At 44.4% G+C, this 115,343-nt stretch carries 97 protein-coding genes and 1 pseudogene (1 of these 98 only partly in view); 45 read left to right on the top strand and 53 right to left on the bottom strand.

The genetic code is table 11. The features are described from left to right. From C0V77_RS10600 to C0V77_RS10655, 12 genes are all read right to left on the bottom strand, one after another. On the bottom strand, positions 1-1,213 hold the 5' portion of the coding sequence (locus tag C0V77_RS10600; RefSeq protein ID WP_229236259.1) for an arylsulfatase. 326 nt of this gene lie to the left of the window's left edge; 1,213 of the gene's 1,539 nt are visible here — the first part of the coding sequence; it begins with the start codon at positions 1,211-1,213; the stop codon falls past the left edge of the window. Next, the gene (locus C0V77_RS10605; protein WP_101726342.1) at positions 1,213-3,480 is read right to left on the bottom strand and encodes an alpha-L-rhamnosidase C-terminal domain-containing protein; all 2,268 of its coding nucleotides are present in this window, start codon (positions 3,478-3,480) and stop codon (positions 1,213-1,215) included. The genes C0V77_RS10600 and C0V77_RS10605 overlap by 1 nt, the downstream gene beginning before the upstream one ends. Before the next feature lie 54 nt (positions 3,481-3,534). Continuing rightward, on the bottom strand, positions 3,535-4,860 hold the full coding sequence (locus C0V77_RS10610; protein ID WP_101726343.1) for a Gfo/Idh/MocA family protein: 1,326 nt from the start codon (positions 4,858-4,860) through the stop codon (positions 3,535-3,537). A gap of 27 nt (positions 4,861-4,887) precedes the next feature. Beyond that, positions 4,888-6,429 (bottom strand): hypothetical protein, encoded by a 1,542-nt coding sequence (locus C0V77_RS10615; protein ID WP_101726344.1) that lies wholly within the window; start codon positions 6,427-6,429, stop codon positions 4,888-4,890. A gap of 29 nt (positions 6,430-6,458) precedes the next feature. Further along, positions 6,459-8,474 carry an NPCBM/NEW2 domain-containing protein gene (locus C0V77_RS10620; protein WP_101726345.1) on the bottom strand — a complete coding sequence of 672 codons (2,016 nt, stop codon included), beginning with the start codon at positions 8,472-8,474 and terminating at the stop codon, positions 6,459-6,461. A gap of 17 nt (positions 8,475-8,491) precedes the next feature. Further along, positions 8,492-10,492 (bottom strand): NPCBM/NEW2 domain-containing protein, encoded by a 2,001-nt coding sequence (locus C0V77_RS10625; protein ID WP_101726346.1) that lies wholly within the window; start codon positions 10,490-10,492, stop codon positions 8,492-8,494. 25 nt (positions 10,493-10,517) lie between these two features. Continuing rightward, complete coding sequence (locus C0V77_RS10630) at positions 10,518-12,224, bottom strand: hypothetical protein (protein ID WP_101726347.1); 1,707 nt, start codon at positions 12,222-12,224, stop codon at positions 10,518-10,520. Positions 12,225-12,265: 41 nt separating this feature from the next. Next, entirely contained in the window at positions 12,266-13,633 is a 1,368-nt protein-coding gene (locus C0V77_RS10635; RefSeq protein ID WP_101726348.1) for a DUF1080 domain-containing protein, read from the bottom strand. A 71-nt stretch (positions 13,634-13,704) separates the two neighbouring features. Next, positions 13,705-15,564, bottom strand: a complete 1,860-nt coding sequence (locus C0V77_RS10640; RefSeq protein WP_101726349.1) for a RagB/SusD family nutrient uptake outer membrane protein — start codon at positions 15,562-15,564, stop codon at positions 13,705-13,707. A gap of 20 nt (positions 15,565-15,584) precedes the next feature. Further along, positions 15,585-18,890, bottom strand: coding sequence for a TonB-dependent receptor (locus C0V77_RS10645; RefSeq protein WP_101726605.1), 3,306 nt, complete (start codon positions 18,888-18,890; stop codon positions 15,585-15,587). A gap of 324 nt (positions 18,891-19,214) precedes the next feature. Continuing rightward, positions 19,215-20,297, bottom strand: coding sequence for a FecR family protein (locus tag C0V77_RS10650; RefSeq protein ID WP_101726350.1), 1,083 nt, complete (start codon positions 20,295-20,297; stop codon positions 19,215-19,217). Between the two features lie 67 nt (positions 20,298-20,364). Beyond that, positions 20,365-20,964: an RNA polymerase sigma factor gene (locus tag C0V77_RS10655; protein WP_173830538.1), complete on the bottom strand. Its 600-nt coding sequence runs from the start codon at positions 20,962-20,964 to the stop codon at positions 20,365-20,367. A 645-nt stretch (positions 20,965-21,609) separates the two neighbouring features. On the opposite strand from C0V77_RS10655, the gene C0V77_RS10665 reads away from it, so the two are divergent. The 3 genes from C0V77_RS10665 to C0V77_RS10675 all read left to right on the top strand — a co-directional run bounded on the left by C0V77_RS10665 (position 21,610) and on the right by C0V77_RS10675 (position 25,047). Beyond that, positions 21,610-24,036, top strand: coding sequence for a TonB-dependent receptor (locus tag C0V77_RS10665; protein WP_101726606.1), 2,427 nt, complete (start codon positions 21,610-21,612; stop codon positions 24,034-24,036). 233 nt (positions 24,037-24,269) lie between these two features. Then, positions 24,270-24,593, top strand: coding sequence for a DUF1778 domain-containing protein (locus C0V77_RS10670; protein ID WP_101726353.1), 324 nt, complete (start codon positions 24,270-24,272; stop codon positions 24,591-24,593). Then, positions 24,547-25,047 carry a GNAT family N-acetyltransferase gene (locus tag C0V77_RS10675; RefSeq protein WP_101726354.1) on the top strand — a complete coding sequence of 167 codons (501 nt, stop codon included), beginning with the start codon at positions 24,547-24,549 and terminating at the stop codon, positions 25,045-25,047. The genes C0V77_RS10670 and C0V77_RS10675 overlap by 47 nt, the downstream gene beginning before the upstream one ends. Positions 25,048-25,256: 209 nt before the next feature. Here the strand turns inward: C0V77_RS10675 and C0V77_RS10685 are convergent, their stop codons facing one another. From C0V77_RS10685 to C0V77_RS10695, 3 genes are read right to left on the bottom strand one after another with little or no spacing between them, the layout of a single operon-like run. After that, positions 25,257-25,799 (bottom strand): YceI family protein, encoded by a 543-nt coding sequence (locus C0V77_RS10685; RefSeq protein ID WP_101726356.1) that lies wholly within the window; start codon positions 25,797-25,799, stop codon positions 25,257-25,259. Between the two features lie 2 nt (positions 25,800-25,801). Then, a complete protein-coding gene (locus tag C0V77_RS10690; protein ID WP_229236260.1) occupies positions 25,802-26,704 on the bottom strand; it encodes a DUF5777 family beta-barrel protein in 903 nt (300 codons plus the stop codon). Position 26,705: 1 nt separating this feature from the next. Further along, entirely contained in the window at positions 26,706-27,131 is a 426-nt protein-coding gene (locus tag C0V77_RS10695; protein ID WP_101726357.1) for a ubiquinol-cytochrome c reductase iron-sulfur subunit, read from the bottom strand. Positions 27,132-27,334: 203 nt separating this feature from the next. Between C0V77_RS10695 and C0V77_RS10700 the strand changes: the two genes are divergently transcribed. The 3 genes from C0V77_RS10700 (at position 27,335) to C0V77_RS23250 (ending at position 29,564) form a co-directional block, all read left to right on the top strand. Next, on the top strand, positions 27,335-27,871 hold the full coding sequence (locus C0V77_RS10700; RefSeq protein ID WP_229236261.1) for an RNA polymerase sigma factor: 537 nt from the start codon (positions 27,335-27,337) through the stop codon (positions 27,869-27,871). 5 nt (positions 27,872-27,876) lie between these two features. Then, positions 27,877-29,067 (top strand): hypothetical protein, encoded by a 1,191-nt coding sequence (locus C0V77_RS10705; RefSeq protein WP_101726358.1) that lies wholly within the window; start codon positions 27,877-27,879, stop codon positions 29,065-29,067. 227 nt (positions 29,068-29,294) lie between these two features. Continuing rightward, positions 29,295-29,564: a hypothetical protein gene (locus tag C0V77_RS23250; protein WP_173830537.1), complete on the top strand. Its 270-nt coding sequence runs from the start codon at positions 29,295-29,297 to the stop codon at positions 29,562-29,564. 149 nt (positions 29,565-29,713) lie between these two features. Here the strand turns inward: C0V77_RS23250 and C0V77_RS10710 are convergent, their stop codons facing one another. Then, positions 29,714-31,294 (bottom strand): DUF1593 domain-containing protein, encoded by a 1,581-nt coding sequence (locus tag C0V77_RS10710; RefSeq protein WP_229236262.1) that lies wholly within the window; start codon positions 31,292-31,294, stop codon positions 29,714-29,716. A 673-nt stretch (positions 31,295-31,967) separates the two neighbouring features. Between C0V77_RS10710 and C0V77_RS10715 the strand changes: the two genes are divergently transcribed. The 7 genes and pseudogenes from C0V77_RS10715 (at position 31,968) to C0V77_RS10745 (ending at position 39,442) form a co-directional block, all read left to right on the top strand. Further along, positions 31,968-32,249, top strand: a complete 282-nt coding sequence (locus C0V77_RS10715; RefSeq protein WP_101726359.1) for a hypothetical protein — start codon at positions 31,968-31,970, stop codon at positions 32,247-32,249. 198 nt (positions 32,250-32,447) lie between these two features. Beyond that, positions 32,448-35,663, top strand: a complete 3,216-nt coding sequence (locus C0V77_RS10720) for a S41 family peptidase (RefSeq protein WP_101726360.1) — start codon at positions 32,448-32,450, stop codon at positions 35,661-35,663. A 138-nt stretch (positions 35,664-35,801) separates the two neighbouring features. Continuing rightward, positions 35,802-36,830 (top strand): hypothetical protein, encoded by a 1,029-nt coding sequence (locus C0V77_RS10725; protein ID WP_143706065.1) that lies wholly within the window; start codon positions 35,802-35,804, stop codon positions 36,828-36,830. 174 nt (positions 36,831-37,004) lie between these two features. Next, on the top strand, positions 37,005-37,583 hold the full coding sequence (locus C0V77_RS10730) for a hypothetical protein (protein WP_101726362.1): 579 nt from the start codon (positions 37,005-37,007) through the stop codon (positions 37,581-37,583). Continuing rightward, complete coding sequence (locus tag C0V77_RS10735; RefSeq protein ID WP_101726363.1) at positions 37,580-38,629, top strand: hypothetical protein; 1,050 nt, start codon at positions 37,580-37,582, stop codon at positions 38,627-38,629. Before C0V77_RS10730 ends, C0V77_RS10735 begins: the two co-directional genes overlap by 4 nt. Before the next feature lie 23 nt (positions 38,630-38,652). After that, a pseudogene (locus C0V77_RS23585) lies at positions 38,653-38,958 on the top strand (C10 family peptidase); the annotation flags it as partial. A 10-nt stretch (positions 38,959-38,968) separates the two neighbouring features. Continuing rightward, positions 38,969-39,442: a hypothetical protein gene (locus C0V77_RS10745; protein WP_101726365.1), complete on the top strand. Its 474-nt coding sequence runs from the start codon at positions 38,969-38,971 to the stop codon at positions 39,440-39,442. 528 nt (positions 39,443-39,970) lie between these two features. Here the strand turns inward: C0V77_RS10745 and C0V77_RS10750 are convergent. Further along, positions 39,971-40,411, bottom strand: coding sequence for a DUF1579 family protein (locus C0V77_RS10750; RefSeq protein ID WP_158237929.1), 441 nt, complete (start codon positions 40,409-40,411; stop codon positions 39,971-39,973). Positions 40,412-40,625: 214 nt separating this feature from the next. Between C0V77_RS10750 and C0V77_RS10755 the strand changes: the two genes are divergently transcribed. Further along, positions 40,626-41,042 carry a hypothetical protein gene (locus tag C0V77_RS10755; RefSeq protein WP_143706066.1) on the top strand — a complete coding sequence of 139 codons (417 nt, stop codon included), beginning with the start codon at positions 40,626-40,628 and terminating at the stop codon, positions 41,040-41,042. Between the two features lie 680 nt (positions 41,043-41,722). Here C0V77_RS10755 and C0V77_RS10760 read toward each other — a convergent pair. Further along, the gene (locus C0V77_RS10760; RefSeq protein ID WP_101726368.1) at positions 41,723-43,246 is read right to left on the bottom strand and encodes a TIR domain-containing protein; all 1,524 of its coding nucleotides are present in this window, start codon (positions 43,244-43,246) and stop codon (positions 41,723-41,725) included. Between the two features lie 245 nt (positions 43,247-43,491). Here C0V77_RS10760 and aroC point away from each other — a divergent pair, with 245 nt between their 5' ends. From aroC to C0V77_RS10790, 6 genes are all read left to right on the top strand, one after another. Beyond that, entirely contained in the window at positions 43,492-44,571 is a 1,080-nt protein-coding gene (aroC, locus tag C0V77_RS10765; protein WP_101726369.1) for a chorismate synthase, read from the top strand. Positions 44,572-44,677: 106 nt separating this feature from the next. Then, positions 44,678-45,316, top strand: coding sequence for an O-methyltransferase (locus tag C0V77_RS10770; RefSeq protein ID WP_101726370.1), 639 nt, complete (start codon positions 44,678-44,680; stop codon positions 45,314-45,316). A 211-nt stretch (positions 45,317-45,527) separates the two neighbouring features. After that, positions 45,528-47,675, top strand: coding sequence for a LysM peptidoglycan-binding domain-containing protein (locus tag C0V77_RS10775; RefSeq protein ID WP_101726371.1), 2,148 nt, complete (start codon positions 45,528-45,530; stop codon positions 47,673-47,675). A 178-nt stretch (positions 47,676-47,853) separates the two neighbouring features. Beyond that, complete coding sequence (locus C0V77_RS10780) at positions 47,854-48,423, top strand: DUF3109 family protein (RefSeq protein WP_101726372.1); 570 nt, start codon at positions 47,854-47,856, stop codon at positions 48,421-48,423. Positions 48,424-48,695: 272 nt separating this feature from the next. Further along, complete coding sequence (locus tag C0V77_RS10785) at positions 48,696-49,523, top strand: hypothetical protein (RefSeq protein WP_101726610.1); 828 nt, start codon at positions 48,696-48,698, stop codon at positions 49,521-49,523. A gap of 8 nt (positions 49,524-49,531) precedes the next feature. Then, complete coding sequence (locus tag C0V77_RS10790) at positions 49,532-49,861, top strand: MGMT family protein (protein ID WP_101726373.1); 330 nt, start codon at positions 49,532-49,534, stop codon at positions 49,859-49,861. 97 nt (positions 49,862-49,958) lie between these two features. Here C0V77_RS10790 and atpH read toward each other — a convergent pair whose 3' ends face one another. From atpH to C0V77_RS10820, 6 genes are all read right to left on the bottom strand, one after another. After that, positions 49,959-50,492 carry an ATP synthase F1 subunit delta gene (gene atpH, locus C0V77_RS10795; protein ID WP_101726374.1) on the bottom strand — a complete coding sequence of 178 codons (534 nt, stop codon included), beginning with the start codon at positions 50,490-50,492 and terminating at the stop codon, positions 49,959-49,961. A gap of 167 nt (positions 50,493-50,659) precedes the next feature. Continuing rightward, on the bottom strand, positions 50,660-51,154 hold the full coding sequence (atpF, locus tag C0V77_RS10800; protein ID WP_101726375.1) for a F0F1 ATP synthase subunit B: 495 nt from the start codon (positions 51,152-51,154) through the stop codon (positions 50,660-50,662). A gap of 175 nt (positions 51,155-51,329) precedes the next feature. Next, positions 51,330-51,599, bottom strand: coding sequence for a F0F1 ATP synthase subunit C (gene atpE, locus C0V77_RS10805; RefSeq protein ID WP_101726376.1), 270 nt, complete (start codon positions 51,597-51,599; stop codon positions 51,330-51,332). A 48-nt stretch (positions 51,600-51,647) separates the two neighbouring features. Then, positions 51,648-52,712: a F0F1 ATP synthase subunit A gene (atpB, locus tag C0V77_RS10810; protein WP_101726377.1), complete on the bottom strand. Its 1,065-nt coding sequence runs from the start codon at positions 52,710-52,712 to the stop codon at positions 51,648-51,650. 38 nt (positions 52,713-52,750) lie between these two features. Further along, positions 52,751-53,119 carry a hypothetical protein gene (locus C0V77_RS10815; RefSeq protein WP_101726378.1) on the bottom strand — a complete coding sequence of 123 codons (369 nt, stop codon included), beginning with the start codon at positions 53,117-53,119 and terminating at the stop codon, positions 52,751-52,753. A 33-nt stretch (positions 53,120-53,152) separates the two neighbouring features. Then, positions 53,153-53,368 (bottom strand): AtpZ/AtpI family protein, encoded by a 216-nt coding sequence (locus C0V77_RS10820; protein WP_101726379.1) that lies wholly within the window; start codon positions 53,366-53,368, stop codon positions 53,153-53,155. 329 nt (positions 53,369-53,697) lie between these two features. On the opposite strand from C0V77_RS10820, the gene C0V77_RS10825 reads away from it, so the two are divergent. Continuing rightward, complete coding sequence (locus tag C0V77_RS10825; protein ID WP_101726380.1) at positions 53,698-55,218, top strand: VCBS repeat-containing protein; 1,521 nt, start codon at positions 53,698-53,700, stop codon at positions 55,216-55,218. 125 nt (positions 55,219-55,343) lie between these two features. Here C0V77_RS10825 and C0V77_RS10830 read toward each other — a convergent pair whose 3' ends face one another. From C0V77_RS10830 to C0V77_RS10840, 3 genes are all read right to left on the bottom strand, one after another. After that, positions 55,344-55,979 (bottom strand): CPBP family intramembrane glutamic endopeptidase, encoded by a 636-nt coding sequence (locus tag C0V77_RS10830; RefSeq protein WP_101726381.1) that lies wholly within the window; start codon positions 55,977-55,979, stop codon positions 55,344-55,346. 126 nt (positions 55,980-56,105) lie between these two features. Further along, positions 56,106-57,230, bottom strand: coding sequence for a glycerate kinase (locus C0V77_RS10835; RefSeq protein ID WP_101726382.1), 1,125 nt, complete (start codon positions 57,228-57,230; stop codon positions 56,106-56,108). Then, on the bottom strand, positions 57,227-58,594 hold the full coding sequence (locus C0V77_RS10840) for a methylmalonyl-CoA mutase family protein (protein ID WP_101726383.1): 1,368 nt from the start codon (positions 58,592-58,594) through the stop codon (positions 57,227-57,229). Before C0V77_RS10840 ends, C0V77_RS10835 begins: the two co-directional genes overlap by 4 nt. A 208-nt stretch (positions 58,595-58,802) precedes the next feature. Here C0V77_RS10840 and dnaA point away from each other — a divergent pair, with 208 nt between their 5' ends. After that, positions 58,803-60,260, top strand: a complete 1,458-nt coding sequence (gene dnaA, locus C0V77_RS10845) for a chromosomal replication initiator protein DnaA (RefSeq protein ID WP_173830540.1) — start codon at positions 58,803-58,805, stop codon at positions 60,258-60,260. Here dnaA and coaE read toward each other — a convergent pair. Together coaE and C0V77_RS10855 are read right to left on the bottom strand one after the other, a co-directional pair. Beyond that, entirely contained in the window at positions 60,246-60,851 is a 606-nt protein-coding gene (gene coaE, locus C0V77_RS10850; protein ID WP_101726384.1) for a dephospho-CoA kinase, read from the bottom strand. The two genes, dnaA and coaE, sit on opposite strands and share 15 nt — an antisense overlap. Positions 60,852-60,974: 123 nt before the next feature. Continuing rightward, positions 60,975-61,295, bottom strand: coding sequence for a c-type cytochrome (locus C0V77_RS10855; RefSeq protein ID WP_101726385.1), 321 nt, complete (start codon positions 61,293-61,295; stop codon positions 60,975-60,977). A gap of 257 nt (positions 61,296-61,552) precedes the next feature. Between C0V77_RS10855 and C0V77_RS10860 the strand changes: the two genes are divergently transcribed. The 3 genes from C0V77_RS10860 to C0V77_RS10870 are packed head-to-tail and all read left to right on the top strand — an operon-like array spanning position 61,553 to position 66,460. After that, positions 61,553-63,640 carry an OmpA family protein gene (locus C0V77_RS10860; RefSeq protein ID WP_229236263.1) on the top strand — a complete coding sequence of 696 codons (2,088 nt, stop codon included), beginning with the start codon at positions 61,553-61,555 and terminating at the stop codon, positions 63,638-63,640. 3 nt (positions 63,641-63,643) lie between these two features. Next, positions 63,644-65,341, top strand: coding sequence for a hypothetical protein (locus C0V77_RS10865; protein ID WP_101726386.1), 1,698 nt, complete (start codon positions 63,644-63,646; stop codon positions 65,339-65,341). Between the two features lie 24 nt (positions 65,342-65,365). Beyond that, entirely contained in the window at positions 65,366-66,460 is a 1,095-nt protein-coding gene (locus tag C0V77_RS10870; protein ID WP_101726387.1) for an acyltransferase, read from the top strand. A 164-nt stretch (positions 66,461-66,624) separates the two neighbouring features. Here the strand turns inward: C0V77_RS10870 and C0V77_RS10875 are convergent, their stop codons facing one another. Further along, positions 66,625-67,875, bottom strand: coding sequence for a T9SS type A sorting domain-containing protein (locus C0V77_RS10875; RefSeq protein ID WP_101726388.1), 1,251 nt, complete (start codon positions 67,873-67,875; stop codon positions 66,625-66,627). A 71-nt stretch (positions 67,876-67,946) separates the two neighbouring features. Next, positions 67,947-68,483, bottom strand: coding sequence for an RNA methyltransferase (locus C0V77_RS10880; protein ID WP_173830541.1), 537 nt, complete (start codon positions 68,481-68,483; stop codon positions 67,947-67,949). Between the two features lie 281 nt (positions 68,484-68,764). Between C0V77_RS10880 and C0V77_RS10885 the strand changes: the two genes are divergently transcribed. The 3 genes from C0V77_RS10885 (at position 68,765) to C0V77_RS10895 (ending at position 71,351) form a co-directional block, all read left to right on the top strand. Beyond that, complete coding sequence (locus C0V77_RS10885) at positions 68,765-69,448, top strand: DUF3291 domain-containing protein (protein WP_229236264.1); 684 nt, start codon at positions 68,765-68,767, stop codon at positions 69,446-69,448. A 134-nt stretch (positions 69,449-69,582) separates the two neighbouring features. Then, complete coding sequence (locus C0V77_RS10890; protein ID WP_101726614.1) at positions 69,583-69,927, top strand: YbaB/EbfC family nucleoid-associated protein; 345 nt, start codon at positions 69,583-69,585, stop codon at positions 69,925-69,927. 437 nt (positions 69,928-70,364) lie between these two features. Continuing rightward, positions 70,365-71,351, top strand: a complete 987-nt coding sequence (locus C0V77_RS10895) for a glycosyltransferase family 2 protein (RefSeq protein ID WP_101726390.1) — start codon at positions 70,365-70,367, stop codon at positions 71,349-71,351. A gap of 46 nt (positions 71,352-71,397) precedes the next feature. On the opposite strand, the gene C0V77_RS10900 is transcribed toward C0V77_RS10895, so the two are convergent. Then, on the bottom strand, positions 71,398-73,260 hold the full coding sequence (locus tag C0V77_RS10900; protein WP_101726391.1) for a CocE/NonD family hydrolase: 1,863 nt from the start codon (positions 73,258-73,260) through the stop codon (positions 71,398-71,400). A gap of 176 nt (positions 73,261-73,436) precedes the next feature. Here C0V77_RS10900 and C0V77_RS10905 point away from each other — a divergent pair, with 176 nt between their 5' ends. From C0V77_RS10905 to C0V77_RS10920, 5 genes are all read left to right on the top strand, one after another. Further along, positions 73,437-73,703 (top strand): type II toxin-antitoxin system HicB family antitoxin, encoded by a 267-nt coding sequence (locus C0V77_RS10905; RefSeq protein ID WP_158237930.1) that lies wholly within the window; start codon positions 73,437-73,439, stop codon positions 73,701-73,703. Next, positions 73,703-73,795 (top strand): type II toxin-antitoxin system HicA family toxin, encoded by a 93-nt coding sequence (locus tag C0V77_RS23475; protein WP_255408968.1) that lies wholly within the window; start codon positions 73,703-73,705, stop codon positions 73,793-73,795. The genes C0V77_RS10905 and C0V77_RS23475 overlap by 1 nt, the downstream gene beginning before the upstream one ends. Beyond that, positions 73,782-73,937, top strand: a complete 156-nt coding sequence (locus C0V77_RS23480) for a type II toxin-antitoxin system HicA family toxin (protein WP_409012789.1) — start codon at positions 73,782-73,784, stop codon at positions 73,935-73,937. The genes C0V77_RS23475 and C0V77_RS23480 overlap by 14 nt, the downstream gene beginning before the upstream one ends. Before the next feature lie 104 nt (positions 73,938-74,041). Beyond that, entirely contained in the window at positions 74,042-74,290 is a 249-nt protein-coding gene (locus C0V77_RS10915) for a NifU family protein (protein ID WP_101726393.1), read from the top strand. A 131-nt stretch (positions 74,291-74,421) separates the two neighbouring features. Continuing rightward, a complete protein-coding gene (locus C0V77_RS10920; protein WP_101726394.1) occupies positions 74,422-76,191 on the top strand; it encodes a D-alanine--D-alanine ligase in 1,770 nt (589 codons plus the stop codon). A gap of 84 nt (positions 76,192-76,275) precedes the next feature. Here C0V77_RS10920 and C0V77_RS10925 read toward each other — a convergent pair whose 3' ends face one another. Next, positions 76,276-77,622: a tetratricopeptide repeat protein gene (locus C0V77_RS10925; protein WP_101726395.1), complete on the bottom strand. Its 1,347-nt coding sequence runs from the start codon at positions 77,620-77,622 to the stop codon at positions 76,276-76,278. 260 nt (positions 77,623-77,882) lie between these two features. Here C0V77_RS10925 and C0V77_RS10930 point away from each other — a divergent pair, with 260 nt between their 5' ends. After that, a complete protein-coding gene (locus C0V77_RS10930) occupies positions 77,883-78,488 on the top strand; it encodes an OmpA family protein (RefSeq protein WP_101726396.1) in 606 nt (201 codons plus the stop codon). A 238-nt stretch (positions 78,489-78,726) separates the two neighbouring features. Here C0V77_RS10930 and C0V77_RS10935 read toward each other — a convergent pair whose 3' ends face one another. From C0V77_RS10935 to argS, 3 genes are all read right to left on the bottom strand, one after another. After that, positions 78,727-79,608, bottom strand: coding sequence for a 1,4-dihydroxy-2-naphthoate polyprenyltransferase (locus tag C0V77_RS10935; protein ID WP_101726397.1), 882 nt, complete (start codon positions 79,606-79,608; stop codon positions 78,727-78,729). A 304-nt stretch (positions 79,609-79,912) separates the two neighbouring features. Next, positions 79,913-80,515: a glutathione peroxidase gene (locus C0V77_RS10940; protein WP_101726398.1), complete on the bottom strand. Its 603-nt coding sequence runs from the start codon at positions 80,513-80,515 to the stop codon at positions 79,913-79,915. A gap of 34 nt (positions 80,516-80,549) precedes the next feature. Next, positions 80,550-82,325: an arginine--tRNA ligase gene (gene argS / locus C0V77_RS10945; RefSeq protein WP_101726399.1), complete on the bottom strand. Its 1,776-nt coding sequence runs from the start codon at positions 82,323-82,325 to the stop codon at positions 80,550-80,552. Between the two features lie 246 nt (positions 82,326-82,571). Between argS and C0V77_RS10950 the strand changes: the two genes are divergently transcribed. Next, positions 82,572-83,273: a hypothetical protein gene (locus C0V77_RS10950; RefSeq protein ID WP_101726400.1), complete on the top strand. Its 702-nt coding sequence runs from the start codon at positions 82,572-82,574 to the stop codon at positions 83,271-83,273. Positions 83,274-83,360: 87 nt separating this feature from the next. Beyond that, positions 83,361-86,075, top strand: coding sequence for a PAS domain S-box protein (locus tag C0V77_RS10955; RefSeq protein ID WP_101726401.1), 2,715 nt, complete (start codon positions 83,361-83,363; stop codon positions 86,073-86,075). Between the two features lie 66 nt (positions 86,076-86,141). Here the strand turns inward: C0V77_RS10955 and C0V77_RS10960 are convergent, their stop codons facing one another. Together C0V77_RS10960 and C0V77_RS10965 are read right to left on the bottom strand one after the other, a co-directional pair. Beyond that, complete coding sequence (locus tag C0V77_RS10960) at positions 86,142-86,507, bottom strand: hypothetical protein (RefSeq protein ID WP_101726402.1); 366 nt, start codon at positions 86,505-86,507, stop codon at positions 86,142-86,144. 278 nt (positions 86,508-86,785) lie between these two features. Beyond that, entirely contained in the window at positions 86,786-90,217 is a 3,432-nt protein-coding gene (locus tag C0V77_RS10965; RefSeq protein ID WP_101726403.1) for a ThuA domain-containing protein, read from the bottom strand. A 262-nt stretch (positions 90,218-90,479) separates the two neighbouring features. On the opposite strand from C0V77_RS10965, the gene C0V77_RS10970 reads away from it, so the two are divergent. Further along, complete coding sequence (locus tag C0V77_RS10970; RefSeq protein ID WP_101726404.1) at positions 90,480-91,223, top strand: NrtR DNA-binding winged helix domain-containing protein; 744 nt, start codon at positions 90,480-90,482, stop codon at positions 91,221-91,223. A 260-nt stretch (positions 91,224-91,483) separates the two neighbouring features. Here the strand turns inward: C0V77_RS10970 and C0V77_RS10975 are convergent, their stop codons facing one another. Continuing rightward, positions 91,484-94,012, bottom strand: coding sequence for a heavy metal translocating P-type ATPase (locus C0V77_RS10975; protein ID WP_101726405.1), 2,529 nt, complete (start codon positions 94,010-94,012; stop codon positions 91,484-91,486). Between the two features lie 340 nt (positions 94,013-94,352). Next, the gene (locus tag C0V77_RS10980) at positions 94,353-94,772 is read right to left on the bottom strand and encodes a response regulator (protein ID WP_101726406.1); all 420 of its coding nucleotides are present in this window, start codon (positions 94,770-94,772) and stop codon (positions 94,353-94,355) included. A gap of 537 nt (positions 94,773-95,309) precedes the next feature. On the opposite strand from C0V77_RS10980, the gene C0V77_RS10985 reads away from it, so the two are divergent. Both C0V77_RS10985 and nhaA read left to right on the top strand, forming a co-directional pair. Further along, a complete protein-coding gene (locus tag C0V77_RS10985) occupies positions 95,310-96,173 on the top strand; it encodes a cation diffusion facilitator family transporter (protein ID WP_101726407.1) in 864 nt (287 codons plus the stop codon). A 343-nt stretch (positions 96,174-96,516) separates the two neighbouring features. Next, positions 96,517-97,662, top strand: a complete 1,146-nt coding sequence (gene nhaA / locus C0V77_RS10990; RefSeq protein WP_101726408.1) for a Na+/H+ antiporter NhaA — start codon at positions 96,517-96,519, stop codon at positions 97,660-97,662. A gap of 5 nt (positions 97,663-97,667) precedes the next feature. Here the strand turns inward: nhaA and C0V77_RS10995 are convergent, their stop codons facing one another. After that, positions 97,668-98,513, bottom strand: coding sequence for a polysaccharide deacetylase family protein (locus C0V77_RS10995; protein WP_101726409.1), 846 nt, complete (start codon positions 98,511-98,513; stop codon positions 97,668-97,670). A gap of 165 nt (positions 98,514-98,678) precedes the next feature. Between C0V77_RS10995 and C0V77_RS11000 the strand changes: the two genes are divergently transcribed. Together C0V77_RS11000 and C0V77_RS11005 are read left to right on the top strand one after the other, a co-directional pair. Then, positions 98,679-99,494 (top strand): helix-turn-helix domain-containing protein, encoded by an 816-nt coding sequence (locus C0V77_RS11000; RefSeq protein ID WP_101726410.1) that lies wholly within the window; start codon positions 98,679-98,681, stop codon positions 99,492-99,494. Between the two features lie 94 nt (positions 99,495-99,588). Continuing rightward, positions 99,589-100,032: a DUF6265 family protein gene (locus C0V77_RS11005; protein WP_143706067.1), complete on the top strand. Its 444-nt coding sequence runs from the start codon at positions 99,589-99,591 to the stop codon at positions 100,030-100,032. A 59-nt stretch (positions 100,033-100,091) separates the two neighbouring features. On the opposite strand, the gene C0V77_RS11010 is transcribed toward C0V77_RS11005, so the two are convergent. From C0V77_RS11010 to C0V77_RS11035, 6 genes are all read right to left on the bottom strand, one after another. Next, positions 100,092-101,072 (bottom strand): membrane lipoprotein lipid attachment site-containing protein, encoded by a 981-nt coding sequence (locus tag C0V77_RS11010; protein WP_101726412.1) that lies wholly within the window; start codon positions 101,070-101,072, stop codon positions 100,092-100,094. A 112-nt stretch (positions 101,073-101,184) separates the two neighbouring features. Beyond that, a complete protein-coding gene (locus C0V77_RS11015) occupies positions 101,185-101,625 on the bottom strand; it encodes a hypothetical protein (RefSeq protein WP_101726413.1) in 441 nt (146 codons plus the stop codon). Between the two features lie 90 nt (positions 101,626-101,715). Next, positions 101,716-103,374 (bottom strand): hypothetical protein, encoded by a 1,659-nt coding sequence (locus tag C0V77_RS11020; protein ID WP_101726414.1) that lies wholly within the window; start codon positions 103,372-103,374, stop codon positions 101,716-101,718. Between the two features lie 717 nt (positions 103,375-104,091). After that, positions 104,092-105,468, bottom strand: coding sequence for a TolC family protein (locus tag C0V77_RS11025; protein ID WP_158237931.1), 1,377 nt, complete (start codon positions 105,466-105,468; stop codon positions 104,092-104,094). A 61-nt stretch (positions 105,469-105,529) separates the two neighbouring features. Then, on the bottom strand, positions 105,530-106,876 hold the full coding sequence (locus C0V77_RS11030) for an HlyD family secretion protein (protein ID WP_101726416.1): 1,347 nt from the start codon (positions 106,874-106,876) through the stop codon (positions 105,530-105,532). Between the two features lie 6 nt (positions 106,877-106,882). Beyond that, on the bottom strand, positions 106,883-108,520 hold the full coding sequence (locus tag C0V77_RS11035) for a peptidase domain-containing ABC transporter (protein WP_101726417.1): 1,638 nt from the start codon (positions 108,518-108,520) through the stop codon (positions 106,883-106,885). A gap of 129 nt (positions 108,521-108,649) precedes the next feature. Here C0V77_RS11035 and C0V77_RS11040 point away from each other — a divergent pair, with 129 nt between their 5' ends. Next, positions 108,650-109,324 (top strand): TetR/AcrR family transcriptional regulator, encoded by a 675-nt coding sequence (locus C0V77_RS11040; RefSeq protein WP_101726418.1) that lies wholly within the window; start codon positions 108,650-108,652, stop codon positions 109,322-109,324. A gap of 121 nt (positions 109,325-109,445) precedes the next feature. On the opposite strand, the gene C0V77_RS11045 is transcribed toward C0V77_RS11040, so the two are convergent. Beyond that, on the bottom strand, positions 109,446-110,777 hold the full coding sequence (locus tag C0V77_RS11045; protein WP_101726419.1) for a Fic family protein: 1,332 nt from the start codon (positions 110,775-110,777) through the stop codon (positions 109,446-109,448). A gap of 235 nt (positions 110,778-111,012) precedes the next feature. Here C0V77_RS11045 and C0V77_RS11050 point away from each other — a divergent pair, with 235 nt between their 5' ends. Beyond that, a complete protein-coding gene (locus C0V77_RS11050; protein WP_143706068.1) occupies positions 111,013-111,306 on the top strand; it encodes a hypothetical protein in 294 nt (97 codons plus the stop codon). Positions 111,307-111,459: 153 nt separating this feature from the next. Here C0V77_RS11050 and C0V77_RS11055 read toward each other — a convergent pair whose 3' ends face one another. The 5 genes from C0V77_RS11055 to C0V77_RS11075 form a co-directional block, all read right to left on the bottom strand. Next, on the bottom strand, positions 111,460-111,885 hold the full coding sequence (locus C0V77_RS11055; protein ID WP_101726421.1) for an SRPBCC family protein: 426 nt from the start codon (positions 111,883-111,885) through the stop codon (positions 111,460-111,462). A 52-nt stretch (positions 111,886-111,937) separates the two neighbouring features. Continuing rightward, positions 111,938-112,264 carry a hypothetical protein gene (locus C0V77_RS11060; RefSeq protein WP_101726422.1) on the bottom strand — a complete coding sequence of 109 codons (327 nt, stop codon included), beginning with the start codon at positions 112,262-112,264 and terminating at the stop codon, positions 111,938-111,940. 80 nt (positions 112,265-112,344) lie between these two features. After that, positions 112,345-112,650, bottom strand: a complete 306-nt coding sequence (locus C0V77_RS23305; protein ID WP_216824431.1) for an SHOCT domain-containing protein — start codon at positions 112,648-112,650, stop codon at positions 112,345-112,347. A 2-nt stretch (positions 112,651-112,652) separates the two neighbouring features. Beyond that, entirely contained in the window at positions 112,653-113,003 is a 351-nt protein-coding gene (locus C0V77_RS11070) for a hypothetical protein (RefSeq protein ID WP_101726423.1), read from the bottom strand. A 21-nt stretch (positions 113,004-113,024) separates the two neighbouring features. Next, complete coding sequence (locus C0V77_RS11075; protein WP_101726424.1) at positions 113,025-113,717, bottom strand: helix-turn-helix domain-containing protein; 693 nt, start codon at positions 113,715-113,717, stop codon at positions 113,025-113,027. Between the two features lie 270 nt (positions 113,718-113,987). Here C0V77_RS11075 and C0V77_RS11080 point away from each other — a divergent pair, with 270 nt between their 5' ends. Both C0V77_RS11080 and C0V77_RS11085 read left to right on the top strand, forming a co-directional pair. Continuing rightward, positions 113,988-114,386, top strand: a complete 399-nt coding sequence (locus tag C0V77_RS11080) for a hypothetical protein (protein WP_143706069.1) — start codon at positions 113,988-113,990, stop codon at positions 114,384-114,386. Positions 114,387-115,006: 620 nt separating this feature from the next. Beyond that, positions 115,007-115,273, top strand: coding sequence for a hypothetical protein (locus tag C0V77_RS11085; protein WP_101726426.1), 267 nt, complete (start codon positions 115,007-115,009; stop codon positions 115,271-115,273). Positions 115,274-115,343: the final 70 nt, after the last annotated feature.

Raw genomic sequence — 115,343 nt, forward strand, 5'->3', positions numbered from 1 at the left:
GCGGGGCATGGGTAGGTTTACGGCCTGTTAATTCGCTTAAAAAACTGTAGCTGTCTTCGGCCACGTTGTCTTTCAGGCTGGTTTTGTTCAGCTCGGCTACGGTTCTGAAAAAATCGGTGCTGCAAAGCAACTGGTCTGACACTTTTCCGGTTTTTATTACCTTGCCCCAATGAACAATAAAAGGCACACGATGGCCACCTTCGTAAATGTCGGTTTTCAGCCCGCGGTAATCTATAGACGGATTATGCCCTTTTGATAGTTGCGCCTGCAGGTTGGCCGAATTGGCAAAGCCGTTGTCTGACGTAAAAACAATAATGGTGTTGTCGTAAATACCGTTCTTTTTCAGGGTAGCTACTACCTGTTTTACTACGTCATCTACCATCAGTACAAAATCGCCATAGGGAGACACCTTGCTTTTGCCCACAAAATCGCCGATGGGTAGCACAGGCGTATGCGGCGCCGCCAGCGGAAAATACAAAAAGAAGGGTTTTTCTTTATTGGCGTTCTGGTTGATGAACGACAGCGCCTTTTCTGTAAACCTGCCAATGACATCTTCTGGTTTAAAATCGGGGGCGCTTATGCCAGCTCTGAACAGCTCAATGCCTTTGCGGCCTTCGCAGGTATCTTTGGGTATAGCTGTACAGAAGCCGTTTTCTACGTAGGCATAAGGGGGCATATCTAAAGACGCAGGAATAATGAACGAGTAGTCGAAACCATTGCTGTTCGGGCTGTTACGCACCTGCTTGCTGAAATCCACCTTTTTTTCGCCTGCTTCAATGTTGCCCCAGGTCATGCCCAGGTGCCATTTGCCCACCATACCCGTTTTATAGCCCTGCTTTTTTAGGTAAGATGCCACAGTTTCGCGTTTTGGGTCTATCAATGGGGTGTCATAACCGTGCAGCACGCCTTTTTTCATGGTGGTGCGCCAGTTGTAACGGCCTGTCATAATACTGTAACGGGTAGGGGTGCAAACGGCCGAGGTAGTGTGGGCATCAGTAAACCGAACCCCCGATTGCGCCAGTTTATCAATGTTTTCGGTATAAATTTTACCATTAGGGTTGTAAGATGATACGTCGCCGATACCCAGATCGTCAGCCAGTATGTAAACTATGTTGGGTTTCTGCGCAAAACCTGCCGACAGCACAAAAAAGCATAGCAGGGTGCAGAGGGTGTTTTTTTTATTCATGGTCAGAAAAAATGATTCTTGTTGCATTACTTCAGTTCAAATGTATAGTGGCCGGGGCCTGCATTGGGTATTAAATAATAACCGTTACCGGGTTTTATGCGGCTTGCTTGCCCGTTAATGGTCAGTTGCTTTTTGGTTGTATCGGCAGGTATGTAAATCATGGCCCGCGTGCCACCGGGTACCTCTGCTTTCATGGTAAATACTGTGGCGGTTCTATTGAAAGAAACCTGCACAGGACCCTTGATGGTAGGGGTTTTAAGCGATGCCCATGCCAGGCTGCCCGGCTGTGGTTTTATACTGAAAGTAGTAAAACCCGGTTCAAGGGGTTCTACACCCATCAGCTTCCGCACAATAATATTACCGGGCGCTGCGCCCCAGGCGTGGTTCCAGTCCAGATTAGGCTTATAGACTTTGTCCCAGGCTTCCAGTGTAATGGTAGAGCCCACTCTTATCATGTTATACCAGCTGCGCTGTGCGGTTGATGTCAGCAATTGCAGGGCATAGTCGGGTTCTCCGGCTTCATAGAGGGCGTCCATCAGAAACTGTGCGCCGTACACGCTGCAAGCCATTTTTCGGGTTTTAATAAACTGCACCACCTTTGCCTTGTCATTTGGCGGCACCAGCCCAAAGGCCAGTGCAAACATATTGGCATGTAAAGAGGTGTGGCTGGTGCTGTCGCCGTCTTTTATTAACCCCGTGCGGGTATCCTGAAACGTTTTCAGAAAAGCGCCCGAAACCGCTGCTGCTTTAGTGGCATACAATTGTGCGTCGGCTGTTTTGCCCAGTATGGCGGCTATCTGGCTCATCAATACCAGATTACGGTAATAATAGGCGTTAATAACCGCGTTATAGGTATTATACACAAAGCCATCGGTTTCTCCTTTATATTCTTTTTCATTACCAATGTAGTCGCCGGTTTGAGGCCAGTCTACGTTGTCATGCAGGCCGCGGCGGTTATCAAACGTAGCGGTTATATGAATGGTCTTCAGAAAATCATCGGTTTGTTTATTGGTTCGGGTGCTTATCAGGCCGTCCATACCGGCAAGGGGCATCAGTATTTTGTGCTGCAGTTCGGTGTAGTATTTTCTGAGCAGCAGGTCATCGCCTGTGTATTGATAATCGTTCCAGGCTATCAACACATTTTGCAGGCTCCATTCGGTGGGCCAGGTAGGGTGATAAATAAGGTAATTCATTGACCGCCTGCCAATGCTGTATTCGGCATCAACCGCATAGTGCGACAACTGATTAATCAGCGCATCGGCTTCGTAAGGAACCCGCTCGCGGTCGCCGTCTACATAATAGCCGGTAAAGCTGGTGGCTTTCATTGAATATTTGCAGAGGTCCCATATCTGGTTCAGTACCGTATCTGCCGAGCTGAATGAAGAGGCGGTTTCATCAAACGGATAAAAGACTATTTTTCTTTGTACAGATTGCGGGTTGATGCTGCCCTGAAAGTTATGCAGGCTCAAATACCTGAAAGGATACACCTCGCCTATATAAGCGGGCATCTGAACCGGATTCCGGCTATTCCGTTTTTCATTGGGTAGCCAGTTTATCACGTAGCTGTGCGTACCGGCCTTCACCCATATTCTTTGTTGATGATAGCGGATGTTTCTACCGGGGTTTTTGTGTATTACTCCGGGTTTTTCCAATGCTTCGCCTACCTCAATCCAGATTGAATCAGTTACAGGGCTTGTCAGGTGTAAAGATATCTGCGCCAGTGCATCTTTCCCGAAGTCAAAAAAATAGCTATTTGCCGTGGTTTTTATTATCTGCCGGGGTTGTTGCATTTCTGCCACCAGCGGCTGGTGGGCAAACGGCTCGGCGGGGTCAGGTTCGCTCAGATAAAAGGCTGCTGTTGCCGAGTAGGCCGAGGCTACGCCTTTTTGGTTCCAGGTGCGCACTTTCCAGTAAATAATGGTGCCGGGTTTAAGCGGTTTGCCCTGATAAACCGTCTGATTTTTACGGGAACTGATTTTTTGCGAATCCCACAAGTCGGCGCGGTTGCTTTGCAGCAGGCGGGCATCAGTTGCCGCCAGAATCTGGCAGGCAGTTACGCCGCCGCCCTGCCGGGGTGTCTCCCAGCTTAATACCGGGTTTGGGTTGCTTATATAGGCAAACTGATAGCGTTTTTGCTGTTTCAGAGCTGAATCAAGCGGTATGTCGACCACAAAGCCCCTTTCGTAAACCTGATGGGTATTCAGCAGCTTATCTGTCCGCAAACGAAAAGGTGCCTGACAGCGGGCTTCAAATAATAATAATAATAACAGAATGGCAGGCGCTAGGCTTCTCATGCAATGAAGGGTGGATTGATTGAAAAAAGTCGACAAATCTATATCACCCGAAATTTAAACTTTTGGAAATACAAAACCATTATGGTAAGTTGGTTTTATAAGTGCGTTAGCCTTTTTGTTATCAAATTTTCCTTTGGCGGCATCCCATTGGATTCTGTCGCCGCTTCTGAGCGATACGTTACCCATGTGTGCATTAATGGCAACGGTGGCTCCGGCGTGTATAGGGCAGGCCAGTTGTTCAGGTTTGCCGTTTTTCATTACCTCCACAAAGTTTCTGGCGTGTAGTTCCAGCCCGTTGTCAGACTTCTCAATCAACGGAACAGCCTCCATCCTGAATCCCTTACCGTCTTTTTCGGGTATTACTTCCCAGCCGTTGCGGGTTACTACCAGGGTACCTTTGGTGCCAATAAACGCAATGCCATGGCCTTTGCCATATTGCCCTGCGCCAATGCCCATGTAGTGTTCCCAGGTGTTAGAGAATGAGCCGAAGTCATACGTTACATGAATGTAATCCGGTGTTTCGCGCGGGTCGTCCGGGAAAAGCCTTTTACCACCTACCGACGATACCGACAGCGGCTCGCTGGCGCCCATACCCCACAAAACAATGTCTATCAGGTGCACACCCCAGTCGCACATCAGGCCTCCGGCGTAGTCCCAGAACCACCTGAACTCGTAATGAAACCGGTTGGCATTAAATGGTCTTTTAAGTGCCGGGCCCAGCCACATGTCATAGTCAACACCTGCAGGCACGAGGCCGTTGGCCACATTGGGCAGGGGAGTAGTGCCACGGTACATCCAGGTTTTGGTATTGATGATGGTACCCAACTGGCCCGATTTTACAAACGCAACGGCGTCTTTAAAGTGTTTCTGGCTGCGTTGCCACTGGTTTACCTGCACTACCTTGCCCGACGCCTCAACGGCGCGTACCATAGCTTTGGCTTCGGCAATAGAGTTGGCCACTGGTTTTTCTACATATACGTGCTTGCCGGCCGACAGGCTGTCAACCAGTTGCAGGCAATGCCAGTGGTCTGGGGTGGCTACCAGCACGGCATCCAGCTCTTTGTCTTCCAGCATTTTGCGGTAGTCTTTATATACTTTCAGATTCGGGAAACCCGCCTTGCTCAGGTCGGCTTTGCGTTTGTCCAGTTGTTCGTCGTCTACATCACAAATGGCTGTCAGGTTAATTTCATTTATTTTCAGAAATGCCCTTATGTTATTAAAGCCCTGGTTTTTTACCCCAATCAGGCCCACGTTGATTCTGTCGCTGGGGGCAACTTTTTTTCTGATAGATGCCAGCGCTTCAAGGGGCAACAATTCCATTAAACCTAATCCGCCTAGTGTTGCGGCAGTGTTTCTGATAAAATTTCTGCGAGAACTCATCTTTAATATAGTGTAGGGTTGAATAAATTATTTTCCTGGTGTTATTTCAATAATGGGTTGTGTCAGGTTCTGCATGGCAGGCACCTCATACGTTATTTTATAAAAAAAAGGTACGTCGTCTGCTATGGCATATTTTTTCTCGGCCGTTTTGGGGTCGGTTTTTTCTATGCTCAATACTTTCAGGCTGGTTTTTACCTGCATTGCAAAACCCGATAAGTTCCAGTTCTGTTTCATAAAATGGTCGGGCCGGGTAGCCGGGCTGTAAACCAGCACTTCAAGCTGATGCGCCTCAGGGCTGCTGCTGAAAATCTGCATGGTGGTGCGGGTGGTTTTTAAATTGGTGTGGCCGTCGCCCTGTATAGCCAGCCATCCGGTTGCGCCTTGGGTGTTTTTCCAGTGTATGGTTCCGGTTTTTATTTGTTCCCAAATACGCTTGTTGCCCCACATGGCGCCCATCATCCAGTTCTTATAGATGGCAGCACTTACGGCTTTGATACTGTCTCCGGTGTAATTATTTGGTACATCTCTGTTTATATATACCGGAAACGATTTGGCTTTCATGGATTGAAGCGCCGCAACGGGTATTGACAGCCCCAGATGAAAAATAGTGCTGAGGTTGCTCATTTCGCCATATTTGCGGCCTATTCCGGCAGGTATCGGCGCCAGCGCTTCGTTGTCAACTGCCAGCGCCATCCAGATTCCGGTGATGGATAAGTAGCGGGTCATTTCCATGCCATAGCCTCTGAAATACGGCCCGGCCATATTCTTTAGCACAGGGTTATAGAACAGAACAATTTCCTGCCAGAAATCTTTTTCAAGCGAATGCGCCATTTCGCGCAGTTCTTTCGAAAATGACATTTCGCGCCATAAGGCCAGGCCAATCAGGTTTACGCCATAATAAGTAGGCGAATTGTATTCGCTGAAAGTTTTGTGCGCCTGATACAGCCTGAATATGGCTTGAGCCTTGGCCACCCCTGCTTTTTGCAGGTAATCTATACCCAGTACAGTGCCTGTGTATTCCATCAGAAAGGCACTCATGATAGATATATTGGTGTAGTCGGCGCCTACGTTTCTTTTAAAAGCGCCCTTTGCCGCGTGCAGCAACCCCGTATCTATGTCTTTCAGCAGGTCGGCAGGCAGCAGGTGTCTGTATTTCTGACGGATAATGATGAGGTCGCAGCCGATAAATTCCCGCCAGTTTTTATCGAATCTGTCGTTCAGCACTGAGGTTTTCCAGATGCCGTACAGTTCAGAGGTTTCGTCCTGATACTGATTTTGCAAAATCCATTTCAGAATAACTTTTGCCTGTTCAATGTCGCCGGGTGCGTTTCTGAACAGCAGTGCCTGTGCCACTCTGGTTTTTGAGCGAAGGCTGGCATGGTCTGTCAGTGTGGTTTCTGCCTTTACACCGGGGGGTATTTCGCTGTTCAGAAAAGTATCAAACAGTTTTTTCTGATAGGCAGAAAGGGTTTTGTAAGTAAAGCTTTTGTTATATAAGGGGCTGCTTTGCTGTGCCTGTGTGCTGATGAAACCCAGCACGAAAGCCAGTATGACGATTGTTTTGCTCATTGTGCCTGCCGATTAATAGAGATATAAAATTATTTGACAGATGTTGCCCGTAGCAGCACCACCCCATGATGCCTGATGGGGGTTTTATAAGTACTATTGAAACGCCCCAGGTTTTTCTGCCGCCAGACATCGCGAAGCTGATAGTTGCCGCTCAGGCCTATTTCAGCCAGATTGAGGGTGAAAACAGTGGGTTTTTCGTTACCCCAGTGAAAGTACGACTGCGGACTTTTGCCGAAGTCGGCGGTGTAAAAAAGGCCAATGGCAAAAGAGCCGTCTTCCAGTGGTTTTTTCCATATTTCAACACCGTTTTTGTTGCCTGCCAGCCGGGCAGCTTTGCCCAGCGGGTCCTGATTGATTTCTATCACCTCATCGTTCGATAGCAGATTAAGCGTGAAATCGTCCAGCTGTTCAATGGGGCAGCCAATCAGCAATGGGGCAGCCAGCAGGCTGAACAAGCTCACGTGGCTGTATTGTTCGTCGGGTGTCAGGCGGGTATCGTGCATCTCAGAGCCAATGGCTACCTTGCCTACAATCATCATGTCGGGGTCTGCCCAATGGCCATGCCCGCTATACGGCGACCACTTGTCGAGCGAGAAAGAAGTCATGTAAAGGCTTGTCCAGCTGTCTTTAATATCTGGCCCGGTGCGGTACATATTTGAGGTACGCACCCAATCTTTTACTTTGTCGAAAGGGGCATTATTTGAAAGGCTGAAGACCACATCACGCCCCGACTTGTTGAGGGCATTGCGCATTCTTTCGGCAGAGTTTACGTCAATCCGCCAGTCATATTTCAGAAAATCTACCCCCCATGCTGCCATTTGCCGGGCATCTGCTTCTTCAAATCTGTATTTGGCAATGCGGTTAAATGACCGGCGGTTTACGATGATAGACTCATGGTTCTCGCCACCTTTCTCAAAGTCCGACGATGCCCCGGCGTATCCGCCATAGCTTGATATATAAGGGGTTGAGTAGAGCCCGGCTTTCAGCCCCAGTGAATGGATGTAGTCAAACAGGCCTTTCATGTCCGGAAACTTACTGTTCGGTTGCAAGGCCGATTCCGGGCCGCTGTGTTCGCCCTGCCAGGCGTCGTCAATGTTTATGTAGGTCCAGCCGTGGTCTTTCAGACCCGATTTCACCATCGCATCAGCAGAGGCAATCACTTTTTCGCGGTCAATGTTAGCCTCCCACGAGTTCCACCCATTCCAGCCAATGGGTGGGGTAAGTGCAATGGTATCGCCAATAACAATGGTTAAGTTACGGGTAGATACCCCCAGCGCATTACTTGCCGAAATGGTTGTCTGATAGGTTCCTTTCTGGGTTACTTTTCCGGTAATGATACCCGTGCGGGTGTCTAGCACAAGCCCGTTTGGTAAGGGGCCGGCAGCAAAGCTGAGTGGTTTTTGGCCGGTAGCGGCAATGGTGTATAAAAACGGATTGCCGGGTGTTGCGCCAAATAATCTGGCCGAATTGATACGCGGCTTAGCCGACGGCCTGGGGGTAAGTATATATTTTTCGCCTTGGGTTATTACGTGTTCCGGCGCATGTCCGGCTGCCATTTCCAGCCGGGCGTCTATCCAGTTGCAGTAAGTTCTTTTGTTGTTAATGCCACCAACGGGGTCGGTAACCAGCAAGCCCAGTTGTTTGACACCCTGCAGATTTACCGAAACAGGCTGTGGGGTGTCTCCAATGCGTATGGGTTTGCTTTCAAACAGTACTTTGCCGTCGGCCAGTACATAAAAAGTCAGGGGCAGGTCTTTATTGCCCATGTCGTCGGCTCCTATTAAGGCCGTAAAACTGCGTGCGTGCCCATTCAATGCAAAAGCTAACACACAGGGCGACTGCGCACCAATACCGCGGCTGTATCTGCGGCCGTTGATGCGCAGCGTATCTCCCTGATAGTTTTTTTTGCCAACAGCAGGTCTGAGTCCTTCAGAGAATGATTGAATCGGCAGGTCGTCGAGCCAGATGGTTTGTGTTTGCTGGGCAAAACCGGCGGCAGACCATAATAGTGTAAAGGTTAAGGCGAAAAAATTTATTCTGAACATAGTAGGGGGGCGTTAGATTATTTTACGGGCGAAATTCTGAGCATTACCACTCCATGATGGTTAATAGTGCCTGAATAAACCCCGCTGAAAACACCCAGGTTTTTCTGGCGCCATACGTCTCTCAACTGATAGCGGCCTTGTAACCCGAGTGCCTTCAGATCAAGGTTGTAATGAATAGCTTTTTCATCGTCCCATCTGAAATAAGACTGCGGTGTTTGCCCATAGTAGGCTATATTAAACAGCCCGATGGCATAAGAGCCGTCTGCCAGAGGTTTCACCCAGGTTTGCACGCCGTTTTCTTCTTTAACCAGCCGGGCGGGTTTTCCGGCAGGGTCCTGGTTTATTTCTATTACCTCATCATTAGTTAACAGATTCAGCGTGAAGGCATCGAGCTGTTCAATGGGGCACCCAATCAGTAAAGGCGCCGAAAGCAGACTGAAAAGGCTCACGTGGCTGTATTGCTCGTCGGGTGTCAGGCGGGTAGGGTGCAGGGCAGAGCCCGTGGTTACATTCCCCAGTATCATCATGTCGGGGTCAAGCCAGTGGCCACGGCCGCCGTAGGGTGCCCATTTGTCGAGCGTAAAGGCTGAATGATACAGGCTAAGCCAGCTATCGCGGATGTCAGGGCCTGTTCTGAAGCTGTTGGTGAGCCTTGCCCAGTCTTTGGCATAAGCAAAGGGGGCAGAGTTTGAAATACTGTACACAATATCCCGGCCGGAGTTTCTGAGTGCCACCGACATTTTTTCGGCAGCTTTTACGTCAATCCGCCAGTCATATTTCAGGTAATCAATGCCCCATTCGGCCATTTGCCGGGCGTCGTTCTCTTCAAAAGTATATTTGCCTATGTACCTGAACGCCCTTTTGTTGTTTTTGATGGAATCGGTTATGCGGCCGTTCGGGTAATCTGACGAGCCGCCAATGTACCCTGCATAACTGGTGATCATGGGTGTTGAATATACACCCACTTTCAGACCTAGAGAATGGATGTAATCAACCATTTTTCTGAACTCCGGAAACTTCTCATTAGGCTGAATGGCGTTTAATGCACCGCCACGCTGCCCCTGCCAGGCGTCGTCAATGTTAATGTAGGTCCAGCCGTGCTGGTTCAGGCCCATTTTTATCATTGCATCGGCAGAGGCCTTCACTTTTTGCTGGTCAATGTTTTTTGCCCACGAGTTCCAGCCGTTCCAGCCGATAGGCGGGGTAAGCGCAATGGTATCGCCAATGGTAATAGTTAATTTCTTTTGGGCTTCTCCGAAGGCATTGCGGACTTTCAGGTTAGCTGTATAAGTGCCTTTCTGCATTACTTTACCGCTGATAATGCCCGTTTGGGTATCTACCGACAAACCTTTGGGCAGGTTTTGAACCGAGTACGTTACCGGTCTTTGGCCGGTGGCGGCAATGGTATATAAAAACGGATTACCCGGCCTTGCACCAAACACACCTGCAGAATTGATGCGCGGTTTTTTGGCTGGTTGTGGCGTAAGAATGTACCGCTGCTGCTGGTTGGGTATGGTAGCGGGTATAAAATTGTCTTTCATGACAAAAGCCGCATCGGCCCAGTTGGTAAAGGTTCTGTTGATGTCAATATCAACAAGCACCAGCAAACCCAGGCGTTGTATGCCTGCAAGGTTTACATTTACAGGCTTGGGGGCGTCGCCCCAGCGCATTTCTCCACTGTCAAAAAGTATCTGTTTGTCGCCAATTACGTAAAAACGGTGCGGCAGGTTTTTTACGCCCAGGTCGTCAACCCCAACCATGGCCGAAAATGAAGCGGCATGCCCTGCCAGCTGAAACGACAGCACACTTGTAGAGCTGACCCCCACACCATGCGCGAAGGTTTTACCGGCTATTTTCATTGGGTCGCCGGCGGCATTGGTTTTAGGTAAAACTGCCGGTATGCCCTCAGAATACGACTTAATGGGCAGGTCGTCGAGCCATAATGGCTTTGTATTTTGCGCAATTGTGCAAGTGGCAAGCATAGCCAGCCACACTAGCAGAGCTAATTTTCTGTTCATAAGCAAATGAGTTGAATGTATGGACTCAGGATAAACGGATGGTATGCTTAAAAGGCGTAAAGCCTGTCAGATAAACCGTTGGCGCATCCATTGCGGGTAATGCACCGCGCAACTGCACACCTTTGTGTTCAATCCGGCCTGAAGAAAAATGAATAGTATCTTTACCTGATGTATAAGAGCCGTTTTGCCCACCGAAAAGGTAAGCATGCGGCTGTAACGCATGAGGGCTTACCCCTGTAAAAGTACCACCCGGCCTGAAAATGAGTTCGAGTGAAACCGGCACACCGTCTGTGCCGGTTATGTTTAAATCCACATCAACACCATTGTCAGTCGGGGTTATGGTTACAGTTGTGTTTAATTCCTGTATTTCGCTCTGTTTTCTGAGCGTGCGTGGCATTTTATCGAGGTTGCCATCAGGCGATATTTTATCTTTATCGAGGGGTTGGTAATAGGGGCCTTCCAGATGCCGCCTCAGCACCCATTTGTTGCCGTTCTGCTCTATTTTTTCAGACTGAAACTGCCCTTTTCCGAAAAACGAAGCAGCAACACGCATAGCCTGCAACACAGCATTGCCTTTATGAAAAGTAAGCCAGCCGGGGTTGTTACTCAGCAGGGTGGTATCCCAGTTTCCATGGCGTATTCTTACTAATCCAGAGTACGGAAAAGCCTTTACATAATTAACCGGCAATGGGGTGTCTGGCGGCAAGGGCTGCCAGAGGGTGGGGTCTTCCAGAAAATAATCCAGATACCCGGCCAGTTCCTGGGGGGTACTGGTTTGTTCAATCAGCCTGCACATGGCGGCCATCCGGCCGTTATTTTTCTTTAGCGCCATGTATCGGTAGCAGTAATAGTATTTAGACATATTACCGATGGTGCCTTTGTCCTGGCGGTTCGAGGCCTCAGTTACAACTTCTCCGTTAGGATGTACATAATAGAGGGTCATTTCCAGATTTTTCAGAACGGGTTCTAAAAGATCCGGCTTACTGAGGCCCCTGGCCAGGGTTATCAACGAGCGGTTTACGATTGGTGAATAGCTGTTGGTGCTTTTTTCAGTATATTGGCCGTCGGGGTCAATATCTATGTGTTCAGCTAACCATTGGTCTATGCGGTTCAGGTAGCGTTTGTCCGGAAAAAGCCCATGCAGCCTTACTAAGGCAGCCGAAACCACCCATCGGTGGTTGGGCGTATGTATGCCGCCTCTGATGAGGCCTTCTCCGGCATTTTTTAGAAATGTCTGTATATAAGCCAGCGACTGCCCGGCGCCTTTGGTTTGTGATTTTTTCAGAAACTGCCAGGCCGGAATCATGTTTTCCAGAATAAAGGCGGTGTCGGGCGTTGAATGGAAATTAGTAGCCAGCAGGTCGATGGTGCCGTCGGTATGCTGAAACTTCAGCATGGCCGCAGCGGCGCCCTCTACTTCTTTCAGGGTGTCTGCCGACTGATAATAAACTGACTCAGGGCAGGCCATCAGTATACAGGCTTTGGCAATAAAACTGCTGGTAGTGTGTGGGTTAGGTATCTCTACATGGTCGGTGTAGCCACCAAAGTATCTATGGTTGGGGTCGGTTACTTTCAGCGCCCTGAAACCGGGTAGCTGTGCCTCATTTATTTTTATCCAATCCACAATCCAGGCGGGTTTCTGGTCAGCCACAAAGGCGTCTGCGCTCAGGTTCAGGAATGGTACTGAACAAACCGACAGGATTCCGGTATTGACAAATGTTCTTCTGTTCATGATACTAAAAGAATAGGGTTAATGAAGTGCAACTGCCCGCATCAGAATTCTCTGATTTTGATACTTCTGAAATGCACCTCATCGCCGTGGTCCTGCAACAGGATATGCCCTGCATACGCCTGTGCAAAATTTTCGTAAGTGCTATATTTACTTTTGGCTACCAGATTACGGAATATCTGCGAATGGCGGTTGTATTCTACCATTTTCAGGTTATTGAGCCAGTGTTCAACATGGCCGTTTCTGGATACTATCCTTAGCTTGTTCCACTTACCCGGCGGATTGATACGTTTTTCTTTACTGCCTTCCGACAGGTTTTCGGCAGTAATGAGGTCATACAGGGAGGCCGTAGTTCTGTTTCCGTTTACACCTGCTTTGGCGTCAGGGTGTACGTCATCGTCCAGAAGCTGAAACTCCGGCCCTAATCCTGTACCTGCTTTTCTTTTTGGGTCATTTACTACAAAATATTTCAATCCACTATTGGCACCTTTGGTAAGCCGGAAGTCTAGCTCCAGCTCAAAATCTGAAAAAACCTGAACGGTTTCAATGTCTCCGCCTTTCCGCACGCTGTCTTTTTTAGAGCCCAGCACTTTCAGCACGCCATCTTCCATCACCCAGCCCGCCGCCGGGAAACCACTGCCATTGGCAACTTGCCAGCCGTTGGCAGTTTTGCCGTCCCAAAGTAAACGCCAGCCTTTTCTTATTTCATTTTCAGTAAGCCTGTTGGGCAGGTAACTTACTTCGGGGGCTTCTTCGCCTTTAAAAACTACTTCATTCAGGTTATCTGTTGCTATTCTGATGTTCTTCCATTGTACTGTCAGGCCTTCTTGTTCGGGTCTTTTTATCTGATGTACCTGCAGGGCTATTAAACCGCGGGCGGTTTGGGCGTCAAGCACGTTGGCACATGGTATGCCGTTTATCCAGGTCTTGATATTGGGCCCTATGGCCTCAATATGATAGCGGTTCCATTGTCCGTTTCTGAAAGCCACCCTTCCCTGCGGGTTGGCCGACATCGGGTATAGCCATCCGTTGCGGGCTTCGTCGTAAATACCGCCGCTCCAGGCACGTGGGGCGGGGTCTATCTCTACCTGATACCCATGCACGCGGCCATTCATAACGGCGGGGTCGCTGATGCTGCGTATCTGAATACCTGAGTTAAGGCCGATGTCAACTTTTACATCCATTTCAAGCACAAAATCGGCATACAGGGTTTCGGTGCATAAAAAGGTATTGGGTGTGTTGAGCCTCGAAACCCCTATAATGGTCTTGTTTTCAATTCTGTACTCGGCGTTTCCGTTGCGTTTTATCCAGCCTTTCAGGTCTGCGCCGTTAAAGAGGTCTTTCCATTGTGCATGAGCGGCAGAGCTAATCAGCAGCATTGCCACAAATGCTGTTTTTATCAAATTATTCATAGTGTAAGGGTTAAATAGATGGCTATTGTGAGCGAGGCAGCCAAGGCCGCCTCACTCAAAGAATTACTGAATCAATAGCCCGGATTTTGCGTCATTTTAGGGAATGACAAGTCTATTTCAGACTGTGGTATTGGTCTAAGGTAATGTATATCGCTGATAGCCTGTCCCTTTACCCAGGGATTGTATTTTTTCACACGTTCTACCAGTTTACCTGTTCTTTTCAGGTCAAACCAGCGGTTGTATTCGCCCATTAGTTCACGCGCTCTTTCGTCCAGTATCAGGTCAACGCTGATGTTGGCCGCTGTGGCACGGTACGAAACAGCCGCCAGCGATTTCTGGTCTTCAGGGGCGGCGGCACATTTAGGGTCGGCGCCTTTTTTGGTACCCAGGGCGCGGTCAAGTACTTTGTTGTAGTAAACCTCTGCGCCACCCAATTTGCCGCCTTTTGCGCCTTTCACAATGGCTTCGGCGGCAATCAGATAGGCTTCAGCTGCTCTGAAAACAGCTTCGTTAAATGTACCGTAGGCGTCGCCGTAAGGAATACCCGGCTGCCAGAATTTCCACATCAGAGGGGCCTGAATGTTATAGCCTGAATTATCAATCGGGTAACCTCCACCATATTCGTAAGTATTCACTACGGCGTAGTTTTTGGTGCCGCCCAGGTCAACGCCTCTTTCAGCTGTCGACTTCGTAGGGTTGTTCCAGGGGCGGCATACCAGTACAGTATCGCCAACGGCGAAACTCACTTTCAGGTTTGGGTTACTTAAGGGCAATGGTTTGTAGTCTTTAACCGCCGATAACGAATACCCCACACTTACAAAATTATGTGCGTAGCGGGTGTCGATATCCGGGTCAAACATGCGGTAAGCGGCAGTATTTACCTGGTGGATACCAACCGAACGGTTGTAGTCTGTGGTACGGCCTTTGCTGCCAATGAAACCCTCTCCACTTGGGCCAAAGCGCGAGTGCAGGTCGTTTCCACCGGCGGCATCCTGCGTAAAGGCCGGGTCGGTTTTGTTGGTAAGAATATCTGAGTTATACTGCACGGCAAAAATTATCTCGGCGTTTTTGTCGTTCTGTGCACCTGTGTACTGGGTAAGGGGGTTGTCGGATCTTTTTGGGAAAAGATCTTTATAACTGGACGCCAGCGGATAGGTGTCAATAATTTTATCGGCATATTGCAGCGCAAGGTCAAAGTCGGCATTGGTGCCACCCAGGGCATTGTTGAAGTTCCAGCCGCGGGTAAGGTAAACACGTGCCAGTAAAAACTGGGCGGCGCCTTTAGTTATACGGCCATAGTTAGAGGCCGTAGCCGGTAGTTTGGCTTCGCAGTCAAGCAGGTCGGCAATTATTTGTTTGTACACTTCTGCCGAAGCCACCCGAGGGAAATTTTTCTGAGGCGTTGTAATTTCAGCCAGTGGCATGGGAATGTCTCCCCAATGTTGTACGGCATAAAAGAAACACAAGGCGCGGAGGAATTTTACCTCGGCCACGCGGGTATCTTTCAAAGCCTGTGCCATAGTGGTGATGCCGTCAGCACGCGAGATGGCCGTATTGGTACGTGCAATTTCTGCATAAAGCAATTGCCATAGCGTTTGTACTTCCGGAATAGCGGCATTGAAACGGTTGTCGTAGACATCAAGCAATACAGGCGGGGTTTCTTTACCATTTACTGCTGAGGGATTCCAGCCCGGCTGCGACGAGAAAATATCTGTGCCGTTGAGTACCAGTATCCGGTTCTGATGGATGTTTCTCAGCAGTGGGTAACAAGCCCTTACGAGGTCTTCAAACCCTGCTTCGGTTTTATAGTAGACATCGGTGGTAAGGGTAGTTTTAGGGTTTTCGTCAAGAAAAGAATCCTTACAACCGGCCGATACAAGTAATAAGCCTGCGGCGATTAAGAATTTTGATTTTGAATATATAGATTTCATTGTCTTTCGATTAATATAATTTAGAAACTAAGATTAACACCCAGGCTGAAAGTAACCGATGGTACGTCGTCCTGATAAATGGCTGAGTTAAATTCAGGGTCAAAACCGATGAACTTGCTAACGATAATCGGGTTGATTACCTGCGTGTACACCCGGGCATTGTAGAGTTTCCATTTTTCCATCAGCTTACGAGGTACATTGTAGCCTAGTGTGATGTCAGAGATTCTTAAGAAGCTGGCATCCTGATAGTTGATTGCACTGCGGTAAGGGTTTGCTGCTGCAACCCCGAAATACGTGTTCGAAGGGTTTTCGCTGGTCCAGTAATCAAGCCCGGCCAGCTTGTTATATCGTTGTGCGTTAATTTCACCAAAAGTACCTGAAAGGGTTTTGTTGTTATATAGTGTACCGTTTCTGTAATAAGCAAAGAATGAGAAGTCGAAGTTTTTGTACTTAAAGCGGTTGGTCATACCCATCAGAAAGTTAGGCAGCTCTGAGCCCAGATACACGCGGTCGTCTTTTCCTTCTGTCGACGATATAATGCCGTCGTTGTTCTGGTCAACTACACGTACCGAACCCGGCACCTGATTGTATTTGAGAGCAAGATCTTTATCGGCCAGTTGCCAGATACCGTTAAACTTGTAATCAAAGTTGGCTCTGATAGGGTAACCCACAAAAAGGTTATTGCCTTTGTCGGCCATTTGCCCGTTGCCGTAAAGTTCAAGCAGTTTGTTGTTGTTTTTTGTAAAGGTAAGGGTGGTGTTCCAGCTGAAATCGGTGGTAGCAATGTTTACAGTGTTCAGGAGTATCTCAATACCTTTGTTTTGGATTTTACCTACGTTAGATACCACCTGCGAGAAACCCGACGTGGTTGGTATTTTCTGGCTCAGTATCAGATCCTGCGTTTTTCTGTCGTATAATTCTACCGTACCCGATATCCGGTTACCGAACAAACCGAAGTCAAGGCCCAGGTTCAGCTCTTTGCTGCGTTCCCAGCGCAGGTCTTTGTTGCCCAGGTTAGAAGGGGCAAAGCCATAGGCTGCAGTGCCGTCAAAATCGTAGCCGGTGTTAATCAGCCCCGCTTGTGTGCTGTAGGGCGCTACGGTTGAGTTACCTACCTCGCCATAGCTCAGGCGTAATTTCAGGTTTGACAAGGCCTTGATGTTTTGCATGAACGACTCGTCAATTACTCGCCATGCCAATGCAACAGATGGGAAAAACGCCCACTTGTTACCTGCTGCCAGCTGCGAGGCGCCGTCTGAACGGCCGGTGGCTGTAAACAGGTATTTGTCGCGGAAGGTGTAGTTGATACGCCCCATGTACGATGACAACGAACGCTCTACCAGAGAACTGCTGAATGCCGTAACGGTACCGGTGTTAAGGGCATACCAGTCTGAGTCATAAGGCAGGTCTTTGGCGGCAATGCTAGATGCCTCATTGCGCTGGTAGAAAGCACTTTGCAAACCGGTAAGGTTTATTTTGTGCTGGCCCAGGGTAAGGTTATAGTTAATGATGTTGTCTAAGGTATAGCTGCCGATAACGCGGTTGTCGAGCTGGGCTCTTGGTTTATTACCCGTTTGCGATTTTGACCACATACCGCGGAAGTCGCCAATCTGGGTAGTGCCGTAAGTAGATGATAACGACGACCGAATGCTAAGGCCTTTAACAGGTGTGTACTCAACATAGGCATTAGCCATGATGTTTGATACCCTGGTGCGTAGTTTAGACTGGTTAGGGTCTACGTCGCTCAAAGGGTTAGGTACCTGTTTATCGTTGATACCCATCCAGATAGCCAGTCCGTTTACGTTGATGTCCTGGTTTTCTGAGGGGTTAGTTAGGTCGCTGTAATAAGGTACGCCGGTAGGTCTGACGCGGTAAGCGCCTCGGAGTGACTCCTGCGAGCCCAGGTTCTGTACCGAAAAGGTGGCGTAAGAAGTAAATCCAACCTTGAAGCGCTCGCCAAGTTTGCTGTCAAGCCCGGCATTGAGGTTATATCTTTTAAAATTGGTGCTAAGCACGTTGCCGTCTTCGTTCAGGAAACCGCCCGAAAACCGGTAGGTAGTTTTTTCAGTACCGCCCGACACGCTCAGTGAGTGGTTGGTTTGTACGCCGGGGTCTGTAACCAGGTCTACCCAGTCAGTACTGCGGCCGTTTTTGATGTTGTCAAGCTCGAGAGAAGTAAATTTGGCTTCAGCTACTCCTTCCAGAATGCGGTCGGTGTAGGTAGCTTTATAAAACTGCTCGCTGTTCATCAGTTTGGGTAGGTGCGCCGGTACTTTTACACCCACGTAGCTGTCATAATTGACACGCGGCTTGCCCGATAACCCTTTTTTGGTAGTGATAATAACCACCCCGTTGGCTCCTCTGGCACCATAAATGGCAGTAGATGAAGCATCTTTCAGTACGTCCATCGACTGAATGTCGTTCGGGTTCAGGTTATTGATATCGCCACCCATTAAACCATCTATTACAATCAGGGGTGCAGTAGAGTTATTAATAGTGTTTTCTCCTCTGATGGTTATGTTGTACGAACTTCCCGGCCGGTTGTCTGATTTGGTAACGGTAGCGCCGGCCACCTGGCCTTGCAATGCTTTAGAAGCCAGCACCGGATTAGCCCTGGTAATGTCTTTGGTCTGCATAGAAGCTACGGCGCCGGTAAGGTCGCTTTTTTTCTGTTCGCCATAGCCGATAACCACTACTTCGTCAAGCGATTTATCGTCAGGAAGCAGCTTTACATCAATGGCTGAGCGGTTACCGGTTACAATTTCCTGCGTTACATAACCCACATAACTGAACACCAGAATGGTGGTTTCGTTTGGGACATCCAGCTTATAAATGCCTTCTACGTCTGTTGTTACACCTTTGGTGGTGCCTTTTACCACTACGCTTACACCGGGTATACCTTCGCCTTTTTCGTCGGTTACTTTACCCGTTACTATTCTGAGTGGTTTTTCTTCTTCAACTACTGGCCCGGCTACTATTACTTCGGGCTCTTTCAGCAGGCTTGCTACTTCTTTGTAGAGCATTATCTGCTTGCCTTTTACTTCATAAGATATCTGTAATGGCTTGCAGATTTTAGCCAGTACAGATTTAAGCGTTTCGTTGCGGGCTTCAAATGATACTTTCTGGCCAATGTTAATTTCGCGTGGATTATACACAAATTTTACGCTGGCACTTTGTTCAATAAAACTCAGCATGGCCTTCAGGTTGTCGTTATTGGCCCTGATGCTGATACGCTGCTCTAGCACTTCCTGCCCGTTAGCGGTGTGTGCGTATGAAATACCCAGTCCGATAAGGCTAAACAAAACTTGTATAAATGAAACCCTCATAAGTTTCTTTAAAAAAAAGGGGGAGAAATATTCTTTCATCAGAACGAGATAAAATTTAGGGTTAAAATGTTTTTTATCAAAGAATTAATTGGAATAATTATTTTCCACAGCAAAATCAGGCAGCATTAGCAACTGTTGCCTGCCGGTATCATTGATAAAACGCGGGTTGTTGACGGTACAGAGACCCCAAAAGTGTAGAAAGCAGATTGTAAAAGTCCATCCATAGATAATTGTAATTGTGGTTTTATCTATGGATGGCAGAACCTGTATGCAGATACTTGTTATTATGAAAATTTTTTGTGAAATAATGCAAATTATTTCACACTAGCATCCGTTGCTATGTATAACTATCTGAGCATCAACTATTTCGTAGCTTGAGTGTGTAACCTTGCAAATGATATTTAATTTTTCGTACAACGACTCCTCTGTGAAGGTGGCTGTTAGGTAGCAGTTCTTCATGTTTTTTTCGTCATAAATAATCTGTATACCATAGGCGCGCTCCATCTGGCTGAAAACCTTTGATATCGGGGCCTCATCAAATATAAAGTTTTCGGGTGTTTTGGCTACCAGAATTTCAGGCTGCCTGCTGATTGATTTAAGCAGGCGCGCTTCGTTAACGGTGTACTCTATAGACTGGTTGGGCGTAAGTATAATACCGGCCATTTCGTTATTCTGCTGGCGTTTGGCTTTCTGCAGGTCTTCATGGCGGTAAACCGACACCCTGCCCGTGCGTACTTCTACTTTTACGTTCTTTTCGTTTTCAAAGGCTTTTACCATAAAACTGGTGCCCAGCACCTGGGTAGATATATGGTTGGTATATACCCAGAAAGGCCGTTTAGGATTTTTGGCAATATTAAAAAACGCCTGACCCTCCAGATAGACCTCGCGGGTTTCCGGCGAGAAATGAATCGGGTATCTGATTTTACTTTTCGGATACAGCGTTATCACGCTGCTGTCTTGCAGGGTGATGGTCTGAGTCCGGTTTTCGGTGTTTTCGGTTTCTATGTAATCTGCCGTAAGGTTAGGCGATATGGTCTCAAAAAAAGCCAGTTTCTCTTTTTCGGTATACAACTTAAATGCCAGCATACCTGCCCCTGCTATAATGGCCAGGGTGGCGGCAATTCTGAAAAAGGGTTTTTGCCAGAAGCTGATTGTGCTGTTGTTGGCCGGGTTCAGAATCTGTTGCGTAATGTCGTCCAGCTCCTGGTCTGTCAGGGCCGGGGCTTTTTCCTGCAAAGCCAGTAAAAGTGCGCGCGCGGTTTCTATTTTACCAGCCGAAGCCGGGTTCTGCGAAATCCATTCGTTCCAGTACAGCTCGGTTGGGGGGTCTGGGTTCAATACCCAGTTTCGGAACGACTCATCATGGCAGAAGTCTTCCGGGTTAAAGTTTTTATAGTCTGAATTCATCAGTAATAAGGTATATAAAGTAGGATGCCAACGGCAGTTAGTAAATACTGTATTTATAGAGTTTTTTTTATAAGATAAATCGCATTAGCAACAGATAGCTGATTAACAGGCCTCCCCAGTTTTCTCTGATGGCGCTAAATGCCACCTGCAAGAGGTTAGAGACCGACTGCGAGTTGATGCCCATTATCTGGGCTATTTCGTCGCGTTCCAGATTCTGGTAATATTTCAGGTAAATTACTTCGCGCTGCCGTTTGGGCAGGGTGTTGAGCATAGCAGATATTTTCTTTACGTTTTCCTGCGTGCGCTCTTCTTCAATAATGGCCAGCTCGGGCGAAAACTCAGCAAAGCTGATGTCGTTTTCTACGTTTTCCAGATTATTGTCGTGGTCTATTTTCTGGCGGACACTCTCGCGGAGTATTCTTTTACGAACCGAAGTAAGCAGGTAGGCTTTTACGCTGTCGGGCTGGGCAATGCTGCTGCGGCGGGTCCAGATCTCAACAAAAACTTCCTGCACACAGTCTTTTACAAAGTCTTCGTTTCTGATAAACTTGTAGCCGTAGTTTTGCAGCAGATTAAAATATTTTTTTATGAGTTTGCCCAGCGCTGATTCGTTGCCATTCTTTAGCTGTTGCCAAAGTTGAGAATCATTAGGGGTGTTAACGTTCATTACCTGGGAGTCCATTTTTTCCTTGCCTGTCGATGTTAAAACCTGCTCTGTGCCAATAAAAACTTTTACGGAGATTGCCGCCCTAAGCTAAGCAGAATCAAAATTATTAAAATCCTGATTAATTCGGGAAGGTAGCTAAAAATACTTGTTATATTTTGTATTTAATTAATAAAAAATAGGACACCTGAACCCGCTGCCCTATGGTAAGCGGCCATAATCTGCAACATGGTCTGCTGTTTTGCCTGTCTGCCAAGCTACGTATATGCTTCGGAAAAACGCCTGATTGTAAGGCCGGCAGCGCCTCAAATAAAAATTATATTTTTTGTAACCTTTATGATTGTCCGGAGTTTACCTGCCGGAATAGGGGTGATTCTAGCAACTACGAAAAATTTCGTAATATTTTTTGGCAGGTGAAAAAAGTTCTGATATATTTGCTACGAAATTGTTCGTAGGTAAAGACTTCCAAACTAAGTTTCTTGCTGTTAAAAACAGATTAGTTGGTTTTGATAACAGTTTTGCCCCTTAACTTTTAACTGTTGGTTTAACCAGTTAGTTTTATGTTGATTTATCCAGACGGGCAATTCCGCCATTTTGCGAAAGCAGGCTGGCAATTACAAAATTATTGAAAAGCACTTTAAAACAATTATGAAAAATCTATTACTCGTATTACTCCTTGTGAGTATGGCGCAGCTTGCGCGTGCTCAAAACAACTTGTATGCCATTAAAGGTCAGGTAAAAAATCAGCAGAACGAAGTGGTTTCTTTTGCTACCATTGCTGTACACGCGGCAGGTGATTCTTCATTGGCCAAGGCCGACATAGCCGACGAAAACGGAGGCTTTAAAGTCGGTAATCTGAAAACCGGCAGGTATTTCATTAAAATAAGTGCAGTAGGATTCAATCCGTTCCGGTCGCCGGTTTTTGAACTCGTAGACCGCGACATCGAGTTTCAGCCCTTTACGGTATTGGCCGATACCAGGCAGCTGAGCGAAGTAAAGGTGGTAGCGGCCAAACCACTGATAGAGGTGCAGAACGACAAAATTGTTTTTAATGTTGAGGCCAGTATTAATTCTACGGGTTTAAATGCACTTGAGCTATTGCAGAAGTCGCCCGGTGTGCAGGTAGACAAAGACGAAAACGTACTGGTGAAGGGCAAAGCCGGGGTACGCATTTTTATTGACGGGCGGCCGTCGCCCATGAGTGGGAAAGACCTGGCATCAACCCTGAAAAGCATGAACTCGGCCGACATTGAAGCCATTGAGGTTATCACCAACCCGTCGGCCAAATATGATGCCGCCGGAGACCTGGGTATTATTAACATCCGTCTGAAAAAGAACAAAAAGATTGGTACCAACGGTAACCTGAGCCTGGGGGGTATGTTTGGTATTACGCCTAAATACAACGGCTCGGTTAACCTGAACCACCGCGATAAAAAAGTGAATATCTTTGGTAACTACGGTTATAATCAGGGGGCATGGCATAACCGCACGCTCGACGACCAGATACTGAACAACATTGCCTATAACAAAACCTGGCGCGGTATCTGGCGCGACACCTCTCATAATGCCAAAGTGGGCCTGGATTATTTCATTAATTCAAAAAACACCATTGGCTTTAATGTGAACGGACGCGTGAGCAACCACAACGGCGGTGGCGAAAGCCAGACCCTGATCGGTAAAAGATACAGCGCCGTGCCGGATTCGGCCATTCTGGATTCGCGGACGTCGAACCCCGAGAAAAACAAAAACCTGAACGTAAATATGAACTACCGTTATGCCGATACCACCGGCCGCGAACTGAACATAGATGCCGACTATGGGATTTTTACGTCACGGGGGATTAGCTACCAGCCCAATACCTACGAGTTCCCAAATTCTGACAGGCCTTCTTTCAGCCGCAATTTTGTAACTAAAACGCCGGTTGATATCACCATTAAATCAATCAAGGCCGATTATGAGCAGCCCCTGAAAAAAGGTAAACTAGGGTATGGCGTGAAGTTGTCAGACGTGAAGTCAGACAATACCTTCGATTTCTTCAATGTGCTGAATGATGCCGAAGTGCGCGACATTGAACGAAGCAACAACTTTGTGTACACCGAGCGCGTTTATGCAGCGTATGCCAATTATAATGTTTCGCTGAACAAAAAATGGGATTTACAGCTGGGTTTGCGCGCCGAACGCACCAAATCATTAGGAAAACTGACCAGCTATAAACAGAATGACCTTGATAAGGTAGATACAACGTACCTGAACGTTTTTCCGAGTGGGGCCATTTCTTACAAGCTGTCAGATAACCACAACCTGAATCTGAATTACAGCCGCCGTATTAACCGCCCGAGTTACCAGAACCTGAACCCGTTTGAATACCGGGTAGATGAACTGGTGTATTCTAAAGGTAACCCTTTTCTGCGCCCTGAATATGCCAACAACTTTAAGCTGACACACGTATATAAGGGCAAACTGACAACGTCGGTGGGTTACTGGCGTACGCGTTTTCCGGCGGTGGGTTTACGTATGCCTTATGATGCCAGCCGCACTTACTTTATTGAGCGAAATCTGGACTACACCCAGGGTTTCAGCCTTGATATGAGCCTGGCCACTGATATAACCAAATGGTGGAATGTTTATGTAAATGTAAGCGGATATACGAATGTATGGCGCGGAGATCTGGAAAACGGGTTGTCGTTCAACAACCGTACCCTTGCCGCCAATGCCAATGCGCAAAGCACCTTTAAGCTGAAAAAAAACTGGACCATAGAGTTATCGGGCTGGTATAATTCGCCTTACCGCCGGATTGACTATAACCGCGCTATGGGTACTGTGGATGCCGGGGTGCAGAAGAAATTTATGAAAGACAATGCCACGCTGAAAGTTAGCTTTACTGATGTTTTCCATACGGGTAGGGGAGGGTATCACTCTGATTATGCCGGAGTGTACACCAATCTGCGGTTCAAGTGGGAGTCGCAGCAGCTAAGGGTTAATTTCACCTACCGTTTTGGCAGCAATGAAATAAAAGCAGCCAGAAACCGCCGTAACGGCTCGGAAGACGAGCTGAATCGCATTAAAGGCGGTTGATAAAATTTTAAACCAAAGAAAACCACAAAGGCCGGATTCAACCCAATGTTGTTTCCGGCCTTTGTGGGTATGATACTATTAGCCAGTAGTATAAGGCTATTTTGAATGAAATTATATTCATGAAAAAATTTATTTGTACGGAAAATATACGTACATTTGTTGAGCTGACCATATCAAGTTAAAAACTCCTTTTAATTGGGTAAGTCGGTTGCAACATTCTAAATAAATTGAATATGGGTACTTCAGTTAATGACAGATTAGATGTTCGGATAAGTAAAGAACAGAAGGAACTGATAAAGTATGCATCAGAGCTGAGCGGATTTAAAAGTCTGACAGAATTTGTGATTTTTTGTATAAACAAAGAGGCAGTTAAAATTATTGACGAAAATAACCACGTACTGAAGAGTATTGAAGATAAGAAGGTGTTTTTAGAAACATTAATGAACCATCCTTCGCCTAACAACAACCTTCAAAAAGCACGCATGAACTACGAAAAATTTGCTGAACTAGATGGAGCTGAAAATACAGATACTCGAAAAACAGTGCGACAAAAGTAACTTTAACTGTGGATACGAACTTTTAGATAATTATTTAAAACGACAGGCAAAACAGGATGTTGGCAGAGATTTGTCTGCCTGTTTTGTTTTGGTCGACAATGCTTTAATTGTAAAGGGATATTATACACTTTCGGCAAATGCTATTAAAAAGAGCGACTTTCCGGATTATTTGCAGAAGAAGTGGCCACCGAATTATCAAGATATACCCACCGTGCTGTTAGGCCGTTTAGCCGTTGATATTTCTATCAAGGGTAAAGGTTATGGAGAAATTCTGCTAATTGATGCACTGAAAAGGTGTTTTGATGTTTCAGAAACTGTGGGAACTTTGGCCATTGTGGTTGACCCCATTGATGAAATTGCCAGGAACTTCTACTTAAGGTATGGATTTATTCTTTTGCCAACGTCGGGCAAAATGTTTTTACCAATGAAAACCATCAGAGAATTATTTGCTTAGCCAAGCATGGGTTAATGGGTGCAGGGCTGGCAGGTTATTAATTGCTGGCAGCAAAATAAGGCAGGCACAAAAAAAGGGCAAAGCCCCCCTCAAACCACATCCGGCCACACCGGGGGGAGCCCCGCCTGAAATTCACCTAACTAAGATTTTTCATTGTAAAATTCCATACCTGCCAGCCCATTGCTGAGCCGGCAATTGGTATGAAACCCCTACTTTCTGCTAAAAACAAACTTATTTTTCACGGCTATATTTTCTGCAATTTTGGCAATAACCAAGGTTGGCACGTCAATCTTGTGGTCTTTCAGGGCCACGTCAAAATCTGCCAGCAAGGTAATCTCATTGCCATTTACTATAAGGCGGCCTTTCAGGGTGCGTTCGCGGCTTACGCCGTGCATGGTTAGCTGCCCGGTTGCGGTTATGTCATAAGTACCGTTTTTGGCGGGGTCTGCATTTCCCTGCATTTTGCCCGAAAACGTAGCCACCGGATACTTCTCTGTTTCCATGTAGTTTTCATTGAAATGCTCTTCCATCAGGTGGTTCTTAAACTTAAAGGCAGCTACATTCATCTTAACGGCCACCTGGCCTGTACTGAAATCAATAATAGATACTACATTTTTATTAAAAGCGGCTATGTTTTCAAGCGGGGTTTCCGAAAAAAAACTGGTTTCACCTTTGCTGCAAATCCATTGGTTCTGGGCAAAAGAACCGGCAGATATCAGCATACCTGCCAGTATTGTAAAAAGGGTTTTCATGGCTATCTTTTTTTATCAAAGCTGAAAGTTCTTGAAATATTAAATCCGTAGTGTATATCGCCTTTGTTCCACATTCCGTCTGTCTGGGCTATAAACTGGCGTTCTATCATCCCCAGCGAATTGGTAAAGTGCAACTGAAACACGTGCCCGCCGGTTTCGATATCAAAACCCACCGAAAGCGAGTTATGATAAACCGTGTTTTGCAGGTTAAAAGTACCCGTGGTAAGCGGTAACCGGTAGAAATACTCAGCGTTGATAGACGTTCTCTTGCTTATTTTCATGCGGCCGCCAATGCCCATCGCCAAAATATCGTTGGGTTCAGAGCTGGCTTCAATGCGGTTGCTGTGCAGGTAGGTGGGGCTTAACTGTAAAGAGAGCTTCTCGTTAAATTTACGGGCTATCAGCAACTGCCCAACGTAAGTAAACCTTTGCTGATTATTATAAAATGTAAGGTTGGGGCTGGTGCTTAGCGTAATGGCATCGGCAGCGGCCAGCGCGGTAATACTAACCGGCGACCCCGACGGCGACTGCCTGAGGGCTCTGTATTTGGCAAAGAAGTCGTAGGTTTTCTGGCTTGTGCTGCGGCCCACACCAATCATTAGCCTGTCGGTAAGTCCGTATTCAAGGCCAATGCGCATGGTGGCGGCATCGAGGCCGTAAAGGTTATACGCGCCTTCGTTGAGCCTGCCGAAACGGTGAGAAATACGGAAGTCCAGGTGTTTTTTGGCAACAGTCTCAACCGAGTGGCCGTTAATTACCCTGGTAGATTTAAACGTGGCAGTAGTGTAGGTTTTAGCAAGCGGCACGGTTTTGTCAAGCTCGTTCAGTAAATCCTGGGCAGCGGCCATCTGCCGGGCTCCCAGCAGTGCGGCAATTAAAAGGGTTCTTTTCAGCATGGTTTTCATTTTAAGCGGTTATGGTTAGGGTATTGCCGCTTACTGCGGTTTTATAAACAGTAAGCCCGGCTCTGCCTTCGCTGTTAAGCCCCTTTCCGCTGGTGTCAAATTTTGCGCCGTGTGCTGTGCAGTACCATTGGTTGGTCTGAAAAGTAATCTGTTGGCGGCCCTCGTGGCTGCAGGTAAGTGTGGCAGCTACATAGTTGCCGTTATAGCGTGCTATTACAATTCCGCTTTTTATTACATAGCCTCCTTCTTTTTTCAGGTTGGCATAAGCGGCGTCTGCCAGGTCAATGGTTATTCCGTTTGATGATATCGGCGTTACGCCGGTTTCGTTTTTGCAACTGCTTGCAGTGTATAAAGCAAAAAGTGCCGTACCTGTAAAACCCACTTGTTTCAGAAACTGATTACGATTGATTTTTTCCTGTAATTTCATTGTTACTAAAGTTTGGTTATTTAGCACTACATACGCAGATTACCCGGGTTTGCTTCCTGGCAGAGATTAATTTTTTTTTTAATCTCGAAAAAACAATTCTGGAAGCATATTTGGTATAAATTGCGTATATGCCATTGGCGCCTTTGATTAGTAAGCTAACCTGTTATAATGTGTTTTTTAGAAAAAGAAATAACCGATTGTATTTGCAAAAAACCATAGAGGGCTGTGTGGCCGGGAAACCCCTGGCACAAAAGCAGTTATTTGACCACTTCGCCGGTTTTGCAAAGAGTATCTGCCTGAGGTATGCCGCCCATGATGAAGAAGCCGAAGAAATGGTGAGCGACGGATTCATCAAGGTTTTCGGAAACATAAGCCGCTACAACACCGGGCAGGTATTTGAGGCCTGGTTCAGAACGGTAATGGTGAATGCCGCCATTGACTATTTCAGAAAACACCACGCCCGCATTGAATTGACAGACCTGGACCAGGCCAGCCGCACACAGGCAGATGAAGAACATCTGGACCTGCTGACGGTGGATGAAATAATGGAGTTTGTGCAGAAACTAAGCCCCGTTTACCGGACGGTCTTTTCGCTGGCGGTGGTAGAAGGCTATTCGCATACCGAAATAGCCGGTATGCTGGGGGTTACAGAAAGTGCCGTAAGGGCGAATCTGTCTAAAGCAAGAGCTAAATTGCAGGAATGGATAAATGAATATTTGACGCGACTTTCAAAAATATAAACTTTATGGCAAACGAGCTATTTGATAAAAAAATCAGGGAAAAACTCGAGTCCGTCCGCAGGCCGGTCAGCGAGGGTGTCTGGCAAAACATCAGGGGCAGAATGCCTGTGCCCTGGTATCTGGACTTCTGGCGGCGGTTCGGCTGGCCGCTCTATGGCAGCCTGGCCACAGTGCTGCTGATATGGAATTTAATAGACAAATATGATTACGAAAAGCAATTCCGGATACTGAATGATAAGATTTCTACAATTGAACAATTAAAAACAAAAACGCAGGTACAGGAAATTGTACACCGCGACACCGTGTATATCAACAAAACCATTTATGTGGTGCAAAAAGCGCCGGTTACCTCAACCGGCAATGCCAACAGCCCGCGACCGGTGGTGTATGAGGCTCCTGTACAGGTAACTATAACCGATAAGTCGGTTGCTGATGCAGGCACGACTTCGGTTACTGAGGCGCAGGAGCCAAAGACTGAAGGAGCAACTACCATTGAAAAGGCCGATGCACCCGAAGTTATTAAAAAAAGTGCAGATTCGGCCTATAAACGCCCGGTAATTACACCTGCCGAACAAAGGCGCTCATTCAGATGGCCGCATATTGATACCCGCCTGGGCTTAAATACAGGTCTTGGGTTTAATCATACCCTAGACCTGGGGCCTGTGTTTGAAGTGTTTTTTGGCAAAAGTCTGAGTTTTACCACAGGCTTAACGTTCCTTACTAACCCCGAGGCAGAGTATTATAACCCGAAGGAGTTTAATATGGATACCCGCCAGAATTTCACCGATATGTATAAGCACTACCTGCCCGAAAAATATGAACGCATTGAAGATATACATATCAGGGCATCCATGCTGAGTATTCCGCTCAACCTCAGTTATTATCTGCCCCTTAATCGCCAGTGGGATATGAAATTTATGGCAGGCACTAATCTGGATCTGCGCCTGTACCAGAACGTAAGGTTTGAGGCCCATGTAGACGGCGACGAGCAGTATTCATCTTTCAATACAGAACAAAAGAAAGGTCTCATTCATAACCTGTCGCTTGGTACGGGCCTGCAGTACAGGCACAAGCGATATGTTTTTCAGCTCACACCTGTGTATATTTATCATTATCGTGACACCGATTTCCTGAGCCCCAGGTACAATTTCAGAGTAAATGGCAGCGTGCTGATAAATCTGAAACGCGAAAAATAATGATTGCATTTAAGAGATTTTTTGTTTTGGGTTGAATTGCCTGATTTCCTGTAAAAACCAGTCCCGTCCGGCGAATATTTTTCCTGACGGGACTAGTTATTTTACGCTAATGGTTTTCTAATTCTGGTACTTGAATGATGCGTTATTGTGGTAACAGGAGAGTTGTTGTTGCAGAAGCCGAGCCGCCTTGCTTGGCTTAAGAAAAACGCGCATCGGGAGACTCTGCTTTGACATTAAAAGGTTATTCAACGCTTTCAGCCAACTCAATAATTAAAGGTTACTTTCCAGAATATTTGCAGAAGAAATGGCCACCAGGTTATCAGTACATACCCACAGTGCTGCTTGGCCGTTTAGCTGTTGATATTTCTATAAAGGGTAAAGGCTATGGAGAAATTCTGCTAATTGATGCACTGAAAAGGTGTTTTGATATTTCAGGAACTTCGGGAACCTTGGCCATTTTGGTTGACCCCATTGATGACATTGCCAGGAACTTCTAATTAAGGTATGGATTTATTCTTTTGCCAACGTCGGGCAAAATGTTTTTGCCAATGAAGACCATTCGAGAGTTGTTCAGTTAAAGATTTTAATTATTCAGGAAGAGGAGTGACTAAATACTCTTCTTCCTGAATAATGTATCTTTTTTATACTACCTCACAGTCATGATAACCCTTTGGTATTTAGTAAGTGCCGGTGTACCATTATCGGTGGCTTCCAGAATTAAATGGATGGTTTGTCCACTTACGGCATCTTTCGGAATCTCAACGATTGTCTGTAATGCCTCCGGCTTTGTGATAGTCACTTTACCCGGAAAGGTACCCACATTAAATTGCCACCATTTAGTACTTACCGTATTGCCGTCAGGGTCAGACACGAAGCCGTTTAACCGTATTTTTGAGCCGGCAGTTACCATAATGCTCAACGGCCCTTCGATTCTTACCGTAGGGGCATGGTTTGCATTGGCATATTTTGGTGTAACAGACCATTGCATTCTGGCGGCAAAATCGCGTTGTGCCTGAGGGAAAAAGTTTGGAAACGTTACTTTTTCAGTGCGTGCATTGGCATTGCTAAGGGCATTGGCCATAGCGGCGGCACTGGTATCGGTCATGGCAAAAGAAAAATCTGCCCCGGTTCTTCTGGGTGCAGCGCCACCTCCCCAACCACCATAAAATCCGGCTTCGTAGGCACGTAGCCCGTTACCGAGCATATTCATAAAGGTGTGATTATCGCCTTCACCCAACCATGAGCCTTTTTCCTGTACGGGCATCCAGACTACATATCCTTTCTTTTTCAGTTCTTCATTAGTTACTCCTGCAAAGCCAAAATAATCCATTTTATCGTCTTTTACCATTTGTTTGCCGTCACCCCAAACACGGTAAATGGCCCCCAGAGCGCCACGGCCGGTTACGTTTTCTTTCATCCATGCAGAGGTCAGGTAAGGTGCATTGTCCTGACTGGCTCTTAACTGTGCGCCATACCCATAATTAGGCCCGTTGCTGAACTGACGGTATTCTATTTCAGGCCAGTTAGGTTTAATGTAGGTGGCATAGGTATCGTCTTGGTCGCCGGATGGTAGCAAAACCACCTTTCGGGCTATTTTCTTTTTGATGGCATCCCAAGCCGAATTGAACTGATATTGTTCCTGAATCGACTTTAAAGCACGGGCAATACTGCTGAATCCACCCCATGCGGTGATATATAATTGTCCGGGCTTGTCGTCAAGAATCAATGATTTTATCAGTTCAGAACCGGGAGAATCTTTAGAGATGTCGCCATCAAATTCAATGTTTCCATAGCGGATTTTCGATTTCAACGCAGCCGGAGCAGTATATTCAGAGTTATGCAGTTTCAGGTTTGGATACACCTTTTCGTAGGCTTCCACAGCATCATGAATAAAGCGTTCATCTTTTGCCCAGCGCCATGATTCACAGGGACACATATCCAGCCCGAAGCGGTTATATTCTCTACCCGGCACAAACCACTTGGTGCCTTTACCATCGCCTTTCCAGTGAAACTGGCTGCTGGTGTAAATGAGTCCTTCAATGTCCAGGTCGCTGCTGTATAACAGAAAACGAATCAACGAGTTGTTGTCGTCCAGTTCAGGGTCGGCAGTGATGATAATTCTGGGTTTTCTTTCTTTGGTGAGGCTTTGGGCATTGGCCAGATTATTGAAAAGGCATAGAAGGGTGAATAAACCGATTGTGGTGGTAATTTTTAAGTAGTTCATCATAGTGTTTATTTTGGGAGGGTTTATAAGTATTGTTTACTGTGATATATGTTTATTTAGTAAAACTCTTATAAATCCAATTCAAAGACATTTTTATATCTGGGTTGTTCCTTTTTGGGCTGCAAAAAGTAACGCAAGACTAGCCGTCCGCAAAGCAGCCCATCATTCAAACTCACACAATTAAAAATCCTTTGGTTTATTTCATGATAATTGCTCGATTTTTAATCGTGAACTAGCCGTCCGCCTCAACAGGAATGACGTAATAAAGTCTTTTATTTATAGTTGTTAATTTTTGACTCTGTGAAACCCGGTGAATAATTCCGAGATACGCTGTGGTTTAAAGTTTATAATTTTTACTTTTCTTAGTGAAGCAAAGGTAATTAAATAATAGGTCGCTTTATCTGTTATGTCTTTAAATAGTTGAATTTTTTATTTGAATAGTGCAGATGGCATAACGCCGTTCAGAGAACGGCTGACACACCGACTGATTAGACAATCAGCCAAAACGGGGTAGAGAAGACGTGAAAATTATTGCAAAATTACAATGGATACAAGAACTTTATAGTGACCGTCAGGCAGACGATATAAACCGATTATTAAGGAATGTTGAAATAAATAGAGAGTATTTAGGGTTTTGGGTTAAAGAATTAAATCTTAACACATACAACGTTCAATTATGACAGACACCCCGGAATTTATAGCTGCCAAGCAATTTGAAATTATTAAGGCCAAAAGTGTGCGTGAAAGATTTGAAATTTTTGACGGCATGATGTCGTTTGTTCGTCAGCTTGCTATTAAAAGAATAAAAAAACGCTTAGGAAATGATATCTCTAATGCTGAACTAAAATATGAACTCATTAAGGAATATTACAGCCATGAGTTAAGCGAAGTTCAATTGGCTGAAATAAAAAAAGGGCTGATAAATTATCACAAAGAATTAAGTAAAGCACAACATTAATCTTCTTTGATACCCCATGCAATCTATCTTAGACTTAATTATTTCCTTTAATATTATCTGATAGATAAAGTCTTTTCATCAATCTACTCCCTCATCACCCCAATTCATCTCCACTTATACCGAAATCATCTGATTTTTGATTGTTCAAACCGTTTTTCTTTTAAATTTGACTGTCAATCAATCAGCAAACTATTGCCCATGAGAAAAACGCTTTTAACTTCAACAATTACCTTTTTTACCGTTCTATGTCTGCAAGCGCAAAATTCTTTGCTGCTTCGCCAGCCTGCCATTAATAAAGATGGCTCTGTGGTAGCCTTCTCGTTCCAGGGCGATATTTGGACGGTGCCTGCTTCGGGTGGAAAAGCCACTCGTCTCACCATCCATGAGGCCTACGAATCAAACCCCGTTTTTAGTCCCGATGGCAAACAGATTGCTTTTTCGGGTTCACGTTTCGGTAACAACGATGTTTTCGTGATGTCGGCCGAGGGCAGCATGCCTAAACGCCTGACCTACCACTCTGGTGCCGACAATATAGCAAGCTGGACACAGCCGGATAAAATCCTGTTTTCGACCAACCGTGAGTTCAGACAGATTGAACGCCCGGCCGAGGTTTATAGCATCAGTCCGAAAGGTGGCACCGAATCACGCGTGCTTGATGCCGTAGGTTTCGACCCTGTGCTGTCGCCAGACGCCCGTTTTCTGGCTTTCGTCCGGGGCGACATCAACCCCGTAGCCCGTCAGGCCTACAAGGGCAGCTCAGACCGCGACATCTGGATTTACGACACCAAAAACAAAACTTATCAGCAGCTACCGGGTTTTGAAACCAACGATGTTTTCCCGCAATGGGGCAACAACAGCACGCTTTATTTTCTGAGCAGTGAGGCAGGCGCGTATAATATTTATAGGCTAAAACTGGATTCCAACGGTAAAGCAACAGGCAAGCCTGAAAAACTGACCAACTATAAAGATGAATCTATCCGCGCATTCAGCGTATCGGCAGACGGCGGTTCTATTGTTTTCGAGAAAGACATGAATCTGTACACCATGAAAACCGATAAGGGTTCGGCACAAAAACTAAATGTGGTTATCAGCGCCGATGACCGCCTGGATGCCACCGAACAAAAGACTTTTACCAGTGGCGCGTCTGAATATGCGGTGTCGCCTAACGGAAAGTTGCTGGCTTTTTCGGTGCGTGGTGAGATTTTCCTGAAAGAAGCCGATAAGGAAAAAACCAGAAGTATCAATGTATCAACCCATGCCTACCGCGACATGGAACCAACCTGGCTGAACGACTCTACCCTGTTGTTTACCAGCGACAGAGCCAATGGCAATTTTGATATTTACCTGGTGCGCTCGGCAGATACCACCCAGCGCAACCTGTTTAAGTCAATGAAGCACAGTGTGGTGCAGCTTACCAAAACCACCGGCGATGAGAAGAGCCTGACGGTATCACCCGATAACAAGAAGATTGCCTACGTACGTGGCAGGGGTACATTTGTGGTGGCCGACATAAGCCCGGACGGTAAACTGACCAACGAAAAAATTCTGGGCGATAGCTGGGATGCGCCCGGCGGCATAGCCTGGAGCCCTGACAGCAAATGGTTGGCGTATGCCATCAGCGATTTATATTTTAATGAAGAGATATTTATTCAGGCGGCCGATAACTCAACCAAGCCTGTGAATGTAACCATGCACCCTCGGGCAGACTACAGCCCCTTCTGGAGTGCTGATGGTTCTAAATTGGGCTTTATATCGGGTAGAAGTTCCAGCCGTAGTGACGACGTGTGGTTTGTATGGTTGAAAAAAGAAGACTGGGAGCGCGAAACGCAGGACTGGCAGGAACAGGATAAACCTGAACCCCCCGCCGCACCGGCCAAGCCGAATGACAAAAAAGCGCCTAAGCCCGTAAAAATTGATTTCGACAAAATACATGAACGCATTGTAAGAGTAACCAGTTTTCCCGGTGATGAAGGCGGGCTGGTGATATCAAAAGACGGTGAGACCTTTTACTACACCACCACCTCTAACACCGCACGCGGCCGAGACCTGTACAGCATCAAATGGGATGGCAAAGACCTGAAAGAAATTACCAAAGGCGGCACTAACCCGGCCGGTGTAACCATAGACCGCGAAGGGAAATACCTGTATTTTACACGCATGGGTGGCGCATTGAGCAGGCTTGATATAAAATCCGGCGCAATAGAGGCCCTGCCGTATTCGGCAAAAATGAAAATTGATTACACTGCCGAACGCACGCAGGTATATGAAGAGGCCTGGCGCACCATTCGCGATGGTTTCTATGACCCTAAGTTTCATGGTTACGATTGGTCTAAGCTGCACGACAAGTACAAAGAACGCAGCATTAACGCCAGCACCAGCAACGATTTCAGAGATATGTTTAACCTCTTGCTGGGTGAACTGAACTCGAGCCACATGGGTATGACCGTAACCGACCGCATTGATACGCAACGAGAAGCAACCGGATTATTGGGCACTGAACTGGTACCTGTAAGCGGAGGGGTAAAAGTGGCCCATGTAGTACCCGGCACCCCTGCCGACAAGGAAAAAAGCAAGCTGAATGCCGGTGATGTGATTACCGCCGTGAACGGACAAGCCGTAAGCGATAACGATAATTTCTATGACCTACTGAATGGACTTGTGAACGAGAAAGTATTATTGAATGTGCGCGGTGCAGATGGTAAGAGCAAAGAAGTGGTGATTCGCCTGACAGCCAGCATCTTTAATAATTTGTATGACGAATGGGTAGAGAACCGCAAAAAACTGGTGGAGAAATTCGCTAAAGGTCGCCTGGGGTATATCCATATTAAAGGGATGGACTTCCCGAGTTTTGAGGTGGTGGAAAGAGAGTTTACCGCTGCCGGTTATGGAAAAGAAGGTCTGGTGATTGATGTGCGCTACAATGGTGGAGGCTCAACAACCGACTACCTGATGACCATACTCAATTACAAACAACACGCCTACACCATACCAAGAGGTGCCAGTGAAGATTTGGAGAAAGACAAGCTGAAATTTAAAGATTACTACCCTATCGGCGAACGTCTGGTTTATGCTGCCTGGACCAAACCGTCTATTGCGCTTTGTAATGAGGGTAGCTACTCAAATGCCGAGATTTTCTCTCATGCCTATAAATCGTTAGGTATCGGTAAATTGGTGGGTGTACCTACCAATGGTTCGGTGATTTCAACAGGGGGTAAGGGTCTGATGGATGGCTCGTTTGTGCGTCTGCCGGGTCGTGGATGGTTCACCAAAGCCACTGACAAAAATCAGGAATTAGGGCCAGCCATACCAGATATTATTGTTGAAAACCAACCTGACTGGCTGGCAAAAGACACTGACGACCAACTGAAAGCAGCAGTAGGTGAATTGCTGAAACAGATTGACGGGAAGAAGTAATTAGTATTAATATCGAATACTACGTAGAGCCAAGGCATTGCCTTGGCTCTATATTTTTTATCTTTGTAGAGCCGCAATGCTTGCGGCTTATCGTAGAATTTGGTTGCCGACAAATCAGAAATATTTATCAATAATTATATGCTAAAGTTTACAGAGGAAAGTAGATTTTCAAATGCCGGGGATATAATAGTTACCTCAAGGGGTGTAGCTTTTTTTCATGATAAAAGATTGTTTATTGATGATGGCCAGAGTAGAACAGAAGTTGTACTTCCACCGGATTTGCAACTTGGTTTTCTAGGTGAAAGAGGAAAATATATAGAACTCGTGTCAAATTATGAAGAGTTATTTTATATTGATTCAGAGCTTAATAAACTTGTTAAAACAATTCAAGATCCTTTTGAGGAGGGTTATGGTTTATATAATCATTATTTAAATGTTGATAATATATCAATCTATGTACTTAGAAAAAAAAGACACTTCAGAATTATCATGTATAACTACCTTACTAAGGAGGTCATATTTGAAATAGAGAATCTGGAAAAGTTAAATATGCTTTATGTAGATGAAGAAAGGATAATATTTTATGCTAAGGAGAATGAGTCCTTTATAATGAAATGCTTTAAGCTGGATGAAAACAAGCTCTTATGGAGTTTTAATTTAAGTAAGTATTTTACTGAAAGATGCAGCAAGTCATCATTGGTAAGCGAATACAAAGGCAATCTAATTTTTAGTATCAATAGTTCTCATACTATATGTATTCATATTCAAACCGGACAACTAAGATGGATAAGTGAGAATGCCACTGATTTAATAGATGTGGCAGAGGGCAAAGGCTATCAGTTTAATAGAGGATTTATTCGCATAATAAGTTGTGATTCAGGAGAGCTATTACATTATCAGGAAAACTGGTTTGATACGAATCTTTATAAAGATTCCTATGGGCTAGCCTCAAGTATAGGCTGTTTTTATAAAAATTATATCATCTCATTTTCAGATGAAGCTGAAATATTTATCATTGACAAAGAGAAAAATACCATCGTAGATAGTTTTGTACCTCCTTTCAAAGGTTGGGATTCATTCAGAAGGCCTTTAATGATGTATAAAGATTACCTTTTTATAATGGATTCAAGTCCCACTATTTATAAATATCGCCTTGAAATGGTCTGAATACCAGTTGAAGTATAAATGATATGGGCATTGATACCTATACTACTACGTCAGGGTCTCCTGCCTGCCTGTGGCTTACACGCACAGAAGACCCTGACGAGACATAAGTGTAAATACAGAAGCTAATGATATTTCAAGATCCATAATAGCAATTACTAATGGATTTAAAGCACCTTGCCTTCTGGATATCCTTTAAATACAGATTTTATCGCACAATTAAATGAATTGATATCTTCGCCTAATTTAATTAATCCAGCTGAATTTGCTTACTTCGCTAAAAAATTGAGTGGTCTTAATAACATAGCTAACGTTGGCCATTTAATACATTTAAAGAGGTCTCTTGAGTATATTATTGATGGGAATATTATTATTCATGAAGGAATTTCTATTCCAGGAGATATTTTAAGAACAAAAGGTACACTTAAAGAAGCAATCCAGATTAAATCTGTTGTTTCGGGGGAAAAATTACCTTTTTCCCATGTAGGAGATGGCGCCTTACAATTTTTCACAACAGAAATTCCACCAACAGGGTATTTGAAAACGGTAGAACTCCATATTGTTAATTTAGACCACCCATTAGTAGAGTCAACAACAGCTGACTTATTGACAAAAGTTAACTATTATTTCGGTAAAGTAATTTCATCAGATAAAGGTGAAGCAATAAAAAATTTGGCTGAATTTAGAATTTATAATAAAAAAGGAACCCATACATTTAAATATCACTCAGACACAAATAAAATAATAATCAAATGAAAGTTTTTTGGAGTCCTTATATTAATCATTTTATGGCTTTTGATTTTAGTATAGAAATACCTCTTAACGAGGAGAATTATAAACAAAAGATTTTAGAATTTGATGCCTGTCTTTTTGAGAAAGGAGCAGAATTTGGTATATATAATTTTATTGAAGCAGAAAAAATTTATAAAGGGGAGGCCCATAAATATATAAATGATTATGTCGCTTCCAGAACAGAAAATATGTTTAAGCCAGAAACTGAAGGCATTACTTTAGGAGGCATTTATCATTGGGATTACTACCTTAATTCTGTTAATCCAAAAACCTCATTTACAACAATAAATATTCCGGTTTTTGATAATGGTGAATGGCAATATAAAGCTGTAGACCCCTTTGGTTTATTTACTTATGATTCTGCATTGCAGAATTTTGAAAGTCATCTTGACTACAAAACGAAAAGCAAATGGAATAATATTGTTGAGATTGAATTTTTTTCACAATCAAATATTTGGTATGATGAGATTGAATATTCTCAATTAGAGAGAAGATATATGATTTTTGACCCTCCCGCAGATAATAGACCTGTAGCTTATAGAATAAGTCCAAGATTTAATAGTTTTCTAAGAGACTTAAAAAGCAAAACTTATAGTTTAGGAGGAAAATATATATTAAACGTACCCAGCAGTAAGCTTTCAGATGATGGTTACATACTATTAGATGGTCAAGTCATTTTCCAAGAAGATATCGATTGTGGAGTAATAAAAATACCGGACCGAAAAAACTTAAAAGCTAAAAATAAAATTTACAACCTAATGAAGCGAATTTTACCTGTAGTAATTGCTGTGCTAATAATCATGATGAGTTGCTTGCCAACATTCGCCAATGATGACAAGGACGATCCATCAAAAAACAACTCACAACCTATAGCCAAAACTAAAAGCTATTCAAAATACCGAACATTCGCTCCTGCTCAGAATTTGGTTAGTAAGCAGATTTTAGCCAGTGTTGAACATCAGATTGAAAGCCTGGAGCAAGAGATGACGACGCGAGAGATGCTTTCGTAAATGATTATGGTTATACTTATGCAACACTTGCCAACTATTATGCTCCGACGGTTGTATCAAATTTAAATAATGGGCACTCGGTTTATTTATCAGGAGGATGGTTTGCCAACTGGTGGATATTTTATTATATTGATGGTGGACACGCTTGGGTATGTGATGGTTATGATTCGTATAATTTTTGTGAATCTGGTACATATCTATATCTCCATATGAATTGGGGACGGAGAGGTGGTGAAGATGGATGGTTTGCTTATGACAATTTCAACCCAGATCCATCGCGTTACCATTCATATAATGTTGATCCTCATATGATTTATAATTTATTTTAACAGAAAAACCATGAAAACGATAATCACATTCTTCTTCCTAACCCTTTTCCTAACCTCCTGCGATAAGCACAGGGAAATATGTTGCGATATAGTTGATACAGCGATTGAGGTATCCGTTCTAAAAAAAGATACAAACATAGATTTATTAAATCAAAATCAGCCTGGCCACTATGTTTTTGGAGATATCGCGCTCGAATATGCATCTGCAAATAATCAAAAATGGCCTATTAACTTGATGCCTTACAATAAACCATTACTATTTCAGCAAAACGGTAAGTATTATATGAGAGTTTTCGCTTCAATGCATGAATCCCCAGGAGATATAAACAAAGTAAAAATCTATTGGACTGACAACGATGTAGATGTAATTACCTTTCACATAAAAAACGACAAGACCATGAGCATCACGGAAAAAATTCTGGTCAATGACAAATTAATGTGGACTCAAGCCGATGGCGAAAGAGTAATTACAATTCTAAAATAATTAAGAAATTTTCAATCATCCCTGTTTGTAAAATATTCATGGAGTACACAAAAGTAATATACTCTATAAGTACTTCATATATTGCCGGATTTAATTCTTGGCCAAGCAAGCTTAAAAGTTCATCAAATTTTTAACTTATGATATGCTTCCCCGTCCTGCTAAATTTATATTTAGCAGGTGTGGGTAAGGTTTTTAAAACTCATAAATGAAAAAAGAATATCAAATACAAAATCACTCAAACCCATCTCACATCACCCACAAAACAGACAGGCCTTCAGCCTACCAAAGCACCCAATTTTCGTAGAGCCGCAATGCTTGCGGCTGGGGCAAAAGCGCTCCCAAATATTTTGAATTGGTCAATATTCAACTAAATATAAATTTAGCCGCTGTGGATTGCGTTCTTTAAACACAAAAAAGAACAGTCCAAAAATTTTCAGTAATCAAATTCCACCACTTCACATCATCCGCCGAACAGACAGGCCTTGAGCCACCTACAATGTGGCTCTACCAAATTGGGAGGCTATCTTTCTATACCTCCTTCACCAATTTGATATGCATATACGGCGCCCATACTTTTTCCTGGTTGAGTTGCTCCCATACCCCGGCAAATACGGTGTCATTTTCACTGAAGCCACCTTTAAAAAGCAGGGTTTCACCTCTGAAAATCCAGAGGTCGTCCATTAGCGTTACCTGAAACTGCCCTGAATTTCCGGTATTATCATAAAACTGAGTCATGAAATGGTTTTCCTGTGCTTCAAAACTAAATACTTCCAGTGTTCTCTGATGGTGGTCGCCCATTTCTATTTCAGAATTGTGTAGAAGAAAATACTCACCTTCCAGCCATTCATAGCTCTCATGCCCCCTGATATCAGCGCCAGCCTTGTTTGAAGTGGGTAAAATTTGCCCCACAGTTGTCCATTTTCCTACAAATTTTTCAAGTTGTGTGCGCTTTGCGTCAAGGTTCTCCATAATCTTATTAAAAAAAAATCTTTCAACTATATCCAAAAAAAATGTGCCAGGGTGTTTTTGGGCCATGTGTGTAGGGCAGTAGGGCTGCTATGTAAATTTTTAAAAAGTGCGTTAATCATTAATTTTTTCCGTTCATAAAAATCACCACAATTGGGGTAACAACTTTTAAGCAATTTTGCCTATATTTGTAACATTAATTATGAAAAGCATTTTAATGAAAAAGCTACTTACCTACGGCTGCCAAGTTGTTGCCTGTTTGCCCTATCTATCGGGCATGGGAGTGGGTTCTGCATCTTGTATTAATCGTTTTTCATATCGCAGGTTTAGTCATCAGGGTACTTATGTGGGGGTGTGGTCAGGAGCAGTACAAACGTGGTCTGTTGCAAAAATTTTTTTTGCCAACCTCGCAACATACGCCGTGCAGGCAACGTTGTTAGTTACGTATAGCATCATTAAGCTGTATCCTTCATCAAAAGCGCTTTTGTCTGCTTCCGGCGGTTATCATGCCGGGTGGGCTGTGGCTCCGGTGCTTTTACCAACAAACGCCATACTTAGTATTACCCAAACCAGCCATAATCCGGTTTCAGGGTTTATGTCAGTTGCAGTTTTTTCTAAACCGCAATGGGGATGAGGTATGTAGTGCATATAGGTATTTTTACTTAAAAAGTGCCGATTTTGGGCTGATGAACCCTACGGCTTGTTTGGGTCTGTTTGCTTTGTATAGTAATTAGGTATTTAATTTGCTGAACGAAATGCCAGGAAGATGAAGAGAAACAGCAGCAGAGACAAAAAACTGCTTATGATGCAAGCCAGCATTTGTATAGACAAGCAGATAAAGAAATAGGAATAAATCAGTTCCTGATGCCTGATGGAAAGTTTTACAGCCTCAGAATTATCTATTGAAAATGGCTGACATTGTAAACATCCGTTTTTGGTTTCAGGAAAATGAAAATATAAACTTTGCCAATAGTGTGTTTTTGTAAATTGAATAAAAAACAGTAAAAGCCCGGGGTTACATGCCGGGTATTGTTAGCAAAGAAAAAGATTTTATACAGTTTAGTTTAGTTTATTGAATAAAAACCGGCCGCTTTGAGCTCGGTTTTTTTTTGTGCCATAGTCGGCCGGATTGCCTTATTTTTGCCCAAAGGCGGGCTGAAATCTGATTTTTTTTTCAGAAATATAAAAATTAACATTTTTTTAATAGTTGAAAAGATTTTGGTTAGAAACGCTAAATCTCAATTTGGTCTATTGAATGCAGTTGAAGAAGTTGAGTTCATCTATTGATAAGATTATAGCTAATAACGGCTCAACTTAACTTGTTTCCTCTTCATCAGATTGTATATGACTATGAAATTGTTTGTTCTTTCTTTTTTCTTCTAACATTTTGGAAACAGTTTCTACAATGTGAACTGCTTGCCTTTCCAAATCATCATTAACATTAAATTCAATGCCCCCATATTTTTTGGATTCATCAAAAATGCTTACGTCCGTATCTGAGTACCAAATAGGTATAACTGCGTTTTCACCAAATCTCTGTCTAAACTGAGTTGATTCAAACTTAGTCCATATTTTTTTAGGATAATTACTACTTAATAAAACTATAATATATTCAGCTTCTGAATTGTAAATGGGAGAAAGATAGTCTTCGACATTTACAGTTAAAATTCGATGTTGTTCATTCTTATCATAAAAGACCGAAATCTCTCTTTCTGTTAACAAATCGAACAATAATTCTGCTAAATTCCTGTTTTCGCTAGCAAATGATAGTGCAAAGTCATATGGTTTATCAAACACAATACCAATGAATCCAATTTTTTGAGCGAATTTATTCCATAGAATGTTTCTTATATAGAATAAAAATTTTGGATCTTCAACTGTTAAAACATTTGAAAGATTATCAAAGTGGATAACGTCTTGTAAGATCGGATTTTGAAGCAGCAAATTTGTTAAAAATCCTTTTTCTACAACTTGATTAACACTCAATTTCATGTGAGGATGTTGATTGAGTAATTCATCAATATGAATTGACCAATCAGGACTATTTGCCAGCCAATTAAGCAAATGTAAATATGGTGCTCTTCCTTCTCTTCTTAATTTAGACCCTATAGAAAATATTCTTGCTTTATTGTAAAACAACCTATCTAACTCTTCTATTACTTTCGACTTAATTATTTCTATACTCGCGTCAGTTTGCTTTTTGCTTGATTCACTATCTGTAATTTCTGAATATATACATGTCTCTTTAGCAAGTATTTGAGCAATGTGAAAACTTCCCTTGGACTCTTCTATTAATTCTTGCTTAACATTAATTGTGATTCCAAGTGCTTGTTCTCCTAATTCAATCATGTTTTCAATTTTTTCATTAGGATTCGCCTCAAATCTGATTGTATCAATTCTATTATTTAAATCAGGAGAAAATGAAACTAATGAGTCTCCAGCTTTATTAATTCCGATTAGTATAAGTTTTGATTTAGCAGATTCTTCATCCGCTAAAGTCTTCATTAAATCCGACAAGTTCTTCTTAATTTCATTAGATAGAACATGGAAATCATCAACGATCACTATTCCAATATCCTTCATTTCAGGAAGAAATTGTATCAATTCAACATCTTCTCTTTTTCTTGCAGATAAGTTAAGAACTGAATTACTAAACCCTATTTCATCAATAGCTTTGATAACACTTGTAGTTTTTCCTATACCAGAAGGGCCTTCGATAACTAAGCCTCTGCCTTTAGTTCTTAGAGAGACTAGCAGTTTAGTATATTCTGCAGGCTTTACAAATGTATAGGTCGGTAATCCAGATGTTTTAAAAACATCTTCTAAATAGATTTTCATGATTCTAAGATTGGTATAAACTCTTTGACCTTCAATAAAATAATTTTGCCTAAAAAAACCAAGATAATAATTGTCTTATTTTTCGGAATTGTTTAAAAATGTATTATTTACATCATTAAAAAGGAGAAATTTGAAATGTATTGTCAAGTCAAAATACGTTTTACATTCAAAATAATATCCACACACCAACATTTTATCTTAATTTTACACCCGTTTTAAAATATAGCAAAACCCGGTTTTCTCTCATGAGTAGTACTTACGGAACAATTTTTAAGATTTCAACATTTGGTGAATCACACGGCAAAGCCATCGGCGTAGTAATAGACGGATGCCCCGCAGGTATAGATTTTGACGAAGCCTACATTCAACACGAACTAGACCGCCGCAAACCGGGTCAGTCGCGCATTACCACCCAACGCAAAGAGGCCGACGAGTTTCAGGTACTATCGGGTATTTTTGAGGGCAAAACAACCGGTACGCCCATTGCTATGGTTATTTTTAATGAAGACCAACGCTCTAAAGATTACAGCCACATAGCGCATCAGTTCAGACCATCACATGCCGACTACACCTATACCGCCAAATATGGTGTTCGCGATTACCGCGGAGGCGGGCGCAGCTCAGCCCGCGAGACAGCCGCTCGCGTAGCAGCAGGGGCGCTGGCCAAAATGCTGCTGGCGCAGCAGCAAATTAACGTGCAGGCGTATGTGTCGCAGGTCGGTAATATTAAACTGGATAAAGAATACTACGAACTGGATTTAAGCAAAACCGACGATAACGCTGTGCGTTGCCCTGACGAGGCCACCGCGCAAAAAATGTTTGATTTCATTGACGAAACCCGCAAAAAGGGCGATTCTATCGGTGGTATCATCACCGGGGTTATCAAAGGTGTGCCGGTAGGCTGGGGCGAACCCGTGTTTGATAAACTGCATGCCGAGCTAGGCAAGGCTATGCTGGGCATTAATGCGGTAAAGGGTTTTGAATATGGCAGTGGCTTTGATGGCGTGGCATTATTCGGCTCGCAGCACAATGACGAGTTTTACGTTGGCGAAGACGGCAAAGTACATACCCGCACCAATCATTCGGGCGGTATACAAGGCGGAATTTCGAACGGAGAAGATATCTATTTCAGAGTGGCCTTTAAGCCGGTGGCCACTATCATGCAAGACCAGGAGAGCGTAAACGAAGCCGGCGAAACCGTTGTGGTGTCGGGCAAGGGTCGTCATGACCCCTGTGTGTTGCCACGTGCGGTGCCAATTGTTGAGGCAATGGCCGCCCTGGTGCTGGCCGATTTCAGCCTGCGCAGCAGAAGCAACAAGCGCTAATTAAACGGTACCAAAATGACTTTTAAACATCTGAGGGGCAAAAAAAGCCCCTTTTTTATTCATTTTTTTGAAATATGTTCTATTTTTGTATAAAAATGCTTTCCTGATGGAATTTATTCCTGCTGATATTGACCAATATTGTCTGGATCATACCACGCCTGAAAATGACCTGCTGAGCAAACTGAACCGCGAAACACATGCAAAGGTCTTGCAGTCGCGTATGCTTTCAGGCCACCTGCAAGGGCGTTTACTGGCTATGGTTTCACAGATGATTCAGCCCGGGCTGATTCTTGAAATCGGTACATATACCGGTTACTCGGCATTGTGCCTGGCAGAAGGGCTTACCCAAAACGGAAAAATCATTACAATTGACGTAAACGAAGAGCTGGAAGATTTTGTAAGAAATTTCTTTGCTCAATCGCCGTTGCATCACAAGATAGATTTCAGAATCGGTAATGCACTGGAGATTATTCCGGAAATGGAAGGGCCGTTTGACCTTGTTTTTATTGATGCCGATAAACTGAATTACCAGCGGTATTATGATATTGTTTTCGATAAGGTGCGCCCGGGGGGCTATATCATAGCCGACAACGTATTGTGGAGCGGCAAAGTAAGCAACCCGGCTGCCAAAGATAAAGATACACTGAACATCAGGGCGTTTAATGATGCTATACATAACGATAACCGCGTAGAAAACATCCTGCTGCCTATTCGTGATGGGTTGCTGGTACTCAGAAAAAAATAATAAATAACTCTTAATAAACTTACCAGATACTCTTATTTGAAGAGAAACAAACTGCTGCCATATTCTTTTGCTGAATTTAGAATTGAGTGTGCGGCTTATAAAGCTAAGCCGTATTTAAAAAGATGCAATTTCTTTCTGCCTGCCGGCAGAATTTGAAAGGACCGTCTTATCATTCCTAAAATTTGTGCTTTTACTAATAACTCATTAGCTCATGAAAAGAATTTTTGTGCTTTCGTTTTTTGTGGTAGGTTTTCAGGCAGTGCTGGCGCAGCAGTCGTCGTTACCGCAGGTACCCAAAAAGGTAGTTTTTGCAGGTGTTTCAGTGCAGTTGGATGCCGACGCCCAGGCACTTGTTGAAAAAGAAGTATCTGCCTTGCTGATTCCAGAAAACAGATATGTTCAGGATAAATTGCAACGTATTCAGTGGTATTTTCCGGTTATAGAACGTATTCTGGCTGATGAAAAAGTGCCTGACGATTTCAAGTACCTGGCCGTTGTTGAAAGCTCATTGCTGCCCGATGCCGTTTCCAGCTCAAACGCTGTTGGTTTCTGGCAAATGAAAGCCCCTACGGCTCAGGAACTGGGCCTGCGGGTTGATAACGTCATTGATGAACGGAAAAATATCTATGCCTCTACCAAAGCTGCCGCCAGGTATCTGAAGCGCAGCAACCAGATTTACAAAAACTGGATTTCCTCTTTATATTCTTACCTGCTGGGTGCTGCCGGTATCAGCAAAATTGTACCGTCTGAGTGGGTCAATGCTTCGGCTGTAACTTTTAATGCCCGTACCGACCGCTACCTGATTAAAACTGTAGCTGCACGCCTGGCTTTTGAACACCGCGTAAGCCAGATGAAGCAAAACGAATGGGCCTTTTTTGAGTACCGCCAAAGCAAAGGCAAAACCCTGGCTGAAATAGCCGCCGTTTTTGAAATAGACCTTATTGAGCTGAAAAAACATAATTCGTGGTTGCAGACATCTACTATACCTGACGATTACTCGGTGGCGCTTTTTGTGCCTGCCAACAGGCTGGACCTGGTTCAGATCAAGGCCATCGGGCAATCGTCACTGATGCCCAATAACACTAAACCAGCCGAAAAAGAAACCGTAACGCCTGCACCTGTATTAGCCAGACCAACGGCCAATCATGCCGGATACCCCGTGCTGGTACGCACTGGCAAACCCGCTAAAAATGATGATGGCCCTGTTTTTTATGAAATAAACGAGAAGAAAGGTATTTTGGCCAAAACCGGCGACGACGTGGCCTCGCTGGCCAAAGCCGGCAGGATATCGGTGAAGAGCTTTTTATTATACAACGACTTGACCGATGCCGACGTGGTAGTGCCGGGTAAAGTATATTACCTGCAACGTAAATACAGCAGGGGGCCTGTGGCAGAGGTAGATTTAAAAACGGGGGAGTCGACCTGGGAGCTTTCTCAGGCTTATGGTGTAAAACTGCATAGCCTGCTGAAATACAACCGCTTAAACGACCCGGCGGAAATACGCGAAGGCCAGGTGGTATATCTGCAAAGAAAACGGCCGAAACACCAGCCGCTGCAAACCGGTATAGAACCTAAGCCTAAGCCGCAGGAAGTAGTGCCTGCCCAGCCACTACCGCTAATGGAGAAGTTTGACCAGAAAACAAGCGCTAAATCAGAAGTACTGGCCAAAAATACCATAGCCCCGGAACGCGAAGTGGTAAGAGAACCTCAAGCCTCTGAAACCGTAGTAATAGAGCGCGCCAGTAAAAGACCGGCCACTAAACAGCCGGAGCCGTCTGCGGCAGCAGAAACCAAAGTAACACCATTGCCAGGCCAGTCGGCAGATGATGAGGCAGACACCGTGCCGATTATTAAAATAGAAGACGAAAAACCTGTATATTCGGCGTCAACATCAACCGGCAAGCCAACTGTTACACCTAAAACAGTGGTTACGCGTGAACCAGAGGCCGACAAAAGCACCAGAACCAGCGTAGCGCCTAAAAAGGTTTATTACAGAGTAACGCCGGGCCAGAACTTATACAGTATAGCCCGCAAGTATAATGTTTCAGTGCGCGACCTGGCCGAGTGGAATAATTTTTCGGTGAAGGAGAGAGTAAAATCAGGGCAACAACTGATAGTGGGCTACAAAGACAGCCCCGCCTACGAAACAAGAGAAACAACGGTAAAAGAAAACCCGGCTAAAGAGAAAACTGAGCCAGCCAGAGCATCGGTGGTTAAATCGCATAAGGTAGTACGGGGCGAAACGCTTTTCAGTATTTCAAAGAAATATGATGTTACCATGAAGCAGATTCAGGAATGGAACAATATGACCAGCCGTGATGTTAAAATAGGGCAGAAGCTGGTTATCAGAAAAATATAGCGGCCCGGGTCTGTTTGCCTTCAGGCTTTAATGCATCCGGGTTATATAAACATCTAAAGCCCCTTTGCCTTTTAAACACGGTAGAGGGGCTTTGTATTAAAAAGATGTTTTGGTTTGCGCAGATGTCTGATACCCACAACAAGCCTTATGAACCACTACCCAGTAATTTTTATATACAATGATATTGATTGAGAATACCTGTGTCAGCGATGATGTAGCTGACAAATTTTTTGTTTGTAACCTTGACAAATGTAAGGGAGCCTGTTGCGTGGAAGGCGACCTGGGCGCACCTCTGGAGGAGTCGGAACTGCCTGTACTGGAAGAGATATACGAACACGTAAAACCTTACCTGACACCCGAAGGTATAAAAGCCATAGAAGAACAGGGAAAATACATAAAAGACTGGGAGGGCGACTTCTCTACCCCAACCATTGAAGACCGCGAATGCGCCTATGCCGTATATGATGAAAAGGGCATTCTGAAATGCGGTATTGAACAGGCTTATCTGGACGGGAAGATAACCTGGAAAAAGCCTATATCCTGCCATTTGTACCCGATACGTATTACTAAATACGAGAGTTTCCACGCCGTTAATTATGACCGCTGGTCTATCTGCAGTGACGCCTGCGAGCTGGGCGATAAACTGGGCGTGCCTGTTTATCAGTTTTTAAAAGAACCCCTGATACGGCAATATGGCGAAAGCTGGTTTAATACATTAGAGAAAGAGATAAAGAATCTGGAACCTTAATGATGCAGGTAGTTCTCTATTCGCTGTTATCTGATTATCTTCCGGTTTGGGAATCAGTTTTTGTTGATACTGCCTTAATTTAAGTAGCAGGTACCACCACTTTACCGGGTTTTGCCAGACGGTTAATTTATTTCGTTAATCATGGATACGCGCTATTGAAAATTGTTTATATTCGGTACTGAAATCATTATTTACCTCTCACAGATTCATCTACCTTCAAGGATACAGATGAACTGAAATTCATTGAAAGTAATTCAAAATGTTAAATGGATATGAATGGAAATGTATCAGTAGATGAAGCAATAGCAAAAGGCCATCGGGTACTCAATTTACCTACAGTGGTTTTTATGCTCGCCGGTTTTGGGATTACCGTTTACCTGTCTGCGCATAATCTTATACCTGTGTGGGGTATGATAGCCGGGTTTGCCGCAACCTTCGTTTTATCCTGGCTATGGTGGAGCTTCATGGTTACTAAATGGCGTCTTTGGGCATTTGAGAACGTAAGGAACATACATGAACTAAAAAAACGTGCAATCAGAGAAAAACTGATATGGCCTGATAACAGCATATTTGAAAAGACGGAAATCAGAAGTGCTGTAGACAAACTAAAATGGGCTGAATTACAGATGAAATTCAGGCATGATGATTTATTCTTTGACGACCTGACAATTCCAAATGAGACCATTATTTATTATTCGAAAAGTAAAAACTACCTGCAAATGATACTTATGCTACTTTGCTCGGCAGGTGGTGTTTATGTACTTCTTAAAACAGATAATTATATTATTGGCTCTGTTATGCTACTGGGTGGGGCCTATTACGGTTTTAGAGAATACAAGCAGGCAACCAATACTGAGCCACAAATTATATTGAATGAAGCAGGAATCAGAACCGTATCTACAGAGTTTTACAGCTGGCAGCAAATCAGCAATGAAGAAGTAATAAGTGAGGGGTCTGGTAAAAATTCGCATTTCTATCTGGTTTATGGCCATCCGAACGGAAGCGAGCATTTACAGATTGAAGACTTTGATACAGATGCTAAAAGCTTAAACCAGCTGCTTGTTTTGTATCGTGGCCGTAGCAACAAAAAAAATCGCTAGTTTGGTAAATGGCACAGTCTGACAACATTTATGATGTTATATACCAGGTAGTACGCCTCGTACCCAAGGGTAGGGTAACCAGTTATGGCGCCATAGCGCAGTATATCGGTTCAAAATCAGGGGCGCGGCTGGTGGGCTGGGCCATGAACGCCTGCCATGGCCTGCCTGACGTACCTGCCCACCGGGTAGTAAACCGGAATGGCTTATTAAGTGGCAAAGCGCATTTTGGCGGCAACCGCATGAAGGAGTTACTGGAAGCCGAAGGAATTAAGGTGGTAAATGATAAGGTGGTTGATTTTGCTGCTCTTTTCTGGAACCCCTCAACAGAGTTGTTATAAGCAGATCGCCCATAAAGAAAAAACCCCCGAAGTTCGGGGGTATTTCTCAACTTTATAGCCATGAAAACTAATATTTTTTATAACATTTTCATTCTTATTATGCCAATGTTACTTTCAAGTCATTTAATTTCTTTCTGATAGAAGTATCAAACTGTTTGTCGTCCAGTTTTAAAACATATCCACCAATCAGTGCTTCGTTTGTTTTTTCCTCCAGCAATACTTCCTTACCGGTAGATTTGGCAACCAACGCGGTAATTTCCTGACGTTGGGCATCTGTTAGAGGAGTAACGGTAGTTACAGTAGCTTTTTGAATACCTTTTTTAGCGTTATAGAGTTTCTCAAACTCTTCGGCAATTGAGTATATCAAATTTTCTCTGTGTTTTTTGGTTAGAACATTGAAAATCGAAAAAGTCACATCGCTTACGCGATTTTCGAAAATATTTTTCAAAATTCCTAATTTTTTGTCGTGACGAACAATCGGATTATTCATCACTACCAAAAACTGTCTGTTTTCGTCGCAAATCTGCTGAAACAGGACCATGTCACTGCTCACTTCTTCTACAACATTTTTTTCGGTAGCCAGGTCAAATAAAGACTTGGCGTATCTGTATGCAACTATTGAATCTGCCATTTTTTTCTATATAGAACTAAATTCTCGGTTGCAACATATATTTAGACAAAAATACAACCGACTCTATCAAAAAAACAAATTTTGTAAGACTTATTTTGCAAAAGCTTAACAATAAATTTGCAATAATAAGTTTTTTACTTTATTACCAACCTGATTTTGTATCAGTATCAGTTCAGTTTAGCTTCTGAAATCAAATCTGAAACCAGCGATTCCTGTGCTTTTTTGTCAGCCAGCTCTTTACGCAGTACTTTTTCAGCGATTTCGATAGAGAACGCAGCCACATCTTTTTTCATTTGGGCAACCAGGGCAACTTTTTCCTGCTGAATAGCCTCACGTGCATCCGCAATAATTTTGGCACCTTCAGCAGCTGCTTTGTCTTTGGCTTCAGCCAGCATATTATCTGAGGCAATTTTTGCTTCACGGATAATCTTGTCGCGCTCAATCCGTGCTTCAGCAATAATTCTGTCGTTATCGGCTTTTAACTTGGCCATTTCTGCACGTGTTTCTTCTGCCATTCTAAGCGCCGACTCAATTGAATCTTCACGCTCTTTAACGGCGCTCAAAATTGGCTTCCATGCAAATTTAGCAAGAACAAAAACTAAAATACCAAAAACCAAGAGCATCCAGAAGATCAATCCGGGGCTGGGGGTTAGTAATTCCATATCAGTTTTAAAATTTTTATTTAATTATTTGATTAGTAAAGACCCGGTGTTTACAACAACTATTTTATTATAAACTACTTTACATTGAACGATGGCCGAGACTAGTGGGAATCCTGCACTAACGCCTAATGCGAATAGTACAGGATGCCTGAATCAGATCGTTTACTTTTGATTCTTATACTAATTTGAAAGAGATCAAAAGACAGATTACAGCTGCAAAAAGAGCTACGGCTTCTACAAGGGCAGCGATGATGATCATCATAGTCTGGATTTTGTTAGCAGCTTCTGGTTGACGTGCAACACCTTCAAGCGCGCTACCACCGATTTTACCAAGACCTAGACCTGCACCGATAGCGGCTAGACCAGCACCTAAAGCGGCGCCAAATACTGCAAGACCACGAGTTGAATCAGCACCTGCTTGTAAAAGAGTTTGTAATAAAGACATGATTAAACAATTTATATATTAATGAAAAAATAAATACTTAATTAATTATCAGTGGCCATGGTCTGCATCATGATGTTCTTCAATGGCACTACCAATATACATTGATGAAAGCAGCGTGAAAATAAATGCCTGCAAGAATGCTACCAGCAGCTCAATGGTGTTCATGAACAAGGTAAACAAGGTTACCACACCGCCAATGGCAAAGTTTTTGAAAATAAAGATAAGACCCAGCAAACTAAGGATAATGATGTGGCCAGCCGTAATGTTGGCAAACAAACGTATCATTAATGACATCGGTTTCATAAACACACCGGCAATCTCAACCACCCACATAAGAGGCAGCATAACCACAGGCACACCCTCTGGCTTAACCAAGTGCAACCAGTAGTGTTTGTTGGCGTTGATGTGCGTAATGAAAAACGTAATAACGGCCAGTATCATGGTAATGGCTATATTGCCTGTTACGTTAGCGCCACCCGGCAACAAGCCAAGCAGGTTGTTGATAAGCACAAAGAAAAACAAGGTAAGTAAATAAGGAAGGTATTTGGCGTATTTAGGCCCGATATTGGGTTTAACTACTTCGTCTCTGATGAAGAAGATAATCGGCTCCATAAAAGACTGCAAACCCTTTGGCGCTTTCCCTCTGTTGGTATTGAAACTTTTGGCAACTGAAGACATCACCACGATCAGAATAACGGCACTCAGAATAAGCGATGCCACATTTTTGGTGATAGACAAATCCCATACATGAACGCTTTCATCAACCGAGCCATCGGCCTTCACTCTGTGAATGTGCTCGTGTTCATTTTTGTAATCGTTGTAAATACCGTTACCTTCTTTGAAGCGGGCCGATGAGAATACTTCAACGCCGCGGTCTTCAGAATAAAGAATAACAGGAAGCGGGATGACGGCACCGTGAGAAAATTCCCACTCGTGAGAATCCTGAATGTGGTGCATAATCATTTTACCAATATCAAAGTTTTCGTCCTCGTGAGCAGTGCTTTCTTTGGCTTCATGATGGCTGTCATGTGCCTCCTGGGCTATTGCAAAAGTTAGAGAAAAGATTGATAATGAGGCTATTAATAAGATTCTATTTGTAAGTAAACGCAACATGTTGTTTAATTTATTCGGTCATTCAACTTTTCAGGAATTCACTTTTCTGAATTTCGGCGCAAGTTAGCATTTAAATTCCAAATTTCAAATATGGTGTAAAATAAATATAATACAAAAAAGTTGGCAACGAACAATTCCTGCTGCTTTAGGCCGAGGTATAATTCTATGCCGATAAAAATCAGGCTAAGAATAAGACGTAAAGCAATTGTTGCGAGATAAAACTGGATAAAGTTTTTATTTTTTTCGCGGAAACCCAATTCCATTACTCTGTTAAAAAGAAATGAATAGGCCACAAAAAAGCCCAGAATTATCCATTTTTGCGGATGCAGCAGATGGCCAAGGCCAATGGCTCCAGCTAAAAAAAATACAATTATCAATACGCCGGTGAGTATAAGTGTTTTTGCCATATAATACTGAAGTAAGCTGTAATAGGTACCTGATTATTGTTTAGGCAACTGCCTGATAACGTTATAAAGCGAGACGCCGATAGAGGTAAGTGATAAAATGAGGGTATAGACAGGAGTTTTGCTGTCCGAGCGGGTATCAAGCCAATAGCCAAACCAGGTGCCAAGGCCAATGGTAATAATCATCTGAAGACCAATCTGGGTAAACTTTAACCAGGTGCGCCTGTTGTTGCTGTTGTTGTCATCCTGCATAGTTTCAGATATTTTCTTGCAAAACTAGGCTAAATAGGTAAATGAAAACAATTATGGGCATAAAATATTGAAATACGTGCTGATACAGGCAACCAGATACCAACAGGCTGGTAAATAAGGAGCCTTTGCCAGCAATAGTTTTGTGGCAAAGGCAAAAAGTCTTTTGGTTGTTGATGAAATGTAATGGCTGGCATAGTCTTAAACCAGTAATTGGTATTTATTGTTTGGTGCGGGTTATATTTTTTTTGGGCAGGCAGGTGTAGTTTTATTGAATTAACAATAATTGTGTATTTTTAGGCCTGTTTTAAACTATTTAACTATCCTGTACTATGATTAAACGCTACACCCATTGTATGTTGTGGGTACTTCTGTTTCTTTTTATCGGTTGTAAAAAATCAGACACTACGCCAACTCCACCACCTCTTTCAACAGACAAGTCCATTACTGAATTCAAGTTTTTAAAATCGCTCAATGCCGAGCTCGATGCCGACATCACGGGTACTATCTCCGGTACAGGCATTACGGTTAATTTTCCGGTTAGCTTCAAAAAAGATGGTCTTATAGCTACCTTTACTGCCAGCCCCAAAAGTACGGTAACCGTTGGCGCCACTGCACAAACCAGCGGACAAACCGCCAACAGTTTTGCACAGCCTTTAACCTATACCGTAAAAGCCGAAGATGGCACCTCTGCCAGCTACACCGTTACGCTGAACAACATCGGTATTGCCGCCAATGCCAATATCAACCTTACTACCTCTTATAATTATGAGTTGAATAACGACGAATGGATAAATTATAGTGAACAGATGCCGGCCTCTCTTAAATTCTACAACGGCGGGTATCTGGCGCGTATCAGCCATGATTTTGATAAGGACGGCGACAAAGACATGATAATGGGCAACCTGAATTATGACGACGCCAAAGGACAACTGGTAAATGCGCCACGGCCTGTTAATTTTTTAAGAAACAGCGGTGGAGTTTATACCGACGAAACCGCCAGCGTATTTAGCGGCAGTGTGCCGGGGCAGGTGCATCCGCGCAAGGCTGTTGTGGCTGATTTTGATAAAAACGGCTGGATGGATGTGGTTTTTGCCGGGCATGGATTTGATGCGCCGCCGTTTCCGGGTGAACAGGCGCTGGTAATGATGAACAACAATGGTAAGTTTACCTCTTCGCTGCTGCCGCAGGGTGGTTTCTTTCACTCGGTGTGTTCGGGCGATGTTGATAATGATGGTGATATTGACCTGTTCTTTACTGATAACAAAAACCAGTGCAAGTTTTTTATTAACGACGGCAAAGGGCAGTTCGCTTATGATGCTACCGTGTTTCCGTCTGATATTTCTAATCTGAATTATTTTACTTCAGAACTCTACGACCTTAACAAGGATGGCTACCTGGACCTGATTATTGCCGGGCATACCCATGAAAACGCCGCTCCAACTGTATTGTGGGGAAACTACACGGGTAAGTATTCAAAAAGCAGGTCTACTGTTTTGCCTGCTGTAGCCAACTGGGGGGTGATTATTGATATTAATCTGGTTGATATAAACGGCGACGGCCTGCAAGACATTATTCTGGACAGGCAGGGCGACGGAACCGGTTCGCAGCAGGTATTTTATGGCTTGTATGTGCAGGCCATTATTCAGGAAAACAATAAGACTTTTACCGACAAAACAGCAACCGTCATCAGCGGTAATCCGGTGCTTACTTATCCGGGCATTAGTTGGTTCTGGATTGACTGGCTGCGAATTTACGATGTCGACAAAGATGGCGACAAAGATATTATTGTAGACAACAAATTTTTTAACATGAAATGGATTAACCAAAACGGCGTATTTACCAAGCAGTAGGTTGATCTGCTCAATGCTTGTTACTGATTGTATATTGTGGATACTGATACGTGGCTGTTACATGAATGTTACAGCCACGTATCATTTTTTTTATTTTCTTTACTAATTACCGTTTGAGGCAGGCTTTACCAACCGGGTTTATACAAGTCAAGAAAAGAGGGTGTAGATAAATTGAGTGTATCTACCAGAAAGTGAGAGAAAATAACCCAGCGCAGGCTATGGGTATTTTTGTAGGTAATGGCCCATACTACGCCCATCACAAATGTGGAAATGAGGATCTCCGGCCCTCTGAATAGTAGAGCATTTACCCCAAAAACAACATGATTGATTGAAAATAGCAAACTGGTGAATAAAACGGATGTTGTGGTTGACCAGGCCTTGGTGGTATCTGATAAAAGACCACGCCAATAGAATTCTTCAAGCCAGGGATTAACCAATGCCAGAAGCAACCAGGGTAACCATATTTCCCAGCCGGCCAATAAGTAATTATATTTTATGAAAATAGGCAAGGGGATAAGTCCAATCATCAGAACGCCAAATTTCCAGCCGTATTTTCCGGCAGTGGGTTTCAGCCATCTGATTAAAGCCCCGGCTTTTCCGAATTTCAAAATGAAGAACGCAAACAGCAGCCATTCAATAAGAATGATTGGTATAAACGCCCATTTACCTATCAACAGACCCGCAAAATAGGCCACTAAGAAATTAACTGCAATAATAATGAGGGGAGATGCTAAAATAATTGGTTTGTTTTTTGGGGTCATGTGTTTTGGTTTATTGCTGAGACAAACAATAGACGACAAACCCCTATTGAGGGAGGTATTTTTTTATGCAGTTTGATTACCTCAGTAGTTAGCAATGCCAGGTAAGCACTGAAGAGCCTGAAAACTCTACCTCTTCTGATATAGGTTATACAGCATATTCACCAGATAAAACGTGGCGTCTTTTACCCCGGCATAGCCAGATTGTAGGGCTTCGTTTAAAGTTTGTGGGCGGTTAAGTACAGAAGCAGCATAGCTGATGCCCATTTCTTTCATTTGTTGCGGGGTGGTATCTAAGGTACCGCATAGCGCTGCTACGGGTATTGCGCCTGCTTTGCTGGTGATACCTTTTATTAGTTTCCCTTGCAGGGTCTGGCTGTCAATTTTACCCTCGCCGGTGATGATTAAATCAACACCAGACAAATGTTTGTCGAAATCACAGAAATCCATCAACAGTTTTACACCTTCTTTCAAAGTAGCATTCAGAAAAAAGACGGTTCCGAAACCCAACCCACCTGCCGCGCCGAAGCCGGGGCTTTTGAAAGTTTCTTCGGGTAGGCCTGTTATGGCAGCAAAATCCTGCAAACCTTTGTCGAGTATTTTCACAGCCTCTGCATCGGCTCCTTTTTGCGGGCCGTAAACATGAGCGGCTCCGCTGGGGCCATAAAGAGGCGCAGTAACATCGCAGGCTGTCTGAAACTTTGGCAGTTGAGCGGCCAGAGGAGAAGGAATGATTTGCCTGATGGCCGACAGATTGCCCCCAATGGCTTCTACTTCCTGCCCGGCGGTATCCAGAAACCGCCAGCCTAATGCTTTGGCCATGCCAATGCCTGCATCGGTAGTGGCACTGCCGCCAATGCCCAGTATCACTTCTTTTACACCGGCTTCCATTACCAGTTTTATCAGTTCGCCTGTGCCGTAAGTGCTGGTTTGAAGTGGATTTCTTTCTTCTGTTTTCAGCAGGCTCAGGCCCGATGCCGTGGCCATTTCAATAAAAGCTGTTTTGCCGTCGGCCGATATACCATACTCGGCATTGATGATTCTGCCCAATGGGTCTTGTACCTGTGCCGTTTTCTTTTGTCCGCCTGCATACCAGAGCAGCAGGTCAAGCGTACCCTCGCCGCCATCAGCCATAGGCAGGCTTACGGTTTCAATGCCAGCCGAAACCATGCGTATGCCCTCTGCCATGGCCTCGCACACCTGCGGGGCATCAAGCGAACCTCTGAATTTATCGGGGGCCAGGAGTATTTTCATTCAAAACTGGTTGATAGTCTTCTGACAGGTAAAAAATGTTTGTCTACATCCGGCTGTGTGGGTAGGGCCTGCGGCGTATCAAACGGAGACTTGAATCGATTGACACCCACCATCACTTTTCCGTTTTGTAGCTGCGCCACTTTTTCCTGATACGCCTTTTCAATTTCGGTCTGCACAAATTCTTCTTCAAAAGCAGCCAGAATGCCTCCTTTTTGCTCAACTGCCAGAAACAGGTTCCAGGCGGCGGCTGATAAATCGTTCGTCAGGCTTTCCAGGTAATAAGACCCGGCGGCAACGTCACGGCTTTTGCCCATATAGCTTTCGTCGCTCAGCAGATTAGCTATGTTACGGGCTATTCTGTTGCTGGTTTCACTGGGTTCGGTAGTAAATACGGCATCGTACCCATGAATACCGAGCGAGTCGCAGCCACCGATAACGGCTGCCATAGCCTCGGTAGTGGCGCGCAGCATATTGGTGTGGGCGTCTGGCACGGCATCATAAAAATAAGAGTTATGGCAATGAATACGGCAGCTGGTATCGGCAAGCCCGTAGGCGGTCAGCACACGGCTCCATAAATAGCGCAGGCTGCGTATCTTGGCTATCTCCATAAAATAATTGGTACCGATGGCCAGCGAGAACTCAATCTTTGAAGCCACCTGTGCGGCCGTCAGTCCTTCATCCGTCAGTTTGTCAAGATACGTAACGGCTGAGGCCAGTGTAAAGGCCAGTTCCTGCACTGTATTGGCGCCGGCATTATGAAAAGTTTCAGACTGCACCGCAAGCACATAAAACGCAGGGCTGGCGGCTGTATCCATAATCAGGTTTTTTGCACTTTTCCAAGTTGCAGGTTCAGCAGGTGCTCTGCCTGAGAAGAAATCGCCTAACGAATCGAAGATTAAGCCACCTTTGGGCTGATACGCCACGTATTTCTTAAGGGCAGACAGCAGAGCGGTATAGTTATTGGTTTTAAAATATACGGGTGTGTCGCTCAGTTTTATTTTGTCGAGAAGCCGGGGAATATCAACCCCGGAAACCTCTACGTGGCTCAGGTCAATGGCTACCGCATATACTCCGTTTTGCAAGGCCTCTGTAATGGCTTTGTTGGCCTGTTTTTCGTTTACAAAGCTGATTGAAGCGCGGTTTTGCCAGCCTGGTTTTTTTTTTGAAGTCTGTGCCTGCTGTATGGCACTTACGGGCACTGTGGCCAGGTCTTCTTCGGCATAATAGGGCTGCACCTGAAAACCCTCGGGGGTATTCCAGACCAGGGTTTGCTCAAAGTTTTTTCCTTTCAGGTCTTTTATTGCCTGCGCCTCCCAATCTTTTTTTGTTGATGTCTGAAATTCATCAAAGAATTTTTTCGTCATAACCAAATTGTATTTTTTGGTGAAAAAACCTGATATCCAAAGTAAATGTAAAGGTACATTTTGTATTTTTATGAGGCAAATCTAATTTGGCAAAATAATGTTTTGGATTTACTTTGAAAATACATTTAAAATCTCAAAATTCACTTCTTGGTTGCAAAACTAATTTTAGTATCTTTGCACCCCCTTAGAATCCCTATGTTTGGCCATTATGACTATTTTAGAAACACCAAAGATACAGCGAGAGGTAGATTTAGTATGGAATAACTGCCTGAAAATCATCCGTGAGAATATCTCTGAACAGAGTTATAAAACCTGGTTTGAGCCTATTGTACCCGGTAAGTTAGACGGCAAGAAGTTAATCATACAGGTGCCAAGCCAGTTCTTTTACGAATGGCTGGAGGAAAACTATGTTCAGTTGTTGAGAAAAGCGCTTGACTATGCCATTGGCAGAGACGGTATGCTTGAGTATTCTATTATAGTAGATAGTGGCAACCAGAAAAAGAACGAACCGCCCATTGCGGTAAATATGCCACAAAACAGCGGGGGGTATCAGCATCATAGCAATCGGCAGCAAGACCCCGGGCATGGTAACGACATGGTACGAAGCCCTTTCATGATGAAAGATCTTGACCTGCCGAACGTTGACTCTTACCTGAACCCCAATTATACTTTTGATAACTTTGTAGAGGGAGACTGTAACCGGCTGGCGCGTGCCGCAGGTTTTGCAGTGGCATCTAAGCCCGGCGTTACGTCGTTCAACCCATTGATGATATACGGCGGAGTAGGGCTGGGCAAAACGCACCTGGTGCAGGCCATAGGCAATTTTATGAAGAGCAAGGCCATGAATAAATTTGTGCTGTATGTTTCGTCTGAGAAATTTACCAGCCAGTTTATCAATGCCATTAAAAATAACAGCCTGCAAGACTTTATGAATTTCTACATGCAGGTGGATATTCTGATTATTGACGACGTTCAGTTTTTATCTGGTAAAGAAAAAACACAGGAGACTTTCTTCCATATTTTTAACCACCTGCACCAATCGGGCAAACAAATAGTGATGACGTCTGACCGCCCACCGCGTGAGCTGGAAGGGGTAGAAGACCGCCTGTTGTCTCGTTTTAAATGGGGGCTTACCGCAGACCTGCAAACGCCTGACTTTGAAACCCGTATTGCCATAATTCAGAAAAAAGCGCAGGCCGAGGGTATTTCTCTTGACTACGAGGTAATTGAATACCTGGCCCATAGCATTGATACCAACGTGCGCGAACTGGAAGGCGTAATGATATCTTTACTGGCGCAGGCATCATTAACCCGCCGGGAAATTGATGTAGATTTAGCAAAAGCCACTTTACGCCATCTGGTAAAAGATACAGAAAAAGAAGTAACGATTGATACCATCATTGAAGCCGTTACTGAACACTACAAAGTGCGCATACCAGACCTGAAAGGCAAAAGCCGCCTGCGGGATATTGTATTGCCAAGGCAGGTTGCCATGTATCTGGCAAAAGAAATGACCAACCTTTCGTTAAAATCTATCGGGTATCATTTCGGCGGGCGCGACCACAGTACGGTTATCCATGCCATTCAGACTGTGAACGACCTGATGGATACCGACAAGGAAATCAATTCGGCGGTTAATAAACTCAAAAAACTATTCGGTAAGTAATACGCCTCGGCTCAGGCTTTGGTGTAGTTGCAGTACCTGCGGTATCAGTAGGTGTTTATCATCATTTATAATGGTGTAGTTGGCTATGGCCGCAAACTGCTCGTCGGTTTTCTGGCGGGCCATTATAGCTTTTATATCTTCAGTTGTTCTTTGCGGGTCCCTTTTCAGGGTGCGTGCAATTCTTAATTCAGTAGGGGCGCTTACCACTATTACGGCATCAAAATCATTGTTATCTCCGGCGGCGTTCATCAATGCGGCTTCACGCAGGGTGTAGGCTTCATGCCGGTGTTGCAAAAACCATTGGTCGGTATCAGCAAAAACCCTTGGGTGAATCAGCCCGTTCAGCATTTTCAGCAGCGCCGGGTTATCAAAAACCTGAGCAGCCACCCATTGGCGGTTGTATTGTCCGTTGGCATCATAGGCATTTCTGCCCAGTAGTTCTTTTATTTCCTTGCGCAGTTGCAGGTCATTATTAGTGAGCCATTTGGCGCGTTCGTCGGCATAGTAAACCGGCACCCCCAGGATTTCGAACATGCGGCAGACAATGGATTTCCCCGACCCAATGCCACCTGTAATGCCTATTTTAAGCACAGTTGTAAACGTTTGGTTGTTTGCAAAGATAGTAGAAAACAGGTAATCCCATCTACCATTGCCACAAACAAAAACCCCTCTGCTGGTGAATCCGGCAGAGGGGTTTCTGATATATAAAGGATATTACTTTAAAGTAGTAATCCATTTGGCTATTTTCAATGCCTCATCTTTTGGAACCTGAGTCATCGGAGCCATCGGAGGGTAACCTTCCCAGTTTGCAGGGTTAGGTTTGTAGATTAATTCTACAATTTGTTCTGCCTTGTATTTTTTCTTTTTCATTACGTCTTTATAGGCCGGGCCTACTAAACGTGTATCTACTTTATGACAAGCCAGACAAGTATTTTTTTGTAATAATTTCTCAATATCCGGTGGTATTTTGGTTTGAGCCTTTGAAACAGAAGCTATGCCAAGCACAACGGCAACGGTCAGGAATGTTTTTTTCATTGTTAATCTGATAATTAAATAATACTTAAGTCGGAGCGGAAAACTTTTCCGCTAAATACGTAAACAAAACGTTAGGAAGAAAGAATTTGTTGAATTTTTAATGTACTAATTTATTAACGAAACGTTAAATAGGTTAACTGAAATGTAAAAACCATTCAGGAGCTGTCAGAAAGAGGCATTTTCTTGATAGTTTACAGTTTTTGCTTTACTTTCGTTGCATTGCCGGCTACCCGGGCTTACCCAAATTTATGAATTGTATGAATGTATTACTTACCCTGAAAAAAGGCAGAGCAATGCTGTATCTGTTAAACTGCTTTTGCTGTTTTGGGGTGCTTTTTTTAATGTCTTTTCAGGTTTCGGCCCAGCAGGTGCAGTGGGCAGGTAAAGTGTTGGGGGTGTCGTCTGAACGCAGCGACCCAACCGAAGACGGCCCGCAATATAAGGCCGTGCAGATATTGGGTAAACCCAGCAAATTACCACAAACGGGTAGTTCAAGGGCGGCCTGGTCTCCGGCCGGAGCAGATACCAACGGCGATGAGTGGATAAAAGTAGGTTTTGAACGACCCATGAAAATAAGGCTGGTTTGTGTGGCCGAAAACCATAATCCAGGAGCCATTATCCGTATTTTTGCTGCCGATTCTGCCAATAAAGAGCACCTGATTCATGAAAACATAGGGGCTGCCCCAACAGTACCGGGGCGCATGTGGAACGTGGTTATTCCGCAGACATCGTTTAAGGTGCATGCTATCAAACTGGTAATGACACCCTCATTGGTGCGTGGCTATAATGAGATTGATGCCGTGGGGGTATCTGAGGTAGGTACGCCTTATGAACCCAAAATTAATGTAGCCAAAAATATACCGAAAGAAATTGTAAAAGAGAATTTGGGGCGTGGGGTAAATACCCGATACGAAGAATTAGCCCCCATAGTTGCACCTGACGGGAAGTCGCTCTATTTTACCCGTGAAGGCCATGATGCCAACATAGGTAAAATGAAAAGCCAGGATGTATGGGTTTCTAAAATACAGCCTGACGGCACCTGGGGAGAGGCAGAAAACTTAAGGGCCCCCATCAACAACGAGCAGCATAATGCGGTTGCCTCGGTGTCTTCTGATGGAAAACTCCTTTACCTGCTTAATATTTACAGGCCCGATGGTTTAATGTTCCAGGGTTTGTCGACCTCAAAAAAGACACAACTTGGGTGGGAGTTTCCGAAAGAAGTAAAAATAGATGATTATTATACACTTGGCGAATATTCGGAGTTTGCCCTTGCACCTAATAATAGAGTATTGATAATTGCCTCTAAGCGCAAAGATACCAGAGGCGGAAAAGATTTATATGTTTCTTTCAGGAATGATAATGATAGCTGGTCAAAGCCATTGAATATAGGCGCTGATTTAAACACCGTAGAAGATGAAATTGCCCCTTTTATAGCGGCAGACTCCAGAACGATTTACTTTTCTACTGAGGGATTACCGGGCTTTGGCAATAATGATATTTTTATGAGCCGCAGGCTTGACAGCACCTGGACACACTGGAGTGAGCCTGAAAATATTGGCCCTTTAATTAATACACCCAAATGGGATGCATTCTTTACTATTCCGGCTTCTGGCGAATACGCCTATCTGAGCTCAGACGAAAAATCTCTTGGTTCTACGGATATCTTTCGGCTTAAGTTGTTTCCTTCCATTAAGCCAGACCCGGTAGCCATTATATCTGGCGTGGTAATAAACGCGAATGATAAAAAGCCTCTGGCCGCAGAGGTATTAATGGAGGTTATTATGGACACCACATCGCACGACAGTAAAGACAAAATTTTATCGGAATTTGACCCCACCACAGGCGAGTTTAAATTTGTGGTACCTTTAAAGAAAAGTTACGGCCTAAGCGCCTCTAAAAAAGGTTTTCTTTCGGTAAGTGAAACCATAGATTTAAGCAAAGATAACCGCTACCGCGAAATCAGAAGAACCATCAGCCTGATACCCATTAAGGAAGGCGAAAAAATTGTGTTGAACAATCTGTTTTTCAATCAGAGTAAGTTTGATATTCTTGCGCCGTCGTTCCCTGAACTGGCACGGATTATTGACCTGATGAAAGAATACCCCACTATGGAAGTGCTGATTGAAGGCCACACCGACGGTGCCGACGATAACCTGATGCTGAACGTGAAGCTGTCGCAAGACAGGGCCAATGAAGTAAAAAAGTATCTGGTTGAAAAAGGGGGCATAAACCCGGCGCGTATTCAGACTAAAGGCTGGGGGCCGTCGAGACCCATTGCCAGTAATGCCATTGAAGAAACCAGAAAGAAAAACCGTAGGGTAGAATTTTCGATTTTGAAACTGTAATCTATGCCTGTAAAAAAAACACCTGCACAGAAGGCGGCTGCTCTTTGTCTTGTATTGTTGCCTATGCTGATTTTTGGGTTCATATTTCAGAAATATGCCCTTAATATACCCCATTGGGACGACCTGGCCGTGCGAAATTCGCTGGTTAGTTTCCTGAGTACCGATAGCCTTGCCGAAAAATTCAAGGTGCTTTTTGCACAACATAACGAACACCGGATTTTTCTGACCCGTATTTTTGCGTTGCTGGTGTATCAGCTGACAGGCACACTACAGCTGAAATGGCTGATGGTGCTGGGGAACATGGCATTAGCAGGCTTACTGTTAGTTTTCTATAAGGTTAGTGTGCGCTATAAACTTTCTTTGTGGGCTTTGGTGCCTGTGTCATTCCTGTTGTTTCTGAGCAGCTTGTATGAAAACGTTTTCTGGGGTATGGCCTCGGTGCAAAACTTCTGGGTTATTCTGCTGACGTTTCTGTCTTTTTATTTTCTGGTGTTTTCTTATGGTAAATCAAACCCAGGGTATCTGACATTGGCCATTGTGCTGTGTTTTCTGGGTGTTTTTACCAGCAGCAATGGTATATTGATACCCATTATTGGTATTGGCCTGCTGGCGTTTCAGAAAAGATACCGTGAGCTGGGTATTTGGGCCGGGGCTGCGGTTGTGTTTTTGTTTATGTATTTCTTTAATTATACCAAGCCGCCCGGTAACAACGCCGGTATTGATTTTTCGGCGCCCGGTACCTTGTTTAAAGGTTTGCTGGTGGTGCTGGGCAGCGGGCTGGATGTGTCTTTTATTGCACCCGGCAAACGTCTGGATGTACCCATGACAACCGGAGTATTGCTTCTGGTTATTATTGGGCTTTTTACGTTGCAGGTGCTGTTCAGAAAATATAATATCAATCAGCGGAACAATGATTTATTTCTGCTGGCCTGTGTGGCATTTCTGGGTATTACCTGTGCGGGTATAGTGGCCGGGCGGTTGTCTTATGGCATTGAGGTGCTGCTTACCAGCAAATACAAGATAAATTCGATACTTCTTTTGTGCGTTGGGTACTTTATTCTGTTAAACTCGGTAAACGAAGCCACCCGAACGCAGTTTTTAAGAATAATGATAGCCGGAACCATTGTTTTCCATTTTTATACTTATCTGGCCGAGTACCAGAATATCAGTTTCCTGCACCGCGAGCGCATTGCCGACCAGTTTAAAATTCAGCATAGCGATAAGCTGATGCCTACAAGCGGTATTTATGCCCAACTACAGCACCCGGCACCTGCATTCTACGATGCGCTGCTGCCACAACTGGTGGCTGGTGGAGACTCTGCCAGTATAAAACCGGGGGTGCAGGAAACAGAAACAACCTATATTATTACCGATAACACAGCGGGTATCTTAAATGTTAGTGCGCCTGACGCCGGCCAGTATTTTGTTTTACGGTCGGCAAAGGCAGTCTATCTGTTTGCATCAAGAGTAGCTACACCCGCCACCCGACCCGTGAAAGATTATCTTAATTTTGGTTTTCTTTTCGGAAATCAGTTAAAGACCAGTAGTTTTGTAACAGAGTTTTTGAGATTTTACATCCAGTCGGGTAATTATCAGCTGGGTATGGTGCGGGTTGAGAATGGTACGGCGAAGGTGACATGGACCAGCCGGTTTGTCCTAATCAAGGCACTGAAGAAACAAGAAATCAAACAAAACTGGTAATTTTCTGTAAGAATCCAATTTCTGATGTCGGCAAAAAACACTTCTTATTTAAAGCAACTCGATGGCATTCGTTTCATAGCCGTATCGTTGGTATTGATTGACCACTGGTCTGACGACAGGCTGAAAATACCGTTCGGGTTTCTGGGTGTTTGCATCTTTTTTGTGTTGAGCGGTTTTCTGATCACGCGTATTCTGCTCAACGCCAAAGACAAGGACGAGGCCCTTGGCCGCTCTCACCGATTCTCGCTCAAGCAGTTTTACATCCGCCGTACCATTCGTATCTTTCCTGTTTATTATCTTTCTATATTGATGCTGTATGTGCTGAACGTTCCCCCTGTGAGAGAGAAAATAATCTGGTGCCTTACCTACTCTACCAATATTTATATTGCCATTCATCAATCGTGGCTGGGTGTAATAGACCACCTGTGGTCGCTGGCGGTAGAAGAGCAGTTTTACCTGTTTTTCCCTTTTGTGGTGTTTTTTATTCCTTCGCGTTATCTGGTGCGGGTGTTATATGGTTTTATCATTCTTTCGGTTGCGCTTAGGTTTGTGCTTTTCCTGAACAACGTTGCCTGGATGGCCTCTTATGTGCTGATGCCTACCTGCCTTGATGCCTTTGGTATGGGTGGGCTGCTGGCTTATTTTTTCTATCATAAAAATGAAAAAGTAAAGGCTTTTATAACCAATAAACTGTGGCTGGTGTTAAGCATTGTGGTTTATGCGGGGGTAGTGGGTATCAGCAAAATGATATCTGAAGAGCAAAACATTATAACCATTGTATTTTTAAGGCTGTTCGAGTCGCTGCTTGCTTTGTTTTTGGTGGGTAACGCGGCCTATAATTTTGGGGGTATGGCCAGATTTGTGCTCGAAAACAAAGTGGCGGTTTATCTGGGGCGTATCAGCTATGGTATTTATATTTACCATAATTTCATATATAACTACTATCACTCGGGGCCTTTGCATCCCACTGTCAGGGTGCTTAACAAGCTGCCTTTTATAGCGCATCATCTGCCGCTTAAATTCATTTTTCTGTATGCGGTTACGGTTGCTGCGGCAACGGTGTCATGGTTCCTGATTGAAAAACCAATTAATCAATGGAAAGATAAGTTTGGGTATTGAGGGATGAGTGATTGAGCGAATGAGTGATTTAGCGGCCGCCGTTGCGGGGAATGAGTGAATTAGTGGCCGTCGTTGCGGGGAATGAGTGAATTAGTGATTGAGTGACTGCTGTTTTGGGGCATTACTTTTTCTATGGCTTAATAATTATTGGGGTGTTCTGGGGGTTATGCGCCGCGTTTGATGAGTTTTTTGGTAATCAGGCGGTTGGCGTCTTTAATTTTTAATAGATATAAGCCATCAGGCAGGTGGGTCAGGTCTAGTGTGTAGGTCTCTGAAATAATCGATTTCCATTCTATCTTATTAATCAATACTCCTTTTGAATCTGTCAGTTCGGCGCTTACGTCGCGGGCTGAATTGCTGAGCGGAAACGCAATGGTAATAACATCTGCCACCGGATTCGGAAAAACCAATACATTTAGTTGTTGACCTGGCTCAACAGCATTAATAATATAGCCGTCCGGGTCTATAATATACCAGCCCATTTCCTGTAGGGCCCGTAGTAGTAGTTCTCCGGGTTTATGGTTTACCTCGGCGGTTCTCACACTGGGCGACATCAGCGAATTACTGTTTCCGGCAGGATAGGTGTTCTCGTCAAAATGAGAAATGCTCGACCCTTCACTAAAAGTAGTAGGCGCATAAATTCTGGGCAGGCTGTTAGCGAAAGCAGTATTTTTTAGCCCGAAATACAAGACATTGCTGGTGAGCGCGGTTTTTAAGTCGGTAGACGGATTGCCATAAACTGTGGCATCTGTCAGTTTGATACGGCCGGAATCCTGCAGAAAAGTATCGTAAATGTAATTACTGCCCGACTGCCCGTATTGCCCCTGTGTGGTGTTTAGGATTTTCATGGACGACGAAAACCCTAAACCATGCGCAATTTCGTGCAAGACGACTGTCATGAGATCGAATCGACCCGAAACGGCGCGACCGTCTGTATTGTAAGACCAGTTTATACCATTGTTCAGCTTCATTTCTATTTCAAATTCGTCGTCGTTCAGATTCCGCCCTGATATGGCCTCTGCCATTGCCACCGGATACCATAGGTTGGTATAAGGTGCGCCGGTAAAATTTTTATAGATGCGGGTTGAACCCGTTACAGCCAGCACACCGGTATTGAGGGCTGTCCATGTGGCTTTAATGCGTATGGGCTGGCTTGAGTACAGATACCCGGCCCAGATACTCATGGCTTTTTCGTAGGCCGCTTTGGCAGTTTCAGGGAAGTCTACATAAGTAACTTCAATGGTGGCAGTAGCGGCAGGTCTGGCATTGGCAGAAAATAATCTTTCAGGCAGAATCTCGGTGAAACTGTTTTCTTCAATATAATGGCATACAACCGGCACGGCAGGCATTGATTGCTGTGCAAACAAGTTGCAAAATGCCAGTAGAAGTAAAGAGATGAATGCCGATAGACGCATTTTCTGGTTTTTAGTGGGGTAATTATAAATAAAGACGAAACAAACGCCAAAAAAATTGCATGGCGTGTTGTTCAATGAATGGCTATCAGTTTTGAAACGTAGTCCCAACAGATAATACCCACAGTAACCGAGATATTGAGCGAGTGCTTGGTGCCAAACTGGGGTATTTCAAGGCAGCCATCGGCAGCGGCAATAGCCGTATCATTAACCCCGAAAACCTCGTTGCCAAATATAAAAGCATATTTTTGACTGGCCTCGGGTCTGAAATCCGGTAGTTTTATGCTGTTTTCAACCTGCTCAATGGCCAAAACGGTGTAGCCATTGCCTTTCAGCTCGGCAATCAGGTCTGTAATGCTGCTGCGGTGTTCCCAGGCTACCGATTCTGTTGACCCCAACGCTGTTTTTTCAATTTCGCGGTGGGGCGGGGTGCCGGTTATGCCACACAGATATATTTTCTCAACCAGAAAGGCATCAGCCGTTCTGAACACCGACCCAACGTTGTTCAAGCTTCTGACGTCGTCCAGAATCAGACAAAAATTTTTCTTTTCCACTTCCTGAAACTCCTCAACCGTCAGCCGGTTCAGTTCTTCCATCTGCAGTTTTCTCATATCCACATTTTTTTGCAAAGGTAAGGGGTATTTGTGGTAAAGCGATGCTTTGGGCGTGAAAGGTTAGGGTTTTAATCAATTATTAACCCAAAGCAGGTAAATCCAGATTGATTATTTGATTGGAAACTCAAACAATGAATGCGCTCAATTGTTTTCATTATAGAATAAAAGTGTGTTTCTGAGACAGGCTTCTTATTAATCATCAAAATAAATTACTTTGCATTATTATGCCTTCGGCTATGTTTAAATGCCTTAATTAAATCAACTGTCTGTCTATGTTCATGTCGCTTACTATTGTGCGTTATCCGGGCTGGGCGGTTCCGCTGGCCTTTATTTCTATGGCTGTGTTCAGGTTACCGCTTTTGTTTACCAGGGGATTGACCTTCTGGAAATTGCTGGGTTGTGGTAAAAACGGTACATTTGATATAGAACCCGACCTGAAACAATGGGGGCTGCTGGCCGTTTGGGAAACCGAGGCTGATTTTGAAAATTTCAGACAACATTCGTTTCTTCAGCGCTGGTGGAAAACCCTTTGCCATGAGCAGTGGACCATATTGTGCCAGCCCTGCGAGGCGCATGGTAAATGGGACGGCAAGGAGCCCTTCAGCAAAAGTGTGGTCAGTAAAGATTATCAGGGCAAAATAGCTGTGCTTACCCGTGCCAGCATCCGTCCGTCCAAGTTGCGTGGTTTCTGGGCCAATGTGCCGCCGGTTGCGGCAGGCATTAAAGAGGCAGCGGGTTTTGTTACTTCGGTAGGGGTAGGCGAGATGCCGTTTGTCAGGCAGGCTACTTTTTCTATCTGGGAGAGCCTGAACGACGTGAAGCAGTTTGCCTACAAACAGCGAACACATGCGGATGTTGTAAGAAAAACCCGCGATGAAGGCTGGTATTCGGAAGAATTATTTGCCCGTTTTATACCACTTAAAACCTTTGGCTCTTTAAACGGGCAGCGTTACCCCTTATAATGGCGCTTTGTTTTAGTGAAAGTTGAGGTAGGCGTTTAGGGTAATGCAAATCATATTTGGGTGGGCTGTCTGAACCGACGGCCTTTTTTTGTAGTTTTGTGTTGGAAAAAGAAACATTAAATTCTGATATAATCATGAACATGGGAGATATTTTCGGGCTGGCCGGTAAAATGAAAGAAATGCAGGCCCGTATGCAGGAAGCACAGGAAAACCTGGGCAAAATAACCGAAACCGGAGAAGCAGGTGCCGGCTTGGTGCAGGCTACCGTAAATGGTAAAAAACAGATTCTGAAAATTGAGATAGATGATGAACTGCTGAAAGGCAATGATAAAGAAATATTGCAGGATCTGATTGTGGCGGCCACCAACAAGGCGCTGGAGAAGGTAGAAGAAAAAGCCAAAGAAGAATTGAAGAAAAGTACCGAAGGCCTGATACCGAACATACCCGGTATGGATTTGGGAAGTATGTTTGGGAAGTAATAATTTAGCGAATGAGCGATTGAGTGAATGAGTGGTTGAGTGAATGAGTGAATGAGTGATTAGGATGTAAACACGATATGGCTTCTTCAGGTTAGTGGTTTACTATAAGTACAAAGAAAATATTAATTAAAATTAAAGATTTAAACCACGGAGTAACACAAAGTTGAAAATACGGAGTTTCACGGAGGATTTTTCTCTAAACTTCGTGAAACGCTGTGCTAAACTCCGAGCCACTCCGTGGTAAAATATTGTTAGTTAATTTTTTATAAGTACATATCTGGTATAATCATACAATTACCTGCCACAGTAATAGGTTGGTATGTATTTAGGATTAATCACTCATTCAGCGGAACGCCGCCCGCTAAATCACCGCAGCGGCGGCCGCTCATTCACTAAATCACTCATTCGCTCAATCGCTCATTCACAATTGATTCTGCATGTCAAAAGTAGCAATAGTTATACTTAATTATAATGGGCAGGGGTTTCTTGGGGAATTTCTGCCTTCTGTGATTAAACACGCTGAGGGGTATGAAATTGTAGTGGCCGACAACGCCTCTACCGACAATTCTCTGGTGTTTATGCGGCATAATTATCCGCAAATCAGGTTAATCAGCCTGCCTGTCAATACCGGATTTGCTGGCGGATACAACGAGGCGCTGGCGCAAATAGAGGCCGACTATTATGTGTTGCTGAACTCAGACGTAGAGGTTACGCCCAACTGGGTGGCTCCGGTGGTTGAGCTGCTGGATGCCAACCCCGCTATAGCTGCCTGCCAGCCCAAACTGAAAGATTATAACAATAGGCAACAATTTGAATATGCCGGGGCAGCCGGAGGGTACATTGACTGGCTGGGGTATCCGTTTTGCAGAGGAAGAATTTTTGATACCTGCGAAGCCGACAACGGGCAGTATGACGATACCCGCGAGGTGTTCTGGGCCACGGGTGCCTGTATGTTTGTGCGGGCGTCGGTTTTTCATGAGCTGGGTGGCTTTGATACCTCATTCTTTGCCCACATGGAAGAGATAGACCTTTGCTGGCGTATGAAGAACGCAGGCTACCAGGTATATTATTCAGCAGCCTCAACGGTTTATCATGTGGGGGGTGGCACATTACATAAATCAAACCCGCGCAAAACTTTTCTTAACTATCGCAACGGGCTGGCCATGATGTACAAGAATCTGCCGCAGGGCCGGTTGTTTTCTACTATTTTCTTAAGATTGATACTCGACGGGGTGTCTGGTATAAAGTTATTTCTGGGTGGGTCTTTTAAAGATGTTCGGGCTATTATTAGAGCGCATTTTGCTTTTTATGGTATGATACGGAATCTGGAACGAAAATCGCCCAAAGTATTAAAAGATGTCTATCCGAAAAGCATTGTACTGGCTTATTTTCTGAAAAAGAAAAAGACCTACGGCGAGCTGTAAACGCACCGCAGGCCTTTTTTATGGCCGTGTTATACAAGCCTGTGTTTTATTCTAACACGCGCACTTTCAGGTGGCTGGCGTTGGTTTTGTTGTGATACACCTTATGCGTGGCCGATTGGAAATCTGAGGGGTCGGCATAATGAATATTGGGCAGAAACTTCTGCGGGTTGCGGTCTATGATAGGGAAAAACGTGCTTTGCACCTGTACCATAATGCGGTGGCCTTTCTTGAAAGTGTGCAGCACATCCTGCAACTCAAAATTTACCTCTTCTACCTTACCCGGCTTAAATGGCACGGGGGTATCAAAACTCTTACGGAATTTACCGCGCATAGCCTCGCTTCTTACCATTTGCTGATAACCCGCCATTCGGATATGTTTGGCTGTGTTGGGGTTGTCTTTGGCGTCGTCGGGATACACATCTATCACTTTTACAACAAAGTCGGCATCAGTACCTGTGGTTGATACCTTCAGGTCCGCCCAGATATTACCGGCAAGGGTAATGTCTTTGTCGAGCACGTCAGTCTGGAACGTAAGCACATCCGGGCGGCGGCTGGCGTGGCGTTGGTCGTCAACCATGTATTCGCGCGGCATACCAGAGGTGATATAGTCTGACGACGGCACCGGTTTGGCGGGGTCTGAGGTGTACTGGCTTGCGCTTTGGGCTGCAGCCGGGGCATCAAAAGAAAGTTTACCGTTGGCACCAAAGTACAGATTACGTTCTTTAGCTGCTTTGGGTGGCCATTCGGTAAAGGTTCTCCATTGGTTGCTTCCGGTTTCGTACATGGTGGCTTCATTAAAATTATTGTCGCCGATGCCTTTCAGGTAATAATTAAAAAATTTACGCTCTATATTCTGGCGGTAATAAATACCCGTTTTTTGTCCGAAATTCACATTGCCCAATATGTCGCCGTCGCCTCTGGCCCAGCCGCCATGTACCCAGGGGCCAACCACAAAAATATTAACAATACCGGGGTTTTTTTGTTCAACAGACTGGTAGGTTTTAAAAGTACCGTACAGGTCTTCGGCGTCATACCAGCCACCCACCACCATTACGGCGTGTCTGATACCGTTGTGGTGATTCAGAATATTGCGGCTTTTCCAGAACTCATCATAATTCGGGTGTTCCAGATTGGCGCGCCAGTAAGGGTCTTTGCCCAGAGTTTCGGTATATTTTAATGAGTTTTTTATCGGGCCCAGATTCAGATAAAACTGGTAGCCGTCTGGTGTGCCAAAGTCAAAGCGTTTGCCGGGCGTTTGTGTAGGTTTACCGTCTGTCCGGTTGGTGAACGACGGGTAAAACCCGAAGTTATGGGGCAACATAAAAGCGCCGTTATGATAGCTGTCGTCGCCGCGCCACAAGTCGGCCATGGGTGCCTGGGGAGACGACGCCACCAGCGCAGGGTGGTTGGCCATAAGCCCGGCAGAAGCATAAAAACCCGGATAACTGATACCCCACATACCCACTTTGCCGTTGTGGTAGTTCAGGTTTTTCATCAGCCATTCAATGGTGTCATAAGTATCGGTCGATTCATCAAATGCTTTGCCGCTTTTGGTGTCCTGATGGGGGCGCATTTCAATAAATTCACCCTCCGACATCCAGCGTCCGCGTACATCCTGATACACAAAAATGAAGCCGTCCTGCATCAGTTCGGCGCTTGGGCCTACCTGAGTTTTTAGTTTCCCTTCACCATAAGGAGCCACCGAATAGGGGGTGCGCTGCATCATGACAGGGTATTTTTTTGTTGAGTCTTTGGGCAGGTAGATAGAGGTAAACAGGCGCACGCCGTCTCGCATGGTAATATAGACCTCACGTTTCAGGTAATTGTTCTGTACGTAGGAGGGGTCTGGCGCTTGGGCATACACCGCCACAGTGCAGAAAAACATAAGCACTAAGATAAAGCTTCGCATAGTTGGTTGATTAATTGATACAGTTTGGAAATTGATTGAATTGGAGGTTGTAAAGATAGTAAAGAGAGGAATAATTGTTTGGATTTGAACGTAATAGTTTTGGTTGCATTATTAATTATACGATTGCTTTTGATACCGGGTTTAATTATATTTGGTAAAATTTAAGAATGCATGAAATGAAAAGCAGAAATTATAAAGTGCATATTACAAAGCAGGAGGATGGAGGCTATATGGCTAATATACCTTCGCTGCAGCATTGTTTTTCGTTTGGGGAAACCATTGAAGAAGCAATTGAGCACGTAAAGGAGGCCTTAGAGGGTGTGTTGATGGTTATGGAAGAAAAAGGATTGCCTATACCGGACGATAATGATGTTATTGAGGCTTCCATTACTATTTCTGAATCTTCTTCTAAAAATCGTTTATCAAATCTTGTATCAGCCTGATGGATTTATCACCGAAGTCTCTGGTTAAATTACTTACTCAAAGAGGTTGGGTGTTAGTGAGAATAAACGGGAGCCATCATATTTTTTTTTAATGAAGACACCAGACAAACACTGCCGGTTCCGATACACGGTAATAAAGATTTAAAATTGGGTACCTACAAAAGTATTTTAAAGATGGCCGGTATTGATTTTGCTGAAGTAGCTAACATCAGTAAAAAGAATAATCCAGATTGAAAACGCCTTAAAGGTTAGTTGGTGTCATCTTTCTAGCTCCGATTTTGAACTTTTTCAATATTTTTTTACTTTTGTAATAGACAAATACTCCGATTGAAAGGTATATGGAAAATTTAATAGAAAGAGTAGAAACTGCCTTAAACTCAGTAAGACCTTATTTACAAACCGACGGCGGAAATGTGAAAGTGGTTGAAATTACTGACGACTACACAGTAAAACTGGAACTGATGGGTGCTTGTGGGTCGTGTCCGATGTCGTCAATGACTTTTAAAGCTGGGCTTGAAGAGGCTATTCTAAAAGCCGTGCCCGAGATACGAAAAGTAGAAGCGCTAAACCTGACCCCGGCGTTTTAATACCGTTGCAGGGCTTGGTTAAGCTAAAAATATACAGCCACTTGTGTTTGCAAGTGGCTTTTTTATTATCTTGCAGGCACTTTTCATTTGCAGACACTGCGCTAATCAAATAATCAGCTTTAGGTTATAAAATGGCAACCAAAATCAGAGTAGGGGTTTTCTTTGGCGGACAAGCCAGAGAAAGGGAAATATCGTACCTTGGCGGTAAGACAGCTTTCGAGCATATTGACAAAGCCTTGTTTGAGCCAATACCGATATTTGTTGACAGCTTAGGTCATTTTATTCAGATTAACCCTGAACTACTCTACGAAGAATCTATCCGTGATTTTTTTCCTTCTAAAAACCTCAACCGCGGTTTCAGGGTATATATAGAATCGTTAGGAGAACTCAACGAAACTCAGCTATACAAATTAATTTATAAAGTAGGTAAACAGATTCATCCGGCCGATTTTCCGGAAATAATGGACTTTGCCTTTACGATTATGCACGGCCCACAGGCTGAAGACGGTAGTTTGCAAGGGTTGCTGGAGTGGTACGGCATTCCATACATGGGCCCGGGGCTGATGGGCTCTGCTGTGGGTATAAACAAACCCATGCAAAACAAGCTGATAGCGCTTGTTACCGGCCAGCAGAAAAAGACCATTACCTTTACCCGCGAAGAATGGGCATCGGCCGACCGCTCAAAACTTTTCACCGACCTCATTAACTCAATCGGTTTTCCGTTTGTGGTAAAAGCACCGCATCAGGGCTCATCAATCGGGGTGGCCATTGTCAGAAAAAGAAGTCTGGAAGAGTTTACCAAGGCCGTTAACCAGTGTTTCTTTGAGGCGATTTTCAAGAAGAGCGACTGGGAGAAACTGACCGAACGCCAGAAACGCCACATTATGGAGAAAACCTCTAACCTGGACGAGGGCATTGGTTTCCCGGTTATGGTAAACGGTAAAATACTGGCGCACCCTGCCGACCTGATGGAAGAGCTGGATGCCGTATTGTTTACGGCCGATACCGCCACCGTGGTGTCTGTACATGCCGAAGATTATGTGATGATAGAAGAGTTTGTGCATGGGCAGGAATTTAGCTGCGGCGTAATACAACATGATGACGGCAAAGCCATTGCCCTGCCACCAACAGAGATTTACGGCGAAATACAGACTTTTGATTTTAAATCGAAATATAAATCGAATGTAACCAAGAAGCGGATTCCGGTGGAAACCAGCATGGAGAATCTGCATAAAATACATGAGAGCCTGTTGAAGACTTTCAACACACTGGGTTTTTGTGTAGTAACCCGCATAGATGGCTTTTTAACGCCAGACGGGCGCGTGCTGCTGCATGACCCAAACACCATACCGGGCATGTCGCCGTCGTCATTGATTTTTAAGCAGATGGCTGAAATCGGGCTTACCGTTACGCAGTCAATTACTTATTTTATCCGCCAGTCAATCCGTGAACGTATCAGAAGCGGTAAGAATACCGTTAGTTTACGTCAGTTACTCGACAAACTGGATGGCATGATAGAAGAACGAGGCACCAGCCACCGCAAAAAAGTGGCTGTGATTTTCGGGGAGTCTGACGAACTGTATAAAAGAGCGCAAAAGAAAATCGGGGAGTTTTCGGCTTCGCCGGTGTATGAACCCGTGCCGGTTTGTGCCGCTAAAAACGGGCAGATGTATAAGATACCAATGAACCTGATGTTCAAGGCCGATATCATGGACTTCGGGCAGTCAATCGGTAAGCCCAAACATCCTTTCATTGCCGAAATCATTGACAAGGCCAAAGATATTACAGCCAAATATGCCGGAAGTTTCGATACCCAGATGAAAAAGCTTTCAGAAGCCGAACTGGCCGAAACCGTTCAATTTATTTATCAGTGTGATGCTGAAACGCTGGTTGAGTTGTGAGCATTATTTGCTAATATAAAATAAAAAGAAAAGCTCCTGTTCTGTCGAATAGGAGCTTTTTTGCGTTATATTAAGTAGCAATGCTTAGTTACAATATTCGCGTATTACGTTGTAGGCGGCTGAGTAGCCCAGTTCTCCGGCGTGGCTCAGGTCGTAGCAGCCACCGTTTTCGTCGCCCAGAGCGTGTTTAATAATGCCTCTTACGTAGTAGGCTTCGGCATATTTTGGGTTCAGCTTAATGGCATTGTTGCAGTCTTGCAGGGCATCTTTCTGGGCATTCATAGATGAGCGTACAAAGCCACGGAAAAAATAGGCCTCTGCCGATATCGGGTTTAACTCAATGGCCTTGTTCAGGTCTATAATTGCATCTTTGGCATCTCCGTTTTTGAATTTTACAATGCTGCGGCTATAGTAGCCTTCTGAGCGGTCGTCAGAAAACTCGTTGATTTTGCTTTTTTCCTGCACCTGATTCCGGAGTTCGTCCAGAATATTCCGGGTTATTCGTCCATTATACACCACTTTCGATTCAATATTTGGGTTATTGATTTCAATGGCTTTGGTGAGGTCATTTAAGGCGCTTTTCTGATTATTAAGCCTGCTGTAACAGAATCCGCGGCCGTAATAGGCCTTTATATGCTGGTTGTCTAAGGCAATGGCTTTGTCGAAGTCGCTGATGGCACCCCGGTAATCATCAATTTTAGTTTTGCTGAAACCCCTGTTATACAACGATTCGCCATCTTCAGGGTTTAGCTTAATGGCCTCGTCAAAGTCTTTAATGGCGCCCGTATAATCGTTTATTCTGAGCCTGCTGAACCCCCTGCTGGCAAAAGTCTGCGAGCGTTTCGGGTTTAAATCAATGGCTTTTGTAAAATCGGCAATACTACCCTGAAAATCTTCCAGGCGGGATTTACACAAACCGCGAGAAAAATAAGCCTGAAACTTGTTCACCTCTTCGGTGTTCAGTTCCAGCACTTTGGTAAAGTCTTGTATGGCACGGGTGTAATCAAACAACTTGGCGCGGGCGGTGCCTCTGTACAAATACGCCAGGGCGTCGTCGGCGCTTAAATCAATGGTGCGATTGTAGTCTTGCAGGGCCGAGCGGTAATCGTCCTGCTCGCTTTTGCTTTTACCTCTAAACAAGTACGCCAGGGCATTTTTGGGGTCCAGGTCAATGGTTTTGTCAAAGTCCATAATGGCCCCGCGGTGGTCTTTCAGTTGTTGTTTGGCAAGGCCGCGGTTGAAATAGCTGCTGGGGTTGTCCGGATTCATAGATATAGCAGTGCTGTAGGCATGAGAAGCTCCCACAAAGTCGCCGGCTTTGCTTTTTAAGACACCGATGTCAAAATAATCAGACGCAGTTTGCTGTGCACATAACTGCGTTGCCCCCAATGCCGCTATCAGGAAGCAGACCAGGAAAAAACGGTTATTCATGCTAGATTTTTGGGTAGGTGTAAGTAAGAATGTAAGTGATTTTCTCTGGAAATATACTTTAGCAAAGATAAAAGTATTGGTTATTTACTCAAGGATTTTCATTAAAAGATTTTATTAAATTTCTGTAAGTGAGGGGCTTATATAATTATTCGTCAAAAAACTTGCAATCTTTAAATGTTTTTTAGGAACTTTGCCCGGTTTAAATACTTTTTTAAAAACTAAGTCCTCTTACTTACGTAGCTTTTAACACTTAAAAAAACATGAAACTACATCGGCTTCTGGCGGTGGCGGCATTGGGTATAATGCTTGTTGCAGCGTGCAAATCATCAAAAAAATCTTCTCAGGAATCCGGTCGGAAAAAAGACCCTGTAGCTGCCGAGGCTGCTGTAAGAATCGGAATTATGCTTGACAAACTGGCAACCGCCCTTATTGACGCCACCAAAGGCAGTGCAGACATTGTGCGCACGGCCGACGGTATCAACATTGCATTTCAACCTGATTTTTACTTTGAGTCAAGCTCAGAAAATCTTACCAGTAATGCCAAAGGAGTTTTAGGAAGCATATCTGGTGTGCTGAACGAATACCCTTACACTGAAATATTTATAGAAGGCCATGCCGATAGTAGTGGAAACCAGATGAAGAACAAGATATTGTCTGAAAACCGGGCCAAAGCCGTGGCTTTGTATCTGAAAGGTAATGGCGTGTTGGCCGAAAGAATGGCCATTGCGGGCTATGGCGCTACCAGACCCGTTGAAAGCAATGCTACACCGGAAGGCCGCCGTAAAAACCGCCGGGTTGTGGTGAAAATCAGAGCCAACGAGAAGAAATTTCTGGAGGCCAAGTCGTCAGTGGCGGCGGGGAAATAATGAGTGAATGAGCGAATGGTGAATGAGCGAATTGTGAATTAGTGAATGGTGAATGAGTGAATGAGTGATTGGGAAACTATCATTTGTGAAACATTGTGTCATTTGGGTACATTGTGGCAATAAAAGAAAGAGCAGCGGTGTGTTGCTCTTTTTTTGTGCATTGAGGTAATAAAAAAAGAGACAAGGCAGTGCCATTGTCTCTACGCAAATAAAAATAGTATTTCTACAAGAATCGGTTCTACAACAACAACTGCCCGATACCAAACAGCAACACAAATGCCAGTGTTGAGAGCGACATCTGTTTCAGCATGGGGTCGGGGTTGGGGAGTCTGGATACCTTGATGCCGTTGATGAAAAACAAAGGGAAGCAAAGCACATAGATAATCAGGTATTGTTCTTTCAGAAGGCTGTAGGCCAGTATGCTCAGCATACCACCCAGCAATAGAAACCAGTGATATCTGATGGCGGTTTCGCGCCCCAGGCGGGCGGGGATAGTCTTCTTGCCTGCCCGGGTGTCTGACGCTATGTCTCTGATATTGTTGATGTTTAACACCCCCGTAGCAAAGAAACCGCAGCTGAGCGCAGGGAGCAGATTGAGCCAGTCGAAGGTTTTGGTGTATAAATAATTACTGCCCAGCACACCCACCAGGCCAAAGAATATCAGCACCGATACATCGCCCAGCCCTGCATACCCATAAGGTTTTTTACCGGCTGTGTAGGTATAAGCAGCCAGCATACATAACAAACCCAGCCCCAGAAAACCCCAGAACTGGTTGGCTTCGGCATCTTTGAAGGCAAAATAAAGTAATGAAACGCCAAAAATAAGGCAGATAACGGCTAGCAATATAATACCCCTGAACATCTGCTGTGGTGTAATGGCGCCCGACTGTACCGCTCTTTGCGGCCCCACACGCCCGGCCAGGTCGGCGCCGTTCTGGGTGTCGCCGTAGTCGTTGGCAAAGTTAGAGAGTACCTGTAAGGCAATGGTGGTAAGGCAGCAAAAGGCAAAAATAAGCCAGTTGAATTGCCTGGCTGATACAGACAGAAAACTGCCCATCAGGATACTCGATAACGACAACGGTAAGGTACGGGGGCGGGCAGCCGAAAGCCAGTTTTTCATATTCGGGCGATATTCAGTAACAATTGAGTAATGTGTTCGATTAGTTGCAAAATTACATATTCCGAGTTCAGAATTATGCAATGTTTAGTATAAATTCATGAATTGTGAATCAAGTCGACAGATTCAGGTATCCCAGAGGGATAATCTATCAGTAGAATCAGGTTTGTCGGTTAAATTAAAGAAGTCCCGTAGGGACGATATTTTAATATACCGTCCCTACGGGACTTTCAATGCAAATATCTATTCTATTCTACCAATATATCATACCTACGTGATTTTCGGTACCGGATTATTAGCTTCAGAATCAAATCCCAACGGCTTTTTTGAACTCTTCGTTGTCAGGCGTAACTTTTGAGTTGAAGAAATTGGTTAGTTCGCCTTTTTCGTTAATTACATACTTGCAGAAATTCCAGGTTGGCGCGCTGTCGTTCCAGCCGTTCAGGTCTTTGTGGCTCAGCCACTGGTAAAGCGGGTGTTGGTCTTCACCTACCACGCTCACTTTCTCTAACATCTGGAAAGTAACGCCGTAGTTTTTCTGACAGAACTCGGCAATTTCTTCATTTGAGCCGGGTTCCTGCGAACGGAAATTATTGGCCGGGATACCCAATACCACTATTTTGTCGCCATATTTTTTGTGGAACGCCTGCCAGTCGGCATACTGTGGGGTAAAACCACATTTAGAGGCCACATTTAACACAACTACTTTTTTGCCTTTGTAACGGCTGAAATCAATAGTTTTTTTGCCGTCGAGCGATTTCAACGAGTAATCATAGAACGAACCTTTGGCTACTGCCGACGCGGGGCGGCTTAATTCTGTTTCGGATAGAACATTGTTTACAGCAACAAAACTCATGGCACCTATAAGGGTAACCACTGCTGCTGCGGCTAAAATGAGGGTCTTTTTCATTTTAATTGATTGGTTTGATTGAAAGTTTCAGGTATTACATTCTGTTGGGTACTTCTATGCCTAATAACGCAGTTGCCTTACGAATTGTTTCTGAAACTGCTTTTATTAATGCCAGCCTGAAAAGCTGTTTGTCGGTGTCGGGTTCGTTCATGATAGATATACCCGCATAAAAGTGGTTGAATGTCTTGGCCAGGTCGTAGGTATAGCTGGCTATAACCGACGGCGAATACTCATTACCAGCCTTTTGCAATGCTGCCGGGTATTCGTTCAGTACAAAAATCAGGTCGGCTTCGGCCTTTTCTATGGCCACATTTTTTACGCTGTTGCCCACGGCGATACCCTGCGATGCAGCCTTGCGCAAAATAGAGCAGATACGCGCATGGGTGTACTGAATAAACGGCCCCGTGTTACCCTGAAAATCGATAGATTCGGCCGGGTTAAACAGCATTTTTTTCTTGGGCTCTACTTTCAGCAAAAAGTATTTCAAAGCGCCTAGGGCAATCATGCTGAACAGGCTGTCGGCCTCTTCTTTGCTGAAATCATCAATCTTGCCACGTTCACGCGTGGTAACCTCGGCGGTGGCAATCATTTCAGCCACCAGATCATCGGCATCTACCACCGTTCCTTCACGAGATTTCATCTTGCCAGACGGCAGGTCTACCATGCCATAACTCAGGTGATAACAGCCATCTGCATAGCTGCGGCCCAGTTTTTTCATAATGGCAAACAACACCTGAAAGTGGTAGTCTTGCTCGTTACCCACCACCCATATCGACTTATTGTTGCTGTAGTCCTGAAACTTCAGGTCGGTGGTGCCTAAATCCTGCGTAATATAAACAGAAGTACCATCGGCACGCAGCACCAGTTTTTCGTCGAGCCCTTCTTCTTTCAGGTCAATCCATACGCTACCGTTTTCTTTTTTGAAGAAAATGCCCTTAGCCAGCCCTTCTTCTACTATATCTTTACCCAGCAGGTAGGTGTTAGACTCATAATAGGTTTTGTCAAACGACACCCCGATTTTCTGATACGTTTCGTTGAAGCCCGCAAAAACCCAGTCGTTCATTTTACGCCACAGGGCCAGGGTTTCTTCATCGCCTTCTTCCCATTTAATGAGCATCTCCTGCACGGCTTTTATTGCCGGTGCATTTTTCTTGGCTTCTTCCTCTGTCATGCCCTGTTGAACAAGGGTCTCAATCTCAGATTTGTAGTGTTTGTCGAAAATGACATAATACTTGCCCGCCAGGTGGTCGCCCTTTAATCCTGCCGACTCCGGCGTTTCGCCATTGCCAAACTGCTGATACGCCCACATAGATTTGCATATATGCACGCCGCGGTCGTTTACCAGGCAGGTTTTTACTACATTATAGCCGTTGGCTTCCAGAATTTTAGAGACCGAGTAGCCCAGAAAATTGTTTCTTAAATGCCCCAGATGCAGCGGTTTGTTGGTATTGGGCGAGGAGTACTCAACCATGACCGACTGATTGTTTTGGGGCAACACACCAAAGGTGCTGTCGGCCAGTATGGCGTTCAGGGTGTCAAACCATACGTCGTCGGCCAATACCAGATTCAGGTATCCCTGTACAACGTTAAAGGCTTTTATATAATTGGTACTGGTTTTCAGGTATTCTCCCAGGGCGTTGGCAATATCAGCAGGGCTTTTGCGCAGTTGTTTCACTAACGGAAAAACCACGTAGGTGTAATTGCCCTCAAAGTCGGCCTTGGTGGGTTGCAGCGTTACTTCTTCTTCAACCTGAAACAATGCAGATAATGCCTGCGCAATAGCAGTTTTTAATGATGATTCGATATTCATAAATTGTACTTGGATGGTTCAGCCATGCGACAGTGCGCTGGTTACGGAACCGCAAAAGTATGATTTTTTTGGCAGAAATGTTGGTAAAATATCAGGAAATGGTTTTGGCTTATGAATTACGGTTTCATACCAAAAGGGTATAAATGTTTAAGAAACCGATTCAAATAATTAACAGAGGTATTTTATATAATAAACGATTTGATTTATATTTGGCTAAAACCTACTGATTCTGCGGTCTGATAAATAATGAAACAAAAAAGAATCTACGCTTTTCTGATTGATTTGCTGGTTATTGCGGTACCATCAACACTGTTGATGGTGCTGAGCGTTTTTATGCTCCGGCAAGACTTTCTGCCCGCTCTTTATGGTTCGCTGGCGTTGGCTGCCTTGCTGCTATTACTGAAAGACCTGCCCTTTGGGCGCAGCCCCGGCAAGTATTTTCTGGGGCTTGAAATCAGCAATGGCGCATCTGCACTGAGGCGCGTCTGGCGGAACATGACCCTGATTGCCTTACCAATAGAAGCACTGGCGGTGCTGATATACAAAAAACGCCTGGGCGACGTACTATTTAAAACCGACGTGGTAGCCGACGAAACCAGTAGCTTTAACAAATTTACAGAGCTGCTGGCCGGTGTATTTATTGTTTTGCTGCTGGTGTTTTTGCAGTTGCGGAACCTGGCTGGGTATTACATACGCCAAAGGCAGGAGTACATGGTGGCTGAAGCCTTTATTTATGGTAATCAGGCCATCCGCCAAAAAACTGGCGAGGTGGTTAAACTAAGCAAAGTGCCCGATTTTAACTTCAGAAAACGCAACGGCCAGACAGAACTGACCATAGAACTAAAGGTTTATGGGCAAAAAGAAAATGCCGATCTGGCCATCAACCTGATAAAAAAGGATGGCGGCCAATGGGTAGTGAACGATTATGAGATTATAGAAAAAGAATAATTGCACAGATATTGTATATATTTGTTGCCGGATGATTATCTCTCTGTACTATTCATACCAATCTGACATCTAATCTGAAGCATAGCTATGGGCAATAAGTCATCTCCGAACGCATCCGATGATTCAAATTTATCTGTTCAGCTTGATTTCCAACAGACTGTTAACAACTTTTTCATGCAGGCATCTGGTATTTTTTGTGTGCTTAAAGGCACAGATTACGTGTTTGAACTGGCAAATCCGTCTTTTTTACGGTTTTTTGGTCAGCGCGAATTGATAGGCAAAAAGCTGGGTGTGGTAATGCCCGAATTAACGAAAGAAGTTTTTGAGAGCGTTCTCAATAAAGTGTATTCAACCGGTGTAACGCATACTGATGCTGCGATGCGCTTTCTGTTCAGCCAGCCCGGCAGTGCGCCAAAAGAGGCCTTTGCCAATTTAACGTTTCAGCCGCTTCAGAACGTGAATGAAGAAGTAATAGGAATTATCATTTCCGGTTATGAGGTAACAGAGCAGATATTGGCACGCCTGAAAGTGGAAGAACTGGAAGAACGCATGCGCCTGGCGGTTGACATCAGCAATATTGGTATTTATGATTATAATATACTGACAAAAGAGGTGGTGTCGTCTGACATCATGAATAAAATATTGGGTATCAACCCGGGGTTGCCCCCAGATGGATACGCCGAAATGATTGACGAGGCCGATATACTGAAGCTGAAAGAAATGTTTGGCAAAGCACTGGAAACAGGCCAGTTTGACTACCAGTTCAGGATGAGGATGAACAACGGCGAGCAGAAGTGGATACAGACAACGGCCAAGGTGTTTTATAATGACGGGGGCCAGCCTGTAAGAATCCTGGGTACCCTGAAAGACATTACAGAAAGCCGGGTGGCAGAAGAAAAAATGGCAACCCTGGCAGCCATTGTGGAGTCGTCGGAAGATTTGATTCTCAGCAAGGGCCTTGATGGCATTGTTACGAGCTGGAATGCCGCCGGTGAGCGCATTATGGGTTATAAGGCTGAAGAAATGATAGGCCAGCATGTGTCGAAACTGATACCTGCCGACCGCCTGCAGGAAGAAGACGAGATTATCAGCCGATTGAAAAAAGGCGAGCGGATAGAGCATTTTGAAACCGAGCGTATCAGAAAAGACGGCCGGAAAATAGATATTTCGCTTACCATATCGCCCGTAAAAAACCCGCGCGGTGAAATTATCGGGGCCTCTAAAATTGCCCGCGACATAACCAACCAGAAGAGCACCAAAAGGCAGGTGTCTGAAAGCGAAGAGCGTTTAAAGATAGTTTTGAAAGCCAGTGAACTGGGCACCTGGGAACTGAACCTGAAAACGGGTGAGATATGGGCTTCTGAAAGATACCTGCAGATTTTCGGGTATGAGTCTGTCGGTGATTTGATGCATGATGACTTTATCAGGCACCTGCACCCGGATGATTTGCCTGTAAGAGAAAAGGCCTTTAAAACAGCTACGGAAACAGGTGTGCTGCATTATGTTTCGAGGCTGATACGTACCGATAAAATAATCCGATGGTTTGAGGCCCGCGGCACGGTGCTGTATAATGAGGCGAACGAACCTTATAAAATGCTGGGGACCATCAGAGACATGACCACTGAAATGAATTACCGCCGCGAACTGGAAACCAGAGAGCAGAAGTTTAGTTTACTGGCCGACTCAATGCCACAGCATATATGGACGAGCGACCCCGAAGGCAATATGAGCTATTTTAATCAGGCCATGTATGACTTCTCGGGTATGACCAAAGACCAACTGGACCCGCAGGGCTGGTTAGGGCTTTTGTGTGCCGAAGAAAAAGAAACCAACCGCCAGCTATGGCTGAAAGCCGTAAAAACAGGAGAGCTGTTTAAAATGGAACACCGTTTCAGGCGGCATGACGGCCAGTACCGCTGGCAGCTGAGCCGCGCGCTGCCACAGAAAGACGAAGACGGTAATATTGTAATGTGGGTAGGTACCAGTACCGACGTGCACGACTGGAAGATTTTTACCGACCAACTGGAAGAGCAGGTAAAACAAAGAACAAAAGAGCTGCAGGAATCGAACGAAGAACTAAGCAAGTTGAATAACGAACTGGCGCAGTTTGCCTACGTGGCCAGCCATGATTTGCAGGAACCCCTCAGAAAAATACAGACGTTTTCGGCACGGATACTGGAAATTGAAAAAGACAGGCTGTCTGACAAAGGCAAGGATTACTTTATGCGCCTGCAGAATGCCTCCAGACGTATGCAGCAACTGATACTCGACCTGCTGGCTTACTCAAGAGCCAATACGGCTGCAAGGCATTATGAGCCTGTTGAACTGGCCTCGCTTACTGATGGCATACTTGAACAACTGAAAGACACTATTCAACAAAAGAATGCGGTAGTAGAGGTGCTAAATATGCCAACTATGCACGTGGTGAAGTATCAGTTTGAGCAGCTTTTTACCAATTTACTTACCAACGCGCTTAAGTTTTCTAAAACTGATGAACAACCCCGCATAAGTATTACCTGTGTGGTAGTACCGGGTAGCGGAATCAGTATTTCGGGTATAGACCCTAAACAGAGCTATTATCATTTTTCAATAACCGACAACGGCATTGGCTTTGAGCCTGAATATAACGAGGCCATTTTTCAGGTATTTAAACGCCTGCACGGTAAAGATGAGTACCCCGGAACGGGAATCGGACTGGCTATTGTAAAAAAAATTGTAGAAAACCACGCCGGGTTTATAACCGCCAGCGGGGAGTTGGGCAAAGGCGCCCGGTTTGATATGTATTTCCCGGTAGGGGAGTAATTATTCTGAACTTTGATTTAGCGGTGCGTCGCGACGCACCGCTAAATCAAAGTTCAGAAACGCAGTTTATTTCAGACGCGTACCTTCAACCTCTATCATATCCATCAGTTTACCTACAAAGTGGTCGTCGTCTTTTTTGGTGATAACCATTGTGAGGTCATATCCACCTGCCGAAAAGGCAGCAAACAACTCTTCGCCTTTTATTTCAACCGAGGTCATAGTGGCTACTTCTTTGGTTTCAGGGTTGGTAACTTTGCCAATAATTTTGCCGTCTACTACCTCAAAACTCATTGGCAGTTTAACGTCACCCTGTGGGGTGCCTTTTACAAGTACTTCCCAGTTGCCGGCAAAGAAATTGGTTGTTGCAGGTGCCTGCGCATTAGCCAGCGATACCGCGGCTATTAATAAAACAAATGTTAGAAGAGATTTCATAGGGTAAATAGTGAATTAGTGAATTAGTGAATTAGTGAATTAGTTATTTAGTGAGTGATTTAGTGAATGAGCGAATGAGTGATTTAGTGAGTGAGCGAATTAGTGAATTAGTGATTTAGTGAATGAATTTATTAATGAGCGGCTGCGGTTGCGGTGAGTTAGCGGAACGCCGCCCACTCATTCACCGCAACCGCGGCCTACTAAATCATTCAGCGGAACGCCGCCCGCTCAATCAGCGGAACGCCGCCCGCTCATTCACTCAATCACTCATTCACTAATTAATTTTGCTCGCTGAGTTTAAATTCCAGCCCTGTTACAATCATCAGGGTGCCGTTTTCAGATTTCGGGTTTACGTACACCACGTAGATGTCGTGCAGGCCTTCTGTCTTGCTTATCGGCACTTTCAGAATGTTGGGTGTCATGCTCATTTGTTCAGATGGCTCAAGGAAGGCCGACTCACCCACCAGTTTGCCTTTGGGGCTGTCGAGACGCAACTCAATTTTGCCACCCAACGCGTTAACCTGTGGTTTAGGAGCCATTGCCTGAATCTGCAATTCGGTAATGCCGCTCAGGTCTACTTTGTTAAGCACCATGTATGCGCCAGACTTGGCAGGCATAGCCAGGTTACGGCCACTGAACGACATCTTGTTTACGTCTTCATATTTATCAAAATCGTGCGCACCCAAAGTGGCATTTCTAAGCGTAAAAGTCTGCTCTGATTTTAGCGATGGCAAGCCGTTGGCGCCCTGGTCTTCGTAGGCTGCTCTTACAATATATACGCCTTTGCCTTTGTCGTTAGCAGGTAGTTTGGCTGTGTAAGTGCCTTGCAGCGGCAAAGATTTTGCTTTTGGTTTTTCGTTCGCCAGATTCAGGATGTACTTCACCATTTCTCCGGCATCGGCTGCTGAAAGCTGCGGGTGGCCACTCATTGGAGTTTCGCCCCACACGCCACCACCACCGCTGATAATCTTCTTCGCCAGACGGTCGGCGGCATCTTTGTCGCCTTTATATTTGGCAGCTACGTCGCGGTAAGCTGGCCCGATAGATTTTTTCTCTACACTGTGGCAGGCTTTACAATCGCTGGCTTCTATCAGTCTTTTGCCTGCTACAAATGCCGCGCTGGCATCAGCCGAACGGTGGCCTTGTGCAATGGCAACTTTATCAAATCCTTCAGGCAGGTAGTCAATGCTTACGGCCACGTTTTCGGCATCAATGCCTTTGCCCAGCGTGCCATCTTCTTTATCTTTTACCTTGATGTCGTAGTCGAAAGATTTGTTGGCAACATAGAAAGACCTGTTACCTTTTTGAATATCGAAGCTCAATACCGGAGGCTCGTTACCAGCAATGATTTCTAACGACTGCGCGTTTGTGCCGCCTTTGCCATCATTAACAGTAAGGGTGGCTTTATAAATGCCCGGCTTGGTGAGTGTCAATGCGGCATCTGGCGTGCTGATAACCTTATTGAAACCATTTTTTGAAGTAATTTGCCAGCTGTATTTCAGGGCGTCGCCGTCGGCATCGGTTGAGCCTTTAGAGCTTAATTTCAGGTTGAAAGGCACCGCGCCACCCAGCTGATTAGCCGCTACGGCAATTTGTGGTTTGCGGTTGCCACCGTTATATTCAATGCGAATCAGGCGGGCGTCATCATTACCGGTAAACCAGCCCGAGCCGTATTCAAGCATGTATAAGTCGCCGTTTTCGGCAAACTCCATGTCCATGGGGTTGTTGAATTTATAGCTGGGCATAAAACGCTCCATCGATACATAATTGCCGTCTTTGTCCATCGTTACGGCCATTATCCAGCCGCGCATCCATTCATAAATAAGCAATTTGCCATCATAATATTTAGGAAACGCACGCTGAGCAGTTTTGAAATTGTCTGAATAAAACACCGGCCCGGCCATGGCGTTTCTACCACCACTACCCACCAGCGGGAACTCAGGCGAAGCCGCATAGGGATACCAGATGAAAGCCTTTTGCGCCGGAGGCAGTACTTTCAGACCCGTGTTGCTGGGTGAAGTATTGGTAGGGGCGTTTACGTCCCATTTCTCTAATGATTTTTTGTTTTCAAAGTCATACTTATTGTAAGCTTTGTTGTCGCCCACAAAGTGTGGCCAGCCAAAGTTACCCGGTTTGCGTGCCTGGCCAACTTCGTCGTGCCCTGCGGGGCCGCGGTCGTCGGCAGGTTTAGCGGCATCGGGGCCTACTTCGCCCCAGTAAACAAATCCGGTTTTGTTATCAACCGAAATTCTGAAAGGGTTACGGTGGCCCATGGTATATATTTCAGGACGCGTACCGGCTGTGCCTTCCGGGAAAAGGTTGCCTTCCGGAATGGTATAGCCACCATCCGGCGTAGGTTTTATTCTGATGATTTTACCTCTCAGGTCGTTGGTGTTGGCAGATGATTTCTGCGCATCCCATGATTCCCTGCCCGGTCTTTCGTCGCTCGGGCTGTAGCCGTTTGAGCCATGCGGGTTGGTGTTGTCGCCGGTTGAAAGATACAGATTTCCGGCTTTGTCCCAGGCAATAGAACCCCCGGTGTGGCAGCATTCTTCGCGTTGGGTGGGTATTTCAAGCAATACTTTTTTAGACGAAAGCACCAGCTCATCACCTTTCAGCTCATAGCGGGTCAGAATGTTCTTCGATTCCTCCGGTATAGAGTAGTACAGGTAAATCCAGTGGTTTTGCGCAAAGTTGGGGTCTTTGTTAAGGCCCATCAGCCCGTCTTCACCCATTGATTCCTTGCCTTCCTTGCTTTTGTACTTGATGCTTACAGGTATAGAAGCAATGGTTTTCAGTTGTTTGGTTTTAGTGTTATACAGTTTCACGTCTCCCTTGCGCTCAATGAACAGCACACGGCCGTCGTTCAATACGCTCAGCTCCATTGGTTCGTTCAGTTTTTCTTCCAGCACCACTTTGGTAAAGCGGTTTTCTTCAGGGCGTGCATTGGCGTAATTTAAAGGCTTGGGGTTTGGCCCTCCCATTGCGTAATTGATACCTGCATACAGGTGATTCAGAAACAGAGGCTCGGCGTAGGTTTCGTCTGTATGCCCCATGGCAGTGTAGAACGACCGGCCACCGTCAAACTCCTGATACCAGCTCATCGGGTGGTAGTCGGGGTTTTTGCCTCCCTGATACGTTTTTTCATCGATAGTCAGCAATACGTTGATTTTGGGCGAAATATTTTTGAAGCTGTAAAACTCGTCGCTTCTTTCAAACTCGTCGGGCATGCCCTGAGTAGCCCAGTGGTTTTTTTGTACAACGGTATATTTGCCTTTTTGTACGTTGCTGGGTACCATGGGGTGGTCCAGAAAGTAAGCGCCTGCCAGTTTACCATACCAGGGCCATTCGTACTCGGTGTCGGTGGCTGCGTGTACACCTACATAACCGCCACCGGCCTGAATGTACCGTTCAAAAGTGGCTTGTTGCTTGTCGTTCAGTACGTCGCCGGTGGTGTTCAGAAACAAAACGGCGTTATACTTTTTAATATCGGTTTCATTAAAAGCCTCGGCGTCTTCAGTAAAAGTTACGGCAAAGCCTTTTTCGGCTGCCATTTTGGCCAGCGCTTTTTTGCCTGCATCAATAGATGCGTGCCTGAAAGCCGCAGTTTTGCTGAATACCAGCAGTTGCGGCTTTTTTACCTGTGCCTGTACCAGACCGTACGACAGCAGCAGGGTTAATAATAAGCTGATTGTTTTGTTAGATTTCATCAAAGTAAAATAAATTGTTTACAGGTGTAAAGTAATGGCTTTGAGGCAGAAGCACAAGGCACCTGTTATGGTGTAAATGCACTCTTCCGGATACAAATGTGTGTACTTAAAAAATAGAAAACAAGAATATTGTCTAATTTTTAGACAATAATGAAATTTTGACTAATATTGTACCCAAAACAGAATAAATAGTACGCGTTTTAGAAAAGTGGTTAAAACTTAGCACAAAGTTTTAACAGGCAGATAAACCCCCACAGCAATCATGGAATTATTTAACAAGGAAGAATTTATAGAGCAGGTTTCTGTTGATTGTGTTATTTTCGGGTTTCATGACAGGCAGCTAAGGGTATTGTTGCCCAGGCTGAAAAATATGGATATATGGATGGTGCCGGGAGGTTTTGTAAGGCAAAATGAAAGTGTGGACAACGCAGCGTTACGGATTCTGGCAGAGCGAACCGGAATAAAAGATATTTATCTGGAGCAGTTTGGTGTGTTTGGCAGCCTGGAGCGGTCGTCTCCGCAACTGATGCGGCAGGTAATAAAACTCATAAAAGGGGGGCTGGGAGAAGGTGAAGTGCTGTCTGAAGACCTGCAATGGCTGCAACGCCGGTTTATATCTATCGGGTATTATGCGCTGGTAGATATTCATCGGGTGGTACCTGTTTGTTCGGCGCTTGACGAAACCTGTGAATGGTATGACATAAAAGACCTGCCGCTGCTGGCATTTGACCACGCCGATATTATAATGAAAGCCCTTGAAAGCCTGCGCCTGATGCTGAATTACAAGCTGATAGGGTTTAATCTGCTGCCTGAAACGTTTACCATGAAAGAGGTGCAGGATTTATACGAAACGATATTGGACAGGCCTTTCCGCAGAAATAACTTCCAGAAAATGATTCTCGACCTGGATATTCTGGAACGTCTGGAAAAGAAATTCACCGGAGCAGCCAATAAGGCTCCTTATTTGTATCGGTTTAAAAGTCTTGAAAAAATCGCGGATAAGTGAATGGCGGATTAGTGAATGTCCTAAGGATTATTGAAGTTTTGCTGAAATAATTTAGCTCAGTCATTTCGTAGAGGTACTCTGCGTTGCCTCTTCAGAGGTAAATCTGATTCATTGAATTATTGTCAATTCTAATGGCTGAGAAGGCTGGTTATATAAATTAAATCATTCAGAGAAGTTTTATTTGGTGCGCATATGCTTTGAGCCGCAAGCATTGCACCTCTACCAAAAAAATTGTTAATTATTCGCCATTCTGCATTTCCCTAAATCTCCTTGCCCCTCAACCTCAACGAATTGGTAATCACTGATACCGAGCTGAAGCTCATGGCGGCGGCGGCTATCATGGGCGATAACAACACCCCGAAGAACGGATACAGCAAACCGGCTGCTACAGGGATACCCAAGGCATTGTAAAAGAAAGCAAAAAACAGATTCTGGCGTATGTTTTTCATCACGGCATGGCTCAGGTTTCGGGCTTTTACAATTCCCTGTAAGTCGCTTTTTACAAGGGTAATGCGTGCGCTTTCAATGGCTACGTCGGTGCCGGTGCCCATGGCTATGCCAACGTTGGCCTGCACCAGTGCGGGGGCATCATTAATGCCGTCGCCGGCCATAGCTACTATTTTGCCTGCCTGTTGCAGCCGTTTAATTTCATTCAGTTTGTCTTCCGGTAGGCACGACGCCCTGAAATTTGTCAGGTTCAGCTCTCGGGCTACGGCAGCTGCGGTGTTTTCGTTGTCGCCGGTAAGCATCATTACTTCCATGCCACCGTCAATCAGTTCGGCAACGGCCGCTTTGCTACCAGGTTTTATGGCGTCAGCAATGCTTACAAAGCCAATTACCACGGCGTCTACTGCCATATAAGAAACCGTTTTACCACGTTTCTGCGCTTCAAACACTTGTTGTTCAATGTCGGGGTCAATTAGCGCCTTGCGGCTTGCCATTAATGCCTTGTTGCCCAATGCCACTTTTTTGCCGTCAATGGTGCCGGTAACGCCTTTGCCGGTTATGGCTTCAAAGTCTTGCGCCTGCGGCCATTGTATGCCTTTGCCGGCTGCAAAATTTACCACGGCCTGTGCCAGCGGATGCCCGCTGTACTGGTTAAGTGCGGCCATATAAGACAGTGCCTGGGTTTCGTCAAATTGTTTAGTAAAGACACGCTCTACTGATGGTTTGCCCTCGGTTATGGTGCCGGTTTTATCTATAATCAGTACATTTACCCGCGCCATTGCCTCAAGGGCTTCGGCGTTTTTAATTAATATACCAGACTGCGCGCCTTTGCCCACACCAACCATAACCGACATCGGCGTGGCCAGGCCTAATGCACAGGGGCAGGCAATAATAAGCACAGCTACGGCATTAATAAAGCCGTAAACCGCACCGGGCGCAGGGCCCCATTTGAGCCACATAAAATACGTTATTACCGCAGCCATAATAACCGTTGGTACAAAGTATCTGGATATGGTATCGGCCAGTTTCTGAATGGGGGCTTTAGAACGGCTGGCAGAGTTTACCATCGCAATTATTTGTGCCAGCAGGGTTTCAGACCCCACTTTTTCGGCTACCATAATGAAAGATTTATTGCCGTTAATGGTGCCGGATGTAACGGCATCGCCCACTTTTTTATCTGCCGGAATCGGCTCTCCGGTGATCATAGACTCATCAATGCTGCTTTCGCCTTCTGTTATTTTTCCGTCGACCGGTATTTTGTCGCCGGGTTTAATTCTTAGCAAGTCGCCGGGTTGAATGGCATGTATCGATACTTTTTCGTCTTTGCCGTTGCGCACCAGCGTGGCATCGGTAGGGCTTAGTTTCAGTAATTCTTTAACGGCCGAGCTGGTTTGAGTATGGGCTTTGGCTTCCATTAGCTGCCCCAGCAGCGCAAGCGTGAGAATAACGGTGGCAGCCTCAAAATAAAGCGGCACCGACCCGTGCTCAGTTCTGAATTCAGGCGGGAAGATACCAGGCGATATTACCCCGGTAACGCTGAACACAAAGGCAACCGCCGTGCCCAGCGCAATGAGTGTAAACATATTCAGGCTGCCTGAGGTAACAGACCGCCAGCCTCTTTCAAAAAACAGCCATCCGGCATAAAAAATAACCGGAAGCGACAGCCCCATTTGCAGCCAGTTCCAGTACCGGGCGTCCATCAGTTGCAGTAGTGGGTTGTGGGGTATCATCTCAATCATGGCTATCAGAAAAATGGGCAGCGTAAAGGTGGTAGCCACTATCATTTTTTTGCGCAGGTCGAGATACACAGCGTTATCGTCGGTTTCTGTGGGCATTAGCGGCACCAGATCCATACCGCACTTGGGGCAGGCTCCGGGGTTGTTACTGAGTACCTCCGGGTGCATAGGGCAGGTATATTGGGTAGGCGCGGCCAGTTCGGGCAGTTTTTCCAGATTCATGCCGCAAACCGGGCAGTTGCCGGGTGTGTTATAGGTTTTGTCGCCCTCGCAGTGCATGGGGCAGTAATAAGTGCCTTTGCCGCTTTGCGTCAGTAGAGGAGAGCCAGCCTGATTATGATGTGCGGCCTGCTGATGAGTTGCTGCATGCCCCCCATGCGTCTGCGGGTTTTGAGGGGTGTTTTCGGTGCTGATGGTGTATTTACCTGCTTTTGATAATGCCGCCTGCAGCACTGGCAAAGCAATATGCTTTTGCATACTGATAACGGCCCGGGGTGGGTCAAGGCTCACCGTAGCCTGTACGCCTTCAAGGCTATTGAGGGTTTTCTCTACCTTTGTACGGCAGCCGTCGCAAGACATGCCCTGTATAAAATACGTATGTGTCAAGGGAGTAAGTCTGTTTAAGAAGGCAAGCGCAACGCATTTGCTTGTCTTGAAGAGAAGAAAACAACGCACAATTGCCTATATAACACCAAAAATAGGGTTGTTTGTTTAGCAGGAATATGAGAAATGTCAGGAATGGGGGTGATTTAGAGAATTGTCGATTTTCAATTTCGGATTGTCGAATGGAAAACTATTGAGCAAATAGAAGACGAGGGATTAGAATTGTGTTACCTAGTGTCTTTTTTGTGAACATTGTGGCAATTAGAATTGGGCTAAATGTAATACCATCAGGTGGTTTTTGGGCATAGCTATACAGCCTCAGATTTACGAGGTGTAATGGGTTTCAAAAAAATATAGGCAGGTTCATCCGCCAGTCGGAGGTCAGAATGGTTCTTATGGTTTCTACATACTCATTAAAGTTAATGGGCTTGGTAAGAAACAGATTGGCACCTGCCTGGTAGGCGCTTTCTTTAATGAGGGGGTCCTGGCTGCTGGTGAGTATGACCGAAAAAGTGCTGCTGAGCGCCTGGTCTTTCCTGATTTCTTTCAGGCATTCAATGCCGTTCTTTTTGGGCATGTTAATGTCCAGAATCACAATATTATAGTTGGGGGCATTGGGCGACCTCAACGTTTTCATTAATTCGTAGCCGTCGCTTACCACGGTGAGTGTGGTGGGTATATTCACTTCTTCCAGTGCGTTATTGAAAATATCCTGATAATCCTTATCGTCTTCGGCCAGAACAACATTTAATGAAACGTGCATACTTTTTTTAAATTAAGTAATGAAAATGGTACTTACGGGAAATTTTTAACACACGGCCTGTGGTACTCTAAGCCAGTAACCAAGGGTAATTTCAGATAAAACTGAATTTTAGTGATTTAGCCACTATCTCTTTTTTGAAGGTCTGTTGTGGTATTATAACAATAGGCAAAACAGGCAGCCGGTTTGACTTTACTAAGATTGACTTTGCGTTGCTGATTTAGTATTCTGCTACAAATTAGACTCAAATTTTATTAAAGCAAGCATTTATGTGCTTTTTTTAACAATGTTTTAATAAAAGCACCAGAATTTGTTAAATAATTGCAGTTTATGCGTTGTTGTGTTTACGATGCGCCCTGTACCTGCCGCATGATACTGCATTTGAGGTTATAACGGTTTTTGTTGCCTGTTATGTATTAATATCAGCAAATGGGTAAAAAATAACCGCCACATTCGGGGTTTTGCTCTACATTTGCAAAAAGTTGCTTGCGGCGTGTGTTTCGGGCTTTATTATTAATTTTTTTTTGAAAGCAGTATATCATGAAAGAAAAAGCCATCAGGGCCACGTATTTCAGTATTTTTGGCAATATAGCCCTGGCAATTATTAAATGGCTGGCCGGATTTTTCGGCAACTCCTATGCCCTAATTGCAGATGCTATTGAGTCGACAACCGATATTTTTGCGTCTATGCTGGTGCTGATGGGTATAAAATACGCCAGCAGACCTGCCGACGATAATCACCCATACGGGCATGGGCGCATAGAACCGCTGGTTACTTTTCTGGTAGTGGGTTTTCTGATTATGTCGGCCACCCTGATAGCCCATGAGAGTATCAACAATATCAGAACGCCTCATCATTTGCCTAAAGCCTGGACACTGATAGTGCTTGGGGTAATTATTTTATGGAAAGAGGTATCTTACCAGATTGTGATGAAAAAAAGCCGTGAAACCAACAGCTCGTCGTTAAGGGCTGATGCCTGGCACCACCGCAGCGACGCCATTACTTCTATTGCGGCTTTTATTGGTATTACTGTTGCGCTGATTATGGGTAAGGGCTATGAGTCGGCGGATGATTGGGCGGCACTTTTTGCATCTGGATTCATTTTGTATAACTGCTACCTGATTGTAAGACCTGCGCTGGGTGAAATAATGGACGAAAATCTGTATGATGATGTGATTGCGGCTATCAGACTGAAATCGATGGAGGTAGACGGGGTTATTGAAACCGAAAAATGTTATGTGCGCAAGGCGGGTATGAAGTATCATGTAGACCTGCACGTTATTGTAGATGCACACATGACCGTGCGAGAAGGGCACGCCGTGGCACACCGGCTGAAAGATTATCTGCAAGCCGAAATGCCGGAGCTTGACCAGATTCTGATTCACGTAGAACCGCATGAATGAGAACAATTAGTGAATGAGTGAATGAGTGAATTAGTGATTAATTAATTGCACCTATTAATCAAATAGCCTTAAGTAGTAAATACAAATCATAACAATCAGGTGATTCAGTTGAAACGGTACGCCGTCACGGCAAAGTTCAAGGCACCATTCACCGGAACGCCTGCCGCTCATTCATTAATTCGCCACTCACCGCAACGGCGGCCGCTAATTCACTATTCACTAATTCACCATTCACTAAATCACTCAATCACCGGAACGCCGGCCGCTCATTCACTAAATCACTAAATCACTAATTCACTCATTAATAAATGCGTATCTTTGTACACACAACAAACGGGAAAGCATGAAATTAACGGTTTTATTTAAGGATTTTTTTGAAAGCGAAAAAGCAGGCGGCCTTGTGCTGATAGCCTGTACGGTGGTTTCGCTCATACTGGCTAATTCGGGTATGGCAGAAGGCTATCAACACCTTTGGCATAGCCAGGTAGGTGGGCAGCCGCTTGAATACTGGATTAACGACGGTCTGATGACCATCTTTTTTTTGCTGATAGGCCTTGAACTGGAGCGTGAAATTTATCTGGGCGAATTGTCTGACATAAAAAATGCCATGTTGCCTATTTTTGGCGCCATTGGCGGTATGCTGGTGCCGGCGGGTTTATACCTGGCTTTTAATTTCGGCAGCAGTGCGCAGGCCGGGGCGGGTATCCCGATGGCTACCGACATTGCCTTTGCACTGGGTATTTTATCTTTACTGAATGATCGCGTACCGGCATCACTCAAGATTTTCCTGACGGCCCTGGCTGTTATTGACGACCTCGGCGCGATACTCGTGATTGCCATTTTCTATACCAAAACCCTGATGTGGGGTAACCTGCTTATTGCCCTGGGCATACTGGCCGTTTTATTTATTATGAACCGCCTGAAAGTAAGAAACCTGATACCTTACCTGATTGGCGGAGTAGCCATGTGGTATTTTATGCTGCACTCGGGCGTGCATGCCACTATTACTGGCGTGCTGGTGGCATTTGCGCTGCCTTTCGGCAACGGCGACGAGAAGTCAACCTCTTATTTGCTGCAACATTTTCTACACAAACCCGTAGCATTTGTTATTCTTCCGGTGTTTGCGCTGGCCAATACGGCCATTAGTCTGGGCGGAAACCTGAGCGAAATGCTCAGCCAGACTTACAGCCTGGGCATAGCCGCAGGGCTTGTTATTGGTAAACCGCTGGGGATTTTTCTGCTGGTGTTTTTATCTGTCAAACTGAAAATCTGCCGCCTGCCCGACGACCTCAGCTGGAGGTCAATTGGTGGCGTGGGTTTTCTGGGGGGCATAGGTTTTACGATGTCTATCTTCATAACCCTGCTGGCATTTAACGATACCACCATTATTAACGAAGCCAAGTTTGTGATACTGCTGTCGTCGCTGGTGGCAGGGGCTATTGGCTACTTCTTTCTGAAATTGGTGCTGAAAGACCGCGTTACCGAATAGGGTTGCTATTGGCCGCGTTGCGATACCAGCTTTTCGTTGGTAAGTTTTACAAATTTGTATCCTTTGGCCCGTAGCACGGGTATGGCCATCTGCAATGCCTGTAATTCGTGCCATTGCGGGTGGTTGAAGTGCATAATTACAATGGCCCCCGGCCGTGCCTGGCTGATGATGGTCTGGCTGATAAGCTCCGGAGCCGCAAACGGAACGGCGTCGCCGCTGAGTACATCAAAGGCAACTACCTGCATACCCAGCTGATTGGCAATACGGGCGCAGGTTTCGTCGGTATAGGCCGTAGCCGACCTGAAAAACCGGGGTCTTTTGCCGGTAAGTTTTTCTATTTTGCGCGAATTGAGCTCCATTTCGTCTATCACCTCCCCAATATTTTGGGTGGCAGCAATGCCATATTTTGTTTCGCCGTCAACCGAGCAAAGCCGGTGCAGCAGCCCATGATTACCGATTTCAAAAAGAGAATCAGCCGCCAACTGCCTGAAGGTAGCCAGGTTGTCGTCAATCCAGAGGCCGCTCACAAACAGGGTAGCAGGTATATGCTCTTTTTTAAGGTAAGCTATCAGGGGTGCGTTGTAATCATTGCTTTTACCTATACAGGCATCAAAAGTAAAGGCAATTACCTTGTTGGCGTCGGCCACATCTTCAAAAACATCTTTAATAACCACGCCAAAGCGCCCCGGGGTGGCGTTATGAAATTCGCCCAGTATATGGTTCTTAAACCGCAGGTAATCTGGGGTGTAGTAAGGCTGCAGTTTTGCTTTCAGCCTGGCATTTTGCCCTTTGGGCGGCTGTGCGCACAATGCCAGAGGCAGCAGCAAGCTTAATAATACGAGGGTTTTCATGATACAGGTTTTTGCCTTTGCTTTGCAAAAATGGCAGACTTTGGTTAAAATCTGTTTAAAGTCTTATTAAAATAAAGCTAAATTGTGGTTTAACTTTACAAAATATACCCAAATTGCCAACTGATGCAGTAATTTAGTAATTTGAGTATCTATAAACAGATGCCTATGGATTACCGGACTTACACGCCTGCCCCGAAACTAACCGGGGTAGTTAATTGCTACTGGACACTGGAGGCGCCTGCGCAGGTGAGTGCTGAAAAACAGCACATTGTGCCAGACGGCTGCATGGAAATGATTTTTCATTACGGCGATGCTTTCAGGCAGTATATGCCAGATGGCAGCAGCCTGGTGCAGCCCTTGTGCTTTGTGTTTGGGCAGGTAACCCGGCCGCTGGCCATTGAGCCTACCGGTGCAACGGGTATTTTTTCGGTGAGGTTTCAGCCGGAAGGGTTTGCTGCTTTTGCTACTATGCCTGTAAGTAATATGGAAAACCGCGCCGTGCCGCTTGACGAGCTGTTTGGCGCAGACGGCAGCCTGCTGGCCACTGCTGTTTTAAACGCCGGGCAAACGGAGGCGCGTATCAGGCTGGTAGAAGATTTTCTGATTGAAAAACTGATAACTGAGGAGTCGGTAAGTACACTGATACGCTCAAGTATTGAACTGATTATGCAACTGAACGGGCAGGTTTCTGTTGGTGAACTGACCGATAGCCTGCACGTGAACCGGCGGCAACTGGAGCGCAAGTTTATGAAAAATACAGGGCTAAGTGTAAAGCAGTTGTCGAGAATTGTGCGGCTACAGGCAACGCTGAAGAGGCTGGCCGGGCAGCAGCCGGGTACGCTTACGGCCGTGGCGCATGCGGGTAATTATTATGACCAGGCCCATTTTATTAGAGATTTCAGGTCTTTTACGGGCATGAGCCCCAAGCAGTTTTACGGAGGGCATCTGAGGCTGTCGGCCTTGTTTTCAGGTATGGGGTAGGTTGTGTCGCATTTATACAATTATCGCCATTAAAAGTGGTATAGTTTTGAGGGCGTAATGAAACATTAATTGTAAACCTTAAATGCAAAAACCAATGAAAACCCTTGCAAAAACCTGTTTAATATTGATGCTGGTGTCTTTTATAAAAGCCGACGGCCTGCGTGAACTGTATTTTCTGGAAGGAACCTGGAAAACTGAAAACAAGGAAGTTTACGAAACATGGAAGCTACTACCCGATGGCACGCTGGAAGGGCAGGGGTATAAAGTTAAAGAGGGCGCCAAAGTGGTAACCGAGCGCCTCAGGATACGGATTATTAACGGCATAGCCACTTATGAGGCCACCGTACCTGACCAGAACAATAACCAGACCATAGCATTTAAGCTCAACAAGGCTGCGGCAGGTGTTTTTTCATTTGAAAACCCGGCGCATGATTTCCCGAAGAAAATTCAGTATATGCCCATTGATGGCAGAACCATTCAGGTGCGCGTGCTGGGCGATGGCGACAAAGGGTTTGGGTACAAAATACTGAAACAGTAGGCAAACATTAACCCGGCGCACCTGAACGTAACCGGTTACAGGTGCACGGGGTGCAAAGTTTATTCGAAGTACGTTTGTACGTCTGACGACCCACTAACCAGAAACTGGTTATTGTTGATTTTCGACTGCAGGCGTGCCATCAGCTCTTCGCGGGTAAATGGCCGCTTGAAAGCCTGGCTCACCAAATTCAATACCTCAGAAACACAGCCGGAGCGGTCTTGTGCCGGTTGCCCGAATATAGAAGACTCTGCCATGCGCAGCCTGTCTATTTCCTGGCAGTGTTTTTCATTAAAGTTCTCTATTTCGCCATGCAGAAACACGTTTTTGTCATACGTGTATCTGAACGAAAAACCAACTTTGCTGTCATTTTTTTGTACCGACAGGTCTTCGGCATACACCAGCATATTAGAGCCTGAACCATCGTAATTGTCGGTTAGGGTAACGCGCAGGGTTGTGCCGTCCGGTTGTTTTTTAATGTAGTTCTTTACTTTTTCCACTATCTGCCCGGTGGTGGTAGAGGTAGTTTTAGACTCACTGAACATAATGCCACTGCGGCTGTCGGTAGAGGTTTTAATTCTGGCCATCTTTTTCTGGTTCGGATATTCCACCAGGCAATCGCAGTCGTGTTCGCTGTAATTGCCGAATTTCTGCTCAATAATGAGGCTGTTTTTTACGGCATAAAAGGTACAGTGCAATTGCAGCAGGGTGTCGAGGTCGATTTTCATATTGGCCTGGCCGTTCAGAACCGTAATAAGACCCGAAACATCGCCTTTGGGCGTTTTGTCGGTGAGGCTGACAATATTGCCATCCTCTACGCGAACCACACTATTGGTGTTGATTTTGGAAATAAACTCAATATTGCCGGTGTAGGGTTTATTGGTGTAGTGAAAAATAATTTTCTCGTTTTGAAGCATAAACTTACTTTCGAAAGCTTTCTTCAGATTGGTGTCATATTCGTCGAGGTCAATGGTTACTTTGGCGTCGTCGTCACATGAAGTCAGAATCATAACAGCAGTTATGAAAAACAGCATTTTTTTCATTGGGTTTTGGCAGATTAAAGTACAATGTTGAGTAAATATACTCATTTGCTGCAAGAAATAAATCTGCCACTATTGCTTTGGCTACGGTAAATAAGTATTTTTTTTATTAAAATTATCTTTCGGTACCATAACGGAGTGTATATACGCAGCCAGATGGGGGCGTTGCTTTAAATGGCTGAGCAGAAAGGAGTTGGGAGAGGATTAACAAAAAGCCAAGGCAAAAACCTGCTGGCAGCGAAAAGAAAATCAACCTGGCTTTGCCTTTATTTGCGGTGAATTTATCTGGCGGTAGCAATGGTTTCAAGGCTTTTTTAGCCATGCCATGCCGGCGGTCTTTACCAGCCTGAAAAACAAAGCCCAAAGTTTCATAACCGGGGTTTCCGGCAGGGTTGGGCATGGATTTTAAAGTCAGGGGTGGTAACCACGAGTTGAGTTCATACGCAATGCTGTCGTTTAAAGAATGGCTGATGATACGCTGGTTGAATGTATATTCAGCCGAAATGGGGTTATGAATCTTAAAAACCAAAAGCCATAAAAAGGTGTCTAAAACCAAATCAATCTGCCTATTTGGTTTTAAGGCACAGGTTGTTTTCAGGAAATGGTTGTTTCGATTTAAAAATCAGGTATTAATGGGTTACGGCCATTATTTTAAAGATGCGATTCTGTCTTTTCTGATATATACTGAGTTACTATCAACCACTGTGGCCAGCTCATAATTCTGAATTATGTATGGTTTCAGCGAAGGAATAACTTCTTCAAATTTTTCAACCGTAGAAACATCTATAAAAAATTCAGGTTTGTTTCTTTTTATTTCATTTATGTATTCTTCCTGAAAATACCTGCTGTATTTGCTATTTATAATATAAGGAACATGGTTTTGAGAGGTGGCCTGTGGCAGCTGTGTTTCTACAAAGTACTTAGGTGCAAAACCCCAGATGGCTAGCTTATCATGAGGTTTTTTAAATTTGTTTATGGTTTGTGAAATGGTGTCAGCAGGTAATCTTAAACCTGTTTTAATTGCCTCGGCAGAATTTAGTCTCCTATGGGCCCTGTCAAGGCCTGTGTAGGTAATTAATGCCAGACAAACCGCTGCTACATTGATTAAATAGGTTTTATTGATGAGGGCATAAATGCTAAAATAGAAAATAAGAGGTAGAAGGTACTGAAAATAATGACCATAAAACCTGCCAGGCTTGGAAATGGAAAAAATGGTGGTTAATGAGAGCAAAACAAGAAACCAGAAGAATGCCTTGTTTGCAGGCAGATTTTTTTTATAATTAATCATGAACAATCCTAAAAGCGCTAAAAACAGGCTTGTGAAAGCAATTGTTCTAATGAATCCAAACACATAGCCTATGGGCCCGATTACAGTAGGTTTATAGCCTTCAATGAGTTTCATCTGGCTGTTAAATACGCCCCAGGTATCAACCATATACACATAAACAGTCATCAGTAAAGGAAATACCAGGCCACCTGCCAGGTAAAGGCTGATGTTCTTCGGTCTGCTTTGGGGCTTGAGCTGGTAGGCAAGGTAAACCAGATACAGACTTATAAATAGTACTATCGGGCCACATTGGGGTTTTGTAAAAGGCGAAAACCCGGCCAGAAAACCCGCTAGGAATAAATGTAAAGATGATACTTTCTTATCTGCTTCGATTCGGGAAATGAGAAAAACTAAAAATGCGATGATAACCAATGATAGCTTTTCGCTGGAGTAGTGGAAAAACTCGCTATTCAGGTCTCCGAATTCTGAATAATGAAATATTGGATTTTTAAAAAAAGGTTTCTGGAAAAAGGCAGAGTCTTTATTAAAGTCTAAATAGTATGAATTAGAACGGAAGTTCCATAATACCATTACCACAATAAGTGCCATTATGCTTTTGTTGAATCCAAATTGTTTTTGTCCGGCTTTAAACAATAGAAGAAGCGTGAGGGAGTCAAGAAACAATCCTAATAATCGCGCTGAGGTAAAGTCGAAAGGAATGTTGAGGATGGAACAGAAAATAAAATAGGCATAAGTATTTACGGGGCCCGCTGTAGAAAGGTTCATGTCTCTCCAGACCAATAGCCCGTTTTTTAAGCCAATTGCCTGACCAATAATGCCGCTTTCGTCAACATTTAACTCAGAATTTAATAAAATGTACGGTAATCTTACTATTAATGGAACAAGTAAAACCAACCCTAACACAAGTGTGTTTCGGCCTTTGCTTTCCGGCGTTTTCAAAAGAAACCATATTGATGCAGCAATAGCAGGAATTATAAGAAAATAGTATAAGGTAGAGTATAGTACAAGCAAAGTCATATTTGAAATTTAATAATAGTTAACTTATATGAAGCGGAAGCAAAAGTATAGCAACTTGAATTAAAAATCAATAGAATTTATTGTCTGGCCGGAGCAGATATGAAAAAAGAACCAACTTATATTATTTTACTTCTATTTGAGCCAGTTTTTTAAGATCAAAGAATTTTTCAACCTTCGATAGACTTCTGCCTTATCGCACTTTTTTAACAATTGGAATTAAATGACAGGGGCAATCCTTAATAAATGTCTTTACCAGGCGGAACAACAATGCCCAAAGTTTCATAACCGGGCTTTCTGGCAAGGTTGGGTTATGGCTTTTTGAAGAGTTGCAGGATGTGTTTCTTTACTAACCTGAAGACTGCAACCAGGTATTTGGTTATAAGGTCTTCCGGTGGTTGGTATATGATGTGTTGAGGTTTCATGATTTGTGTTTGTTTTTTTGCGAAGATAGCGAATGTGCCTGAAAATAAAGATAGGGTGTGCTCATGTTTTCGGAATGCCGTTCAAAGAACGGCTGACACAGCGACTGAATGAAGATTCAGCCGAGCTGGGTCTGTGAGATGAAGGCTTTGATTCAAGTATTTAAAATCAAAACTCAAACGTAATTTATGGAGCTTATATGCCCCCGAAGCCACATGCATTGCACCTCTACCAAGTTTGCAGATGTATTAACCGTGCCACGCCCTTATCTAACCGAGTATAAACGTGGCGCGGTGGTTAAAAGCCTAATCTACCCGTTGCGTAATCAACGGCGATGATGGCTTTGGCGGCTTTGGCTTGTAGCGATATCAGTTTTTGCTGGGCTTCAAACAACTTGTTTTCGCGGCTGTTTACCAGAAACAGGCTGCTTTCGCCATTGTTGAAGCGGGTCAGTTCGGCATCGTACATACGTCGGTAGTTGATAACCGTTTGCTGGTAGATGGCCGTCTGGCGTTGTAGCTGCACGGCATCGTTATAATATTGGTTTACCTTGTTTTGCTGCTCGGTAAAAAGCAGGCGGTTCTCCCAGGTTTGCTGGGTTATTTTCAGGTTGGCTTTGCGGTATTCGGCGCGGGCCTCACGCAGAAACAGCGGGATACCCACCGTAAACCCCCACTTATAGTTGTTCTGAAACAGGTTGGGGTCGGCAAAGAAGGTATAATCTTTATTGAGCAGGTTATACTGCAAATTAAAGGTAGGTAGCAGGCTCTGAAACTTCAGTTGTTTTTCAATACCCAGCACATTGGTTTTTATTTGTGCCTGCTGCAGCTTGGGGTGGGTGGCTACCAGGCTTTGGTACTGGTTCAGGTCTTGCAATGAGCGGTCGGCTTGTATCAGTGCCGGCTCAACAAATGGGGGTAGCTGGTAGGCCTGCTGGTTTTCTTTCCACAAAAAATTGCTCATTTCAAATGTGGCGTTGTTCAGGGTCTGTTCGGCCTCGGCCAGCATAAACTCAAAGCTCTGCAACTGGGTGAGGGTCTCAACGGTGTCAATGGCTGGTCTGTCGCCCAAAGTCACGCCATTCCTGATAAACTGGTAGCGTTCCTGATTCACTCTCAGCAGGCTGTCGGCCAGGCGTTTGGTGTAATAGGCGCTTTGCCATTCATAATATACACTGGTGGCTTCGTAGAGCAGGTCGTTGAGCATCAGCCGTCGTTCTTCGTCCGAAAAAGCCACCATTTCTCGAGCCTGTTTTACTGCGGCTCTTCGCTTGTCTATCAAAAGGCCTTTGGCTAAGGGCAAAGATGCACCTACAAAACTACTGCGGCCCTTGGTAAGCTCTGTGGCTGTAAATTGCCCCTGATTGTTTTCTGTACCGGCTTTCAAATCAAGCCCATACCAGGTGGGTACTTTCAGTTCTGTGGTGAGGTAGTTGTAATAATCTTTACCGCCAAATTCTTTCTGATTTTTGTTGATATAAAAAGACGGCTCAAAGGCTCCGCGGGCGCTTTGCAGCTCAGCTTTAGCCATGTCGGTCTGCAGGGTGGCTTGCTGCGCTACGGGGTGGTATTTTCTGACAATGTTAATGAACTCATCATAAGTGAGCTTTTCCTGGGCTTGCAATTGAACCGCAAAACCCAGAAAAAACATGATATATAACCTTAATTTATACATTTTACTTGTAAGTAATGGAGTGGTAAAGAGCTTGCTTCCCGTTTGGCTCTGTCTGGTTGTGTTATTTCTTGGCTGTTTTACCGGCCGAGTCGTCAACATAATATTCAGGAGGGAAACCGTTAATATTACGCCAGATTTCGTAGCCCAGCGGCACATCTTTCAGCAATATAAAGGTGTCGGTGGCTGTACCCAGGCGCAGGGTGTTAGGCCAGGGGCGTTCGGTGGGGTCTGGCTTTACCAAAACCCTGAAGTTACCGGTGGCGTCAACCGTGTTTGAAATGGCCGTTACCACACCCCGGAAGGTGCCGTACGACTGCCGCGGCCAGCCGCTGAAAACAATGGCAGGTATACCGTCAAAAATTACGTTTACTTTACTGCCTGTCTGTAAGAGGGTGATGTCCAGCGGTTTTACAAAAATTTCAATGGCCAGTTCGGTGTGGTCTGGCACTATCTGTGCCAGTTCTTCGCCTTCTTTTACAATCTCGCCTAAGCCTGCTTTAATGGCCCGTGTTACCTGCCCACTTTGCGGGGCAATTACATAATACAACTCGTTACGGAGTTTATAGCTGTCATACTGGTTTTTGAGTTTTTCAATGTCGGCCTGTCCGGAGGCTACCTGCGATAGCGACTGGAAACGTTCACCACGTATTTTTGATACTTTTTCGAGGTAGTCCTGATTAGCTGCGTTGAGGTCGATAGAGAGGTTGATTAAGTCTTGCTTCGAGTTCAGAAACTTGATTTCGTTGCTGGTGCGCTTGGCAAGGGCGTTCTGATACGCCTGGTTACGCTGCTCATATTGGGTTAGCGATACCAGCCCCTGGTCATACATTTGTTTCTGACGTTTCAGCTGTTCGCTGGCAATGGCGAAATCGTTGCGTGCGGCCAGCATATCCATGCTGTCGGCTTGTATTTTGGCTTTGGTCTGAGCAATTTTGTTTTGCAGCTGTGCAATTTTAAGCCGCAGAGATTCTGTAATGGCCGAGGTCTGTACTGTGGCCGTGTTGGCTTTTTCCTGATAGCTCTGGTTGGCTTGTTCTTTGGCTATTATCTGCTGGCGGGTACGTTCAATCAGGCTGGGGTCCAGGTATTCAACTTTTACTTCTTGCAGGCGGGCAATGGTGTCGCCTTTTTTTATCATGTCGCCTTCTTTAATATACCATTGCACTACTTTGCCTGTTATGGCGCTATAAACACCCTGCTGGCGTTGTTCCTGCCGGAGGGTGGTTACCTTGCCCCGGCTTTTGATGTTCTGGGTCCAGGGCAGAAAAGCCGCCATTACTATCAGGCCCAACAGGCCGTAGGTCCAGTATTTTACTTTGCTTTGTTTGTTGATAAAATAAATATCGCGAAACGACTTCGGTTTTTTGTTCAGATCCTGGTCTTCAAAAATGGTTTCTAAGTATTTCATCTGAATTTATTTTAACTCTAATATTTTATTGAAATGGGGTTTGATTTCCTGTTGCTCAGAGGCAACCACTACCGTAATGGGCAAATTGCAGATGTACTCTGCCACTTTTTGTGCTTTAGTGGCGCTCAGGTTTTTGAACGGCTCATCCAGCACCATCAGCGAGCTGGGTTGTACAAAAGTGCGCAGCAGCAGGATTTCCTGAATCAGATGCGACGACAACTTGGCGCCTTTGGTGAAAAGCTCGGTGTCATAGCCATTGTCAAACTCATCAATGAAGCCGTCAAAACCTAGAATTTTTATTAAAGACGTTACGGTTTCGGGCCTGATGTCGGTATTACCTATACTGATGTTGTCCCAGAGCGAACCGTTAAAAATTTCGTTCTGGCCGCTCAGGTAGGTCAGGTGCTTTCTGATGCTCAGAATGTCGTAATTATCTATTGGTACATCATTGATAAGGATATGACCCTGATACTGCGTAAGGTTATTGCTGATTAGTTTCAGAACCGTGCTGGTGCCTCTGCCAGAGAGGGTTTTCATGAGCAGGGCTTTTTCGCCGGGCTGAATCACGAACGACAAGCCATTAAGTATGGTTGAGTGTTTGGTATAAGCAAAACTTACGTTTTTAAATTCAACTTTTAAAGGGTTGCCATTGCTTAACTTCAGTTTACCGCTCGACTCGGTAGGTTTTTGCAGCACCTTGTTGAGTTTTTCAACGGCCGTGAGTACGTCGTAAACGATATCAATACTGGTGATGAGTTTTTCTACCGAAGCCGTAATGGCAATGATTACGATTTCGGCGGCTATAAACTGGCCGATATTTATGAGCTGATTGAGCAAAAGCGCACAGCCGATTATCAGCATGGCAGCGGTGAGAATAACCTTAAAGGCTACGAGGCTCCAGTATTGGGTTTTGAGGATGCCGAAGTGACGGGTGCGGTTCTCGAGATACCCCTGCGTGAACTCGTCGGTCCGTTGTATATTCAGGTGGGTATATTCGTAGTTTTTAAATGTATTCTGGTTGCGGCTTATTTCCTGCAGCCAGGCAGCAACTTTATACTTGTAGTCGCTTTCTTTCAGGCTGGTTTCAAGGCCTCGGTCTGAGCTGAGTCTGAATATCAGGTAGACAATGAGAATAAGTAAACCGCCAAAAGCAATAAAAATAGCATGATAAAAAGACAAAAGCAGAATACCGAACAATATCTGCACAATGGCGGTGGGTACCCCCAGTAATAATTTAGAAAGGCCTTTTTGCAGATTGATGGTATCAAAAAAACGGTTGGTTTGCTCGGGCATATAATAGCCTTCGGTGGCTTCGGGCCTTATTTTCGGCAGGGTGTCGGCATATTCAAAGGCATATCTTACAAATATTTTCTGCTGTATTTTCTCGCTTAACTTCATCTGGTTTATCTGCAGCAAGCCAGCCAGAAAAACGCTTACTATTACCAGCCCTATCAGTACAACCAGCGAAGTGGAGGCGGTGTTGTACATGACAAAGTTGATGATTGACTGAATGCCCAGTGGCATAACCAGCTGTATAATACCCGAAAGGATAGCAAAAAAGTAAAGGGAGGTTATGTCTTTCTGGTCAAGCCTTAGTAAGTTGATGATTCTTATAAAAGGATGAATAGTGTGATTGTCGGCCATTGGGTAATATTTTTTGCAAAGATAAAAAACTTAAGTTATGATAGTGTTACTATTATATAATATTGTTGTAATATCATTTATTGTATAGTAACTATTAATTATCTATTTTTGTTCAAAACTTACGCAAAAATGGAGTATCAATTAAACTTTAACGTAAACCATAACATCTATATCAGAGACCCTGAGAGCAGTGAGTTGGGCCGGCAGATTGTTCGGAAGGCCATAGATCTGATATACGAAGTGGGCTATGAACATTTTACTTTCAAAAAACTGGCCATTGATATAGGTACAACCGAGGCAAGTATATACAGGTATTTTAAAAATAAACACCTGCTTCTGGTATATATACTGAACTGGTACTGGAGCTACCTAGAGTTTCTGCTCATGTTTCAGTTAAAGAACATCAGCGACCCTCACCTGAAGCTAAAGACGGTGATTCAGCTACTCACGCGTGAACTACCAGAGAATACCGGTAAAATTGAGTACAATATAACGTATCTGAACCAGATTGTAATTACAGAAAGCAGTAAAGTTTATCTGGTAAAAGAGATAAATGAAATAAACGAGGCAAAGGTTTTTAAGCAGTTTAAAGAGCTTTGCAATACGATAGCTGGTATTATTCTGGAGCTGAACCCTCAGTATGCGTACCCGCACTCATTGAGCAGTACCCTGATTGAGACTTCGCATAACCAACAGTTTTTTAGTTCGCATCTGAAAAAGCTGACAGACGTAAAAACCGATGAGGATGCCTCGGCCTACGTGGCGGCGTATCTGGAAGATCTGGTTTTCAGGGTGTTAGGGTAGAGAGCTAATTGTGAATTAGTGGATGAGCGGGTGGCGTTCTGGGGAATGAGTGAATACCTGTGTCATGCCTCAGTTCTTTTGAATATAGACTTGGCATGGCAGCGTTTGAGATTTGCTCAGATTATTTTTTTGTGTTTGATTGGATTATTTCAAAAATGCCTTTGTAGAGCTTGTTCACGATTTCTTTTATTTCCGCTTCCGTATATTTGTGGGCATAAGGAAATTCAAAGCATACTTCTGTTTTTTCAAGTTTTATTTCAAAATTTCGCTTTTGAAAAGTGGAAACTAATGATATTAAAGTATTTGAAGTTTTGTTGTTTATAGAACCACTGAACTGTCTTCCCCAGGATATTTTCTCTATATCATTAATAGATTCCAACCATTTATCTATTTCCTCAAGCAGAGTAAAAGATTTTTCGGCTTGAAAATCATCGGAATCATTGTAATTAACTATAAAATAAGAAGCAGTGCTGTAAAATAATTCATCCAATTCTATAAGTCTTTTATCTAATTGAATAATTATTTCACGTACAGCTTCTTTGTAAATCCTTAAAAAAAGTTCAAAAGTCTTAAATGGCTTTTTAGGATAAGCATTCAATTGCTCTCTTTTAAACAATGCCACCTGCTTATCAATATCATCCTCTTCTTCTATGCTTTCACCTTTGGTGGCTTTTAATTTGATTTGTAAGGACCAGATTAGTTGTTGGGAAATATACTCTATAAATCCAGTAAGATTGCCTGTATCTGCCTGATTAAGTGCGTTCAGATAATTCTTTTTATCAGCCGATTTAATAATAACGGGAGGCAGGCCATTTTTCAGCAAAACATAATTCATCAACAGTCGAGAGATTCTGCCATTACCATCATCAAAAGGATGAATCCGGACAAATTTGTAATGGAATATAGCGGCTAACTCAACCGGACTTAACTCTTGTTTTTCAGTTTCTTCATGAAACCAAGCCATTAAATCGTTCATAGCCATTGGGGTGTCAATTGGGGAGGTATAATGAAACATCTCTCCGTTCTGTAAAAGAACAGAGTTTGGATGCTGCTTGTATTCTCCAACCTGAATTTTTCTTTTGGTTGATTGTCCATCAGAGGTTATCGCCTCTTTCCAAAATGGTCTAACGAGGATTATCTGGTTAAGTTGTTTAATCTCTCGTTCAATTAATCTAGAGGATTCATCCTCAGCCAGTTCTTTAATCCAACGATACGCAACATCATGTGCTTTCATTTCTTCAAATTCGCGCATTTCATGCTGGCCATCGGTTTTATCGAACATCAACAATAACTTTGTTTCGCCATAGGTAAGGGTATTGCCTTCAATATGATTGCTGTTATAATTAAATTCTAACCTGTATTTATCATCCAGTTTTCTGGCATTTTCTTCAGAAATCGGCGGCAGGGCAGCTAATTCTTGCAACAAAGAACTTATTTTATCGCTTTCGTACATGATAATTAACCTGGTGTCTATTTTTGCAAAAACCAATCTTTACAAAAATAGGAGTATTTGGGCATAATTTAAGTTGAAAAGTAAAGATTTCTTAATTTATGATGTGTGTATCTGAAGGCGTTGAGTAACCGTGTTGCTCAAATAATGGCTCTGGCATGGTTATTTTGGGGTTTATAAGAAAACTGATGTTTCAGGCGTTTAGATAGTGTTACCAGATATAAAAAATTATTTTACCATGAGAACCATAACTACTTTTTTGCTGATTATGATGCTTTTTACGGCTGCTACCTGTGCGGATTCTGATGGCTATTCGGGGGTGATAGAAGGCATTGAGAACGGGAAGGATGGCTACGTGGCTACTTTGAAAGACGAAAACGGCAAGCGTTTTGAAGCGCTGTTTTCGATACCGAATATGGGGCCTGATCAATTTAAACGCTGGCAGGTAGGGGATAGGCTAAATTTGGAGGGCGATACCATTCATATCAACCAAACTTACAGGGTTATTGCGCGTAAGGCGGAGAAGAAATGATTTGGTGAATGATTGATTGGTGTAGTAAATACTATTTCAAGTTGTGAGACATTGCGTTCATTGATAACATTGTGGCAATGAAACCATAGCTATTATTCTTTACCCGTGCCACGCCATTTTACTCATGAGTATAGGCGTGGCACGAGCAATTACTTAATTTGCTTCAGTATAAGCCTTAAAATTATCTAATATGGCCTGCCAGCCCATTTGCTGCATTTCTACGGGGTTTTGGGTTTCGGCGTCGAAAGTTTCTTCTACCTGTGTTTCAGTACCGTTTATGTCTGTAAAAACAATACTTACCTGTCGGCCGTCGCCCATTGTGTAGGCTATCAGCTGGTTTTCTTGTACGTCGTCATAAATGCCGCCGAAATCAAAGCTAAAGCTGCCGTCTTTGGCAGCCATGGTATAAACAAACTGCCCGCCAACGCGTAAATCGTTTTCAGCCTTAGGCGTGTGCCAGTCGGGCGATGCGTTGTTCCACTGCATTACCATTTCTGGCGTGGTAAAATATTTCCAGACTTTTTCTACGGGCGCGTTCACAGTGGCCGCTACCGTAATTTTTGTGGGTTGATTACTCATTTCATCTCCGTTTAATTGGTTAAAGTTGTTTTAATTTTTGGCGTTAAGGCACTTATAAGCCTGCGGCCATTGGTAACTTATGTTTGGTATATTTGCGGCGTTTGGGGCGTTCAATATACACCAGTGGTTTTTTATATTTTTTGCCTTTACCGGTAAGCAGGTAGTCGCCTGATACTTTGTATTTTTCAATCAGAATGGTCAGCCATTCCAGTTGCAGAATATCGCGGCTGTGGTCTTTGCGAAGCTGATAGATATTGCGGCTGTTGATGTTGTTTTCGGTGTAGAAATCGTTCATGAAATGGATGTGGCCCATTTGCACGAGTTCGTCCAGAATTTCGAAGAAACGCCGGGTTACCTCCTGACTTTTATCAGATTGCATGTTAGTTAAATTTGGTTTACTAACAGCAAAGTTAATGAATGCCAGTTATGAAAAAACAAAAAAATGTGGTTTGTTGGCTATTAACCCCTTGATCTCAATACTATTTTTTTCTGAGCCTCAAATTCTTCTTTAGTCAGCGCGCCTTCATCAAGCAAGTCTTTTAGTTTTCTTAGTTCATCAGCTACTGATGTCGTATCGAAATCACCTGTAATAGTGCCTGTTATTTCAATATCTCCCTTTTTGCCAATATGTTCTTCAATCATGCTTCTCCACTTTTGGCGTTCTCTATCGGCTCCCTTGTACAAAGGTTCACCATAAGATGTGCGGGTTTTAAGAAAGGCGATAGAATAAATTATCTTTTCGGGGGCACTTATTTCAATATCCAAATCTACGCCAAAATAATTTCTATCATAGCTATTAGCAATTGTATTGTCGTAGTCAATGGTGCGGGGTTTCCTGTAATCCTTAATGATACATCTTTCAACAGACTTAACACTTTTAATTTGAGAGAAATTGTAAATTTTTGGCTCATAATCAGTTGTAACAAAACAAATCTTCTTGTTGTTAAATCAAGGCCTAGAGATGTGTTTAAACTTGTTCCATAATGAAACGTAAATGAACCAAGTGCCGGGTGTGAGGCAATGTTTTCTTTTCTGGCTTTGTCTTGCTGAGAGGCTACAATGCCAAATACAATCAGTGCAATTACAACAATAATAGAGATTAGTATTAAGATTTCCATCTTACAATTAGCTATAATTTTTCAAAAAGACCTTTTAATCACTTTAAATATTTTATGAACGTCGTTCAAGGATAATTTAAAATCGGCGTATTCGGGGCTGTCGTTACGGCTGTGGCAGGTAATGGTTGCCGTTTCTTTATCAAAGCCCACTATATCTTTAAACAGTACATTGCGTTTGGTGAGGATAACCCACCCGAATTTTGATTCCCCGAAGCCGTTCATCCATAAATCCATCGGTAGTTCTTTGCCCAGCACAATGGCTCTGTCGGGGGTGTCGTCTATCAGGCCGCCATTCATACTATCTCCCGAAATACGGAAAGCCACAAAATTACCCCTGTCTATTTTGTCTACAATAAAAGACACCATCTCGTCCGACTGCAGCGCGCCTGCTTCGCCCAGTTCGTCCAGGTAGCGGGCAAAGGCTTCGGCGCCCAGTAAAGGTGCCTGCACAATCAGGTCGCCGTTTTCATTGTTTACAAAGGTGTGTATATTACGGCTTTTGCTGCCAGTAGCTTCTTTAGGTTTATAGGTCTGAAATACTTCTTTTATGGTACGTTCGGCCAGGCTTGATACATTCCTGTCGCCGCTTTCCCATAGTTGTACTGCTCTCATAGAAACACCAACAAGTTCGGCGAACTCGGTTTGAGAGAGCTTATTTTTCTTCCGGAAACTTCTGATTTCCGTTCCGCTTATGGCAGTTGCGCTCATATTCATGATGTGTGTTCCGTTAAAGAATTAAATTTTTTTTGTTATTTACTTGCATAATGCGAACTTGTTCGCTATTTTTGTACATCATTTAACGAACAAGTAAGTATTATTCGACAAAAATACAGAAAATACGTAAATGTGCAATAAAAATTTTAAAAGATTCAGCCTTTTTAGCTCTGAATCCACACAAAACAAATTTATGGACAATAACCGTGTATAACCGGTTGCTGTAACACCTCAGAGCGGCCTGCCCCGGCTGGCCGCTTGCGGGGGGCAGTGCCTGACGCAGATGAGAATGGTATGGAGCGTGCGAGCGATAACAACCTGCGGCCTGATATAAAACCGCAAGAGGCAAGGGAGGGCGCCTTATGCCGGAAGATTGGCCACTGGGCAGAAATGGCGCTGCTGATTAACAATGAATTTGCGCCGATGCCTGTGGGCTTTGGGTACATTGTAAAAGATGCCCGGCTGGTGTGCGGCTATGTAGACAGATTTGACAGAGACAGCGGTGATGCCCTGACACCACCCGGCGAAGCGGCCATTTTTAACACGATTGAAATGCCCTTTTCTGCCAGCACCACCGCTGCTGAGGTTTACGTGTATATTCAGCGGGCGGTTGAGTTGGCTGCCGATAGATGGAGTGCCATTGAAGAGGAAAAAAGCCTTTGGGCTTAAAGATAATGCTATGACTAAAAAAAAGTGTGTGATTTGACGCGTATGCTTTGTTTTAAATCCTCCTCCGGCTGGAGGAGGCATTTCTTTAGAGGTTTAGTTAAGTTAGGTTTATAGAGGTCTGAAAATCCCCTCCGGCTCGGGGGGGCATTTTTTCCGGCTGCCAGAATTTGTAATCACTTTTTTTAGGGTAAGAATAGATATAACTAACAAATCCTCCTCCGTTTCGGGGGAGGCATTTTTCAACAATCAGTCAGGAGCGAAGCGAGGGTAGGGTGCTGGTTGGTTTAAACAAGAGAAGTGTTTAGGTTTTACATTAGTTTTAGGAACGATTAACGAAAACCCTCCTCTGCTTTAGAGGAGGTGTTTTTTCTGACATCGGCAATTAATTATCTGAACCAACAACAATATATATACAAGGCCGGGTTACTGACAACCACCGGCCATAAAAGCAGGTAATGCCTGCGCTGCCGATATGCTATCTGTGCATGAAACGGCCAATAAAACGGGTGTTTGGCCCATAATTAGTTAAAATTTTTGCCTGTGATTCTATCTGCTATGGTTTTATTCCTGCCAGAGAAAAACGTAATAATCCCATTTTTAAACCTTCAATCAATACCACAATGACTTTATTCAGAACTTTTCAACCAGCCGATTTTGAGCAGATGCTTTACCAGCGTGTAAAAATAACCCAACGAAACAAAGTTTCTATCAGGGGAAAGATACTCGATGTGATTCCGGACGAAACCAACGGCGGTTTACACAAAATAGCTATTCAACAAGATTTTATATGCTCGGGCAAGGTAGGCAAAATAGTGCGCGAAACCCGCCTGGCCGTTGGCACGGTTTATCTAAGCAACGTAGCCCAGGTAGAGATGTTGGAGCAATGAGCAATTAGTGAATTAGCGGGCGGCGTTCCGCTGATTTAGTGAATGAGTGAATGAGTGAATTAGTGAATAA

It is taken from the genome of Emticicia sp. TH156, assembly GCF_002855535.1.
Classification (GTDB): Bacteria; Bacteroidota; Bacteroidia; order Cytophagales; family Spirosomataceae; genus Emticicia; species Emticicia fluvialis.

Coding starts and splice junctions, on each gene's coding strand:
- C0V77_RS10605 (WP_101726342.1), bottom strand. CDS start 3,480: ATGAGAAGCCTAGCGCCTGCCATTCTGTTATTATTATTATTATTTGAA.
- C0V77_RS10610 (WP_101726343.1), bottom strand. CDS start 4,860: ATGAGTTCTCGCAGAAATTTTATCAGAAACACTGCCGCAACACTAGGC.
- C0V77_RS10615 (WP_101726344.1), bottom strand. CDS start 6,429: ATGAGCAAAACAATCGTCATACTGGCTTTCGTGCTGGGTTTCATCAGC.
- C0V77_RS10620 (WP_101726345.1), bottom strand. CDS start 8,474: ATGTTCAGAATAAATTTTTTCGCCTTAACCTTTACACTATTATGGTCT.
- C0V77_RS10625 (WP_101726346.1), bottom strand. CDS start 10,492: ATGAACAGAAAATTAGCTCTGCTAGTGTGGCTGGCTATGCTTGCCACT.
- C0V77_RS10630 (WP_101726347.1), bottom strand. CDS start 12,224: ATGAACAGAAGAACATTTGTCAATACCGGAATCCTGTCGGTTTGTTCA.
- C0V77_RS10635 (WP_101726348.1), bottom strand. CDS start 13,633: ATGAATAATTTGATAAAAACAGCATTTGTGGCAATGCTGCTGATTAGC.
- C0V77_RS10640 (WP_101726349.1), bottom strand. CDS start 15,564: ATGAAATCTATATATTCAAAATCAAAATTCTTAATCGCCGCAGGCTTA.
- C0V77_RS10645 (WP_101726605.1), bottom strand. CDS start 18,890: ATGAGGGTTTCATTTATACAAGTTTTGTTTAGCCTTATCGGACTGGGT.
- C0V77_RS10650 (WP_101726350.1), bottom strand. CDS start 20,297: ATGAATTCAGACTATAAAAACTTTAACCCGGAAGACTTCTGCCATGAT.
- C0V77_RS10655 (WP_173830538.1), bottom strand. CDS start 20,964: ATGAACGTTAACACCCCTAATGATTCTCAACTTTGGCAACAGCTAAAG.
- C0V77_RS10665 (WP_101726606.1), top strand. CDS start 21,610: ATGAAAAATCTATTACTCGTATTACTCCTTGTGAGTATGGCGCAGCTT.
- C0V77_RS10670 (WP_101726353.1), top strand. CDS start 24,270: ATGGGTACTTCAGTTAATGACAGATTAGATGTTCGGATAAGTAAAGAA.
- C0V77_RS10675 (WP_101726354.1), top strand. CDS start 24,547: ATGGAGCTGAAAATACAGATACTCGAAAAACAGTGCGACAAAAGTAAC.
- C0V77_RS10685 (WP_101726356.1), bottom strand. CDS start 25,799: ATGAAAACCCTTTTTACAATACTGGCAGGTATGCTGATATCTGCCGGT.
- C0V77_RS10690 (WP_229236260.1), bottom strand. CDS start 26,704: ATGAAAACCATGCTGAAAAGAACCCTTTTAATTGCCGCACTGCTGGGA.
- C0V77_RS10695 (WP_101726357.1), bottom strand. CDS start 27,131: ATGAAATTACAGGAAAAAATCAATCGTAATCAGTTTCTGAAACAAGTG.
- C0V77_RS10705 (WP_101726358.1), top strand. CDS start 27,877: ATGGCAAACGAGCTATTTGATAAAAAAATCAGGGAAAAACTCGAGTCC.
- C0V77_RS10710 (WP_229236262.1), bottom strand. CDS start 31,294: ATGATGAACTACTTAAAAATTACCACCACAATCGGTTTATTCACCCTT.
- C0V77_RS10715 (WP_101726359.1), top strand. CDS start 31,968: ATGACAGACACCCCGGAATTTATAGCTGCCAAGCAATTTGAAATTATT.
- C0V77_RS10720 (WP_101726360.1), top strand. CDS start 32,448: ATGAGAAAAACGCTTTTAACTTCAACAATTACCTTTTTTACCGTTCTA.
- C0V77_RS10725 (WP_143706065.1), top strand. CDS start 35,802: ATGCTAAAGTTTACAGAGGAAAGTAGATTTTCAAATGCCGGGGATATA.
- C0V77_RS10735 (WP_101726363.1), top strand. CDS start 37,580: ATGAAAGTTTTTTGGAGTCCTTATATTAATCATTTTATGGCTTTTGAT.
- C0V77_RS10745 (WP_101726365.1), top strand. CDS start 38,969: ATGAAAACGATAATCACATTCTTCTTCCTAACCCTTTTCCTAACCTCC.
- C0V77_RS10750 (WP_158237929.1), bottom strand. CDS start 40,411: ATGGAGAACCTTGACGCAAAGCGCACACAACTTGAAAAATTTGTAGGA.
- C0V77_RS10755 (WP_143706066.1), top strand. CDS start 40,626: ATGAAAAAGCTACTTACCTACGGCTGCCAAGTTGTTGCCTGTTTGCCC.
- C0V77_RS10760 (WP_101726368.1), bottom strand. CDS start 43,246: ATGAAAATCTATTTAGAAGATGTTTTTAAAACATCTGGATTACCGACC.
- aroC (WP_101726369.1), top strand. CDS start 43,492: ATGAGTAGTACTTACGGAACAATTTTTAAGATTTCAACATTTGGTGAA.
- C0V77_RS10770 (WP_101726370.1), top strand. CDS start 44,678: ATGGAATTTATTCCTGCTGATATTGACCAATATTGTCTGGATCATACC.
- C0V77_RS10775 (WP_101726371.1), top strand. CDS start 45,528: ATGAAAAGAATTTTTGTGCTTTCGTTTTTTGTGGTAGGTTTTCAGGCA.
- C0V77_RS10780 (WP_101726372.1), top strand. CDS start 47,854: ATGATATTGATTGAGAATACCTGTGTCAGCGATGATGTAGCTGACAAA.
- C0V77_RS10785 (WP_101726610.1), top strand. CDS start 48,696: ATGAATGGAAATGTATCAGTAGATGAAGCAATAGCAAAAGGCCATCGG.
- C0V77_RS10790 (WP_101726373.1), top strand. CDS start 49,532: ATGGCACAGTCTGACAACATTTATGATGTTATATACCAGGTAGTACGC.
- atpH (WP_101726374.1), bottom strand. CDS start 50,492: ATGGCAGATTCAATAGTTGCATACAGATACGCCAAGTCTTTATTTGAC.
- atpF (WP_101726375.1), bottom strand. CDS start 51,154: ATGGAATTACTAACCCCCAGCCCCGGATTGATCTTCTGGATGCTCTTG.
- atpE (WP_101726376.1), bottom strand. CDS start 51,599: ATGTCTTTATTACAAACTCTTTTACAAGCAGGTGCTGATTCAACTCGT.
- atpB (WP_101726377.1), bottom strand. CDS start 52,712: ATGTTGCGTTTACTTACAAATAGAATCTTATTAATAGCCTCATTATCA.
- C0V77_RS10815 (WP_101726378.1), bottom strand. CDS start 53,119: ATGGCAAAAACACTTATACTCACCGGCGTATTGATAATTGTATTTTTT.
- C0V77_RS10820 (WP_101726379.1), bottom strand. CDS start 53,368: ATGCAGGATGACAACAACAGCAACAACAGGCGCACCTGGTTAAAGTTT.
- C0V77_RS10825 (WP_101726380.1), top strand. CDS start 53,698: ATGATTAAACGCTACACCCATTGTATGTTGTGGGTACTTCTGTTTCTT.
- C0V77_RS10830 (WP_101726381.1), bottom strand. CDS start 55,979: ATGACCCCAAAAAACAAACCAATTATTTTAGCATCTCCCCTCATTATT.
- C0V77_RS10835 (WP_101726382.1), bottom strand. CDS start 57,230: ATGAAAATACTCCTGGCCCCCGATAAATTCAGAGGTTCGCTTGATGCC.
- C0V77_RS10840 (WP_101726383.1), bottom strand. CDS start 58,594: ATGACGAAAAAATTCTTTGATGAATTTCAGACATCAACAAAAAAAGAT.
- dnaA (WP_173830540.1), top strand. CDS start 58,803: ATGACTATTTTAGAAACACCAAAGATACAGCGAGAGGTAGATTTAGTA.
- C0V77_RS10855 (WP_101726385.1), bottom strand. CDS start 61,295: ATGAAAAAAACATTCCTGACCGTTGCCGTTGTGCTTGGCATAGCTTCT.
- C0V77_RS10860 (WP_229236263.1), top strand. CDS start 61,553: ATGAATGTATTACTTACCCTGAAAAAAGGCAGAGCAATGCTGTATCTG.
- C0V77_RS10865 (WP_101726386.1), top strand. CDS start 63,644: ATGCCTGTAAAAAAAACACCTGCACAGAAGGCGGCTGCTCTTTGTCTT.
- C0V77_RS10870 (WP_101726387.1), top strand. CDS start 65,366: ATGTCGGCAAAAAACACTTCTTATTTAAAGCAACTCGATGGCATTCGT.
- C0V77_RS10875 (WP_101726388.1), bottom strand. CDS start 67,875: ATGCGTCTATCGGCATTCATCTCTTTACTTCTACTGGCATTTTGCAAC.
- C0V77_RS10880 (WP_173830541.1), bottom strand. CDS start 68,483: ATGAGAAAACTGCAGATGGAAGAACTGAACCGGCTGACGGTTGAGGAG.
- C0V77_RS10885 (WP_229236264.1), top strand. CDS start 68,765: ATGTCGCTTACTATTGTGCGTTATCCGGGCTGGGCGGTTCCGCTGGCC.
- C0V77_RS10890 (WP_101726614.1), top strand. CDS start 69,583: ATGAACATGGGAGATATTTTCGGGCTGGCCGGTAAAATGAAAGAAATG.
- C0V77_RS10895 (WP_101726390.1), top strand. CDS start 70,365: ATGTCAAAAGTAGCAATAGTTATACTTAATTATAATGGGCAGGGGTTT.
- C0V77_RS10900 (WP_101726391.1), bottom strand. CDS start 73,260: ATGCGAAGCTTTATCTTAGTGCTTATGTTTTTCTGCACTGTGGCGGTG.
- C0V77_RS10905 (WP_158237930.1), top strand. CDS start 73,437: ATGAAAAGCAGAAATTATAAAGTGCATATTACAAAGCAGGAGGATGGA.
- C0V77_RS23475 (WP_255408968.1), top strand. CDS start 73,703: ATGGATTTATCACCGAAGTCTCTGGTTAAATTACTTACTCAAAGAGGT.
- C0V77_RS10915 (WP_101726393.1), top strand. CDS start 74,042: ATGGAAAATTTAATAGAAAGAGTAGAAACTGCCTTAAACTCAGTAAGA.
- C0V77_RS10920 (WP_101726394.1), top strand. CDS start 74,422: ATGGCAACCAAAATCAGAGTAGGGGTTTTCTTTGGCGGACAAGCCAGA.
- C0V77_RS10925 (WP_101726395.1), bottom strand. CDS start 77,622: ATGAATAACCGTTTTTTCCTGGTCTGCTTCCTGATAGCGGCATTGGGG.
- C0V77_RS10930 (WP_101726396.1), top strand. CDS start 77,883: ATGAAACTACATCGGCTTCTGGCGGTGGCGGCATTGGGTATAATGCTT.
- C0V77_RS10935 (WP_101726397.1), bottom strand. CDS start 79,608: ATGAAAAACTGGCTTTCGGCTGCCCGCCCCCGTACCTTACCGTTGTCG.
- C0V77_RS10940 (WP_101726398.1), bottom strand. CDS start 80,515: ATGAAAAAGACCCTCATTTTAGCCGCAGCAGCAGTGGTTACCCTTATA.
- argS (WP_101726399.1), bottom strand. CDS start 82,325: ATGAATATCGAATCATCATTAAAAACTGCTATTGCGCAGGCATTATCT.
- C0V77_RS10950 (WP_101726400.1), top strand. CDS start 82,572: ATGAAACAAAAAAGAATCTACGCTTTTCTGATTGATTTGCTGGTTATT.
- C0V77_RS10955 (WP_101726401.1), top strand. CDS start 83,361: ATGGGCAATAAGTCATCTCCGAACGCATCCGATGATTCAAATTTATCT.
- C0V77_RS10960 (WP_101726402.1), bottom strand. CDS start 86,507: ATGAAATCTCTTCTAACATTTGTTTTATTAATAGCCGCGGTATCGCTG.
- C0V77_RS10965 (WP_101726403.1), bottom strand. CDS start 90,217: ATGAAATCTAACAAAACAATCAGCTTATTATTAACCCTGCTGCTGTCG.
- C0V77_RS10970 (WP_101726404.1), top strand. CDS start 90,480: ATGGAATTATTTAACAAGGAAGAATTTATAGAGCAGGTTTCTGTTGAT.
- C0V77_RS10980 (WP_101726406.1), bottom strand. CDS start 94,772: ATGCACGTTTCATTAAATGTTGTTCTGGCCGAAGACGATAAGGATTAT.
- C0V77_RS10985 (WP_101726407.1), top strand. CDS start 95,310: ATGAAAGAAAAAGCCATCAGGGCCACGTATTTCAGTATTTTTGGCAAT.
- nhaA (WP_101726408.1), top strand. CDS start 96,517: ATGAAATTAACGGTTTTATTTAAGGATTTTTTTGAAAGCGAAAAAGCA.
- C0V77_RS10995 (WP_101726409.1), bottom strand. CDS start 98,513: ATGAAAACCCTCGTATTATTAAGCTTGCTGCTGCCTCTGGCATTGTGC.
- C0V77_RS11000 (WP_101726410.1), top strand. CDS start 98,679: ATGGATTACCGGACTTACACGCCTGCCCCGAAACTAACCGGGGTAGTT.
- C0V77_RS11005 (WP_143706067.1), top strand. CDS start 99,589: ATGAAAACCCTTGCAAAAACCTGTTTAATATTGATGCTGGTGTCTTTT.
- C0V77_RS11010 (WP_101726412.1), bottom strand. CDS start 101,072: ATGAAAAAAATGCTGTTTTTCATAACTGCTGTTATGATTCTGACTTCA.
- C0V77_RS11020 (WP_101726414.1), bottom strand. CDS start 103,374: ATGACTTTGCTTGTACTATACTCTACCTTATACTATTTTCTTATAATT.
- C0V77_RS11025 (WP_158237931.1), bottom strand. CDS start 105,468: ATGTATAAATTAAGGTTATATATCATGTTTTTTCTGGGTTTTGCGGTT.
- C0V77_RS11030 (WP_101726416.1), bottom strand. CDS start 106,876: ATGAAATACTTAGAAACCATTTTTGAAGACCAGGATCTGAACAAAAAA.
- C0V77_RS11035 (WP_101726417.1), bottom strand. CDS start 108,520: ATGGCCGACAATCACACTATTCATCCTTTTATAAGAATCATCAACTTA.
- C0V77_RS11040 (WP_101726418.1), top strand. CDS start 108,650: ATGGAGTATCAATTAAACTTTAACGTAAACCATAACATCTATATCAGA.
- C0V77_RS11045 (WP_101726419.1), bottom strand. CDS start 110,777: ATGTACGAAAGCGATAAAATAAGTTCTTTGTTGCAAGAATTAGCTGCC.
- C0V77_RS11050 (WP_143706068.1), top strand. CDS start 111,013: ATGAGAACCATAACTACTTTTTTGCTGATTATGATGCTTTTTACGGCT.
- C0V77_RS11055 (WP_101726421.1), bottom strand. CDS start 111,885: ATGAGTAATCAACCCACAAAAATTACGGTAGCGGCCACTGTGAACGCG.
- C0V77_RS11060 (WP_101726422.1), bottom strand. CDS start 112,264: ATGCAATCTGATAAAAGTCAGGAGGTAACCCGGCGTTTCTTCGAAATT.
- C0V77_RS11070 (WP_101726423.1), bottom strand. CDS start 113,003: ATGGAAATCTTAATACTAATCTCTATTATTGTTGTAATTGCACTGATT.
- C0V77_RS11075 (WP_101726424.1), bottom strand. CDS start 113,717: ATGAATATGAGCGCAACTGCCATAAGCGGAACGGAAATCAGAAGTTTC.
- C0V77_RS11085 (WP_101726426.1), top strand. CDS start 115,007: ATGACTTTATTCAGAACTTTTCAACCAGCCGATTTTGAGCAGATGCTT.